This is a genomic window from Bradyrhizobium sp. R2.2-H (genome assembly GCF_004346455.1).
In the GTDB taxonomy this organism is placed as follows: Bacteria; Pseudomonadota; Alphaproteobacteria; order Rhizobiales; family Xanthobacteraceae; genus Bradyrhizobium; species Bradyrhizobium diversitatis.
Genome location: NZ_SMBR01000007.1, coordinates 228,243 through 338,903, shown reverse-complemented (window position 1 = coordinate 338,903; position 110,661 = coordinate 228,243). Strand labels below are relative to the sequence as shown.

Genomic DNA, 110,661 nt, shown 5'->3' with positions numbered 1-110,661 from the left:
GCCGGTCGACCAGTATATCGGCGGCGTCGAGCACGCGATCCTGCATCTGCTCTACAGCCGCTTCTTCACCCGCGCCATGAAGGCGACCGGGCACATTGCGCTGGACGAGCCGTTCGCCGGCATGTTCACGCAAGGCATGGTGGTGCACGAGACCTACCAGAAGGCAGACGGCACCTACGCGCAGCCGGCCGAGGTGAAGATCGAGGTCGGCGGCAACGGGCGCCGCGCGACGCTGCTGACAACAGGCGAGGACATCCAGATCGGCCCGATCGAGAAGATGTCGAAGTCGAAGAAGAACACGGTCGACCCCGACGACATCATCGAGACCTACGGCGCCGACGTGGCCCGCTGGTTCATGCTCTCGGACTCCCCGCCCGACCGCGACGTGATCTGGAGCGACGAGCGCGTCCAGGGCGCCTCGCGCTTCGTGCAGCGGCTGTGGCGGCTGGTGAACGATTCCGTCGAGCTCGGCAACGGCGCGCCGGCGGCCCGGCCGGCCAGCTTCGGCCCGGACGCGACCACCTTGCGCAAGGCCGCCCACGGCGCGCTGGACAAGGTCACCACCGGCATCGAGCGGCTGCACTTCAACGTCTGCCTCGCCCATATCCGCGAATTCACCAATACGTTCTCGGAGGTGCTGCAGCGCCCGGGCCAGCCCGCAGCCGACCTGGCGCCGGATCTGGCCTGGGCGATCCGGGAGGCCAGCCAGATCCTGGTGCAGCTGTTCTCTCCGATGATGCCGCATCTGGCCGAGGAGTGCTGGCGGGTTCTGGGCCAGAAGGGGCTGGTTTCGGAAGCCGATTGGCCCCAAATCGAACGCGATTTGCTGGTCGAAGACAGCGTGACCTTGGTGGTCCAGGTCAACGGCAAGAAGCGGGGTGAGGTCACAGTTGCAACAGCGGCTCAGAATCCGGAAATCGAGGCTGCCGTTTTGGCCCTCGATGCGGTAAAGCTGGCCTTGGACGGCAAGCCCGTCCGCAAGGTGATCATCGTTCCCAAGAGGATCGTGAATGTTGTCGGCTAGGATCCGTATCGCAGCCCGCTTGCTGGCAGTCGCTGCATTGGCGGCGCTGACGGCAGGCTGCTTCCAGCCGATGTATGCCGAGCGCACTGACGGCACCCCCGGTCTGCGCGAAAGGCTGATGGGCGTCGAGCTGCCCCCGATCAACAAGCCCAATGCTTCGCGCGAGGCCCGCGTCGGCGTCGAAATCCGTAACGCGCTGGCCTTCAAGCTTTACGGCACGGCGACGGGCATGCCGCCGACCCACCGGCTGGATATCCGCTTCACCACCAGCCGCTCCTCGCTGATCGTCAGCGCCACGACCGGCCTGCCGACCAGCGAAAATCTCGGCATCGACGCCCAGTACAATCTGATCGACGTCGCGACCGGCAAGTCTGTCATGACCGGCTCGACGTTCTCACGCGTGTCCTATGACATGCCGGGGTCCTACCAGCGCTTCTCGCGCACCCGCGCCGTGCGCGATGCCGAGGATCGCGCCGCCAACGAGATCGCCGAGAACATCTCCACCCGGCTCGCCTCGTTCTTCACCGCGGGGACGTAATTCGCTCCCGTCATTCCGGGGCGCCCAAAGGGCGAACTAAGGTGCGCAAGTGCGCACCCGAGAATCTCGATCAACAATCTCTGGATTCCGGGTTCTCGCTTTGCGAGCCCCGGAATGACAGGAACGGGTCCGATGGTCGCGCTGCGCGGAAAAGAGATCGACGCTTTCCTCGCCCGCCCTGATGCGGGCCGTCCGATCATCCTGCTCTTCGGTCCCGATGCCGGCCTTGTGCGCGAGCGCGCCGATGCGCTGATCGCTTCAGCCGTCGACGATCCCAACGATCCGTTCTCGCTGGTCAAGCTCGACGGCGACGAGCTCTCCGCCGAGCCCTCGCGCCTCGTCGACGAAGCCATGACGGTGCCGCTGTTCGGCGGCCGCCGCGCCATCCGCGTTCGCGCCGGCTCGCGCAGCTTTGCCAGCGGCATCGAGACGCTGGCCGAGATGAACGTGAAGGATTGCCGCATCGTGATCGAGGCCGGCGAGCTTCGCCCGGAATCGCCACTGCGCAAGTCTTGCGAGCGCGCCAAGACGGCCGTGGCGATCGGCTGCTACCCCGACACTGAGCGCGATCTGGCCAGGCTGATGGAGGACGAGCTCCGTATCGCGAATCTGCGCATCGCGCAGGACGCCCGCGCGGCGCTGATGTCATTTCTCGGCGGTGACCGCCAGGCCTCGCGCAACGAACTGCGCAAGCTGACCCTCTACGCCCACGGCAAGGGCGAGGTCACGCTGGATGACGTGATGGCCGTGGTCGCCGATGCGTCGGAGCTGAAGCTCGATCCGATCGTCGACGGCGCGTTTGCCGGACGACCCGACATCGTCGAGACCGAATTCGCCAAGGCCATGATCGCCGGCACCTATCCCGGCGTGATCATATCCGCCGCGCTGCGGCAGGCTGCGTGGCTGCACAAATCCGCGCTCGCGATCGCCGACGGCACGCCGGCCTCCGCCGTGCTCGACGGCGGCTTTCCACGCCTGCATTTCTCGCGAAAGCCCACAGTCGAAACCGCGCTGCGCAATTTCAGCCCGGCGCGGCTTGCGGCCATCATCGAGCAGCTCGCAACCGCGGCGCTCGACACCCGCAAGCAGTCCACCCTCGCCGCGGCGATAGCCCAGCGCGCACTGATGTCAATCGCCGCGAACGCGAAGCGGCGGGGCTGAGCTCTCTCCGCGTCACTGCGAACGCAACAAAGCAAGGGGCCAAATCCGTCGTCCTGAGGCGCGAGTGGCACGATGCTGCGCATCGTGCCAGGAGCCTCGAAGGATGAAAGGCCGCGCTGCTACAGCCGGGCCGTCGCCCTTCGAGGGCCGCTGAAGAAGCGGCCACTTCAGGATGACGGGTGGAGATCCGTGCCCGCGGCACGGGACAGCGGAGTTACAGCGCGCCCTTGGCGAGCCGCTTCATCACCTCGTCGAGCTGATCGAGGTTGCGGTAGTTGATCTGCACGGAGCCGCCGGGATCACGGTGATTGACGGTGACCTTGAGACCCAGCGCGTCGCTGACGCGCTTTTCGAGGTCGATCGTATCGGGGTCCTTTTCCTTCGCGCCGGCGCGCGCCTTCTGCGGCTTGCGCTCGGGCACGCCCTCTTCATGTGCCAGCGCCTCGGCCTGGCGCACGTTGAGCCCCTCCTCGACGATGCGCTTGGCGGCGGCGAGCGGATCCGGCACGCCGATCAGCGCGCGGGCGTGGCCGGCCGTCAATTCGCCGGTCGCGATATAGGCCTGCACCTCGGCCGGCAGCTTCGTCAGCCGCATCATGTTGGCGACGTGGCTACGGCTCTTGCCGACGACCTTCGCGATGTCGTCCTGGCTGCGTTTGAACTCGTTGGCGAGCGCGTGATAGCCCTGCGCCTCTTCCATCGGGTTGAGGTCTTCACGCTGCACGTTCTCGATGATCGCGAACTCCAGCGCGTCGCTGTCGCTGATGTCGACCGGAACGATCGGCACGTCATGCAGGCCGGCGAGCTGCGAGGCGCGCCAGCGCCGCTCGCCCGCGATGATCTCGTAGCGATCCTGCGCGCCCTTCACCGGACGCACCACGATCGGCTGGATCACGCCGTGCTGCCTGATGGAGTCGGAGAGCTCCTTGAGCTCGGTCTCCGAAAAGGTGCGGCGCGGGTTGCGCGGGTTGGGCTTGATGAATTCGATCGGCACCTTGCGCTGCGCGCGCGGACGATCGACATGCTGAGCCTCGCCGCCGACGTCACCGATCAGACTCGCAAGACCTCGGCCCAGTCGCGAACGCGCTTCGTCGGCCATCGTCAGCTCCCTTGGATTCACGGTGCAGCACTCCAGAACTGAATTTCGAATCGTAGGGTGGGTTAGCGAAGCGTAACCCACCTCCTCTGTTTCCACGGAGATAGACAGTGGTGGGTTACGCCTTCGGCTAACCCACCCTACGTCAATGCGTCGTGCGCAGCTCGCGCTCGCGCTGGATCACTTCGGTGGCCAGCCGTAGGTAGGCTTCGCTGCCGACGCATTTGAGATCGTAGACCAGCACCGGCTTGCCGTAGGACGGCGCTTCGGAGATGCGCACGTTGCGCGGGATCATGGTCTTGTAGACCTTCTCGCCCATGAACTGGCGGACGTCGGCGACGACCTGGTTCGAGAGGTTGTTGCGCGAGTCGAACATGGTCAGCACGATGCCGTGGATCGACAGGTTCGGGTTGAGCGTCGAGCGCACCTGCTCCACCGTCTGCAGCAATTGCGACAGACCCTCGAGCGCGAAGAACTCGCATTGCAGCGGCACCAGGATCGCGTCGGAGGCCGCCATCGCGTTCACCGTGAGCAGGTTGAGCGAGGGCGGGCAGTCGATCAGCACATAGGTGTAGTCGGCGTCCGGCGACACGTTGTTGTTGAGTGCGCCGATGGCGTCGCGCAGCTTGAAGGCGCGGCCGGGCGTGGTGCCGAGCTCGAGCTCGAGGCCGGAGAGATCCATGGTCGAGGGCGCGATATGCAGCCGCGGCACCGCGGTCGAGACCACCGCCTCGCGCAACGCGGCTTCGCCGACCAGAACGTCGTAGGTCGAGCAGGAGCGGTTGCGGCGATCGATGCCGAGGCCGGTGGAGGCGTTGCCCTGCGGATCGAGATCGACGATCAGGACACGCTCGCCGATCGCAGCGAGCGCCGTGCCGAGATTGATCGCTGTGGTTGTCTTCCCAACGCCGCCCTTCTGATTCGCCAGCGCCAGAATGCGCGGGTGGCCATGCGGGACCTCGTTGGTCTCTTGGGCCGGCTGTTCTTGCTGCGGTTCGTCAATCACGCTCATCGAAATTCCCCACTCACCCCTGAACGCCTCACCCGCGTCGTTCGACGGACGTCAGCTCCACGATCCAGCCGTCACCCGTGCGGCTTCGATAGAGCTGAGGTTGAATATTCCAATATTTAGCGGCTTCGGTCAATTCAGCCTCTACATCTTGCCCCTTCGGAAACAACGCCTTTGCGCCTTGGCGCATCAGCGGCTCCGCAAAGCCGATGAGTTGATGTAGCGGAGCCAGTGCGCGCGCGGTGACGCAATCGACGGGGCCGGTGATTCTATCCACATTATCCCCGATCTCAGCGAGATGTACGACTCCCGGAGATGTGGTGACGCGAATCGCTTCGCGCAGGAAAGCCGCCTTCTTGGCGATTCGCTCGACGAGGTGGACGCTCGCGCCCGGCGTCCCCGCCATGGCGCAGGCCAGGACGACGCCGGGAAAGCCGCCGCCGCTGCCGAGGTCGGCCCAGCGTCTTGCGGTCGGCGCGAGATCGATCAGCTGTAGCGAATCGGCGATGTGCCGCGTCCAGAGATGCGGCAAGGTCGAAGGCGCGACCAGATTGGTCTTGGCCTGCCACTCGCGCAGCAGGGCGATGTAGCGATCGAGCCGGGCCTCGGTTTCACGTGAAACGGGAGCAAGCTTGAGCGCCGCGATCTTATCGGCTGCAATGATCGCGTCCAGCGACTGATCGGCGGCGCTGGCCTTGTCGATCTTCGGTCGACCCGGTGTCGAGTCGGAGTGGCGCACGGCGGTGCCCGCTCCGGGTCGTCGCAATAGCGGCCTGTCCCCGCCCGGTCCGCGCTGTTTCACGTGAAACGCCTATGCAATGGCCTTGGAGGTTTTCCGAGCTTCACGGCGCAGATAAGCCGCGAGGATGCCGAGGGCGGCCGGTGTCATGCCATCGATCCGGCCAGCCTGGCCGACGGTGAAGGGGCGGGCTTTCTCCAGCTTTGCCCGAACCTCGTTGGAGAGACCCGGGACCTGCTGGTAATCGACGTCCGAGAGCACCATGCCCTCGTCGCGCCTGAACGCTTCGACGTCGGCGCTCTGGCGCTCCAGATAGACATCGTATTTCGCATCGATCTCGAGATGGGTGGCGATGACCGGATCGATCGCCGCCAGCTCCGGCCAGATCGCGCGGATCTGGCTCCAGCCGATCTCCGGATACGCCATCAGCTCGAAGGCAGACCGGCGCTGGCCATCCCGGTTCAGGGACAGGCCGTGCTTGATCGCCTCGTTCGGGGTGATGGTCAGGGACTTCGACAGCGCCCGGGCTGCGTTCAGGGCATCCATCTTGGTGCGGTGATGCCTGATACGGGCACTGCCGACACATCCCAAGGCGATGCCCTTCTCGGTCAGGCGCTGGTCCGCGTTGTCAGCCCGCAGCGTCAAACGATATTCGGCCCTGGAGGTGAACATCCGATAGGGCTCGCTGATGCCGCGGGTGACGAGGTCATCGATCATGACGCCGAGATAGCCGTCCGCCCGATCGAACACCGTCAGCGCGGCCCCACTGGCGGACAATGCCGCATTCAGCCCAGCCACGATACCCTGCCCGGCGGCCTCTTCATATCCGGTGGTGCCGTTGATCTGCCCGGCCAGGAACAGCCCGCGCAGGCGCTTGGTCTGCAGCGTCGGATCGAGCTCGCGGGGATCGATGTGGTCGTATTCGATGGCATAGCCCGGCCGCACCATCTTCACCCGCTCCAGGCCCGGAATGCTGGCGAGGATCGCAATCTGGACCTCCTCCGGCAGCGAGGTAGAGATGCCGTTGGGATAGACGGTCGTATCGTCCAGCCCTTCAGGCTCCAGGAAGATCTGATGGCCGTCGCGGTCGCCGAAGCGGACGATCTTGTCCTCGATCGAGGGGCAATAGCGCGGGCCGGAGCTCTTGATCTGACCGGAGTACATCGGAGAGCGATGGACGTTCGCCCGGATCACCTTATGGGTCGCGGCCGTGGTCCGGGTGATCCCGCACTGGATCTGCGGGGTCGTAATCCGCTCGGTCAGGACTGAGAACGGCTCCGGCGGCTCGTCCCCGGGCTGCATCTCGACGGCAGACCAGTCGATCGTGGTGCCGTCCAGACGCGGCGGCGTGCCGGTCTTGAGGCGTCCGAGCGTGAAGCCGGCACGTTCGAAGGAGCTTGAAAGGCCCATCGCAGGAGCTTCGCCGACCCGGCCGGCGGGCCAGCTCTTCTCACCGAGATGGATCAGACCGCGGAGGAATGTGCCGGTGGTGACCACAACCGCCCCTGCCCGCAGCTCCCGGCCATCACCCAGGCGAAGACCTGTGACCCGCCCTTCGGTCATGACCAGCTCGTCGGCCTCGCCTTCAATGACGGAAAGGCCCTCGGTCTCCCGGATCGCGGCCTGCATAGCGGCCGCATAGAGCTTCCGGTCCGCCTGGGCTCGCGGACCACGGACGGCCGGCCCCTTCCGCCGATTGAGAACACGAAACTGGATGCCGCCGGCGTCGCCCACGCGACCCATCAGGCCATCGAGAGCATCAACTTCGCGGACGAGATGACCCTTGCCGAGACCACCGATGGCCGGATTGCAGGACATCGCGCCCACAGTCGCGAAACGGTGCGTCACCAGGGCGGTCGCGGCACCCATCCGCGCAGCAGCAGCCGCGGCCTCACAGCCGGCATGGCCGCCGCCGATCACGATGACGTCGAAGCTTGCTCGCTCTGTTCGCATGGTCGGACTTCTATCCCAGAGCGGAAAAAGCCGGAAGTGGAAACTCAGGGCCGGCCGTGTTTCACGTGAAACAAGAGGAGGCCGGCGATAGCGCTTTTCGTGAAACAACCCCATGCACAGTAGAATGAGCGTTGAACGTGTTGTCGTTTCACGACGCCGAGACGAGCGATGGGCCTTGGTAGATTGTGCGGATGCGATCGTGGGCGATCTATCGAGACGGAAATCAGTACCGCGCCGGTCATGTGAGCGGCGAAGCTATCTTGAGAATGCCGAATAGGGACGGTTGGATTACTTCGTCGCAAAGGCCCCTCGCAATAACGAGATCGCGGCCAGCGTCCCTAGCAACGGCTCCTCCTAAGCGCCGATCGGGTAATGAGCGAACGAATCTGAGCCGAATGACCTGCGGTGTTTCACGTGAAACAGATGGGAATCCCTATTTCACGTGAAACACAAGGAATGGAACAAATCCTAGTTCTACAATGAAGAACTAGCCCTACTTTCCGATGCAGAACTTCTGGAAGATCGCCCCGAGGACGTCCTCAACGTCCACCCGACCCAGCAGCCGGCCTAGAGAATAGGCCGCAGCACGCAGCTCTTCGGCCGCCAGCTCTTCGCCCTCTTCTACAAGCTCCAGACTCCGGCGCAAGCTGTCCGACGCCTGACGCAGCAAATCGCGCTGCCGCGCCCGGGTCACCAAGGCGCCTTCCGTCGTCCCGAAGAAGTTGGCGGCGAACATTACGAGGGCCTCGACCAGTTCCGGAATGCCGTCGCCCCGGCTCGCGGAGATCGGGAACTCGCCCGGCGGCACGGGGCCCTCGCGCCCACCGAGATCGATCTTGTTGCGGACGATCCAGACCGAGCCGCCCGGCGAAACATTTTCGTCGCCGGATATCCGAAGCGAGCGCATGGATTCCGGGTCGACAGCTTGCCCGCTCTCCACCAGCCACAGCACCAGGTCGGCGTCCCCGGCTCGCGCACGCGCCCGACGCACGCCCTCCTGCTCCACGGGATCATTGGTCTCGCGAATACCGGCGGTGTCGATGACAGTGACGGGGTAGCCGTCGAGATCGAGCTGCACCTCGATCACGTCGCGCGTGGTTCCGGCATGCGGCGAGACGATCGCGACCTCGCGCCGCGCGAGCTGGTTGATCAAGGTCGACTTGCCGACATTCGGCTCGCCCGCGATCGCGACCACCAGACCGTCACGCAGACGTTCAGCTTGTCCCTGTGCCGCCAGGACTTTCGAGATTTCGTCATGCAGGGCCTGGATTGCCCTGACTGCCGGCGCCTTCAATTCGGCCGGCACGTCGCCTTCGTCGGAAAAATCGATGCCCGCCTCGATCAGCGCGGACGCCTCGATGATGCGTTCGCGCCAGTCACGCGCGTGATCGCCGAGGAGACCCTGCAACTGGCGCAACGCCTGGCGCCGTTGCCGGTCGGTGTCAGCGTGGATGAGATCGTCGAGACCCTCGGCCTCGGTGAGGTCGAGCTTGCCGTTCTCGAACGCGCGCCGTGTGAACTCTCCGGGCTCAGCGGCGCGGGTATTCGGGATATTCGAAATTGCAGCGAGGAGCGCCGCAAGCACCGCGCGTCCGCCATGGACGTGAAACTCGGCGACGTCCTCGCCGGTCGCGCTGGCCGGTCCTGGAAACCAGAGCACCACCGCGTCGTCGATCGGCTGGCCCGCGCCGTCCCGGAGCAGCCGGCGGCTTGCCTGCCTCGGTGCCGGCAGCTGGCCCGCAAGCGTTGTCAGCACCAGTCCGGCTTGCGATCCAGAGACGCGCACCACGGCGATCGCACTCGGTGTCCGGCCGGATGACAACGCAAAAATGGTCTGGTCTTGCGGATGCATGGCCTATTTGTCCGGCTCATACTGAAAACGCAAACATCCGTTTCAGCCGGCGCGAGGCAGAACTTTACTGCACCAGATCTCGCAACGATGAACATATTGCAGTGCAATACAATTGCAGCATTTTTTGCTGCAAGAATGTCTCCTCGCACGGAGACCAGGCCGAACAAAATTCAAGTATTATTTCGAAATCTCAATAGAGTAGATGAAAGCGAGGTGAGGTGGCGAGCCACCCCTATCATGCTGCAGCTTCGCTGCAGCAAAGCCGCAGAACAAAAGGGCGCCCGAAGGCGCCCTCTAATCCCTTGCTGCAGTGCACTCAGGTATTCATCGACTCGAAGAACTCCGAGTTGCTCTTGGTCGAGCGGAGCTTGTCGAGCAGGAAGTCGATCGCGTCCATCGTGCCCATCGGATTGAGGATGCGGCGGAGCACGTACATCTTCTTGAGCACCTGCGGATCGGTGATGAGCTCCTCCTTGCGGGTTCCGGAACGCGAGATGTCGATCGCCGGGAAGGTGCGCTTGTCCGACACCTTGCGGTCCAGGATCAGTTCCGAGTTACCGGTGCCCTTGAACTCTTCGAAGATGACTTCGTCCATGCGGCTGCCGGTATCGACCAGGGCAGTCGCGATGATGGTCAGCGAGCCGCCCTCCTCGATGTTGCGGGCGGCGCCGAAGAACCGCTTCGGGCGCTGGAGCGCGTTGGCGTCGACACCGCCGGTCAGCACCTTGCCGGATGACGGCACCACGGTGTTGTAGGCGCGGCCGAGGCGGGTGATCGAATCGAGCAGGATCACGACGTCGCGGCCGTGCTCGACCAGGCGCTTGGCCTTCTCGATCACCATCTCCGCGACCTGGACGTGGCGCACCGCCGGCTCGTCGAAGGTGGAGGACACGACCTCGCCCTTCACCGAACGCTGCATGTCCGTGACTTCTTCCGGACGCTCGTCGATCAGAAGCACGATCAGATAGCATTCGGGATGATTGTGCGTGATCGAATGCGCGATGTTCTGCATCAGCACGGTCTTGCCGGTACGCGGCGGCGCCACGATCAATGCGCGCTGGCCCTTGCCGATCGGCGCGACGATGTCGATCACGCGTGCAGACAGGTCTTTTCGCGTGGGATCGTCGATTTCCATGCGGAAGCGCTGATTAGGAAACAGCGGCGTGAGGTTGTCGAAATTGACCTTGTGCTTGGCCTTTTCCGGGTCCTCGAAATTGAGCGTGTTGACCTTCAGCAGCGCGAAATAGCGCTCGCCCTCTTTCGGGCTGCGGATATGGCCTTCGATGGTGTCGCCGGTGCGCAGGCCAAAACGGCGGATCTGCGAGGGCGACACGTAGATGTCGTCGGGGCCCGGCAGATAATTCGCATCGGGCGAGCGGAGGAAGCCGAAGCCGTCGGAGAGCACCTCGACGACGCCTTCGCCGACGATGTCGGTCTCGGCGAGCGAGAGCTGCTTGAGGATGGCGAACAGCAGCTCCTGCTTGCGCATGGTGCTGGCGTTCTCGACCCCGTTCTCTTCAGCGAAGGAGACGAGCTCAGCCGGGGTTTTCGACTTGAGGTCCTGGAGTTTGATTTCCCGCATTGGGGTGGTCCTGTGGGGTAGCCTTAGAAGAGGGGGATGCGAGGAGGCTCTGAAATGCGGACGCGAGAAGGTAAGGTCCGCAGGACTGGCAAGGTGAGCGCCGGGAGGCTTCAAACCTGATGCGGTATCCGGCTTCTGGAAAGCCCGGACACAACCACATCCGCCTGCGTTGGGTGGGATGTCGGTAATATAGAAAATCGCTTCCTGCTCCGCAAGCCGAAGCGCTGAGCGAATCGTCGGCGCGATGCCTAGAACGGCTTCACGATCACCATGATGACGATGAAGATCATCAGAACGGTCGGCACCTCATTGATTATGCGATAGAATTTCTGGCTCCGCGGGCGCCGGTCGGCGGCGAAATCCTTCAGCCAACGGGAAAAAAAGCCGTGGACCGCGGACATCGCCAGGACCAATGCCAGTTTTACGTGCAACCAGGGCGATGCGAACCAATGGCCGGACCACGCGAGATAGAGACCGGCCAGCCAGGTCACGATCATCGCCGGGTTGATGATCGCCTTGAGCAACCGGCGTTCCATGACCTTGAACGTTTCCGACTGCTTCGAGCCGATCTCAGCCTCGCAATGATAAACGAACAGCCGCGGCAGATAGAGCATGCCAGCCATCCAGGAGATGACCGCGATCACGTGCAGCGCCTTGATCCACTCGTACATTCCGGCAGCCTTCCGTGTCTTGCCTTGCGCGTTTTCTGGACGCGAACAGGGATCCATGTCGTTCGAACGCGCCCTGTCTCACCGGACAGTGGATGGAACGAGCTCGGTAAGAATTCATTCATAGATTTGGGTGCACACACATATCCGCGTGCTCGGCTCTTCTAAACCTAAAAATTTTAGAATCTTAAGGTTTGAGTCTTAGTGACCGTGGATTGGACTCACACAATTCCGTCCGCCGCTTCGCACGCGCTTGTTCACATCCATCAACATATCCTGCGCGGCCTCGAGCCGTTCGGATAAGCCGCCCGGACTCAAGAGCTTGCGGTTCCCCGTCGGCAGCTTATCAAGAGGGTTATCCGCGCAATCCCGCTCGTCTCGTCGGAGGGGGCCGGACTTGTCCTGACGGGCACTGGTGTGAAGAAAATTGGCCGTTGTCCCGCCCCTGGTGTCGCACATCCCTTTCCAAGGGGTTAAGCTCCACAGAAATCCACAAACCACCCCGCCCTCATACAAAGAGTTTCTGTGCCGACCTCGAACAATTATTTCCATCTGCATCTGGTCTCGGACTCCACGGGTGAGACGCTCATCACCGTGGCGCGCGCGGTCGCGGCCCAATACGCCAACGTGACGCCCGTCGAGCACGTCTATCCGCTGGTGCGCAGCCAGAAGCAGCTCGACCGTGTGCTCGATGAGATCGAGGAAGCACCGGGAATCGTGCTGTTCACGCTGCTCGAAAAGGATCTGGTCGCCAGGCTCGAGGACAAGTGCAAGCAGATCAACGTTCCGAGCCTGTCGATCATCGGCCCGGTGATGCAGCTGTTCGAAGCCTATCTCGGCGCTGCGACCACGGGACGGGTCGGCGCCCAGCACGTCCTCAACGCGGAATATTTCAAGCGCATCGACGCGTTGAACTACACGATGATTCATGACGATGGTCAGCACGTCGAAGGTCTCGACGAGGCCGACGTGGTGCTGGTCGGCGTGTCCCGGACGTCGAAGACGCCGACCTCGATCTATCTCGCCAATCGCGGCATCCGCACCGCCAACGTGCCGCTGGTTCCAGGCATTCCGGTGCCCTCGCAACTGGAGACGCTGACGCGGCCGCTGGTCGTCAGCCTGCACGCGACGCCGGAACGCCTGATCCAGATCCGGCAGAATCGCCTGCTCTCCATGGGCGCTGAATCCGGCAGCGGCAGCGACACCTATACCGACAAGCAGTCGGTCACCGAGGAAGTCGCGTTCGCTCGCAAGCTCAGCGCCAAGCACGACTGGCCGCTGCTCGACGTCACGCGCCGCTCGATCGAGGAAACCGCGGCGGCGATCATGAAGCTCTATAGTGATCGCCAGCGCAACCGGCCCTCGGAATAGCTTCCGCCATGGCTCTGTGGCGCGGCACATCTCCGTTGATCCTGGCCTCACAAAGTAGCGCGCGCAAAATGCTGCTGGCCAATGCCGGGCTCGAATTCGAGGCCGTGACGGCTGATATCGACGAGCGCGGCATTCAGGCCGCATCGAGACTCTCGAACCCGCGCGAGATCGCCCTGTTGTTGGCGCGAGAAAAGGCCAGGGCGGTTTCGGCGGGTCATCCAGGAAGATACGTGATCGGTGCCGATCAGACACTGGCCCTTGGAATGCGTCTCTTCAACAAGCCCGCAGGCCGCGCCCAGGCGCTGGCGCAATTGCGCGATCTCGCCGGCAGGAGCCACGAGCTGAATTCGGCCGTGGCCGTGGCGCGTGACGGCAAGATTGTTTTCGAGGACGTGTCGGTCGCCCGCATGACCATGCGAGAGACGACCGAGGCCGAGCTTTCGGCCTATCTCGCCGCCGCTGGCGATGCCGTCACGACCAGCGTCGGCGCCTATCAGCTCGAGGGCCTCGGCATCCATCTGTTCGAGCGGATCGAGGGCGATCATTTCACCATTCTCGGCCTGCCACTGCTGCCGCTGCTTGCGTTCCTGCGCCGCGAGCGGCTAGTTGCAGTGTGACTGACAGACATGGCTATGGCTTGATGCGGATCCTCGGACTGACCGGCTCGATCGGAATGGGCAAATCCACCACCGCGAAACTATTCGCGGAGGCTGGTGTGCCCGTCTACGATGCGGATGCCGCCGTGCATCAGCTCTATGAAGGCGAAGCGGCTCCCGCGATCGAGGCTGCCTTCCCCGGCACTACCGTCAACGGCAAGGTCGACCGCACAAAACTGTCGGCGCGCGTCGTGCACGATCCTGCCGCGATCAAGCAGCTCGAGCAGATCGTTCATCCGATGCTGGGCGCCTCCCGGCAGAGATTCTTCGCCGACGCCGAGGCCGCCAAGGCGCCGGTCGTGGTGCTGGACATCCCGTTGCTGTTCGAGACCGGCGGCGACAAGCGGGTGGACGCCGTGGTCGTGGTCTCGACGTCGCCGGAGCTCCAGCGCCAGCGGGTGCTGGCGCGCGGCACCATGGACGAAGCCAAGCTCGACGCCATCATCGCCAAGCAGACGCCGGATGCCGAAAAGCGCCGGCGTGCCGATTTCGTGGTGGATACGTCACATGGTCTTGAGCCGGTGCGGGCGCAAATCGCGCACATTCTGGCCGAGGTCGTTAAGATGCCGCAGCGGCGAGCCTGATTCGCCGTCTCACACGGCGACCAAGACATGCGCGAAATCGTCCTCGACACCGAAACGACCGGCCTCGATCCGCTCCGCGGCGACCGACTCGTCGAAATCGGTTGCGTCGAGATCCTCAACCGCATGCCGACGGGACAGACCTTTCACGTCTACATCAACCCCGAACGGGACATGCCGGCGGAAGCGTTCGCGGTGCACGGATTGTCGTCCGAATTCCTGGCGACGAAACCATTGTTCCAAGAGGTCGCCGACGAGTTTCTGGAGTTCATCGGCGACGCCCCGCTGGTGATCCACAACGCCTCGTTCGACATCGGCTTCATCAATGCCGAGCTTGACCGCATCAAGCGCGCCGCGATCCCGCGCGAGCGGTTGGTGGACACACTGCTGCTGGCGCGCCGCAAGCATCCCGGCGTGTCCAACCGGCTCGACGATCTCTGCTCGCGCTATGCGATCGACAATTCACGCCGCACCAAACACGGCGCATTGCTGGACGCAGAGCTGCTGGCCGAAGTCTATGTCGATCTGGTCGGGGCGCGACAGTCTCAGCTGTTGCTGGCTTCGGACACCCAGGAGATCCGCGTCAATGCGGGCGGCGATGCGCCGCGGCGGCAGCGCCCGGTGCCGCTGGCGCCGCGGATTTCGGAGGCCGAGCGAGAGGCCCATCGGGCCTTCATCGCGACACTCGGCGACAAGGCGATCTGGAACGAGTACCTGCCCGCTCCAGCCGCCGTGGCGGTCGGTCAGGCCTGACCGGCTTGACCTTGAGCGGCCATTTGCCGCTCCATGTTCTGGCGATAGAGACCGACGAAGTCGACCGGATCCAGCATCAGGGGCGGGAACCCGCCGTCGCGCACCGCGGTCGCGATGATCTCGCGGGCAAACGGGAACAACAGGCGCGGGCACTCGATCATGACCAGCGGATGCAGGTTCTCCTTGGGCACGTTGACGATCCGGAACACGCCGGCATAGGCGAGCTCGAACGAGAACATCACCTTGCCTGCGGTTTCGGCCTTGCCCTCGACCGACAACGTCACCTCGAACTCCTGTTCGCTGAGATTGTTGGCGTTGACGTTGATCTGGATGTTGATCTGCGGCGCCTGGCTCTGCTGCTGGAGCGAGCCCGGTGCGTTCGGATTTTCGAACGAGAGGTCCTTGGTATATTGCGCCAGCACGTTGAGCTGGGGAGCCTGGGCCGCCTCGGGAGGGGTGCCGTTACCGTTGGTCATGAAAGTCTCTCCTTACCCGATTGGGGCTGAATTTCGCGGCGGTTGGCTAACATAGGGCCGCCTCGTTCCACAAGGACGAACGGTCCCGGATCGGGAATTCGGAACGCCCCCGTATCCTGGACGTTCGTCCGGCCTTTTCCGCGAAATTGCGCCTTAAATGATTGAAGCTGCGCGATTTCCCGGCAGGATCGGGTTTCCCCTTAGGCCTAAAACGCGCTACACTTGGTACTGTGCCAAAAGGCGCCATTGGCCCGGCAAGATTTCGTGCCTACATCCCACGGACCTGACGCGGACCCAAAATGGTGATGTGGACTTGCCGTTTCCGTAGGGAACGGTCTACTGGCCGGATTGATTTTCCCGGCAACGACCCCTGAAAAGACCAGAAAGCGAATACGACGTGGACATCTACACCATCATATTCCTGGCGCTGGCAGTCTTCATCTTTTTGAGACTGCGTAGCGTGCTGGGGCAGCGCACGGGCAACGAGCGGCCGCCGTTCGATCGCACCGCCGCCCGCAATGCGCTGGGAGGTGCCCAGGACAACAACGTCGTGACCGTGCCGGGCAAGGTGATCGACCAGGCCCCGCTGGCGCCGACGGCCGAGCCGACCCCGCCCTCCGATCGCTGGAGGGGGCTGGCCGAGCCCGGCACTGCGCTGGCGCAGGGCCTCGATGCCATCGTCGAGAGGGATTCCACGTTCGACCCGCGCCATTTCATCTCGGGCGCCCGCGGCGCCTACGAGATGATCGTGCTGGCCTTCGCCAATGGCGACCGCCGCGCGCTGCGCGACCTGTTGTCGTCGGACGTCTATGACAGTTTCGATGCCGCGATCAAGGAACGCGAGAAGAACGAGCAGAAGACCGAGACGCGCTTCGTCTCGATCGACAAGGCCGAGCTCGTCGGCGCCGAGATGCGCGACCGCACTGCCCAGCTCACCGTGCGCTTCGTTTCGCAGATGATCTCGGCCACCCGCGACAAGGCCGGCAACATCGTCGACGGCAGCGCCGACACGGTCGCGGACATCACGGACATCTGGACTTTCGCCCGCGACACCTCCTCTCGCGATCCGAACTGGAAGCTGGTTGGCACCGGAAGCGCGAACTAAGGTCTTTCTGAAGAACAGCGCGACGGCGCTTTGCGCATGTGCCGTCGTGCTCTCGTCGTTTTCGCTCGGCGCCGAGGCGGCGCGGCGCCACCATCGCAGCCATCATCATCACGCCCGGCAATTGCCTGCCGCCCCGCCGCGGGCCTTGCCCTATCCGCAGCTTCCCCTGCCGTTCGAAATTCCCGGCGCGCAATATCTGCCGCTGGCCTGGGCGGACGTGAAGGGTTGGGACGACGACGACCATCTCGCCGCCTACAAGACGTTCCGCGCCAGCTGCCGGCCGATCAATGCGCAGAACGGCGCGGCCGAACCCAAGGCCTCCAAGGCCTTCGAACCCAAGGCCTTCGAACCCAAGGCCTTGGGCGCCTCGCTGAGCGAGCCTTGCCGCGCTGCCAAGACGCGCGATCTCGCCGACGACGCCAAGGCGAAGACCTTCTTCGAGGAGAACTTCACGCCGCTGCGGATCTCGCGCCTCGGCGAGCCCGACGGTTTCGTCACCGGCTATTACGAACCGGTGCTGGAGGGGTCGCGCACACAAACCGATGTCTACAACGTGCCGGTCTATCGCCGTCCCTCGAATCTGTTCGTGCGCGGCTACAAGCAGGATTCGGTCAGCCTGCCCAACAAGGGCCCGGTCTATCGCAAGATCGGTCGCCGCAAGCTGGTGCCCTATTACGACCGTGGCGAGATCGAGGACGGCAAGATCGCCGGCCGCGGGCTGGAGATCGCCTGGCTCAAGGATCCGACCGATCTTCTGTTCGCCCAGATCCAGGGTTCGGCGCGGATCAAGTTCGAGGACGGCAGCTCGGTTCGGCTCAACTACGACGCCTATAACGGCTATCCCTACACGGCCGTCGGCCGCATCCTGATCGAGCGTGGCATCATCCCGAAAGAGGAGATGTCGATGCAGAAGATCAGGGAGTGGATGGCGCAGAACCCTGATGGCGCCAAGGAGCTGCGCCGCGCGAACCGTGCCTACATCTTCTTCCGCGAGGTCAACCTCTCCGACAAGGACGAGGCGGTGGGCGCGCAAGGCATTCCGCTGACCGCCGGCCGCTCGATCGCGGTCGACAAATCGCTGCATGTCTACGGCACGCCGTTCTTCATCGAGGGCGAGCTGCCGATCGAGTCCGAACGCGCCAAGACGCCGTTTCACCGGTTGATGATCGCGCAGGACACCGGTTCGGCCATCATCGGCCCCGCACGCGCCGATCTGTTTTTCGGCGCCGGCGCGGATGCCGGCCGTGTCTCCGGGCGGCTGCGCCATCCCATGCGTTTCGTGATGCTGGTGCCGAAGAGCCTCGATCCCGGCCCGCGCGCCGCGAAATTGCCGATACCGGATCCGAGGCCCTCGGAGAGGATCGCAAAGCTGTTTCCGCAGACCGTCCCGGCCAAGACGGCAACGCCTGCTGCTGCCGCGCCGCAAGACAAGAACGAAACGGTTGCCATCGCCGGTCCCGTTCCGCTACCGGTGCCGCGTCCCGCGATCGACCCTGCTTCTGAGCCGCGTCGGCCAGTGAAGAATCGCCCTTATCGGCAGCAATGAAACGATCGTCTCGTCCGCCCGTGCTCGAGCCTCGCCCCTCGCCGCGCCGCCGTGCGCTGAGCGATGAAGAGCGCGAGCTGTGGGACCTCGTTTCGAGGCAGGTCAAGCCGCTGAGGAAGCCCCGCGTGCCGAAGGTGCATGCCGCGCCACACCCGGAGTCGTCACCCGCCGGTCCGGCCAATCGACCGGCGTCATCGCCACGGCCCATCGCCGCCGCGCCGGCGCCGCGCGTGACGAAGCCGTCCATTCCGCCCCTGGCGCCGCTTGGCAAGCGCGAGCGGACAAAACTCTCGCGCGGCCGCAGCGAGATCGAGGCGCGGCTCGATCTGCACGGCATGACCCAGACGCGCGCCCATCGCGCGTTGACCGGATTCCTGCACCGCGCCCATCAGGATGGCCTGACCTTCGTGCTCGTCATCACCGGCAAGGGCCGCAGCGGCGGCGAAAGCGGCGTGCTCCGCCGTCAGGTGCCGGAATGGCTCAGCCTGCCGGAATTCCGCGCCTTCGTCGTCGGCTTCGAGACCGCGCATATCGGCCACGGCGGCGAGGGCGCGCTGTATGTGCGGATCAGGCGGGCGAGAGGTTAGCGGTTCTACACTTCTCCCGCTTGCGGGAGAGGTCGCGCCGAAGGCGCGGGTGAGGGTTCTCTCCTCTTGGGGAATCCCATTGCGGAAACACCCTCTCCCCAACCCTCCGAGGGAGCGCACCTTCGATGCGGGCCAAGCAGAGCTTTAAAACGGCCGGACAATTCCGACGCGTGGGATCAGCGTGAGTATCAAGCCGAAGATGTTGGTCTTCCGATCCTCCGCCGGGATCAGCGCGGCCTCCTGCTTGGCCGGCAGCATTTTCACCGCATGCAGGATCAGGAACATGCAGACCGCCCAGTTCGAGATCCAGCGCGAATAGTCGAACACCATCGCGAACATCACGACATAGGCGAGAGTGACGCCGACCAGCGCCGCGACGACGAAGCGGCGGTGCGTTTCGCTGGCGAGTGCGCCGATCAGGCGCGCAAGATAGCGCCACAGCGGCGTGTGCAGCCAGATCAGCAGTGCGAACACGGGCACGCCGAGAATGTTGTGCGGCAGGCGGCCCCAGGTGTCGGCAACCTCCTTCGCCAGCGGCTGGTACCAGATGTAGGCAAATTGCAGCAGGTCGGTCCGCGCGGGATCGGCCATCCGGCCTTTCAGATAGGTGACGAAATCCGCTTTGAGGATCGGCATCGTTCCCCAAAACTGCGCCGCGAAGAACAGCGCGGAGACGACGGCGAGGCCGACGCTACCGAAAGCAATGTTGGTGCGATTGCAGCCATGGGTCAGGTAGTGCCTGATCGCGACGATCGTGATGATCGTCGGCACATACATCAAGAGATGAATGTGATGGATCAGCACGAGGACGATCGCGAACAGCGCGGCCGTGGCAACGAACAGCAGCGAGCCCGCGGGCATCAGCAGCAGGATGATCGCCAGCGCGCAGCCATAGATGTCGAAATGGCCGAGCGTGTGCATGAAGTTCTTCAGGAAGAACGGCGAGCCCGCGGTGAAGACGAACAGCGGCAGCGTCCTCGCGGTGAAGCCGAAGGTCTTCTGAAACAGCCTTGCATAAAGCGCCGATGTCACCAGCCACGTCGCCCCGCCGAGCGCGAACACCAGCCATACCGGCACCTTGTCGGTGAAGAGGGCGACAACCGCGCCGATCAGCGCGCGCTTGATGAAGCCGAAATGATAGTCGACCAGGAGGTGAATATAGGGGACGTAAGGCGGCAGCTGGATCTTGTGAACGAACACGCCGACGAGGACGGCGGCGTTGATCGCGAGCAGCAGCCGCCAGGGGTTTTGGCGGAGACCAAAGAGGAGATCGATCAAGTGGCGCACCAAAGGAATCGGCGCGAACGGACTCCGATTGGATTTTGAGTCAATATGTGGTTCACAGGATTCTTTTCACCACTATATATTGACGCTTTGTCCCTCGCCGATACCATACGCGCGACCTCAGAAGCGGCGAAGCCGTCGGGTGGCTAGACCCAACGGCTTCAAAGCTTCTGACCCGCATCCCGAGCTGGGCGCGGAACAGGCTGTCTAAGCGCCTCATGGAATCATGGGTGGAGTCGGTGGTCAAGCCCAGCTCTCCATAGGAGAGAAGAATGACTAGTCCGCAGACAAGACCCCAGACGGCGCAGATTCGCTGTGTGAACAAGCGCGATCGTCCGAATCCGTTCGAGCGGATCACCCACGTTGGTGGCTATGGCTCAAGCCAGTGGAAGATCACGCAAGAACAGGCGATTGCTATGATCGAGCGCGGAGAGTGGAATTTCTATGTTTCGCTGCCCGGTTCGGCCAAGGCCGTTTGGGTCGAAGTCGGTGCGAGCCGCTTCGGCAACAAGTACTTGCGTACCGAAGGCGATGACGACACTCACAACAATCTCTTGAACTTACCCGAGTGTCCCTAACAATCTGTCAGTAGCGCAGAAAGGCCCGACCGAAGTGTCGGGCTTTTCAATCACAAAATAAACCGGCTCAAATCCGCGTTCTTGGCGAGGTCTCCGACGTGCTTCTGCACGAAATCCGCATCCACCTTGATCGTCTCGCCGCTGCGGTCGGGGGCGGTGAAGGAGATCTCGTCCAGCACCCGCTCCATTACGGTCTGGAGCCGGCGTGCGCCGATGTTCTCGACCGTGGAGTTGACGGCCACCGCGACGTCGGCGAGCGCGTCGATTGCGCCGTCGGTGATGTCGAGCGTCACGCCCTCGGTCTGCATCAGCGCGACATATTGCTTGATCAGCGAGGCCTCGGGCTCGGTCAGGATGCGCCGCATGTCGTCGCGGGTCAGCGCCTGCAGCTCGACGCGGATCGGCAGGCGGCCCTGCAATTCCGGCAGCAGGTCGGACGGCTTGGCGACGTGGAACGCGCCCGAGGCGATGAACAGGATGTGGTCGGTCTTGACCGCGCCGTGCTTGGTCGAGACCGTGGTGCCTTCGATCAGCGGCAACAGATCGCGCTGCACGCCCTCGCGCGAGACGTCGCCGCCGACGCGGCCGTCGCGCGCGCAGATCTTGTCGATCTCGTCCAGGAACACGATGCCGTTGTTCTCGACCGCGCTGATCGCCTCCAGCGTCAGCTGCTCGGTGTCCAGCAGCTTGTCGGACTCCTCGTTGACGAGGATCTCGTGCGAGCTCTCCACCGTGAGCCGCCGCGTCTTACTGCGGCCTCCCAACTTGCCGAAAATGTCGCCGAGCGAGATCGCGCCCATCTGCGCGCCCGGCATGCCCGGGATCTCGAACATCGGCATGCCGCCGCCGGACGACTGCGTCTCGATCTCGATCTCCTTGTCGTTGAGCTCGCCGGCACGCAGCTTCTTGCGGAAGGACTCGCGCGTCGCCGAGCTCGCATTGGCGCCGACCAAGGCATCGAGCACGCGCTCCTCGGCGGCGAGCTGGGCACGCGCCTGCACGTCCTTGCGCTTCCTCTCTCGCACCTGGGCGATCGCGACCTCGACGAGGTCGCGCACGATCTGCTCGACGTCGCGGCCGACATAGCCGACCTCGGTGAATTTCGTCGCTTCCACCTTCAGGAACGGCGCGTTCGCGAGCTTGGCGAGCCGTCGCGCGATTTCCGTCTTGCCGACGCCGGTGGGGCCGATCATCAGGATGTTCTTCGGCAGAACCTCCTCCCGCAAGGAGCCGGACAGCTGCTGCCGCCGCCAGCGGTTGCGCAGCGCGATCGAGACGGCGCGCTTGGCGTCGCCCTGGCCGACGATGAAACGGTCGAGTTCGGAAACGATTTCGCGGGGAGAGAAGTCTGTCATGTGTGCTTAGCTAGGGTCAGATGCGGGCCGGGACAAGCCGCATTTCAGGTCAGATGATCGGCGGCCCCGATTGCCATTGTTTCACCGCCTCGATCGGATGGATCAGCATCAGGATGTTGAGCGTCAGATTGTCGCGAATGTGAAGCGCCAGCATGATCTCGAAGGCGATGCCGAGCAGGACGGTCGCTGTGACCGGCAGCACGCGTGCGGCCAGGAACCCCAGGATCATGGCCAGATTGTCCGATATCGAATTGACGATGCTGTCGCCGTAATAATCCAGCGAGATCGTGCCGGCGCGGTAGCGCTCGATGATGAACGGTGAGTTCTCGACGATCTCCCAGGCTCCCTCGATCAGCATGGCGACGATCAGCCGGGCCGGCCAGGACAAACTTCGAAAAGACAAGGGCAGGAACGGCAGCCGTGCGAACAGCAGCCAGGTCAGGCCGTAGAACAGGAAGCCGTGCAGCACGTGCGAAAAGCTGTACCAGTCGGCGATCTGCTGGGAATTCTCCGAGCTGTTCACCACCCCGTGCCAGAGCTTGATGGTGCCGCAGGTGCAGATCGGCACGCGCCCCATCGCGAGCAGGATCGAGGCCTGCAGCGCCAGCAGCAGCAGCGCGATGCCGGCCCAGGCGAGCGGCGGAAATGCGGTCTTGGCAGTGAGAGTCTTGGAGGTGGGGGTCACGGCGAACGTCATGGGTCGCGGATCATCAGGAGGGCCGGACCATCGGGCGTGACGATGACATGCTGCGGCACGAAGCCGGCCTTTTCATAGGCACGGATCGCACGGGTGTTGGCGGGACTCGGATCAATCACGATGCGCGGCACGCCGCGCGCGAAGAGTTCGTCGGTGAACGTGCGGATGAAACCGGAGCCGTGGCCGCATCCGAGCATGTCGGCCTCGCCGATGAACTGATCGAGGCCGCGTGTGCCTGTCGGCTGCGGACCGAAGCCGAGGTGCCATTCGCCGAGCTGGTAGCACTGCAGATACGCCAAGGGCCGCCCGTCCTTGCTGACGATGAACTGCGCGAGGTCGGGATGATCGAGGTCGCCGCCGACGAATTCAAGCGTCTCCGGATCATGCCACCATTCGGCGACATGCGGTGCGTCCAGCCACCGCCGGATCAGCGGCATGTCGGCCGTGGTCATCGGGCGGAAGGTGTAGGCATGCGCCATGGCCTAGCCCGTCGCCAGGCTTTCGATCGTCACATTCCGGTTGGTGTAGACGCAGATGTCGGCGGCGATGTCGAGGGAGCGGCGGACGATGGTCTCGGCGTCCTTGTCGGTGTCGAGCAGGGCTCGTGCCGCCGCAAGGGCATAGTTGCCGCCGGAGCCGATCGCCATCACGCCGGCCTCGGGCTCGAGCACGTCGCCGGTGCCCGTCAGCACCAGGGAGACGTCCTTATCAGCGACGATCATCATGGCCTCCAGCCGCCGCAAGTACCGGTCGGTGCGCCAGTCCTTCGCGAGCTCGACCGCGGCCCGGGTCAGCTGTCCCGGATATTGCTCGAGTTTGGCTTCCAGCCGCTCGAACAGCGTGAAGGCGTCGGCGGTCGCGCCGGCAAAGCCCCCGATCACGTCGCCCTTGCCGAGTTTGCGGACCTTCCTGGCATTGGACTTGATCACGGTCTGGCCGATCGAGACCTGGCCGTCACCGCCGACCACCACCTTGCCGCCCTTGCGGACCGTCAAGATCGTGGTGCCGTGCCAGACCGGCGAGCTGTTTTGGGAAGCCTGCATGGATGATCCTCATTGTCCGGCCTGATTTAGGCGGTCGGGGCAAAGGGCACAACCTGGGCACAACGGGCCGTTCCGGCCCTAGATTTCGCTCACCATAGGCGGAAGAGCCGGCCTGCCGGAGCGTTCCCGCAGTAGCGAAGCCGTCATTTGGCTGTTAAAAGACCGCCGTTTTCGGGCAAACCATAGCGAAAGCTCTCAATGCGCACCGCGACGATCAAGCGCAAGACCAAGGAAACCGACATCGAGGTCTCCGTGAACCTCGATGGATCAGGCGTGTCCAATGTCGCGACCGGCATCGGCTTTTTCGACCATATGCTCGATCTCCTCGCCCGCCATTCCCGCATCGACCTCACGGTCAAGGCGGTGGGCGATCTGCACATTGACCATCACCATACCACCGAAGACACCGGCATCGCGCTCGGCCAGGCGGTCAGGCAGGCGCTCGGCAACATGGCCGGCATCACCCGCTATGCCGGCGTGCACATGCCCATGGACGAGACGCTCTCGCGCGTGGTGATCGACATCTCGGGCCGCCCGTTCCTGGTGTTCAAGGTCGATTTCCCCCGCGACAAGATCGGCGAGTTCGACACCGAGCTGGTGCGCGAGTGGTTCCAGGCCTTCGCCATCAACGCCGGCGTGACTCTCCACGTCGAGACACTATATGGCGATAACAGCCACCATATCGCCGAGTCCTGCTTCAAGGGCCTGGCGCGGGCGCTGCGCACCGCCGTTGCGATTGATCCGAAGGCGGCGGGCGAAATCCCGTCCACCAAGGGCTCGCTCGGCGGCTGACATTCCGTCCCGCGGCAAGGCGCGCTGCTTGCGGTATCATTGATTCAGAGAACGGGGCATCACCATGCCTGTCTACACAGTCCACGCTCCCTTCCCTGGCGGAGCCGATCTGCGCGCGACCGACAAGTTCGTTTTCGTGCGCGACGGCTTCCATTTCTGGGCGATGATCTTCGGTCCGTTCTGGCTGCTGTGGAATCGGCTGTGGCTGGCGCTGATCGGCTGGGTGCTTTTCACGGCCGCGTTCAGCGCGGGGCTGTCCAGCCTCGGTGTCGGCCGCAGCTCGGTCGTCTTTGCCAATCTCATCATCGCGCTGCTGATGGGGTTCGAAGCCTCGAGCCTGCGCCGCTGGACCTTGTCGCGCGGCAAATGGCGGCAGCTCGACGTGGTGGTTGCCGACAACGGCGACACCGCCGAGCGCCGCTTCTTCGACCGCTGGAGCCAGAAGCAGCACGGCATCGTCAACGATCAATGGGCCATCGATCGCGGCGGTCCGCCGCCGACCCGCAACACGCAGGGTCAGTCGTTTTCGAACCCGCCGCCGCTTCCGGCCGGCGGCATCATTGGATTGTTTCCAGAACCGGGAGGGTCAAGATGAGCGTCGCCATCATCGATTACGGTTCCGGCAATCTGCATTCCGCCGCCAAGGCGTTCGAGCGCGCCGCGCGCAGCTTGGAGAGCCCGCAAAAGGTCTTCGTCACTAGCGATCCGGACCAGGCTTACAGCGCCGATCGCCTGGTGCTGCCGGGCGTCGGCGCCTTTGCCGATTGCCGGCGCGGCCTTGATGCCGTCAACGGCATGGTCGAGGCGATCACCGAGGCGGTGCGGGTCAAGGCGCGGCCCTTTTTCGGCATCTGCGTCGGCATGCAGCTGATGGCGAGCCGCGGCAAGGAACATGTCATCACCGAAGGCCTGAACTGGATCGGCGGTGACGTCGAGAAGATCTCGCCACGCGATGAAAGCCTGAAGATCCCGCACATGGGCTGGAATACGCTCGAGGTGCTCAGGGAGCATCCGGTGCTGAACAAGCTGCCGCTCGGCCCGAAGGGCCAGCACGCTTATTTCGTGCACTCCTATCACCTCAACCCCGCCAGCGAGGCGGACGTGCTCGCGCGCGCCGATTACGGCGGGCCTGTCACCGCGATCGTGGCGAAGGACACCGCCATCGGCACCCAATTCCACCCCGAGAAGAGCCAGCGTTTCGGCCTGGCCCTGATCTCGAACTTCTTGCGATGGAAACCGTGATGATGGCTTCGCTCTCTCTTGTTACCTCCCCCCTTGTGGGGGAGCGAAAGGCGGCCTTTGGCCGCCGTCTTGGACGCCAAGGCGAAGCCTTGGCTATGTGCGAAGCATTCGGGAGGGGGGTAAGCCCCGACGGCGGTGCCCGCGGCTACCCCTCTCCCCAACCCTCCCCCACAAGGGGGGAGGGAGCGCACCGCGTGCGCGGAAAAAGCCTGGCTCAATCATGATTCTCTTCCCCGCGATCGATCTCAAGAATGGCCAGTGCGTGCGCCTCGAGCAAGGCGACATGGCGCGCGCGACCGTGTTCAACCTTAATCCGGCCGCGCAGGCGCAGAGCTTTGCCGAGCAGGGCTTCGAATATCTCCACGTCGTCGACCTCGACGGCGCCTTCGCCGGCAAGCCGGTGAATGCTGAGGCTGTCGAGGCGATGCTGAAGACGATCAAGATCCCGGTGCAGCTCGGCGGCGGCATTCGCGATCTCAAGACCATCGAAGCTTGGCTCGACAAGGGCATCACCCGCGTCATCATCGGCACCGCCGCGGTGCGCGACCCCGAACTGGTGAAGTCTGCGGCGAAGAAGTTTCCCAGCCGTGTCGCCGTGGGCCTCGACGCCCGCGACGGCAAGGTCGCGGTCGAAGGCTGGGCCGAGACCTCTGAGGTCACGGTGCTCGAGATCGCAAAGCGGTTCGAGGATGCCGGCGTCGCCGCCATCATCTTCACCGACATCGCGCGCGACGGCCTGCTGAAGGGCCTGAATCTGGAAGCGACCATTGCGCTCGCCGAGGCCATCTCCATCCCCGTGATCGCCTCCGGCGGCCTCGCCTCGATCGAGGACGTCAAGGCGATGCTGACGCCGCGCGCCAGGAAGCTCGCCGGCGCGATCGCCGGCCGCGCGCTCTACGACGGCCGGCTCGATCCCGCCGCCGCCCTCGCCTTGATCCGCAGCGCGCGCACTTAGGAGATATCGGATGTTCAAGGTGCGCGTGATCCCCTGCCTCGACGTCAAGGACGGCCGAGTCGTCAAGGGCGTCAACTTCGTCGATCTCAGGGATGCCGGCGATCCCGTCGAGGCCGCGATCGCCTATGACGCCGCCGGCGCCGACGAGCTCACCTTCCTCGACATCACCGCGACCCATGAGAACCGCGGCATCATGCTGGACGTGGTCCGGCGCACGGCGGAAGCCTGCTTCATGCCCGTGACCGTCGGCGGCGGCGTGCGTGAGGTCAACGACATCAAGACGCTGCTGCGCGCCGGTGCCGACAAGGTCTCGATCAACAGCGCCGCCGTGGCGCGGCGCGAGTTCGTCAAGGAAGCCGCTGAAAAATTCGGCGAGCAGTGCGTGGTGGTCGCGATCGACGCCAAGCGCGTCAAGCGCCCCGGCGGCGACCGCTGGGAGATCTTCACCCATGGCGGGCGCAACTCGACCGGCATCGATGCGATCGAATATGCCCAGGAAGTGGTCGCGCTCGGCGCCGGTGAGATCCTGCTCACCTCGATGGATCGCGACGGCACCAGGCAGGGTTTCGACATTCCGCTGACCCGTGCGATCGCCGACAGTATTCCCGTTCCCGTGATCGCCTCGGGCGGCGTCGGCAATCTCGACCATCTCGTCGACGGTATCCGCGACGGGCACGCCACGGCCGTGCTGGCCGCCTCGATCTTCCATTTCGGGGAATTCACCATCCGCGAAGCCAAGGAGCACATGGCGCGGCGCGGGCTGCCGATGCGCCTCGATGCCTGACGACTCCGGTTCGTAACGATGCTAGATTGGCGGACGGAGATGGCCGCCGTGGTCCTGTGTGTTTCCGAGTGAGTCCAATGCCGCGTTTCACGATCCACGATCTGGCCGAGACCATCGACGCCCGCGCGGCCTCCGGTGGCGAAGCATCCTATACCCGCAAGCTCCTCGACAAGGGCGCCGAGCATTGCGCCAAGAAGTTCGGCGAGGAAGCAGTCGAAACCGTAATCGCTGCAGTCGAAAACGATCGCGCGCATCTGATCGCTGAAAGTGCCGATCTGCTCTATCATTTCCTTGTGCTCTTGAAGGCTCGCGGCATAAAGCTGGAAGAGGTCGAGGCCGCTCTGGGCAAGCGGACCTCGATGTCAGGGTTGGAAGAAAAGGCCTCGCGCAAAAGCGATTGATTGAGGCAACGGAAAGGCGGCGTTATGGATATCCGCGCACCCGAGCAGCAGTATAATCCGTATCGCGTCTATACGCGCGAGCAGTGGGCGCGCCTCCGCGACGATACGCCGATGACGCTGGAGCCGGGTGAATTCGACCGGCTGCGCTCGCTGCACGACCGCCTCGATCTCCAGGAAGTCGAGGACATTTATCTGCCGCTGTCGCGGCTGTTGTCGATCTATGTCGACGCCATGCAGCGCCTGTATTACGCGGAGCGCCAGTTCCTCAACATCAGGGATCGCAAGGTCCCCTACATCATCGGCGTCGCCGGATCGGTCGCGGTCGGGAAATCCACCACGGCGCGCGTTCTTCAGGCGCTGCTGGCGCGCTGGTCGCCGCGGCCGAAGGTCGAGCTGATCACCACCGACGGATTCCTCTATCCCAACGCGGTGCTCGAGCGGCACGGCATGATGCAGAAGAAGGGTTTTCCGGAGAGCTATGATCTGCCGCTGCTGCTCAGCTTCCTCTCCGACATCAAGGCCGGCCGCCGCCACGTGCGCGCGCCGGTCTATTCGCATCTGACCTACGACATCGTGCCGAACCAGTGGGCCGAGATCGACCAGCCCGACATCCTGATCGTCGAGGGCGTCAACGTGCTGCAGACCGGCAAGCTGCCGCGTGACGGCAAGGCGGTGCCTGTCGTCTCCGACTTCTTCGATTTCTCGGTCTACATCGACGCCGACGAGACGGCACTGCGGCAATGGTACATCAAGCGCTTCCTGGCGCTGCGCGACACCGCATTCACCAATCCAAAATCCTACTTCAACCGCTACGCGCTGCTGTCGGACGAGGAAGCCACGGCCACCGCGATCGCGATCTGGGAACGCACCAACCTCGCCAATCTCGAGGACAACATCCTGCCGACCCGTCCCCGGGCGACGCTGATCCTGAAGAAGGGCGCCGACCACACGGTGGAGAGCGTGGCGCTCAGGCGGCTATGACGGCGACCTGAACACGGCGCCGGCCGGTTTGCGCGATAGGTATCTTTTGTTGCAGACCAACAATCGGTATTCCGCTATTCCTTTGGAAAACGGCGGGAAAGGCACCAATGGTTGATCGTCTCAGAAGCGCCGCGGAGCAGCTCGAAGCGCCGATCTGTCCCGACTGCCATGTCGAGATGAAGTGGTTCCGCTCCGAACTGCTCGCGGACGAGCCGACCCCGATCATCGCGCATCTCTTCGTGTGCCCGCATTGCAAGCGCGCGGCCAAGGTAGACACCATCTTCCGGGAAAGCCAGGCGCCGCCTGAAAAGCTGTCTGCGCCGCGGTGTATTGCTTATGCCGCATGACATTCCGGGTCGGCCGGATAAGTCCGGCCGGTGCCCATCGCCCGCTCGGGGCTCGGAATGACGATCATTTCCGGATCCCCTGTTGCGCCTTCGAGGCGACGAAGATGTGCCACGTCGTCAGAAACATCGCGGCGACGAGCGGGCCGATGACGAAGCCGTTCGCTCCGAAGGTCGCAAGGCCGCCCAGGGTGGCAAGCAGCACGACATAGCTCGGCATCTGGATCGACTGGCCGACCAGGATCGGGCGGAGAAAATTGTCCGCGAGGCCAATGACGAAGGTACCGAACGCGAGCAGAATGAGGCCCTTCGTGACTGCGCCCGACACGAGCAGATAAAGTGCGGCCGGAACCCAAATCAGGGCGGAGCCGAGCACGGGCAGCAGCGATACCAGCGCCATCAGCGCGCCCGCCAGCAGCGGCGCAGTCAAGCCGAGCAGCCAGAAGATGAGCCCGCCAAGCGCCCCCTGTATCAGGGCGACGAGAACGATCCCCTTGATCGTTCCGCGAACCGCGAGGGTGAACGCATCGAGGATTTCGGCGGTCTGGCCCGGGCGCAGCGGGAGTGCGTCGCGAATGCGTGCGCTCAGGTCTTCGCCGTCGCGCAGCAGGAAGAACAGCAGGTACAGCATCACGAGCAGGCTTGCGACGAACTCCAACGTCAACTGGCCGATGTTGATCGCATGCCCGGCCAGCTGTTGGCCGGCTGGGACGACCAGGCCCGACAGGCGTTCCTTCAGGGCCGAAAGATCCATGCGGGCCAGGCGATCTGACAGCGAAGCAGTCCAGCCAGGCAATGCGGATCTCAATTGCTGCAGCGGATGAGCGAAACTGATCTCTCCGCTCTGAACGCGCTGATACAGCTCTCCGCCCTGGTCGATGAGCGAAGCGATGACGACCGCCACCGGGATCAGGACCATGACGATCACGACGACGACGGTGAACAATGCGGCAAGGTTGTGCTTGCCCGGGAGGGTTTTCAGGGCGCGCCGATAGAGGGGTGCGAAGATGATGGCCAGCAGGATGGCCCACAACAATGCGCCGGAGAATGGCCAAAGCACCCACCCGAATGCAACGGAGATCGCGGCAAGCAAGATGAGGAATGAGCGGTCTTCTGATGTTCTCACGTCGTCGCCAGCCTTTCGGTCGCTCGTCATAGGATGTCCGTATCACAACAACGTGGCGAAGCGGAAAGTCGCGCCGGGCCAATCGCTACGCCGCGTCGCCGCAGGAACATGCGCTCGTGAACCGGCCCAATGCCGGCCTTCCAGCCGGCGGCTCCGACCGTTGATCGGAACGTGGTTACGCGATCGGACGTGAGAAGATCTGGAGTTTCCTGCGAACCGGCAGCAGTCCCGGCCGGATGCCAGGCCCCTCATCTGCCTGCTTTCGCGTTCCAGTCCGCAAGCTTGATGCGCCCCGCGAAGGTGGCAGGGCCGGAACCGTTGGCCTTGTAGACGAAGGCTTCGCCCTCCTGCACGTTGCCGGCTTCCTTGCCGAAGGCATCGGCGATGTTCGTCTTGTGGGTGACCAGGAACGTGTTGGTGCCTGCCTTCGGCGGCGCATCGACGAGCTGACGCACGGCCTGCCCGGCCTTTGCGTTGGCACCGGTCGGGTTTGCCATTCCCGACGCGCTGGCATTGCTGCTGTCCGTAAGCGCATCGACCGGCTTGACCTCGCGGCCGGAGATCAGCCTGCCCGCCTCGACCGCGCGGTTCAGCCTGCTGGTGTAGACCTCGCCGATCGCGATCGCCTGCTCCCTGACCGCCGTTCCGATCTGGCGCGCCATGTCCCTGCCCTTGTCGCTGAGCTGACGCTGGGCGCTCATGTCGTCGAACTTGAACGGGTAAACGTCCTTCTGGCTGTCGTCGGTCGCGGTGTGCCGGAAGATCAGGACGTAACCGCCTTGCTTGAGCGACGAGATGAGATCCGGCGTATCGGCTGCGGCGTATCGGGAGATACCAGCGAGGAGGGCAACAAGCGCGAGGCGGCAAAGCACGTTCATGCGCAAAATCCTCTTTTGCAAATGCCCCCGAGGATGGTGACGCGCAACGCGCTCGATTTCAATTAGCGATCGCCGGCGGGGATCGGGTTCCCGTGATCCGGGACCGCCGGATGCCGCGATGCGGCCAGCCCGGCCAGCGCCTCGTCAAGCTTCTCCCGGTCGAGCGGCTTGATCAGAAATCCGTTCATGCCCGCCTCGAAGCAGGCGTGGCGATCCTCCGCCAGCGTGTTGGCGGTGAGCGCCAGGATCGGCGTGTGCCGACCGCGGGTGGCAGCCTCGTGCGCGCGGATGCGTTTCGTCGTCTCGATGCCGTCGAGTTGCGGCATCTGGATGTCCATAAGTACGAGATCGTAGGGCATGCCCGCGGATGAGGCGGCGAGCCAGGATTCCAGCGCGGCCTCGCCATGGACGGCGATGACGACGCGGTGACCGAGCTTGGTCAGCAGCGAGCGCATCAACAAAGCGTTGATCTCGTTGTCCTCGGCGACGAGGATCGACAGGCTCTTCGCCGGCGCCGTACCGGTGGATGCGGCCGGCGGCTCCGGCGCGAGATCGGGCGAGGCGACCTCCGGCGTCAGGGCGAGGCGGGCGGCGAGCGAGGCCGCGCGCAGCGGCTTCATCAGGAAGCCGGTGAAGGCCGGCGACAGCTTCTCGTGGCGTGAGCTCGACGTCAGCAGCACGAGGCGCTGCGAGGCATGCGCGCGGGCCGCGTCACCCAGATGGTCGGCAATGGCAGGGCCGATCGCGCGATCGATCAGCACCGCGTGCCATGAGCGTTCCGGCAGCAGCGCTTCGGCGACCGCCGCATCCGCAACCAGGCAGGTCTGGCCGCCCCAGCGCGCGAGGCGGCGCGCGATCAGCGAGGCCTCGATGCCGTCGGCGACGAGGAGCATCGACTTGCCGGTGAGATCGGGGCTCGGAAATGCAGTCTGCCCGGCGCCGGCCTGCGACGGCGGGAGCGGCACCGCGACCTCGAAGGTCGAGCCCCTGCCCGGCTCGCTCGTGAGCGTGATCCGGCCGCCCATGCGCTTGACGATGCGTTCGCTGATGGCAAGGCCGAGCCCGGTGCCGCCATAGGTGCGGGCAACGCGCTGGTCGGCCTGCTCGAACTCGCGGAAGATGCGCTGCTGGGCTTCGGCGGCGATGCCGATGCCGGTATCGCGGACCAGGAAGCTGATCTCGTTCGGCCAGATGCCGGGCTCGACGATCAGCGCAACGCCGCCGCTCGCGGTGAACTTGATGGCGTTGCCGGCGAGGTTGAGCAGCACCTGGCGCAGCCGTGCGGCGTCGCCGACCACCTCGAGCGGCAGGCGCTCGTCCACATAGGCAGCAATCTCGAGCGTCTTCGCCTGCGCGCGCGGCGCGAGCAGCTCGGTGATCTCCTCGACCAGGGTCGAGAGCGCGAAGGGACGTTGATCGAGGTCGAGCTTGCCGGCTTCGATCTTGGAATAGTCCAGCAATTCCTCGATCAGCGCCATCAAGGCTTCGCCCGAGGTCTTCACCGCCCTGGCATAGGTCGCCTGCTCCGGCGTCAGATTGGTGTCGAGCAGGAGGCCGCCCATGCCGATGATGCCGTTGAGCGGCGTGCGGATCTCGTGCGAGGCCATCGCGAGGAAGCGCGACTTGGCGCGGTTGGCGGCGTCGGCCTGGTCGCGCGCGTCGGACAGCGCGCGTTCGGTCTCGGTGCGGTCGGTGACGTCGCGGCCCACGCTCTGCAGTTCGGCGGGCTGGCCGGCGTCGAGCCGGACATAGCCCTCGCGCCAGGCGATCCAGCGCGCGCCGAGCGGGGTTGCGATCTTCTGGTCGTGGATGCGCGTGCCGTTGCTCTCGCGGGCGTTGTCGCCCTGCTCCAGCACGTCGAAATCGAAGCGCGTGCCGACAAGTGCGCCGCGCGCCTGCCCTGCGAGCGCGCAATAGGCCTCGTTGGCAAAGGTGATGCGGCCTTCCGTGTCGCGCAGCACGATGAGGTCGCCCTGCTGTTCGAACAGGCTGCGAGCGCGTTCTTCCGCTTCCTTCAGCTCCCAATTGCGGTCGATCAAGGCCTCATTGTGGGCGGCGAGCATGCGCAGCCGCTTGCCCACGAAGCGCAGTCGCATGCTCAGCGTCGCAAGGCCGAGGCAGGCGAGCGCGAACAGGAAGCTCGCGCCGATCGCAAAGGCGTGGGGATCGTAGGCGGAATTCTCCGAGCGGCTGCCGGATACGAAACCATAGGCGCCGCCGAAGGTCGCCGAGAAGATCATGAAGGAGCGGATCGCGAAGGCAATGCGGGGGTGCTGCCGCCTGAAGCGGCGCATGCGCACCTTGATCCGGAACATCCGACCCATCGCCACCCGACCCGACTCTCTTGCTCGAAACCTTTGATCGCCGGCTGCCACGATGTCGCGCCGACCTTGCGAACAGTTTGCGGTCGGGGGCCCGCCTTCAGACAGGGTTGACGGAATGTTAACGGCTCAGAGCGAGGCGGCCTGGAGCTGGCGGTGGCCGCCGCGGGCGCCGACGATCAGCGCCGCCGCCTCGCGCTGCGAGAACGTCTTCGAGCGCACATAGATGCGGTAATCCGCCGGCCCTTCGCTGGAGAGATAGATCACCGGCCCGCCGTCGACGGGCTGTGCGGCGATCGAGATCAGCCGTGTCGAGGGGGTGAGCTCGCAGGAGTCCGGCTCGGAGCCGAGACCGTCGTCGACCACGGTGAAGTCCGCGGCGTCCGCGTCATCGGTGATCTGGACCCGCACCGTCGCCCGCGCGGGATCGTCGGTGAAGGCGACATGCACGTTGGCAGTCCAGAACAGGGAGGTGAGCTCGACCGTCGTGTCGCCGAGTGCGATGCAGGGATGCGAGACCGATCCGATCTCGGCACGGGCGAACACCGCAGCCGCCAGCAGGGGAACAACCGAGGCCAGGATCTTGAAACGCAACATGACACTCTACTCGCCGGGCCCGTCAGGAACTCACAATGCGAAACGCGCGGGCCTTATGGTTTGCAGAGCGTAAAGGAAAATCGTTACCGCCGGGTTGATGCGCGATGCGATCACGCCATCTGCCGCACATCCTCCGCGAGTGCGCGGTAGGACAGCGCTTCGGCGAGGTGCAGCCGGCCGATCTTGTCGGCGTTGTCGAGGTCGGCCAGCGTGCGCGCCACCCGCAGCACGCGGTGATAGCCGCGCGCCGACAGCCGCATGGTCTCGGCGGCATCGCGCAGCAGCTTGGCGCCTTGCGCATCCGGCTTTGCGATCTCCTCCAGCACGGAGGCGGGCGCCTCGGCATTGGTGCGGACCTTGGGCAGGCCGGCATCCGCATAGCGTGCGAGCTGGATGTCGCGCGCCGCCGCCACGCGTGCGGCGACCTCGGCGGAGCCTTCCGCCGGCGGCGGCAGGATCAGGTCCGCCGCGGTCACGGCCGGCACCTCGATGCGCAGATCGATGCGGTCCATGAGGGGACCGGAGATGCGCGCCTGGTAGTCGCCGGTGCAGCGGTCGATGCGGCCGCGCTTGCAGGCATAGCCGGGCTCGAACGCATTGCCGCAGCGGCAGGGATTCATCGCCGCGACCAGCATGAAGCGGGCAGGGTAGGTGACGCGGTGATTGGCGCGCGATACCGCGACTTCGCCGTTCTCCAGCGGCTGGCGCAACGAATCGAGCACGCGCGGATCGAACTCCGGCAGCTCGTCGAGGAACAGCACGCCCTGATGCGCCAGCGAGATCTCGCCGGGCCTGGCGCGCATGCCGCCGCCGGTGAGCGCGGCCATGCTCGCGGAATGATGCGGCGAGCGGAACGGCCGCCGCGCCGTCAGCGCGCCGCCTTCGATCTCGCCGGCGACGGAGGCGATCATCGATACCTCGAGCAGCTCGCCCGGCGACAGTGGCGGCAGGATCGAGGGCAGGCGCGCCGCCAGCATCGATTTGCCGGCGCCGGGCGCGCCGACCATGAGCAAATGATGCCCGCCGGCGGCCGCGATCTCCAGCGCACGCTTGGCGCTTTCCTGGCCCTTGATGTCGCGCAGGTCGAGCGTGGAGGCGGGCGCCTCGTGCACCTTCGGCGAGGGCCGCGACAGCACCTGGGTGCCCTTGAAATGGTTCGCGATCTGGATCAGCGAACTCGCCGCGATGATCTGGATGTCCGGGCTCGCCCAGGCCGCCTCCGAGCCGCAGGCCGCCGGGCAGATCAGCCCTTCCTCGCGCGCATTGGCGCCGATCGCGGCGGGCAAGACACCGGCCACCGGTGCGATCGAGCCGTCGAGGCCGAGCTCGCCGAGAACGGTGAAGCCGGTCAGTGCATCCGGCGGGATCGCGCCGATCGCCGCCATCAGCCCGAGCGCGATCGGCAGGTCGTAATGGCTGCCTTCCTTCGGGAGGTCGGCCGGTGCCAGATTGACGATGATCCGCCGCGCCGGCAGCGCCAGCCCCGAGGCGATCAGCGCCGAGCGCACCCGCTCCCGCGCCTCCGACACCGCCTTGTCCGGCAGGCCGACGATGGCGAAGGCCGGCAGGCCAGGGGCGACCTGCACCTGCACGTCGACCGCACGGGCCTCGATCCCCTCAAAGGCGACGGTGGAAACCCGCTGAACCATGCTCAAACCAGCCTGCCCCTTTCGTGCAATTAGGGGTAGCAGAGGGCGGCTGTTTCCGCAAGAACAATACGGGAACATCCCGCCGATGCCCGCGCAGGCCCTAAGCAGCCGTAAACACGCTCTAGAGACTACGTCTCGAATGCCGCCTTCTGTCCTCAGCACATCCCAACGAATGTCCGTTACTCCTGGGCCTGCGGGATGGGCCGTGGTCTAACGGGTGAACAGTTCAAATGCTTGCAAATCGCCGGAGAAGCGAACGTCGGGTGTGTAGCCGGCTCGCCAAGATTCATTTTGGTGCGGGCTCGCTGCCGCGGGATTGCACGATCACGGATATCTCGGACGGCGGCGTGAAAGTGGTGGCGGAATTCCTGGAAGTGCCGCCGCAATTCACCATCATCTTTGCGCCTGATTATTCCCGCCAATGCCGCCTGCGCTGGCGCATCGGCTGCGAGTTCGGCGCCGAATTCGTCGATTAGGCCGCAGCGGCCGTCCTCCTTAACGGGACTTTAGCGTTAATGGGTCAGCATCTCTGATCAGTTGCCGAGTGATCAGAGTATGTCCAAGCGTTCGTGCCTCGTCCCTCCGGCGAGATTCCTGTTTCCCGCACTCCTGGTGCTCGGTCTCGGCGGCTGTCAGACGACGGGCCTCGAGGACGTCACCGGCGCGCTCGGTGGCAAACCGGAAACGGCCGGCAAGGCCGACGCCCGACCGGACATGGACGCATTGCGCGAGCGCTATCGCGCCAAGCCCGGCGATCCCTCCGTTGCGCTCGCCTACGGCAAGGCGCTGCGCGAGACCGGCCAGCGCGCGCAGGCGGTCGCGGTGCTTGAGCAGGCCGTGCTCGGCCATCCCAGCAACAAGGCGCTGCTCGCCGGCTATGGCCGCGCGCTCGCCGATAGCGGCAATTTCCAGCAGGCCTTCGACGTTCTCAGCCGTGCGCATACGCCTGAGGATCCGGACTGGCGCATCCTGTCGGCGCAGGGCGCGGCGCTCGATCAGCTCGGCCGCAACGAGGAGGCGCAGCAATACTACGCCGCGGCGTTGAAGATCGTGCCGAACGAGCCTACCGTGCTGTCCAATCTCGGCCTGTCCTATGTGCTGCAAAACAATCTGCCGAAGGCCGAACAGGTGCTCGGCCGCGCCTATCAGCGCAATCAGAACGATCCGCGGGTTCGTGCCAATCTCGCGCTCGTGCTGGGATTGCAAGGCCGCGAGGCCGAAGCCGAAATACTCGTGAAGGCCGATCTGCCGCCCGATCAGGCGGCGGCCAAGGTCACGGCGCTGCGCCAGTTGCTGGCGAAGAAGCAGCAAAGGGCGGACAAATAGTCCGCCCTCTTCCGATCTTTGCGATTCCCGCTCTTTACGACGCCTTGCGATGCGGGGCTGACCCGCGCCCCGACTTGCCCTTCAGCTTCTTCAGGAGAGGCTCGAGCAGCGAGCGCTTCGGCTTCTTCACCTCGCCGCGGCCGGCGAGGCGGTTCGCCATGTTCTGGAACAGAAGGGTGGTGCGGTGGGACTTGGAGACCTCCGCGATCATCTGGCCGTTATTGGCCGCGGTCGAGAACAGTTTCGAATCGAACGGGATCACCGCGATCGGCTGGCTCTCCATGGTCTTGGCAAACGCCTTGACCTCGATCTCCGCGCGCTTGTGCATGCCGACCTGGTTGAGGCAGTACAGCGGCGGGCGATCATTGGGGCGTGCCGCCTTCAGCACGGTCAGCATGTTCTTGGTGTTGCGCAGGTTCGCGAGATCGGGCTCGGCCACGATCACGATGTCGTCGGCGTTGACCAGCGCGCGCCGCGTCCAGCCGGACCATTGATGGGGAACGTCGAGCACGATGCAGGGCGTGGTCATGCGCAGCGTGTCGAACACCGCATCGAAGGCTTCGGTACCGAAATCATAGACGCGGTCGAGCGCAGCCGGTGCCGCCAGCAGGCTGAGGCGATCGGTGCATTTGGCGAGCAGGCGCTCCATCAGCGCCGTGTCCGGCCGGTCCTGCGACAGCACCGCATTGGCGATGCCCTGCACCGGATCCTGGTTGTAGTCGAGGCTCGCCGTGCCGAAGGCGAGGTCGAGATCGATCACGACGGAATCGAGCGCGAGGTCCCGGGCGATGGTCCAGGCCACATTGTGCGCGACGGTGGACGCACCGACGCCGCCCTTGGCGCCGACCACGGCGATGACGCGGCCGGTGATGATGGCCTCGGACGCCGAGAACAGGCTGCAGATCGAGCGGACGACGTCGAGTGTCTCGACCGGGCCGACCACGTAGTCGTTGACGCCGCGGCGCACCAGCTCGCGATAGGGCGCGGTGTCGTTGGGATTGCCGATCACGACCACGCGGGTGCCGGGATCGCAGACGCCGGCGAGGTCGTCCAGGCCCTCGAGGATGTCGCGCGTGCCGTCGGACTCGATGACGATCACGTTCGGCGTCGGCATCGATTCATAGACCTCGATCGCCGCGGCGAGGCCGCCGTCCTTGGCGGTGAGGTGGGCCTTGGCGAGCCGGCGATCCTCGCCCGCCGCGGTCACCGCCTTGAGCGTCTGCTCGGTCTCGCAAAAAGCCTGCACGGAAATGCGAGGAACCGGTGCAATGTGTTCCTCGGGGTGCCGCGGATCGTCCGCTTCTTCGTCGTCGAAGCTTGTCATTTGCCGGTGTCGCTGAGTTTGGCCTTGTCGGATTCGGGATAGGCGGTCGCGGTCGTCGTGCCCTTGCGATAGCGTTCGAACGCGATGTTGCGCCGTGCGGTATAGGCCGGCGTCTCGGCGCGCGGTTGCTCGAGATCGGCCGGGTTGTCGATCATGGCCGCCAGATTGCGCTGGGTGGCGCAGCCCAGATTGAAATAGGGCCGGTTCTCGTTGTAGCCGGGGTCGAGGATGGAGGGGCCGACGTCTTCCGGCCACAGCCCGCAGGGGCCGGCGACGGCCGCGATCTTCGAATAGCTCAGGCGGATGGTGGGCAGCAGCCCGGGATCCTCGGGCCGGTAGGGATGCTGGACGATGGCACGCGACGGCACGCCGCCCGACGCCAGCACGGACCGGATCTCCTGGTAGGTCGCAGCAGCCGCGCGCGAATTGGCGCTGTCGACAGGCACGTCGACGACGACGGAGCCGGTGCCTTCGCGCACCCAGTCCCGCGCGATGCCCGCGACATCCGAATGCTGTGCGGCCGAGAGGCCGCCTCGCGCCTTGCCGACGAAGATCACAATCGACTTCTTGCCTTCCTGCACCGCGATCGGGTGGCGCTGCCGATAATCGGTCGGCACCGTCTGGGTGACGATCTCGGTGGTGTTGCAGGCGCCCAGCATGACGGAGATCCCCGCCAGTGCCAGCACCACGCCCAGATTGCGACGTCGATCGGCTGTCGTCTTCGTCATCGCTTCATCCCCTCCTGCCCCAATTCCTGCACCGGTCCCCACGCCGCGCGTTCGTCTCAGTCGATGATGAAGCCGAAATCACCCGGCGTGCCGCTGATCGGATCGACGCGGCGCGCGATGCCATAGAGGCGGTTCATGCGGCCAAGCAACGCCGTCTGCGCGTCCGAAGCCGGCGCGAAGCCGTCGTCGGGACGTGACAATTCCTTCTGGGCGACCGCGCGCACCACATAGGGCGTCACGATCACCATCAGCTCGGTCTCGTTGTTGACGAAGTCCTGGCTGCGGAACAGCGCGCCGATGATCGGTATTTGGTCGACGCCGGGCAGGCCGTTGATCGCCTGCTTGGTCTGCTGCTGGATCAGGCCGGCCATCGCCATCGAGCCGCCCGAGGGAATTTCCAGCGTGGTCTCGGCGCGGCGGGTCTGGATCGACGGGATGGTGATCGAGCTGGTCTGGCCTGCCGACACCGCTTGCGTCACGGAGATGGCGTTCTGACTCGACAGCTCCGAGACTTCGGTCATCACGCGCAGGCTGATACGTCCCTCGCTTAGCACGACCGGCGTGAAGTTCAGGGAGATGCCGAACTTCTTGTAGGTGATCTGGGTGGTACAGACATGGGTAACCGGATCGCAGGAATAGCCCGCAGGGATAGGGAATTCGCCGCCGGCAATGAAGGTGGCGGACTCGCCGGAGATCGCCGTCAGGCTGGGCTCGGCCAGCGTCCGCATCACGCCGGCGCTTTCCATCGCGCGCATCGTGGCGTTGACCGTGGCCACGCCTTTTGCGAGTCCGGTGACGCCGAGCCCGTTGCTGCTGACGAGCGGGCCGCCGGAGACCGAGAACGGATTGGAGTTGTTGAAATTCACCACCGCGGTGCCGGCATTCAGGCTGGCGCTGAGATCGACGCCGAGCTGCTTGACGATGTCGCGGCGCACTTCGCCGACGACGACCTTGAGCATCACCTGGTCGCGGCCGCGCACGATGATGTTGTTGACGACCTTCTCGGCGCCGCCGACGAGCTTGGCGGCGACGTCACCGGCCTGCTGGGCCTCGACCGGGCTCGACACCGAGCCGGTCAGCATCACGCTGTCGCCGACGCCTTCGACCTGTACGCCCGGCAAGGACTGGCGGAGCGCCGCGCGCATGCCGTTGAGATCGCGCTTCACGGCGATGTCGTAGGAGGCGACCTGCTGGCCGTCGGCGGTGAAGAACACGACGTTGGTCTGGCCGACCTGGCCGCCGATGATATAGGCGCGCTGGGCCGAGCGGATCACCGCGTTGGCGATCTTGGGGTCGGCCACGAGCACGTCCTTGACCTCGCGCGGCAGGTCGATGACGACTGATTTGCCCACACCAAGCGAGAGAAATCGCGTCCTCGCCGCTGCGACCGTCGAGACCGGCGACACGCCGAGGTCGGGCGCTTGCATCGGCGCCTGGTCGCCGACCGGCGCATCCGCGGCGCTGACGACGTCGGAGGCTGCGAGCAGCCCCAGCATCAACATCGTCCCCGCCAGGAACGAGCGCGCGCGCTTCCCCCGAATGCGCAGGCTCGTCCGATTACCCCCGTAACTCATGCTATCCCCATCACTTCTGTGACGTCAGTTGTCGTGCCTGCACGCCGTAACGGATCACGTTCACGCCGCCCGGGCGCTTGACCGCCTGGTCGTCGGGCGTACCCTCGAATGCGTTGGCATCGACGATGCTGCGCAGCGCGAGCGTCAGCGTGCCGCCCTGGCGTGCGGCCGAGAGCGTTGCGACCTGGTCGGGCCTGAGCTCGAGCGTGACGGTCTTGCCGAGCACGGCGTTCTGGCCGTCCTTTTCCTTCGGCGCCTGGTCGATCGCGAGCACGCGGATGTTGGCGAGAATGACCTCGGACAGGATGAGGTCGTTGCCGCCGGTCGGGCCATCGCTGTTGCCGTCGGGATTCTTCAGGCGGCGGGTCAGGATGATGTCGACGCGGTCGTTCGGAAGGATGAAGCCGCCGGCGCCCGTTTCGGCTGAAATCTCGGTGGAGACGGCGCGCATCCCGGACGGCAGGATCGCGGCCATGAAGCCGGAGCCTTCGGCCCTGACCAGCTTCTGCTCGCGGATCGGCTCGCCCTGCATCAACGGCACGCGTGCGATCGAGCCGGCGATCTGGGTCTGCGCGTCGGGCCTGCCGTCGCGGCGGATGAAGGCGCTGCTCGCCGTCGCGGCCGGCCAGGCCTGCCATTGCAGATCGTCGGGCTTCACGGCCTGGCCGAGCTGGATGTCGTTCTTCGCGACGAGCACCTCGACCGTCGGCAGCTTCTCGGCGACGGGAGGGGCAGGCGCGGGATTGTTGTCGAAGCCGCTCGCCAGATACGCAGCGACGCCGCCGGCGCCCAGTGCGATGACGAGAACGACGATGCGTGCGGTGTTCATGCGCCTCTACTCTTACGCGGGGCACTCGAACTGCACGTGGCGTGTTCCCCCGCGTCGATGAGTAGGGAGCAAAGGTATAAGGGGTGTTGCGAGGCCGAATGCGATCGCCGGCCGCGATGCTGGTTTTCGGCGGATGGTGAACGCGGCGTTATTCGATCCGCCGGCGGCTCCGTAGTTTCACGCAGACCGCGCACGCGATCGAATGCGGCGCGTGGGCGTCATGGTGAACGGGTGGTTAGTGGTGGGCTCGGAAGCCGCGTCGCATCCGCGATAACCGCCCACGGTCCGTCATCCCCGCTCAATGGCGAAGCCATTGTCGCTGGAGGTGCGAGGCACGCGATGCGAATGCATGGCATGCGGAGCCTCGAAGGATGCACGGCCCCGGTGCTGCAGAAGGGCCGTCGCCCTTCGAGGGCCGCTGAAGAAGCGGCCACCTCAGGGTGACGGCGATGGAGCGGTTACGAAGTGACGGGCTCTACTTCTTCCGCTTCTGCTCGATCACGTCCCAGATTCTCGCCGCAACGTCAGGGCCACCGAGCCGCGCAATCGCGCGGATGCCGGTGGGCGAGGTGACGTTGATCTCGGTGAGGTTGCCGTTGATGACGTCGATGCCGACGAACAGGAGGCCGCGCTCGCGCAGCGCCGGGCCGACGGTGGCGCAGATCTCGCGCTCGCGCGGGGTGAGCTCGGTCTCCTGCGCCGCGCCGCCGCGCACCATGTTGGAGCGGAGGTCGTCGGCGGCCGGCACGCGGTTCACCGCGCCGGCGAACTCGCCGTCGACCAGGATGATGCGCTTGTCGCCGTGCTTCACCTCGGGGATGAACTGCTGGATCACCCAGGGCTCCCTGAACGTCACCGAGAACATGTCGAACAGCGAGCCGAAATTCATGTCCTGCGGCATCACGCGGAACACCGCCGCGCCGCCATGGCCGTGCAGCGGCTTCATGACGACGGCGCCGTGCTTGTCGCGAAACGCGTTGATCTCATCCAGGTCGCGCGAGATCAGCGTCGGCGGCATCAGCTGTGGAAAATTCATCACGAACAGCTTCTCCGGCGCGTTGCGCACGGAGGCGGGATCGTTGACGACCAGCGTCTTCGGATGGATGCGCTCCAGGAAATGCGTCGAGGTGATGTAGGCGAGGTCGAATGGCGGGTCCTGGCGGAGCAGCACCACGTCAAAGCCGTTCAGCGCTTCGCGCCTGGGCTCGCCCAATGTGAAGTGGTCGCCGGGCTCGTCGCGCACGGTCAGGAGCTGAACCGGCGCAACCAGCTCTTCGCCGACCATCGAGAGCTTGTCGGGCGTGTAGTAGGACAGGCCATGGCCGCGCTTCTGCGCTTCCAGAAGCAGCGCAAAGGTGGAATCGCCCTTGATGTTGATGCGGGCGATGGGATCCATCTGGACGGCGACATTGAGTTTCATGATCTGCCTTTCAGGTCGAGGCGTCGAATGCCGCCAACACATGGCGCGGAAGCGAGCGCGGCGCAATCAGCATCGCGTCGAATCGCAATTCGAATTCGGCATGCTCGGGATGCGCCACGAGCCAGCCTTGCGCGGCGTCGATGATGCGCTGCTGCTGGCGCGGCGTCACGGCGAAAGCGGCGTCGTCCAGGCTCGCCCGCGCCTTGACCTCAACGAAAGCGATCAGGTTGCGGCGGCGCGCCACGATGTCGATCTCGCCATGCGGGGTGCGGTAGCGTTTGGCGAGGATACGGTAGCCCTTGGCCATCAGATAGGCCGCGGCGCGGCTCTCCGCGGAAATGCCGGTACGGAACGCGGCGACGCGCTCGGGCGAGGCGACCTTCGGTTCCCTGGGGGGCTCAGTCTTCGCCATCGCCGCCCCGAAGATCCTTCGCGAGCTCCAGCGCGCGGGCATAGACCTCGCGGCGCGGCCGGCCCGACAGTGCGACCGCATGCGCCACGGCATCCTTGACGCTGTTTGCGGCAAGCTGCTCGCGCAGGAGTCCGTCGAGCGCGTCCGGTGCCAGCACGTCGGCGTCCGCTGCGGGCGGGCCGATCACCAGCACGAACTCGCCGCGCGTCTCCGGCGCATCGGCTTGCCGCGCGAGCTCGGCGAGCGGCGCACGCCTGACCTCCTCGTGCAGCTTCGTCAGCTCGCGGCAGACCGCGGCCTCGCGTTCGCCCATGATCTCCGCAAGGTCGTCCAAGGTGGCCTGCATCCGGTTGCCCGATTCGAACATCACCAGCGTCGCGTCGATGCGCGCAAGCTCGGCGAGGCGTGCGCGGCGCGCGGCGGATTTCGCCGGCAGGAAACCCTCGAAGAAGAAGCGGTCGGTCGGCAGCGCGGCGACGGACAGAGCCGCCAGCACCGAGGACGGGCCGGGCAGCGCGTGCACCGGATGGCCGGCGGTGCAGACCTCGCGCACCAGCTTGAAGCCGGGATCTGAGATCAGTGGCGTGCCGGCGTCCGACACCAGCGCGACCGAGCCGCCTCGCGCCAGCGCCTCGAGAATCTTCGGACGCGCCGCTTCCGCATTGTGCTCGTGATATTGCTTGAGCGTTGCTGCGATCGCATAGCGCTCGGTCAGGCGGCGCGTGATGCGGGTGTCCTCGCAGGCGATGACGTCGACGCCGGCGAGCGTCTGAAGCGCCCGCAGGGTGATGTCGCCGAGATTGCCGATGGGTGTCGCGACCAGATAGAGACCCGGCGCGGCCTTCGGCGTCGCGATCCGATGGGCATCGATGGAGAAACCGCGCGAGGCGGCGTCTTGAGCTTCAGACGTATTTATCGGGGCCGGCTTTGCGCGCATAATGAAGCCAACTTAGGCACGATCCGCAGGGCTGGGAACCTTCTGGTCGAAAAAGATCGTGCCCAGGATCGTGCCCAGATGGGGGGCGAGGAACGGGCGGGAATGTGATCGGCCAGGATCACCTCGAGTGGGAATGAGGGCCATCGCGCCATATTCACGACGGAAACGCCGCCTTGATGCTGGATGAGCGACGGCGAACGGCTGCCAGGACGGGAAGGCGGTCGCGTTAAGCGGCTGTTATCCTTTTGTTTTGGTTAACTGTTTGCCGACAATATACCTGAGTCCGCGGCCTGTGTCGCGGAAGGAATGTCGTGACCGGCCGGCGACGGCGGGTCAGAAGAGAAGCTGCCATGATGGGCCCGCGTCATCCAAAGTCTCTCGCTCCGGGATCCCGATCGTCGGGGGCCACCCGCCGGAGTGCGCTCGGCCTGTTGCTCGGTGCGCCCGTGCTGTCGGCCTGCGCCGGCGTGCAGCAGAGTCTCAGCCAGTTCTCCAACCCGTTCTCGAGTTCCGCGCCGCCGGCCCAGCCGGCGGGTCCCCCGCAACAGGCGACGACCGCCGGCACCGGCGGCGTGAAGGTAGGTCTGATCCTGCCGCTCTCAGCTGCCGGTAACGCCGGGCTCGCCGCGCAATCCATGCGCAACGCCGCCGAGATGGCGCTGGCCGAGTTCCAGAACCCGAACATCCAGCTCCTGATCAAGGACGACAATGGCAGCCCGCAAGGCGCGCAAGCCGGCGCGCAGCAGGCGGTCGACGAAGGCGCCGAGATCATCCTCGGGCCGCTGTTCGCGCAATCGGTGCCGGCGGTGGCGCAGGTCGCGCGCGCGCGCGGCATTTCGGTCATCGCGTTCTCGACCGATTCCAGCATCGCCGGGCGCGGCGTCTATCTGCTCTCGTTCCTGCCGGAGTCCGACGTCAACCGCATCGTCGAATATTCCGCCAGCATCGGAAAGCGCTCTTTCGCCGTGCTGGTGCCCGACAACGCCTACGGCAATGTCGTCGAGGCCGCGGTGAAGGCCGCGGCGCCGCGGCGCGGCGGGCGCATCGTCGCCTTCGAGAAATACGGTGCCGATCGCGCCACGCCGGCACGCACCGTGGCTCAGCAGCTCGGCAGCGCGGACGCGCTGTTCATTGCCGATGACGGCGATGCGGTGGTCTCAGTGGCGGATGCGATGACGGCCGCAGGCGCCAATCTGCGCAACATCCAGCTGCTCGGCACCGGCCTGTGGGATAATCCGCGCGTCTATGCCAGCGCCGCGCTCCAGGGCGGCCTCTACGCCGCGCCCGACCCGGCCGGCTTCCGCGCCTTCTCCGGCCGCTATCGCACCAAATATGGCGGCGAGCCGGTGCGAACCGCCACGCTCGCCTATGACGCGGTCGCCCTCGTTGCCGCCCTCGCGCGCACGCAAGGCACCACGCGTTTCTCGCCCGACGTGCTCACGAACCCTTCCGGCTTCGCCGGTATCGATGGCCTGTTCCGCTTCCGCGCCGATGGCACGAATGAACGCGGGCTCGCGGTGATGAAGGTGACGCAGGGTGGCGGCGTTGCGGTCGCGGGCTCGCCGAAGAGTTTTGGGGCGTAGCTACATCTTCCGTCGTCCCGGACAAGCGCGCCTTAAGCGCGCGCCGATCCGGGACCCATAACCACAGGAAGGGGTTTGACGAAGACTCGTGGTTGTCAGCTTCGTGCCGCGACTTCTCCCTGTGGTTATGGGTCCCGGATCGGCGCTCCGCTTCGCTGCGCTTGTCCGGGACGACGATGGGAGAGAGTTCAGGCCGCAAGATCCGCGACCACCGCATCCAGCACCGGAAATCCGCTGCTGGTCACGCGCAGCCGGCCCGTCGGGTCCACCGTGATCGCGCCTTCCTCGCGCAGCAGCGCGATGCGGCGGGGGTCGAGCGGGCGGCCCGCGAGTGCTTTGTAGCGCTCGGGGTCGATGCCCTCGGCGAGGCGCAGTCCCATCAGCAGGAATTCGTCGGCGCGCTCTTCGCTGTTGAGGCGCTCGTCGGTGACGACGCCGTGGCCGTTGGTCTCGACGCGCAGCAGCCAAGCCTCGGGACGCTTCTCGGTGGCGGTGGCGTGCCTGATACCGTCGATGTCGAGGCGGCCGTGCGCGCCGGGGCCGATGCCGGCATATTCCTCGCCGCGCCAGTATACCAGATTGTGCCGGCACTCGGCGCCGCGCCGGGCGTGATTGGAGATCTCGTAGGCGGGCAGACCCAGCCTGTCGCAGGTCTCCTGCGTGACGTCGTAGAGAGCGCGCGCGACCGCTTCATCCGGCGTCTTCAATTTGCCGGCTTGGTGCAGGCCGAAGAACGGCGTGCCTTCCTCGATCGTCAATTGATAGAGCGACAGATGCTCGGCCGCTTCATCGATTGCCAGACGCAGTTCGTCGGCCCACATCGCCGGCGTCTGGTCGGGGCGGGCGTAGATCAGGTCGAACGAATAGCGGTCGAACGAGCGGCGTGCGATGGCGACGGCATCGAGCGCCTCGCGCGCGCTGTGCATGCGGCCGAGCGCCTTCAGCGAGGCATCGTCGAGCGCCTGCACGCCGAGCGAGACGCGATTGACGCCGGCGGTGCGATAGCCGGCGAAGCGCGTGGCTTCGACGCTGGTCGGGTTCGCTTCCAGCGTGACCTCGACGTCGCCTGCGACGGTCCAGTGCTTGCCGATCGCATCGAGCACGGCGCCGACGGTTGCGGGCTGCATCAGGGATGGCGTGCCGCCACCGAGGAAGATCGAGGTGACCTCGCGGCCCGGCGCACGCCCTGCGGTGGTTGCGATCTCGCGCGCAAAGGCGGAAGCGAAGCGCGCCTCGTCGATCGCGGCGTGGCGAACGTGGCTGTTGAAGTCGCAATAGGGACATTTCGACAGGCAGAACGGCCAGTGCACGTAGACGCCGAAGTCTTGTTTCGACGCGTTTTCCTTGCGCGAACCGGTATTCACTTCGCTCGAAAACGCTCTATCGCGGCTCAAGGCAGATCTCCGCCAGTTTCACGAAGGCGCGGGCGCGATGCGACAGGCCGAGGCCGAGCGGCGGCAGGCCGTGCTTCTCGATGCTCTCCATCTCGCCGAAGGTGCGGTTGTGGCCGTCGGGCAGGAACATCGGGTCGTAGCCGAAGCCGGCAGTCCCGCGCGGTGGCCAGACCAGCGTGCCGTCGACGCGCGCCTCGACCTCTTCGAGATGATCGTCGGGCCAGGCGACGCAGAGTGCCGAGACGAAATGGGCTCTGCGCTTGTCCGGCGTGGTGGCGCCGCGCTCCTGCAACAGGCGCTCGATCTGCGCCATCGCCGCGCTGAAATCCTTGGAAGGGCCAGCCCAGCGCGCGCTGTAGATGCCGGGCGCGCCGTCGAGCGCGTCGACCACGATGCCGGAATCATCGGCGAAGGCGGGAAGCCTGGCTGCTCGCGCCGCCGCGATCGCCTTGATGGCGGCATTGCTGCGGAAATCGCTGCCGGTCTCGTCCGGCTCGGACAGGCCGAGCTCTCCCGCCGACACCGCCTCGATGCCGTACGGCGCAAGCAGCTCCCGCATCTCGGCGAGCTTGCCCGGATTGTGGGTCGCGATGACCAGCTTGTCCGTGATTCGGCGGTGCATGGCTTATTGACTACGCCACAGCCAGTTTCTGCAAGTCCACCAGACGCGCGACGCCCTTGCGGGCCAGCGCCATCAGCGCCAGCAGCTCGGCTTCGGTGAACGGCTCGCGTTCCGCGGTGCCCTGCACCTCGATGATGCGGCCATCGCCGGTCATGACGAAATTGGCGTCGGTCTCGGCCTCGGAATCCTCGGCGTAGTCGAGGTCGAGCACCGGCGTGCCGTTGTAGATGCCGCAGGAGATCGCGGCGACGTTGTCGCGCAGCACGTTGGCCTTGACCATGTTCCGCGCCTTCATCCAGTTGACGCAGTCGGCGAGTGCGACCCAGGCGCCCGTGATCGAGGCCGTGCGCGTGCCGCCGTCGGCCTGAAGCACGTCGCAATCGACCGTGATCTGGCGCTCGCCGAGGGCTTCGAGATTGATGATGGTGCGGAGCGAGCGGCCGATCAGGCGCTGGATCTCGACGGTGCGGCCGCTCTGCTTGCCGGCGGATGCCTCGCGGCGGGTCCGTTCCGAGGTCGCGCGCGGCAGCATGCCGTATTCGGCGGTGACCCAGCCGCGGCCCTGGCCCTTCAGCCACGGCGGCAGGCGGTCCTCCAGCGTGGCGGTGACCAGCACATGGGTGTCGCCGAATTTCACCAGACACGAACCTTCCGCATATTTCACCACGCCACGCTCCAGCGTCACGGGGCGCAATTCGTCGGGCGCACGGCGGCTTGGCCGCATGGGAAATCCTCCAAAACTCACGGGAAAAGGCTGCTCGCGGTGCTTGTAGGTGCGGCGGGGATGGGCGGCAAGGCTTTTTCACCCCGCGGCCGCAAACGCCACGCTTGTCAGAAGCGCCCGGGATAGACAAATTACGAGTATCTGAGAGGAGTTACCGTCTGTGGCCCATCACGATCCGATCCATCTGATCGCGCCGCGCGCAGGCCTTGCCCAGCTCAACGAGCGTTCCCGCGACATCTTTCGTCAAATTGTCGAAAGCTATCTCGCGACCGGCGAGCCTGTCGGCTCGCGCAACATTTCCCGCCTGATCGCCATGCCGCTCTCGCCCGCCTCGGTCCGTAACGTCATGGCGGATCTGGAACAACTCGGCCTGATCTATGCCCCGCACACCTCCGCCGGGCGGTTGCCGACGGAACTCGGCCTGCGCTTCTTCGTCGATGCCCTGATGCAGGTCGGCGACCTCAACGAGGCCGAGCGGCAGTCGATCCAGAGCCAGCTCTCCTCGGTCGGCGAGGCGCAGTCGGTCGAGGCGGCGCTGGACGAGGCCTTGATGCGGCTCTCCGGCCTCACCCGGGCCGCTGCCGTCGTGTTGACGCCAAAATCCAATGCGCGACTGAAGCACATCGAATTCGTCCGCCTGGAACCCGAGAAAGCGCTGGTCATCCTCGTCGGCGAGGACGGCCAGGTGGAAAACCGCGTGCTGACGCTGCCGCCCGGGGTTCCCTCCTCGGCGCTCACCGAGGCCGGCAATTTCCTCAATGCGCGCATCCGCGGCCGCACGCTGGCGGAGGCGCGGCTCGAGCTCGAGACGGCCCTTGCGGAGGCCCGCGCAGAGCTCGATCAGCTGACGCAGAAGGTGATCTCGGCCGGCATCGCCAGCTGGTCCGGCGGCGAGAACGAGGATCGCCAGCTGATCGTCCGCGGCCATGCCAATCTGCTCGAAGATCTGCATGCGCTGGAGGATCTGGAGCGTGTTCGCCTGTTGTTCGACGACCTCGAGACCAAGCGCGGCGTGATCGACCTGCTCGGCCGGGCCGAGACCGCCGAGGGCGTGCGCATCTTCATCGGCAGCGAGAACAAGCTGTTCTCGCTGTCGGGGTCCTCCACCATCATTTCGCCCTATCGGGATGCCGCCGGCCACATCGTCGGCGTTCTCGGCGTGATCGGGCCGACGCGGCTGAATTATGCCCGCGTGATCACGACCGTGGACTACGCCGCCCGCATCGTCAGCCGCCTCTTGGGGGGCTGACCGGCGCCTCCACCGATCACGGGCGCTTGATTTTCGCAAGCTTAGGCACGATATCCGGGCCAACAATCCCTGGAAACGAGTTCGAGATTAGAGCCGATGACCGATCGAGACCGGCAACCCGAAGACACGACCGCGCCGACGCCCGAGCCCGTGGTGTCAAAGCCCTACATCATGCCCGACGATCCCGAGCCGGGCTCGGTCGAAACGTTGCAGAAGGAAGCGGCCGAGGCGCGCGACCGCATGCTGCGGACGCTGGCCGAGATGGAGAATCTGCGCAAGCGCACCACGAAGGAGGTCGCCGACGCGCGCCTCTACGGCATCACCGGCTTTGCCCGCGACGTGCTCGACATCGCCGACAATCTCCAGCGTGCGCTCGATGCCGTTCCGGCCGAAGCGCGTGCTGCGGCCGATCCCGGCCTCACGGCGCTGATCGAGGGTGTCGAGTTGACCGAGCGCTCGCTGCACAGCGCGCTCGAGAAGCATGGCGTGAAAAAGCTCGATCCGCAGGGCCAGAAGTTCGACCCGAATTTCCACCAGGCGATGTACGAAGTGCCCGATGCGTCGGTGCCGTCAGGCACCGTGGTGCAGGTTATGCAGGCCGGCTACACCATCGGCGAGCGCGTGCTGCGCCCGGCGCTGGTCGGTGTCGCCAAGGGCGGTGCGAAGGCAGCCCCCGCCGCCAACAACAATGAATCGAACGGCGCGCCGAACTGATTGAACCTCATGGTTCGCAAAGCGGCCGGTTGAGCTCTCCTCTGGGAGAGTCTTCGCTGGTGCGACAGCGCTCTCCAAGCCTCCCGCAAGCAAGCGAGGGAGGGAGCGCATCTCGCTTGCGGATACAGCTATCCCTTCGGCTGAATGCCGTCGCGGACGGCCCGGAAGCGCGTGAAGGCCGGCAGCCACTGGTCGCGTGGGGCGCTGGCGATGATGCGCAGTGATGCGCCGCCGGTCGAGAAGCGGATCCACTGCACCACGGTCACGGGGACCTTGTCCTTGCCGCTGACGCCGTCGATCCGGGTCTCGAAGCCCTGCTGGCCGTTGATGCGAATCGGCTCGGACATGGTGATGCGCGACTCGCGCACGCCGGGAATCTGGAGCGCCGCCTCCTGGGCGAAGCGGGCGCGGTCGTCGGCCTGCTGCGGGGTGGCGCCGATCACGCCGAGAATCATGAACGGCTTCGATTCGTAACCCGTGCTCTCATCGCCGTCGGCGAGGATGATGCTGCTGCCCGGTGCGAGCGTTCGGATGTCCTTGAAATTGGCGAGATCGGTGATCTTGAACGGCATCAGCGCGATCTGCTCTTCAGCCGAGACCTGCCTGCGGGTGACTGTGCTCGCAAACATCTGCCGCACCGCCTCATCCGTGTAGATCTTGGTCGCATTCTCCGGGATCTGCACCGCGACATAGCCGGAGAAGCCGGCGCCGGGCACGATCATCGAATAGCGCTTCACCGGGGTATCGCCGGCCTTGCCGCTTTCGGTGGTGAAATAGGCGAGGCCCGCGGGGGTCTCGATCTTGTCCTGTGTGACGCCATTGGTCCCGGCGGGATTGGCATTGAAGGCGCTCACGACCTCGCCATAGGCCGCCGGCGGCAGCTCGGTGACCAGTACCTTGACACTGCCATCCTCGCTCTCGAAGCCCGGAAAGGTCTTGGCGGTGCTGAGGCCGATCAGCGGCACCATGCCGAGGCGCAAGCCAGGTGGGAAAACGGCGTCGGCGGCAAGGGCCGGAAACGCTGTTACGGTGAGGAGGGCCAGCGCGGCGAGGGGTCGGATCAGCTTCATGGGCACTCTGATTGGTTCACATTGAGGCCGTTCGATGGTCGGCCGCCGGGCCGCTTTGTCGCGCGAAGCAGCTGCGCCGGCTGTCCGGCCGGTTCGCCTTTTAGCGGGTTTGGCCTTGCCGCAACAGGGCGGGGCCTGTTGCGGGTGGCGGGGGCTTGCCGAGGCCCGAACCTGTCAATAATTCCACACCCGCAAGGGCGGCTGAGCCCGACATCATCTTTCAAAACCCAATGTTTTCGCGGCAGAAACGTAGCTTCGGTCCTTGCGGGCCCCTCCCCCCCTCCTATATGAGCCTCAATCATCGCAATATCGCGGATGTTTGATCTTAGGGGGTTTCGGTTCGGGTGCCTTCTGGGCCCAGCCAACCTGCCGCAAAAAGAAGGGTATCAGGACCATGGGAAAGGTCATTGGGATCGACCTCGGCACCACGAATTCGTGCGTCGCCGTGATGGATGGCAAGAACGCGAAAGTCATCGAGAATTCCGAAGGCATGCGCACGACGCCTTCGATCGTCGCCGTGACGGACGACGGTGAGCGCCTCGTCGGCCAGCCGGCCAAGCGCCAGGCCGTCACCAATCCCGAGCGTACCTTCTTCGCAGTGAAGCGCCTCATCGGCCGCCGCTACGACGACCCGATGGTCGAGAAGGACAAGAAGCTCGTCCCGTACAAGATCGTGAAAGCCTCCAACGGCGACGCCTGGGTCGAGGCCGACGGCCAGACCTACTCGCCCTCGCAGGTCTCGGCGTTCATCTTGCAGAAGATGAAGGAGACCGCGGAAGCCCATCTCGGTCAGAAGGTCGATCAGGCCGTCATCACCGTTCCCGCCTACTTCAACGACGCCCAGCGCCAGGCGACCAAGGACGCCGGCAAGATCGCGGGCCTCGAAGTGCTGCGCATCATCAACGAGCCGACCGCGGCCGCGCTCGCCTACGGCCTCGACAAGACCAAGGCCGGCACCATCGCCGTGTACGACCTCGGCGGCGGCACGTTCGATATCTCCATTCTCGAAATCGGCGACGGCGTGTTCGAGGTGAAGTCGACCAACGGCGACACCTTCCTCGGCGGCGAAGATTTCGACATGCGCCTCGTGGGCTATCTGGCCGACGAGTTCCAGAAGGAGCAGGGCATCAACCTGCGCAACGACAAGCTTGCGTTGCAGCGCCTGAAGGAAGCCGCTGAAAAGGCCAAGATCGAGCTGTCCTCGACGACGCAGACCGAGATCAACCTGCCGTTCATCACGGCGGACCAGACCGGCCCGAAGCATCTGACGATGAAGCTCACCCGTGCCAAGTTCGAGGCGCTGGTCGACGACCTCATCCAGAAGACGGTCGAGCCTTGCCGCAAGGCGCTGAAGGATGCCGGCGTCACCGCCGGTGAGATCGGCGAAGTCGTGCTGGTCGGCGGCATGTCGCGCATGCCGAAGGTCCAGGAAGTCGTGAAGCAGCTGTTCGGCAAGGAGCCGCACAAGGGCGTCAATCCGGACGAAGTCGTGGCGATCGGTGCCGCGATCCAGGCCGGCGTGCTCCAGGGCGACGTCAAGGACGTGCTGCTGCTCGACGTGACCCCGCTGTCACTGGGCATCGAGACGCTGGGCGGCGTGTTCACCCGCATCATCGACCGCAACACCACGATCCCGACCAAGAAGAGCCAGGTGTTCTCGACGGCTGAAGACAATCAGAATGCCGTCACCATCCGCGTCTTCCAGGGCGAGCGTGAAATGGCGGCCGACAACAAAATGCTCGGCCAGTTCGACCTGATGGGTATCCCGCCGGCTCCGCGCGGCATGCCGCAGATCGAGGTGACCTTCGACATCGACGCCAACGGCATCGTCAACGTCTCGGCCAAGGACAAGGCCACGGGCAAGGAGCAGCAGATCCGCATCCAGGCCTCGGGTGGTCTGTCGGAAGCCGACATCGAGAAGATGGTCAAGGACGCCGAGGCCAATGCCGAGGCGGACAAGAAGCGCCGCGAGGCCGTGACCGCCAAGAACGAGGCCGACGGCCTGGTGCATTCGACGGAGAAGGCGTTGGCCGAGCACGGTTCGAAGGTCGCCGAGAGCGAGCGCCGCGCCATCGAGGATGCCGTCAGCGACCTCAAGGAAGCGCTGAAGGGCGACGATGCCGAGGCGATCAAGGCCAAGACCCAGACGCTGGCGCAGGCTTCGATGAAGCTCGGCGAGGCCATGTACAAGCAGCAGGCCGAGGCCGACGCCAAGAAGGATGCGGCCAAGGACGACGTCGTCGATGCGGAATTCACCGAGGTCGACGACGACAAGAACAACAAGAAGTCCGCTTAAGCCCCGAGAGGGTGACGATGCGGGCGACCTGGACCCCACACGCGCTACCGGCCTCCTCCCTCGCGGGGGAGGCCGTCGCGTCGGGGCAGGCGGGCCAAGACTCCCTCGAAGTCGGCCCCGTTACGATCGATCAATTCCCAGCCGTTATTCTCAGCGCTGCCATGCTGCCCTCTGCCGCAAGGTCGAAGGGCGCTTATATCGCCGTATGTCAGCGTTGTTCCGCGCCAACTTGAATCGCGATTGGATAGACCGAGCTCAGCATGTCCACGTCCACCAAGCGCTGCTATTACGAGACCCTCGAAGTCGAACGCGACGCCGACGAATCCAGGCTGAAATCGTCGTTCCGCAAGCTGGCCATGAAATTCCATCCCGACCGCAATCCCGGGGATGAGACCAGCGAGGTCAAGTTCAAGGAAATCAACGAGGCTTACGAGGTCCTGAAAGACAAGGACAAGCGCGCGGCCTACGACCGCTATGGCCACGCCGCGTTCGAGCAGGGCGGCGGCTTTGGTGGCGCTGCCGGTTTCGGTGCGGGCTTCGCCTCCTCTTTCTCCGACATTTTCGAAGACCTGTTCGGCATGGCCGGTCAGCGCGGCCGCGGCGGCCGCGAGCGCGGGGCGGACCTGCGCTACAACATGGAAATCACCCTCGAGGAGGCCTTTGGCGGCAAGACCGCGCAAATCGAGATCCCGGTCTCGGTCACCTGCGAGGCCTGCTCGGGCATCGGTGCCAAGGCCGGCACCAAGCCGAAGACCTGCTCCACCTGCGGCGGCGCCGGCCGCGTGCGGCAGTCGCAGGGCTTCTTCACGCTCGAGCGCACCTGTCCCGGCTGCCAGGGCCGCGGCCAGATGATCGAGGACGCCTGCCCGGCCTGTGCTGGCCAGGGCCGGGTCACCCGCGAGCGCACGCTGTCGGTCAACATTCCGCAAGGCGTCGAGGACGGCACACGGATCAGGCTCGCCGGCGAGGGCGAGGCCGGAGTCCGCGGCGGACCGCCCGGCGACCTCTACATCTTCCTGTCGCTGACCCAGCACCAGTTCTTCCAACGCGACGGCGCCGATCTGCATTGCCGCGTGCCGATCTCGATGGTGACGGCCGCGCTCGGCGGCGAATTCGAGGTGCCGACAATCGAGAAGGCCAAGACCAAGGTGAAGGTGCCCGCCGGAACCCAGTCGGGCCGCCGATTCCGCATTGCATCAAAGGGTATGCCGGTGCTGCGCTCGCGCCAGATGGGCGACATGTATGTCCAGGTCGTGGTCGAGACCCCGCAGAATCTCACCAAGAAGCAGCAGGAATTGCTGGCCGAGTTCGACAAGCTCTCCTCCGGCAACACCCAGCCGGAATCCGAGGGTTTCTTCGCCAAGGTCAAGGACTTCTTCGGTAATCGGGCGAGTTGACTTGTCTTGACCGTACCGTCTTCGGCCTATACGTCTTTATGACCATTTTCTGACACGCCGCGGTCCCGCGGTCCCGTCCGGTCCCAACATGCCATTGCCATCGTCCGCGCGTGCGTTGAAGAAGCCTCGACTCGATGACGAGGTGCGCTTTCTCAGGTCGTGGATCGAAAAGCCGCTGCACATGGGCGCGGTCATGCCGTCTGGCAAGCTGCTGGCGCGGACCATGGCTCATTACGTCGATGTCGATTCGGACGCACCGGTGGTCGAGCTCGGACCCGGCACCGGCGCCATCACCTCGGCCTTGATCGAGCGCGGCGTCGATCAGAAGCGTCTTGTCCTCGTCGAATACAATCCCGGCTTCTGCGCGCTGCTGCGCGATCGCTACCCACAAGCCAAGGTGGTGCAGGGCGATGCCTATCGCCTCCGCGACACGCTCTGGAATGTCTTGAGCGCGCCGGCTAGCGCTGTCGTCTCGGGCCTGCCGCTCGTCACAAAACCGATGCTGACGCGGCTGCGGCTCATTCGCGACGCCTTCACCGCGCTCGCGCCCGGCGCGCCCTTCATCCAGTTCACCTATGCGGTGGTGCCGCCGATCCCGAAATCGCTGCACGGCGTGTCCACAGAGGCTTCGGAACGGATCTGGATGAACCTTCCGCCAGCCCGCGTCTGGGTGTATCGCAAGGATTAATTCCGCCGGCTCCTCCTTTAGCGCGGCGGGCCCGTTTCGCCGAACGCATGGGATTGGATGTCCGCGCCCAAAATCCTGATCATTCCCGGCTCGCTGCGCACCGGCTCGCACAATGCGAAGCTGGCAGCGCTCGCCGCGTATGAATTCGCTCAGGCCGGCGTCGACGTCACCCGCATCTCGCTGGCCGATTTTCCGCTGCCGATCTACGACGGCGATCTCCAGGCCAAATCCGGAGTGCCCAAGCACGCCATCAATCTCAAGCGCATGATCGGCGCCCATCACGGCATCCTCATCGTCTCGCCCGAATACAACGCCTCGGTGCCGCCGCTGCTCAAAAACGCGATCGACTGGGTCAGCCGCGTGCACGAGCTGCACGAGGCGCGCGGCGAGGTGTTCCGCAACCGCGTCTTCGCGCTTGCCGGCGCCTCGCAGAGCCGGCTTGGTGCTGCCCGCGCGCTCCAGGCCTTGCGGCTGATCCTCTCCTCGTGCCACGCCAATGTGATTGCCAGCCAGCTCACGCTCGCCTTTGCCGACCAGGCCTATGACGATATGGACAGGCTGAAGAACGAGGGCGATATCGCCGCGTTGAAGGAGCTGGTAGCGCAGTTGATCGACGTTTCCCAACGCATGATGTGAGGTGACATGACGCCAGCCGAGATCGCCCCCAAGGACCGCCTGATCGTTCCGCTCGACGTGTCGAGCCCGGAGGCTGCGGAGGCGATGGTCGCAAGGCTCGGCGACAGCGTCACGTTCTACAAGATCGGCTATCAGTTGGCCTATGCCGGCGGCCTGCCGCTGATCGGCAAGCTCGCCGGCGAGGGCAAGAAAGTGTTTGCCGATCTCAAGATGCACGACATCGGCAACACCGTGACGCGCGGTGTCGAGAGTGTCGCCAGGCTGGGGGCGACCTTCCTCACCGTCCACGCCTATCCGCAGACCATGAAGGCGGCAGTCGAAGGGCGTGGCGGATCGAGCTTGAAGATTCTCGCGGTCACGGTGCTGACCTCGTACAATGACGACGACCTGCACGCGGCCGGATATCGGCTCGGCGTCTCCGATCTGGTCGAAGCGCGCGCACAGCAGGCACAGGTGCTCGGCATCGATGGACTCGTCTGCTCGCCGGAAGAGGTCGGTGCCTTGCGCAAGATCGTCGGCCATCAGATGAGCCTCGTCACGCCCGGCATCCGTCCGGCGGGCGCACCGACCGGCGACCAGAAGCGCGTCATGACACCGGGTCGTGCGATCGCGGCGGGCGCCGACTATCTCGTCGTCGGACGGCCGATCCTCGAGGCCTCCGATCCCAAGGCGGCGGCCGACGCAATCCAGGCCGAGATCGTGCAAGCGCTCAGCTAATCAACAAGGGAGAAGAGCAATGGCAAAGGGCTACTGGATCGGGCGTGTCGATGTGAGCAGTGACGAGGGCTACAAGCCCTACGCCGTCGCCAACGGTCCGATCTTCAAGAAATGGGGCGGCCGCTTCGTCGTTCGCGCCGGCAAGTTCACCACCGTCGAAGGCGCCAGCCGCACCCGCAACGTCGTGATCGAATTTCCGGACTACGAGACCGCGCTCGCCTGCTACAACTCGCCGGAATACCAGGCCAACATCAAGGTGCGCCAGCCGCACTCGGTCGCCGACCTCATCATCATCGAAGGCTATGACGGCCCGCAGCCACAGGACGGCTGAGGCTGCAGTCATTCCGGGGCGATGCGCAGCATCGAACCCGGAATCTCGAGATTCCGGGTCTGGTCCTTCGGACCATCCCGGAATGACGGCCTATGATCCCCCTCGGTTGCCGGAACTGCATCCCCCCGCTACAACGGCGGCTCAGAGGATCACACCATGTCCGACATGCGCTTGATTGTTGCGGGAGCCGGCGGCCGGATGGGCCGGGCGCTGACGCGGGCGATCGCCGAGAGCAAGGGCGCGGTGCTGGCCGGCGCGCTGGAGGCGCCGGGCTCGGAGCTGCTCGGCAAGGATGCCGGCGTGCTCGCAGGCCTGCCGGCCAACGGCATCAAGCTGTCCGCCGATCTCTGGGCGATGTCCAGGGATGCCGACGGCATCCTCGACTTCACCGTTCCGGCGGCGACCATCGCCAATGTCGCGATCGCCGCCGAGCGCGGCATCGTGCACGTCGTCGGCACGACCGGGCTGTCCGGCTCCGACAACGCCGTGATCAAGAGCGTCACCAATCGCGCGGTGGTGGTGCAGTCGGGCAATATGAGCCTTGGTGTCAACCTGCTCGCCGCCGTGGTCAAGCGCGTCGCCAAGGCGCTCGACCAGAGCTTCGACATCGAGATCGTCGAAACCCATCACCGCATGAAGGTCGACGCGCCCTCGGGCACGGCGCTGATGCTGGGCCAGGCCGCAGCCAGCGGCCGCGGCGTCACCCTCGATGACCATTCCGAGCGCGGGCGCGACGGCATCACCGGCGCGCGCAAGCCGGGCAATATCGGTTTCGCCTCCCTGCGCGGCGGGACCGTCGCCGGCGACCACAGCGTCACCTTCCTCGGCCCGTTCGAGCGGCTGACGCTGTCGCATCAGGCCGAGGACCGCATGCTGTTCGCCCATGGCGCGCTGAAGGCGGCCCTGTGGGCGCACGGCAAGAAGCCGGGGCATTACTCGATGGCCGACGTGCTCGGCCTCGCCGATTTCTGATTGAGCAAACGGAAAGCAGTCAATGAGCGAACGTCTTCTCGTGCTCGTCCGCCACGGCCAGAGCGAATGGAATCTGAAGAACCTGTTCACGGGCTGGAAGGACCCCGATCTCACCGAGCTCGGTGTGAACGAAGCCAGGGAAGCCGGCCGCAAGCTGAAGGCACAGGGTCTCGTGTTCGACGTCGCCTTCACCTCGGTCCTGACGCGCGCGCAGCACACGCTGGATCTCATCCTCGCCGAGCTCGGCCAGACCGGTCTTCCGACCTCGAAGAACCTCGCGTTGAACGAGCGCGATTACGGCGATCTCTCCGGTCTCAACAAGGACGATGCGCGCAAGAAATGGGGCGAGGACCAGGTGCTGATCTGGCGCCGCTCCTACGACGTGCCGCCGCCCGGGGGCGAAAGCCTGAAGGACACGCTCGCGCGCGCGCTGCCCTATTACGTGCAGGAGATACTGCCCGCCGTGCTCAACGGCAAGCGTACCCTGGTCGCCGCCCACGGCAACTCGCTGCGCGCTCTGATCATGGTGCTGGAAAAGCTCTCGCCCGAGGGCATCCTCAAGCGCGAGCTCGCCACCGGCGTGCCCATCATCTACCGGCTCAATGCGGATTCGACGGTGGCCTCGAAGCTGGACCTGGCGGGCTGAATTTCGCCACACGCGCGGTGCCGTAGGGTGGGTTAGACGGCGACTGCGCGAAGCGCAGTCGGCGACGTAACCCACCACTTCTGTCATCTCGGAAACCAAAGAGGTGGGTTACGCCTTCGGCTAACCCACCCTATTGCATCTTGCCTACTGCATCCCCAGCTGCCCGGCTTCCCAGCCCAGCATCGCTTGTTTCCGCGTGATGCCCCAATGGTAGCCGGTGAGCGTGCCGCTCTTGCCGAGCGCGCGGTGGCAGGGCACGACGAAGGACACCGGGTTCTTGCCGACGGCGGCGCCAACGGCGCGCGAGGCCTTCGGGCTGTTGATGTTGCAGGCGATGTCGGAATAGGACACCGCACGCCCCATCGGGATCTTCAGCAGCGTCTCCCACACCCGCACCTCGAAATCGGTGCCGATCAGGACCACGCGCAGCGGCTGGTCCGGCCGCCACAGCTTGGGGTCGAACACGCGCGCTGCGAGTGGCGCGGTGCCTTCGTGATCTTCCACATAGGTGGCGTTCGGCCAGCGCCGCGTCATGTCGGCGAGTGCGATCGTCTCCTCGCCGTGATCGGCGAACGCAAGTCCTGACAGGCCGCGATCGGTCGCGATCACGATCGCGGTGCCGAACGGCGAGGAATGGAAGCCGTAGCGCAGGGTGAGGCCGGCACCGCCGTTCTTCCATTCACCCGGCGACATCGCTTCGTGGGTGACGAAGAGATCGTGCAGCCGGCCGGGGCCCGACAGGCCGGAGTCGAGCGCCGCGTCGAGGATGCTGGCGGAATCCCTGAGCAGGTTCTTGGCGTGGTCGAGGGTGAGCGCCTGCATGAAGGCCTTCGGTGTGATCGAAGCCCAGCGGCGGAACAGATGGTGCAGCTCGTCCGGCGTGACGCCGGCGGCATCCGCCATCGCCTCGATGGTCGGCTGCGCGCGCCAGTTCGCCGAGATGAAGGCGATCGCCCGGCGCACCGAATCATAGTCGCGCAACGCGGCGTTCTGGGTGCCCGGCTTGGCCAGGCGCTGGTCATGGATTGCGAGGGTCATCATGGCCGGAATGTAGGAGAAGGAGTGGCTCGAAACCACCCGATTTCCGACTGTGCTCAGGTCACCGGATTATACGTCGGGCCACGCCGCGCGGCGTTCAGGGCCCCGACCAGCGCATTGTAAAAGCTTGCCTTTTCTTCTGGCCCGAGAAACCCGGCGATGATCAGCCGGCGGCCGCGCGAGATCAGATAGAGGTGCTCGATGCCGTATTCCTCGTCGACCTCCTGGTCGAGCCGGACCCAGAGCGGATTGAAGGTCCATTCGGCAACCTGGCCACGATGGCTGACGCGACGCACGCGCAGTTCCGACGGTGTCACCAAGATCTCCTCGCTGGCCCGCGCCGCGCGGAAATTGACCTTGAAGGCCCACCAGATCACCAGCACGTCGAGACCGAAAAAGCCGAACACGGGCCAGGCGCCCATCATCAGGAAGGCGAGGCCGGTGACGAAGCTGACGACGCTCAGGAACAGCATCACGGCGAGGAAGCCGGTGCGGTTCAGCGAGCGGTGCGGCGTCAGCCGCGCGGAGAAGATCTGAGGCTCATCCTCCCTTTCGGATCGCGCGCGCTCAATTTCGTTGCCTGTGCTCATCGTCCATCAGTATATCCCGATCATGGCGAAAATCACCCGCAAGCCGGCTCCGCGTGAAGCGGCGGTGCCGAAGAAAAAGGCAAAACCGGTCGCGACCAAACCGAAAGCGCCCGCGAAGAAATCGCTCAAAGCCATGAAGCCCTGGACGCCGGCCGAGATCCACGAGGTCTTCAGCCGTTTCCGCAAGGCCAATCCGGCGCCGAAGGGCGAGCTCGAGCACGTCAATCCGTTCACGCTGCTGGTTGCCGTCGTGCTGTCGGCGCAAGCGACCGACGCCGGCGTCAACAAGGCGACGCGCGCCTTGTTCGAGGTCGCCGACACCCCGCAGAAGATGCTCGATCTCGGCGAGGAGCGTCTGCGCGAATACATCAAGACCATCGGCCTCTACCGCACCAAGGCGAAGAACGTGATCGCGCTGTCGGCGAAGCTGCTCAGCGAATTCGGCGGCCAGGTGCCGCGCACGCGTGCCGAGATCGAATCGCTGCCCGGCGCCGGGCGCAAGACCGCGAACGTCGTGCTCAACATGGCCTTCGGCGAGCACACGATGGCGGTCGACACGCATGTCTTCCGCGTCGGCAACCGCACCGGACTTGCGCCCGGCAAGACGCCTCTCGAGGTCGAGCTCGGTCTCGAAAAGGTCATCCCGGCCGAGTTCATGCTGCGTGCCCATCATTGGTTGATCCTGCACGGGCGCTATACCTGCCTCGCGCGCAAACCGCGCTGCGAGGTGTGCCTGATCAACGATCTCTGCCGGTGGCCGGAGAAGACGGTGTGATCTAATGACAAGGCGGGATTTGTGTTTTAGCAGCGCCGGGTTGAGGTGATCTCGTGAGTCAACAAGAACAGAACGCGCCACCCGCATCACCGGCCCCACCGCCGAAGCCGACGCAGCGGCCGGCCACGCCGCTCTGGAGCCGGCTCGCGATCCCGCTGTTTGCCGTCATCGTCGCGCTCGCCTTCGTCGCGTTGGCAACGCTGCGCTTCGACGAATGGGTCGGCAATGCCGTGATACAGACCACCAATGACGCCTATGTGCGCGCCGAGCTGACGCGGCTGTCGAGCCGCGTCTCGGGCGAGGTGCTCAGCGTGGGGGTCACCGATTTCCAGCGCGTCAAGGCCGGCGACCTCCTGATCCAGATCGATCCCGCCGATTACCAAGCGCAAGTCGCGCAGGCCGAAGCTGCGGTCGCCGCGGCGCAAGCCGCGCTCGACAATCTCGCCAACCAGATCGAGCTGCAGTATGCGACGATCGCGCAGGCGCAGGCCGCGCGGCTGTCTGCGGAGGCCATGGAGGTCGAGGCACGCCAGGAGCAGGAGCGTCAGCAATCGCTGTCGCAGAGCGAGTCCGGCACGCGCCAACGTCTCGAGCAGGCGGTGGCCGCCTACGCCAAGGCACAGGCCGACGTGCGCGCGAGCCGCGCCGTGATCGCGGCCCAGCAGCATCAGCTCGAAGTCCTGCAAGGCACCAGGAAGCAGCGCGCCGCCGATGTCGAGGCGGCCAAGGCGACGCTGGCGGGTACGAAGCTCAAGCTTGGATATACGAGGATCACCGCGCCGTTCGATGGGGTTGTCGGCGAGCGCCAGGTGCAGCCCGGCGATTACGTCAACATCGGCACCAACCTCATCAACGTGGTGCCGCTGCCCAAGGTGTATGTGATCGCGAACTACAAGGAGACCCAGCTGACGCACGTGGCGCCGGGCCAGCCGGTCGAGATCACCGTCGACAGTTTCCCGCGCGAGAAGCTGCGCGGCCGGGTCGAGCGCATTGCGCCGGCGACCGGTGCGCAGGTGGCGCTGCTGCCGCCCGACAACGCAACGGGCAATTTCACCAAGGTGGTGCAGCGCATTCCCGTGCGCATTCAGTTCGATGACGACCAGCCGCTGCTGGCGAGGCTGGTGCCGGGCATGTCGGTGGTCACCAGCATCGATACGAAGGCCGCGAATGGCCGAAAATGACGATGCCAGCCGCGAACCGCTCTCGCGCGGCGGCGTCGCGCCGCAGCCCCTGTTCGCCGTCGCGGCGGTGCTGCTCGGCTCGTTCCTTGCCAATTTCGACAGCCGGCTGACCACGGTCGGCCTGCCGGACCTGCGCGGCGCATTCTCGCTCGGCTTCGACGAGGGCGCCTGGCTCTCGACCGCCGGCATCGGCTCGCAGATCTTCATCGCGCCTGCGGTGGCCTGGCTTGCCACGGTGTTCGGCCTGCGCCGCGTGCTCGGCATCCCCAGCCTCGTCTATGCCGCCGTCTCGTTCATCATTCCGTTCGTGCACGACTATCCGACATTGCTCGCGCTCAGCGTCGTGCATGGTCTCCTGCTCGGCACGTTCGTGCCGGCGACGCTGATGATCGTGTTCCGCAATCTGCCGATCCGCTGGTGGCTGCCGGCGATCTCGATCTATTCGATCCGCGTCGGCTTCGCGTTGGACACCTCGACCTCGCTGGTCGGCTTCTATGTCGACCATCTCGGCTGGCAATGGCTATACTGGCAGGGCGTCGTGATCGCGCCCTTGATGGGCCTGATGGTCTATCTCGGCACGCCGAACGAGCCGGTGAACCGCGCGCTGCTGCGCGAGGCCGATTGGGGCGGCATGCTGCTGCTCGGCGCCTCGGTGTCGATGATCTATGCGGGACTTGACCAGGGCAACCGGCTGGACTGGCTCGGTTCCGGCACGGTGATGGCACTGCTGGCAGCGGGCGCGGTGCTGTTTCTGGCCTTCCTCGTCAACGAATCGCTGGTCAGGCAGCCCTGGGCGCATGTGAACGTGCTGTTCTCGCGCAACATCGGCCTGGGGCTGGTGCTGATCCTGCTCTACACGCTGACCAGCCTGTCCAATGCGTCGCTGGTGCCGAACTTCCTCGCCACCATCGCGCTGCTCAGGCCGGAGCAGAGCGGCCTGTTGCTGCTCACCTGTGGCGCGTTGCCGATGTTCGTGCTGGTGCCGGTCTCGATCTGGCTGCTGCGGCATTTCGATACGCGGACGGTGGTCGTCATGGGCTTTGCCTGCTTCGCCGCGGCCAATCTCTGGGGCACCCGGCTCAGCCACGTCTGGGCGCGCGAGGACTTCGCCGGCATCGTCCTGCTCCAGGCGATCGGGCAGTCGCTGACCTTGCTGCCGTTGATCATCACGCTGCTCTCCAACTCCGATCCCAGCCGCGCCACCTCCTTTGCCGCCTATATCCAGATCATGCGGCTCGGCGGCGCCGAGATCGGCGTGGCGCTGATGGGCACCTGGCTGCGCGTACGCGAGCAGGTCCATTCCTTTTATCTCGGCCAGAACCTTGCGGTCGGCGATGTCGATGTGGTGCAGAGGCTGAAGCAGCTCGCCGACCACTTCGCCGCCCATGGCACAGGATCGGCGCAGCCGCGCGCGGTCGGCACGCTGGCGGGCATCGTCCAGCGCGAGGCCAATGTGCTCGCCTATATCGACGGCTTCTGGCTCTGCTTCTGGCTCGCGATAGCCGCGCTCGCAATCGTCGCGCTGGTCACCCGCGCGCCGACGGGTCCCTTTACGCCGGCGCCGTTCGGCTTCGCCAGGATGCTGCTGCGAAAGTGTGGTGTGCGGGCCGCCTGAATGCGGTGATGGTTGGTTCGTTCGCTCGCGCCACGGGGGCGGTCATCTCTCCCGCAAACTTGCGGGAGAGGAGCGCACAATCACCGCACCTGCCGCGCCGGCTCGATCAACTCGGGCCGCGGACCTGACAGGCGCTTGTGCATGTGGACCATGAAGGCCATGGCGAAGATCGGCGTTGCCAGATTGACGATCGGGATCGAGACGAAGGCGGCGATGAAGAGCCCGGCGGTGAAGATCGTGGCGGCGTTGTCACGCCGCATCGCCTTGGCTTCCTCCGGCGGCCGGAAGCGCATCGCCGCGAGCTCGAAATATTCGCGGCCAAGCAGCCAGGCGGCGGCGATGAAGAAGATCAGGAAGCCGGCGCCGGCGAACAACACCAGCGGCAAGGCGGCGAGGTAGACCAGGATCGTCAAGAGGGCGGTCTTGATGCCCTCGAGGATCGCCTGGCTGAACGGCAGCGCCACGCCGGGCCGCTCGGCCGGATAATGCTCGCGCTCGACGATGTCGGCGACGTCGTCGACGAACAGGCTCGCCACCAGCGAGGTGATCGCGGGCATCAGGAAGATGCCGCCGAACACGACCCCGAGGCCCGCCGCGATCGAGACGATCCAGGACAGGACTTCGATCGATGAATGCCAGCCCGGTCCGAGCAGGCCTTCCAGCCAGACCCCGCCATTGGTCGCAAACCAGCTGAGGAGCCGCTGCAGGCCGATCGCCAGCACGGTGATCAGCACCAGCGCCAAGCCGACCGATCGCCACAGGATCGAGCGCATCGGCGGCGAGATCATTTGCGACAGCGCCTTGATGGCGGCATCCAGCATGGGAGGCACCCTCTGAGATCAACACTTCGCGAGAGGTAGAGACCGAATGCGGCTTCGGCAAGGGCGGGAGCTGCCCTTGGCCGCGAATGCGGCGCGAGCTCTTGCTTACCCTCCCCTGGAGGGGGAGGGTCGGCTCACATTGAGCGCAGCGAATGTGAGACGGGGTGGGGTGATCTCTCCCCACGGGCACTGTTCGACGCGGAGAGACCGTCACCCCACCCCGCCCGCGCTGCGCGCGATCGACCCTCCCCCTCCAGGGGAGGGTAAGAGCCGCTACTCTTTCCTAGAGCAGCTACCCATGCTTGTGCCCGTGCTTGCGCGCCTTCGCCGGCTTGCCATCGCCGGTCGGGATCATCACCACGCGGCCGTAGCGCACGCCGCGCTCGGCGATGATGTGGTCGGCGAAGTGCCTGACTTCGGAGGCGTTGCCGCGCAGCGCCGTCATCTCCATGCAATTGTCGTCGTCGAGATGGACGTGCAGCGTCGCCAGCGCGAGGTCGTGATGGCCGTGGAATTCCTGCACCAGGCGCTTTGAGAGATCGCGCGCGGCGTGGTCGTAGACATAGACGAGACCGGCCACGCATTGGCCGGTCTGTGACGTGCCCTCCGTGCTCTGTTGCAGGCCGGCGCGGGCGAGATCGCGGATGATCTCGGAGCGGTTCTGATAGCCGCGCGCCTCCGCCGCGGCGTCGATCTCCGCCAGGAGATCGTCCTCGATCGTGATCGTTATCCGCTGCATCGGGTCCTCTCCATCGGGCTACCGGGCTGTTGTAGCCTTTCCGCCAAGGCGAGGCGAGAGAGTGTGCCGGCAGCTCACAGTCGCGTCGTGCGCAGGCGCAGCGCATTGCCGACCACGCTCACCGAGGACAGCGCCATCGCCGCTGCGGCGATGATCGGCGAGAGCAGCACGCCAAAGGTGGGATAGAGGACGCCGGCGGCGATCGGAATGCCGGCGGCGTTGTAGATGAAGGCGAAAAACAGGTTCTGGCGGATATTGCTCATCGTCGCCTGCGACAGCTTTCGCGCCCGCACGATGCCGACAAGATCGCCCTTGAGCAGCGTGACGCCAGCGCTCTCCATCGCCACGTCGGTGCCGGTGCCCATGGCGATGCCGACCTCGGCTGCCGCCAGCGCCGGTGCGTCGTTGACGCCGTCGCCGGCCATCGCGACGCTGCGGCCGGCCTTCTGCAGCTTGGTGACCACCGCGCTCTTCTGGTCCGGCAGCACCTCGGCCTCGACATCGGCGATGCCGAGCCTGCGCGCCACGGCCTCGGCCGTCGTGCGGTTGTCGCCGGTCAGCATGATCACCTTGATGCCTTCCGCCGCGAGCGCCTTCAGCGCCTCCGGGGTCGAGGCCTTGACCGGATCGGCGATCGCGAACAGGCCGGCCAGCCGGCCGTCGATGGCCATGTTGATCACGGTCGCGCCGTCGCCACGCAGCCGTTCGGCTTCAGTGTCGAGCGTTCTGGTCTCGATGCCGATCGACGTCAGGTATTTTGCATTGCCGAGCACGATGGTCCTGCCGTCGACCTTGCCGGTCGCGCCCTTGCCCGTCGGCGAATCGAATTGCTCGACCTGGCCAGGCGAGAGCTGCTTCTCCTTGGCCGCGCGCACGATGGCGTCAGCCAAAGGATGCTCGCTCGCCCGCTCGACGCTGGCCGCGAGTCGAAGGATGTCGTCTTCCGCAAAGCCGGCCGCCGGCACGATCGCGACCACCTTGGGCTTGCCCTCGGTCAGCGTGCCGGTCTTGTCGACCACCAGCGTGTCGATCTTCTCCATGCGCTCCAGCGCCTCGGCGTTCTTGATCAGCACGCCGCCTTGCGCGCCGCGGCCGACGCCGACCATGATCGACATGGGGGTCGCAAGTCCGAGCGCGCAGGGGCAGGCGATGATCAGCACGCTGACGGCTGCGACGAGGCCGAAGGCCAGCCGCGGCTCCGGTCCGAACCAGGCCCAGGCGCCGAAGGCGGCGAGGGCAACGACGATCACCGTCGGCACGAACCAGCCGGAGACCTGGTCGGCCAGGCGCTGGATCGGCGCGCGCGAGCGCTGCGCGTCCGCGACCATCTGCACGATCTGCGACAGCAGCGTCTCGCGCCCGACCTTGTCCGCACGCATCACGAAGCTGCCGGACTGGTTCAGCGTGCCGGCAATGACCTTCGCGCCGGTCTCCTTGGTGACCGGCATGGATTCGCCTGTGACCAGGGATTCGTCGAGCGAGGAGCGTCCCTCCAGGATGATACCGTCCACCGGCACCTTCTCGCCGGGACGAACGCGCAAGCGGTCGCCGGCATGGAGCGTGTCGATCTCGACTTCGTGCTCGCTGCCGTCAGCGTCGACGCGGCGCGCCGTCTTCGGCGCAAGCTGGAGCAGCGCCTTGATCGCGCCCGAGGTCGCGTCGCGGGCGCGCAGCTCCAGCACCTGGCCGAGCAGCACCAGCACGGTGATGACGGCAGCCGCCTCGAAATAGACCGCGACCGCGCCTTCATGGCCGCGGAAGGTGGCGGGGAAGATCTGCGGCGCGACGGTGCCGAGCACGCTGTAGACATAGGCAACGCCAGTGCCCATCGCGATCAGCGTGAACATGTTGAGGTTGCGCGTCAGCAGCGACTGCCAGCCGCGGACGAAGAACGGCCAGCCCGCCCACAGCACCACCGGCGTCGCGAAGACGAACTGGATCCAGTTCGACAGCGTCGGATCGATCCAGTTGTGCGGGCCCGCGAGATGGCCGCCCATCTCCAGCACCACGGCCGGCAGCGCCAGCACGCCGCCGATCCAGAACCGACGCGTCATGTCGGCGAGTTCAGGGTTGGGTCCGGTCTCCAGGCTTGCGAGCTCAGGCTCCAGCGCCATGCCGCAGATCGGGCAGCTGCCAGGACCGACCTGGCGGATCTCGGGGTGCATCGGACAGGTGTAGATGGTGCCCGCGGGCATCTCGGGCTCGGGCGCCTTCTCCTTCGCAAGATATTTGGCAGGATCGGCGGCGAACTTGGTACGGCAGCCGGCCGAGCAGAAATGGAAGGTGTCGCCGTGATGTGTGAAGTGGTGCTTCGAGGTCGCGGGATTGACCGTCATGCCGCAGACGGGGTCCTTCACCTTGGTCGCGGCCTCACTGTGGTCGTCGTGGCCGTGATGATGGGCATGGCTGGAATGATCGCCGCGGCCGCCGCAGCATGAGGATGCCGCGGGCTTCGCTGTCGGCGGTGCAGCTTTCGTGGAACAGCCGCATCCGGAATGTGCTTCCGCGTCGTGACGATGCTCGCTGCTGTTCATTGCCATGCTCCGGTCCTGTCCCAGGTCTTGCAACCCATACCCGGTAGGGGTATATAGACCCCATGCGCAAGGACATCAAGGCATCTGTCGGAAAACGTCTCGGCCGGATCGAAGGCCAGGTTCGCGGCCTGTCGAAAATGGTAGAGGAAGACCGCTACTGCATCGACATCGTGACGCAGATCTCGGCCGTGCGTGCCGCACTGCGCCGGGTCGAGGAGGAAGTCCTGAAGGACCACGTGGCCCATTGCGTCGAGCACGCCATTGCGAGCGGCGACAAGGCCGATCAGCGCGAGAAGATCGCGGAGCTGATGGCGGTGATCGGGCGGGCGGAACGGTAATTCTCGTCATCGTGAGGAGCGTAGCGGCGAAGCAATCCAGAATCGCTGCGCTCGCAATGACTGTTGTGGAGAGGTCGCGCCACACTCACAGCTGTCGTCCCTGCGAACGCAGGGACCCATAATCCAAGGGAGGGGTTTGACGAAGGCTGGTTGTTCGGTACTTCTACCGTTCGGACTCGATAGATCACGCGGTATGGGTCCCTGCGTTCGCAGGGACGACAGCGGTTACGCCGCAATCTCTCTCGCACGCCGCCGCCTCGGGCGGTACATTGCGAGCTTCTTCAGAAACGGGACATGCGCGAAGACGGGAACGCCGGCAGCCATCCCCGCGGCCTGCGCCTTCACTTCTTCAGCCGGAATCTCAGCCGGCGCCTCTTCGTCAATCGCCTCAGGAATGAGCGGCGGCGCCAGGACCGTTTCTGGAAACACACTGAATGAGCCCGCTACCTCCTCGAGCGGCTTCTGCTTGTCGGCCCAGTGCAGGGCTGTGTAGTCGAACCCGTGCACGATGGTGGGTTTGACGACTTCGAAATAGGGCGAGATGTCGAAGTCGCGGGGCATGTAGAGCGAGGAATCGCGGATGTGCAGGATCTCGCGGCGCGCGGCACGGCTGCCGGCCTTGGTGATCTTCGGCAGGATCGGATAGCGCACGGCGTCGAACGCCTGTGCGATCAGCGCCGAGCAGATGATCTTGGTCGGGTCGCCGGAGCCGATCGCGATCATGCGCCGGCGCCAGCGCTGCGGTATCGGCATCGGGAACAGATAGCGCATGAGGTCGACGATGTTCTTGGTGTCGTAGCCGAAGCCGATGCGGTTGATGGCGTAGCGGCAGACCGTGGTGCGGTCCTCATAGGACAGCCCGACCGGGCGGCAGAGGCGGGTGTGATAGGGGAAATATTTCGACAGCGGCGCCGAGGTGACGCCTTCGCCGATATTGGCCTCGATCAGCACATGCGGCTCGCCGTCAGCCTCCTCCGCACCCGCGACCGGGCCGACATAGAGCGCCGCATGCGACCAGGTCGACTGCGTCAGATATTTGATGATGCCGGAGATGCGGTTGTTGCCCTCGACCAGCAGCACGTCGCCGGGCTCGATGACGCCGCGCAGATGCTCCGGGTCGCTCGGCGTGAACGGCTCGTAGCCCGGCACCTCCTTCGAGAGGTACGCGGCAATCAGCTTGCCGACCGAATCCAGGACCGTCCCCATGTCAAACTCCCCCCACGGCCTTTTCCGGCCGTCTTTTTCCCTTCTCTATCATGGTCGAAACGTGTTGCAATTCGGTTCATCACTCTGTGAGATCAAGCACGATTGATTCACCATGATGGTTGCCGTGCAACATCAGATGCAGCAAGGTTCGCGGGCTGTTCCCATACGCCGCAAGTCCCCGGAAACCATGACATGACAATCACGCGCCGCGGTTTCCTTGTCGCGTCGGCGTCCTTTGCGGCGATGCCGGTCCTGCGCGCATCCGCCGCGCCCCTGCCGCGCGAGGCCGACATCGTCGTGATCGGGGCGGGAGCTGCCGGAATCGCCGCGGCGCGGCGCATCATGGCGACCGGCCGCAAGGTCATCGTGGTGGAAGCGGCACCGCACGTTGGCGGCCGTTGCATCACCGATCGCACGACCTTCGACACGCCGTTCGACCGCGGCGCGCGCTGGATGTACAATCCCGACACCAATCCGATGATCCGGCTGGCGCGCAGTGTCGGGCTGGACGCGCTGCCGGCGCCATCGGGCCAGAAGATGCGCATCGGCCGCCGCAACGCGCGCGCAGGCGAGACCGAGCAGTTCCTGGCGGCGCTGGTGCGCGCCAACCGCGCCATCGACGAGGCCGCGCGCGGCAAGCTGGATACCTCCTGCGCGTCCGTGCTGCCGAAGGATCTCGGCGACTGGGCGGGCGCGGCCGAGTTCATGCTCGGCCCGAGCTTCGCCGGCAAGGACCTGAAGGAGCTGTCCGCGATCGACAAGGGACGCGCGCAGGACCGCAATGCGGCGATCGCCTGCCGCCAGGGCCTCGGCACTCTGATCACCAAGCTCGGCGAGCAGGTGCCGATGGTGCTGTCGACGCCGGCGAGCCGGATCGTCTGGAGCAACCGCGACGTCGGTGTGGAGACGCAAGCCGGCAAGATCGTCGCACGCGCCGCCATCCTCACGGTTTCGACCAATGTGCTGATGTCGGGCGCGCTCAAGTTCGCACCCGACATCCCCAAGCGCACCTTGGACGCGGCCTCGAAGCTCACCCTGGGCAGCTACGATCGCATCGTGCTGCAGCTGCCGGGCAATCCGCTCGGATTGTCGCGCGACGATATCCTCATCGAGCAGAGCAACTCGACGCGCACGGCGCTCATGTTCGCCAATATCGGCGGCTCCTCGCTGTGCTCGATCGATGTCGGCGGCTCCTTCGGCCGCGATCTCTCCGAGCAGGGCGAGAAGGCCATGGCCGCCTTCGCGAAGGAGTGGATCACCAAGCTGTTCGGCAGCGAGGCCGCTTCGGCCGTGCAGAAGACCAGCGCCACGCGCTGGAATGCCGCGCCCTACGTGTTGGGCGCGATGTCGGCATCCGCGCCCGGCGGCCAGCTTTCGCGAAAAACCCTGGGCGAGCCGATCGGCAACATGTTCCTCGCCGGCGAAGCCACGCACGAGACGCTCTGGGGCACCGTCGACGGCGCCTGGGAAAGCGGCGAACGCGCCGCAGATGCCGCCTTGCGCAAGATCGGCGCGCTCAAGGTCGAGCCGGCCGACGTGCCGACGCAATCGAAGAAGAGGCGGCGCGTGCCGCGGCAATAGGGCAACCAAGCCCCAACAATCTCCGCTGTCGTCCCGGACAAGCGAAGCGCAGATCCGGGACCCATATCCACAGGGAGAAGTTTGGCGAAGACTGGCAGTCAGGAGATCTGCGTCGGCACTGTCACCCGTGCCTACTCGATAGATCACGCGGTATTGGTCCCTGCGTTCGCAGGGACGACTCGCGGAGGGAGCTACCGCAGAATCCCGTCCAGCACCGGCAGCCCGGCAATCACCGCCACCGCGATCAGCGCATAGCAGATCCCGCGAAACATTCTCTCGCTGGCGCGGCCGAACAGCGATGCGCCGAAGGCGACGCCGATCGCGTAGACCGGGCCAACGATCATCGACAGCACCAGTGATTCCCGGCTGATCAGTCCCGTGGCTGCGTAACTGAGCATCGAGAAGAAATCCGAGGCGCCGAAGAACAGCACGATGTTGGCGCGGGCGACGATCGGTGCGATCGGGCGGCCGAGCCAGTAGCCGACGATCGGCGGGCCGCCGGTCTGCGCGAGGCCGCTGCAGAAGCCCGAGAGACCGCCGATGCCGACCGAGAGCCAGGCGTGGTCCTTGCCGCGATAGCGCCAGCCCGACAGCAGCAGGAGCAGGAGGGCGGCGACGAAGCAGGAGATGATCCATCGCGTGGTGACGGGCTCCAGCACGCTCAGGAAATACGTGCCGACGGGCACGCCGACCAGCGCGCCGAGCACGATCACGGCGGTGGCCCTGCGGTCGGCCTTCCGCCATGCGTCAGGCAGCAGCGGCGCGGCCGCGACGAAATCGATGACGAGCAGCAGGGCCGCAACGAGCCGCGGCGCTGCGATGCTGCTCGCCAGCGGCATGAAGATCAGCGCCGAGCCGAAGCCGGAGAAGCCGCGCGCGGTGCCTGAAACGAAAGCGACGGCGCAGAGCGCCATCGCAATGGTGAGGCTGACATCCTTCGGGAGAAAGTCGGCGAGACTCATGCTCGTCGATTCTCGAGCATGATGTCGTCCGAAAACCGCTTCACACTTTTCGGCATCATGCTCTCAGAGTACCGCCGGTCTTCTTCGTGACTTCGGCCACGATCTTGGCGCCGACGGCCTCGATCTCCTGGTCGGTCAGGGTCTTCTCGCGCGGCTGGATCGTCACCGCGATCGCGATCGACTTCTTGCCGTCATCGATGCCCTTGCCCTCGTAGACGTCGAAAACGTTCACGCCGGTGATCAGCTTCTTGTCGACGGCTTGCGCGGCGCGGACGATGTCGCCGGCCTTCACGTCGCGGTCGACGATGAAGGCGAAGTCGCGCGTAACAGGCTGGAAGGCGGACAGCTCGATCAGCGGCTTGGCGCGGGTCGGCTTCTTCTTGGCCTCGGGGATGCGGTCGAGAATGACCTCGAACACCATCAAGGGACCATCGACGCCGAGCGCCTCGAGCGCGCGCGGATGCATCTCGCCGAAATGGCCGAGCACGTTCTGCGGGCCGATCTGGATCGTGGCGGAACGCCCCGGATGCAGCCAGCCAGGACCACCCGCCACGACCTGAAGCGCCTGCATCGGCGCACCGGCCGCAGCGAGCACCGCCAGCGCATCGGCTTTCGCGTCGAACACGTCCGCCTGCGTCGAGCCGGTCCAGTGCCGTCCGAGACCTTCCGAGGAGGCAAAGCCGCGGCGCACGCCGCTTGCCGCCATGAACTGGTCCTGCGGGCGATCGCCCTTGAAGATCTGGCCGACCTCGAACAGCGCGACATCGCCAAAGCCGCGGTCGGCATTGGCCTGCGCGGCCGCGATCAGGCCCGCAAGCAAGGTCGGGCGCATGTCCGACAAATCGGACGCGATCGGGTTGGCCACTTCGAGCTCGCGCTGGCCGCCGCCGAACAATTCGGCCGCGGGCTTGGCAATGAACGACCACGTGACGGCTTCGACCATGCCGCGGCTGGCGAGCCCGCGTCGCGCGCGGCGGGTGCGCAGCTGGAGCGGCGTCAGCACCGATTTGCGCGCGTCCTCGCCGCGTTCGAACGGCGTCATCGGCACCTTGTCGACGCCGAAGATGCGGACGACCTCCTCGACGATGTCGGCCTTGCCGTGCACGTCGGAGCGCCACGAGGGCACCGCCACCTTCACGATCGGGCCGGGGCCCGCCATCATGAAGCCGAGATGGGTCAGGATGCGCTTCATCTCTGGCTGCGGCACCTCGATGCCGGAGAGACGCTTGACCTCGGTGACCGGGAATTCGATCAAGCGGTCATCGCCGAAGGATTTGCCGACCACGACGGTCTCGGACGGTGTGCCGCCGCACATCTCCATCACCAGCCTGGTCGCGAGCTCGAGCCCCGGCACCATGAAGGCGGGATCGACGCCGCGCTCGAAGCGGTAGCGCGCATCGGAATTGATGCCGAGCTTGCGGCCGGTCTGGGCGATGTTGATCTCGTTCCACAGCGCCGATTCGATCAGCACGTCGGTGGTGTTCTCGTCGCAGCCCGAAGCCTCGCCGCCCATGATGCCGGCGAGCGATTCGACGCCGTGCTCGTCCGCGATGACGCAAATCGCGGGATCGAGATTGTAGGTGCGGCCGTCGAGCGCCAGCAGGCTCTCGCCCTCGCGGGCGCGACGCACGACGAGATTGCCCTTCACCTTCTTGGCGTCGAACACATGCAGCGGCCGCGCGCGGTCGAATGTCATGAAGTTGGTGATGTCGACCAGCGCGTTGATCGGGCGCAGACCGATCGCGGTCAGCCGCTTCTGCAGCCATTCCGGCGACGGTCCGTTCTTGACGCCGCGCACGAGGCGGAGCGCGAAGCCCGGGCACAACGTGGCGTCCTCGACCGTGACCTTCACCGGGCATGGGAATTCGCCCTTGATCGGCTTGATGGTCGGGTCCTTGAACTTGCCCATGTCGGCGGCGGCGAGGTCGCGCGCGATGCCGTGCACGCCGGTGCAGTCCTGCCGGTTCGGCGTCAGGTTGATCTCGACCACGGGATCGCCGAGGCCGGCCCATTCGGCGTAGGCCGCACCAATGGGGGCGTCCGCCGGCAATTCCATGATGCCGTCATGATCGTTCGAGATCTGCAATTCGGCCGCCGAGCACAGCATGCCGCGGCTCTCGACGCCGCGGATGGTGCCGATTCCGAGCGTGATGTCCTTGCCGGGAATGTAGGTGCCCGGGGCTGAGAACACGCTGACGAGCCCCGCACGCGCATTCGGCGCGCCGCACACCACCTGCACCGGCGCGCCGCCGTCACCGGTGTCGACCATGCAGACCCGCAGGCGATCCGCATTCGGATGCTGCTCGGCCGAGATCACCTTCGCGATGGTGAAAGGCTTCAACGCCTTCGCCTTGTCCTCGATGTTCTCGACCTCGAGCCCGATCATGGTGAGCTTCTCGGCGAGCTTGTCGAGCGGCTCGTCGGTCTCGAGATGATCCTTCAGCCAGGAGAGGGTGAATTTCATGGCTGTGTGCCTCGGTTCTTGTCGGTGTTAACGAATTGATCTTGGTCGGTGTCGGCGTTCCCTCCCCCCTTGTGGGGGAGGGTCAGGGAGGGGGGTGAGCCGCGGGCTCCGGCGGAAGCTGCCTGGCGAATTGCCTCAACAACTCCCTCAAGGTTCGTCATCACCTGATCGTTGGTGAAGCGCAGAACCTGAAAGCCCTCGGCTGCGAAGAAAGCGTCGCGACGCTCATCTTTTTTCTGACGTTCCTCGAAATCATGGGATTCCCCATCGAGCTCGATGATGAGCTTTGAGGAGAAGCACACGAAGTCAGCAATGTAGTTTCCGATTGGCGATTGGCGACGGATGCCAACACCATCCATGCGGTTAGCCTTCAGGTGCCGCCACAGCAGTGTTTCGGCGCGCGTCATCGTTCGGCGAAGCTGTTTCGCCCGGCTGCGCTGTCGCTCGCTTACAACTGCGTGCGGCATCCGCGGCTACCCCCCTCCCTGACCCTCCCCCACAAGGGGGGAGGGAACGGAGAGAGTCTTTGTACGACTACTCACAACCCTCACGAGCTCAATCCCCCCGCAAGCGTCGGCACCTCCAGCGGCTTGAAGCCGTAGTGGCTCAGCCAGCGGACGTCGCTGTCGAACAGCTGGCGCAGGTCGGCGATGCCGTATTTCAGCATGGCGATGCGGTCGATGCCCATGCCCCAGGCGAAGCCCTGGTACTCGTCGGGATCGATGCCGCAGGCGCGCAGCACGTTCGGATGCACCATGCCGCAGCCGAGAATCTCGAGCCAGTCCTCGCCTTCGCCGAAGCGGATCTCGCCCTTGTCGCGGCGGCACTGGATGTCGACTTCCAGCGACGGCTCTGTGAACGGGAAGAAGGAGGGGCGGAAGCGCATGTTGATGTGGTCGACCTCGAAGAACGCCTTGCAGAACTCGTGCAGGATCCATTTGAGGTGGCCGAGATGCGAGGTCTTGTCGATGACGAGGCCTTCGACCTGGTGGAATTGCGGCGTGTGGGTCGCGTCCGAATCGATGCGGTAGGTGCGGCCCGGGCAGATCACGCGGATCGGCGGCTTCTGGCTCAGCATGGTGCGCACCTGCACCGGCGAGGTGTGGGTCCGCAGCAGCATGCGCGAGCCGTCCTCCTTCGGATGGAAGAAGAAGGTGTCGTGCATTTCGCGCGCGGGATGGCCTTCCGGGAAATTCAGCTTGGTGAAGTTGTAGTCGTCGGACTCGATATCGGGACCTTCGGCGACCGAGAATCCCATGTCGGCGAAGATCGTGGTCAGCTCGTCCCAGACCTGGCTCAGCGGATGGATCCGGCCGGCCTCGACCGGTGCGTCGCTCAGCGGCAGGGTGACGTCGAGGGTCTCGGAGGCGAGTCGCGCATCGAGCGCGACCGACTTCAGCAGGTCGCGCCGGGCGGCGAGCGCCTCGGTGACCTTGTCCTTCGCCTGGTTGATCGCAGCACCTTGCGTCTTGCGCTCATCCGGCGACATCTTGCCGAGCGTGGCGAGGAGCGCCGAGATCGAGCCCTTCTTGCCGAGGGCTGCGACGCGCACGGCTTCAAGAGCGGCTTCATCGCCGGCGGCGGCGATCTGGTCGAGGATGGACGTTTCGAGCGTTGCGAGGTCGGACACAGGCAAATCCTTGGCTCTAAATTCGGCTGGGTTGTCGCCGCCCGAAGGCCGTAACGTCAAGCAAAAAGCCGGTCATTTCGGGCTTGCGGCCGGCCGGGTTGAACGCTGCGCGGGGACCCGGCACCAATGGGGGTATGAGGAGAGTCTTGCGATGCTTTCGAGATCCTGTCTGGTCGGTCTGGCCCTGCTTGTGTTGGAAGGTGCTTTGAGTGGCGCGGCCTACGCCGAGGAATGCCCGGCCAAATCGACGTCGATGGACGACGTCATCGCAGTCCTCAATGCGGCGCCTGGCTGCGGCCCTGCCATGAAGCTGTTCGAGGCCTGCGCATATGGCGCCAGCGGCGACGTACAGTTCGGTGAAGTGGTCGAGAAGAAATGCGAAGCTGATTTCGTCGGCCAGCAGAAGCCGCCGCAGAAGCTCAGCTATCAGCGCGAGTTGCAGGCGTGCGATCGCAAGTACCGGAACAAGTCCGGCACCATGTATATTTCGGCGACAGCATTCTGCCGGGCGGAGGTCGCCCAGCGCTACTCGCAACAAGCTTTGAAGGCTGCGGGCCAAAAGGCCCGCTAGCGCAGGCCTCAGGCGGCGAGCGCAGCCTTGGCCTTCTCGGCGATCGCCTGGAACGCGGCGGGCTCGCTGATCGCGAGATCCGACAGCACCTTGCGGTCCACGGTGATCCCGGACTTGGCCATGCCGTCGATAAATCGGCTGTAGGTCAGGCCGAACGGACGGACGGCTGCGTTGATGCGCTGGATCCAGAGCGCGCGGAACGTCCGCTTCTTACGCTTGCGATCGCGGAAGGCGTATTGCATCGCCTTCTCGACCGCCGGCTTGGCGGCGCGGATGGTGTTCTTGCGGCGGCCATAGAAGCCCTTGGCGGCCTTGTAGACTTTCTTGTGCTTGGCGTGGGCGGTCACACCGCGTTTGACGCGAGACATGACAAAATTCCTTCAGAGATGACTTGGTTTTCGGATCGCCGCGCGAAGGCGGCGCGAGGTGGCAGTGATCGTGGACGCGATCAGGCGTTCGGCAAGAAGTACTTCTTGACGTTGTCGCCGTCGGTCTTGAACAGGACGCGGGTGCCGCGGAGCTGACGGATCTGCTTCTTCGTCCGCTTGATCATGCCGTGACGCTTGCCGCGCTGGGCGTGCATCACTTTGCCGGTGGCAGTCACCTTGAAGCGCTTTTTAGCGCCCGATTTGGTCTTCAGCTTGGGCATTTGGCTCTCCTATGGCCACAACAGAAATCCGCCCGTGAAGGCGGCTGGCCGTCTAAATTGCTCGTTAGAGCGTTGATTGTGCTCAGGTTTTGCGAACGAGCGCGAAACCCGCACGAAACACCGCCACGGCAGCCCTTAATCAGCCGGGCGATGAAGGCTGGGCTTATGACAGAGCGGGAGCCAAATGGCAACGATGAACCGGCGGAACAGGCGCGGAGACTATCCGGTGTTGCCACCCTCATGTCCCCAGCCGTGTCGCCCGGAGCAGGACCAAAATGGCCCATTTGTCCCAATCGCCTTCGTCTTTGACTGGTTTCGTCCGCCCGCGTCATCTGGCGGTGTTTGCCGCGCTCGCGGCCGCCATGCTGCCGTCGTCTGCCGATGCCCGAATCGGCGGCTATGACGGCATCTGGAACGTCACCTTCGCCACCACGAGGGGCAGTTGCAGCTCAGGCTACAGCGTCCCCTTCACCGTGACGGGCAGCCGCGTCTCGTCCGCCGGCGGCGGCCGGGTCTCGGGCAAGGTCAACCGCTCCGGCGCTGTGGCTGTCCACGTCTCGGTCGGCGCCTCCCATGCCAGCGGCGGCGGCCGGCTCGCCGGCATGAACGGCGCCGGCTCGTGGAGAGGTGTCATCTCCGGCGACCCGTGCAGCGGCACCTGGCAGGCGACGCGGACGTAGCTGGCGCAACGGCGGTGGTCGGCTCCCTCCCTCGCCTGCGGGGGAGGGTGCAGCAGCGTCCGCGGCTTGCACCTCGCCACAACAAAACGGCCCGCCGGAGATCCGGACGGGCCGTTGAAAACTCAGTCCTGAGCCAAAGCGCTTCGCGTCAGCGCGGCGCCAGCACCATGACGACCTGGCGGCCTTCGAACCGCGCGTCCTGCTCGACCTTGGCGAGCTCGGCGACGTCGGTCTTGATCTTGTCCAGCAGCTTGGTGCCGATCTCCTGGTGCGCCATTTCACGGCCACGATAGCGCAACGTGATCTTGACCTTGTCGCCCTCTTCGAAGAATCGCTGCATCGCGCGCATCTTCACGTCGTAATCATGGTCGTCGATCATCGGGCGGAGCTTGATCTCCTTGATCTCGACGGTCTTCTGCCGCTTGCGGGCTTCCGCGGCTTTCTTCTGAGCGGAATACTTGTACTTCCCGTAGTCCATGATCTTGCAGACGGGAGGGCTGGCATTCGGCGAAATCTCGACCAGATCCATGCCGGCTTCCTGAGCCATCCGGATGGCGACGACGGTCTCGACCGTGCCTTTGTTGTCACCGGTCTGGTCGATCAGCTGGATCTGCGCATTGCGGATATCATCATTGATGCGCGGCCCGTCTTTGCTGGCAGCGGGCGGAGCTTTATTAGGACGGCGAATGGGTGGTTCTCCAAAGTTGTGAAAGAAGCGGCTATCTTGAAGGAAGATGCGTTTGCCGGCAAGCAAGTCGCTCATGCGGCGTGCGAAAAACCCTCAAATGCGAGGCATTTTGGTCACGCCTGAGCACGCAGACGACATAGACACCTTGCTTCTGTTCCGCAAGCGTCCCAAAGGGCGGCCAATGCAGCCATCGGGTCGCATCGTGGGACGCGCCCGGACAGCTCAAACCGCACAGCCAGAGTAAATGTTCCATGACCGATATAATTCCTGATGCCATGCTCGACTTCACCGATGTAGGCGAGGGCCCGTCCGCACGCAGGATCGCGGTACGCAGTCGGCGCGGACAGGGGCCCGGACTGGTCTGGCTGGGCGGATTCAACTCGGACATGCAGGGCAGCAAGGCCTTGGCGCTGGACGCCTTCGCCCGGGATCACAGCCGCGCGATGGTCCGGTTCGACTATTCCGGCCACGGCGAGTCCGGCGGCGACTTCACTGACGGAACCATCGGGCGCTGGCTGGAGGAGAGCGTTGCGGTGTTCGAGCGGTTTTGCGATGGCCCGCAAGTCCTGATCGGCTCATCCATGGGCGGCTGGATCGCGCTGCTGCTCGCACGCGAGATCAAGAAGCGTCCCGGCAAGGCGTCGCTGGCCGGCCTCGTCCTGATCGCGCCCGCGCCCGATTTCACCGAGGAGCTGATGTGGAAGAATTTTCCGCCCGCGGTGAAGAAGGAGATCGAGACCAAGGGTGTCTGGATGCGGCCGTCGGAATACGGCGACGGCTCGCCCTATCCGATCACGCGGAACCTGATCGAGGAGGGCCGCAACCACCTCGTGCTTGGCAGCGCCATCGATCTCGGCTGTCCCGTCCGAATCCTGCAAGGCGCGAAAGATCCCGATGTGCCGTGGCAGCACGCGTTCGCGCTGACGCACCGCCTTCCGGCCGATGACGTCGTGCTGACCATGATCCAGGACGGCGACCACCGCCTCTCCCGCCCGCAGGACATCGCGCGCATTCTTGCGGCGGTGGCGGAGATCGGGTGATGTTGTAATACTCGCTGTCATTGCCCGCCTAGTGCGCAATTGCGCACAGGGGCGGGCAATCCAGTATTCCAGAAACGGCAGAGATAGAGCCGAGAAGTCACGGCGTACTGGATGCCTAGGTCGAGCCGGGGCATGACAGAGAACGGGGAAGGAGCAACGCCAATGACCACCACCGCCATGCTGCGCGCCTTCTGCGACGCGGTCGAGCAGCGCAACGGCCGCGCCTTCGCCAAACTGTTCACCGAGGACGGCGTCTATCACGACGTGTTCTACGGCGCCTTCGAAGGCCGCGAAAAAATCGCCGCGATGATCGACGACTGGTTCTACCGCACGGCGACCGATTTCCGCTGGGACATGCATGATCCCGTCAGCGACGGCACCACGCTCTATGCGCGCTACACCTTCAGCTATCGTTCGACCCTGCCGGAAGCGAACGGCGCGCGGGCGATGTTCGAGGGCGTGGCGATCATGGCGCTGAAGGACGGCAGGATCGCGAGCTATCACGAGGTCGCCAACACCGCGCCGGCGTTCGTCGATCTGAAGTTCGCGCCGGAGCGCATCGCGAAGATCGTCGCCAGGCAGGGCGCCGAGCTCAAGGCGCGGCCGGAGATGCAGCGGCATATCACCTGACCGTCATTCCGGGGCGCGCGAAGCACGAACCCGGAATCCATTTCGCCTTTTGGCCTGCGGTCCGATGGATTCCGGGTCTGCGCCTGACGGCGCATCCCGGAATGACGACCGGAGAGAGGCGCACGCTCCTACCGCTTCGACGGATTCGCCATCGGCTTGCGCTGCGCCAGTGCGGCGACCGTGGCGGTGCCGATCGGGCCCTGCTCGTCGTAGAGCCAGCATTCGCCGATCGCGACGCCGTCGGTGGCGTGGTGGTTCACGACTTCGAAGCCGATCCATTCCGTGACCGGCAGGCGGTGCAGATAGATTGTGACGTCGCTGTTGATGTAGCCGAGCCCCTTGTCGCCGGCATTGGCAAACGGGCTGGCGAAATCGGCGCCGGTTGCGACATGGACGAACGGTGTCATCGGCACGCCCGCAACGAGCTCGCGCACCTCGCTCATCCACAGCCGGCGCGGCCCGAGCGAGCCCATCTGGCCGACGATCGGCCGCGTCGTCCATTTGCCGTTCATGCCGAGCCTGGGATCCGTGGGCTTGGGAATGTCGGCCGGCTTCGGCGCGTCCCAGTTCGGCGGCGACCAGACATTGCCATCAGGATTCTGCGTCTTGCGCAGCAGCTGGCACGAGGCGCGCGCCATGCTGACGCCGCCGGAGACGAACTCCGCTTCCACCACGCGGATGCGTAGTCCATCGCGCACCAGCCGCGTCGTCACTTCAATCGGCTTGTCGATGGTCGGCAGCCGAAACATGTCGACGGTGAGCCGCGCCGGCACGAACTCGGGCCCGGAATGGCGTTCCTCGATGGCGAAGCCGAGCAGGCCGATGATGACGCGCCCGTGCAGCGACTTCGGATCCCAGGGGCCATTGGCAACTTCCGTCGGGTGGAATGTCTCGCCGTCGCGGGTGAAGAAGGGCATGTTTGTCATGACGCGCGAGATTGCTGGAACGCGCGGGGAAATCAAGATGTTCAATCCTCATGGTGAGGAGGCGCGAAGCGCCGTCTCGAACCATGCAGGCCGCGCTGCGGCAGCTCGGCCTCTATCCTTCGAGACGCCGCTCGCGCGGCTCCTCAGGATGAGGGTCAGAGAGCGGCTTTCCACTCTTCGCGAATGCTCTCGTCGGGCTCGCGATCGAGAGCATGCAGCTTCATCGCCTGAAACTCTTCCCGTGCCACCAATTGCTCGAGCGCCCACACCGCAGCCCCGCGCACCATCGGGCTCGCATCACCCAGCAACCGCCGCGCCTCCTCCGCCAGCGCCGCCTCGCCCGAGTTGCCGATCGCAATCAGCACGTTGCGCAAGAAGCGGTCGCGGCCGATGCGCTTGACCGGCGACTTCGTGAACAGCGCGCGAAACGCCGCGTCGTCGAGCCGTGCGAGCTCAGCGAGAGAAGGCGCGCGCAATTCGTCGCGCGTCGCGAGCCTGGCCTCGCGCCCTTCCTGCGCGAACTTGTTCCAGGGGCACGCGGCGAGGCAATCGTCGCAGCCATAGATGCGATTGCCGATGGCTTTGCGAAATTCGCGCGGGATCGGTCCCTTGTTCTCGATGGTGAGATACGAGATGCAGCGTCGCGCATCGAGCTTGTAGGGCGCGGGGAACGCCGCGGTCGGGCAGATGTCGAGACAGGCCCGGCACGAGCCGCAATGATCGATCTCGGCGGCATCGCGCGGCAGCTCCAGCGTGGTGTAGATCGCGCCGAGAAAAAGCCACGAGCCGAACTCGCGCGAGACCAGGTTGGTGTGCTTGCCCTGCCAGCCCAGATGCGCCGCCTGCGCCAGCGGCTTCTCCATCACCGCCGCGGTGTCGACGAAGACTTTCACGTCCGACGGCGCGGTCGCGACCAGCCAGCGCGCCAGCGACTTCAGGCGCTTCTTGATGAGGTCGTGATAGTCGTCGCCCTGCGCATAGACCGAGATCGCAGCGCGCGTCGGCTGCTCGAGGATCGTCAGCGGATCGGAGTCGGGACCGTAATTGACGCCGAGCATGATCACGCTGCGCACGTCCTGCCACAGCCCGCGCGGATCGACGCGGCGCTCCGGCTGAGCTGCGAGCCAGTCCATGTCGCCATGGCCGCCCGATGCGATGAATTCGAGGAAGTGTTTGCCGGCAGTCTCGATCGTGCCCGGCGCGGTGATGCCGATGCAGTCGAAGCCAAGCGCGCGCGCCTGCTCCTCGAGTGCGGAACGCAGCCCATCCATGTCGGGGGCAGATTTGATCACCGTCGGATCCACGCTCGTCATGGCCGGGCCTGTCCCGGCCATCCACGTCCTTGCGTCGCGCTCATGATAAAAGAAGGAACGTGGATGCCCGGGACGAGCCCGGGCATGACGATCCTCATCAGAAATCCAGGTCCACGTAGGTCCGCGACGCCGGCACGCCGGCCAGCCATTCGCTGAGCAGCGGACGGAACGACGGGCGGGATTTCACCCGCGCGTACCACGCCTTTGCTGCGTCGTCCTCGCTCCATGGCACGTCGCCCAGATAGTCGATCGCCGAGAGATGCGCCGCGGCGGCGAGATCCGCGTAGCTGAGCCGGTCGCCGGCGAGGAAATTGCGCGTCTGCGCCAGCCAGCCGATATAGGCCAGATGATAGCGCACATTGGCCTTCGCCGCGCGCATCACGTCGGCCGAAGGCGGGCCGCCGCCATTCTCCTCGCTCATGAAGCGCTTGTAGATGCGCTCGGTGACGAGCGGGTGCGAGACTTCCTCGAAGAACTTCTCGTTGAACCAGGCCATCAGCCGGCGCACCTCGACGCGTTCGCCGATCGTCTGCGGCATCAGGCGTTTCGGGCCCATCTCGGCACCATAGGCCTCGTCGACATATTCGGCGATGATGGCCGCGCCGGGAATCGGCGGCTGTTCCTCGTCCACCAACACCGGCGTGGTGCCGGCCGCATTGAGAAGCAGAAACGCCTCGCGCCGCTCCCAGCTGCGCTCTTCGACCAGCTTCAGATCGAGCCCGTATTCGCCCGCGATCAGGCGGATGAAGCGCGAATGCGGGCAGAAGGGATGATGAAACAGCGTAAACATGAAGCCTTTGACTATTTGATGGTGCTTAAGAATCCATCAATGTTTGTGCGGCGCCACACTAGTCCCTCAAAACCGCGAGGCAAGGTCGTGATCGCGCATTTTGCGATTGCGGCATGGGAACGAATAGGCGAGAAGAGCCCCGCTTTTCCAGCCGAAATGGACCGTAAATATGTCAGATGTAATACGGGCAGTGATCCTCGGCATCATCGAGGGTGTGACCGAGTTCCTTCCCGTATCCTCGACCGGTCACCTCCTGCTCGCGGAGCGCTTCTTTCATCTCGGCGAAGGCGCCTTCTGGGATTCGTTTACCGTTCTGATCCAGCTGGGCGCGATCCTCGCGATCGTCGGGCTGTATTTCCGGAAGCTCTGGGATGTCGTGATCGGCTTCTTCTCCGGCGATGCGGATGCGCGCCGTTTCGTGATCGGCGTGCTGGTGGCGTTTCTGCCCGCCGTGGTCGTCGGCCTCGTCGCCGGCAAGTACATCAAGAGCCTGCTGTTCAATCCCTGGGTCATCTGCTTCACGCTGATCGTCGGCGGCGCCATCCTGCTCTGGGTCGACAAGCTCGATCTCAAGCCGCGCGAGCATGACGCCACCAGGTTTCCGCTGCTGATGTATCTCTATATCGGCATCGCGCAGTGCGTGGCGATGATCCCCGGCGTGTCGCGCTCCGGCGCCAGCATCGTCGCGGCGATGCTGCTCGGGGCCGACAAGCGCGCGGCGGCGGAGTTCTCGTTCTTCCTCGCCATTCCCACCATGATCGGTGCGTTCGCCTACGATTTCTACAAGAGCCGCGCCGAGATGACGATGGACCACATGGGCATCGTCGCGATCGGATTCGTGGTGTCGTTCATCACCGCCATCATCGTGGTGAAGACGTTCCTGACCTACGTCACCCGGCACGGCTTCGTGGTGTTCGCCTGGTGGCGCGTCATCGTCGGCACGCTCGGCCTGATCGCGCTGGCGCTGGGGCAGTAGGAGCTGCTGAAGTTTTGAAGCCAACTCCGGCGAGGCTGCGCTCCCTCTCCCGCAAGCAAGCGGGAGAGTGAAAGAGAGAGCTCACACGCTCATGCGCTGGAACTGACCGGCGGCGCGGAAGCGCCAGAGATATTGCGGGGCGATCGCTTCCAGCGAATCGGGGGTGATGCCGAGGCCTTCCAGCGTCAGGCCGGCCACCTTCGCCGCCTCCGATACGACGTTGTCGCGCTCGAGCAGTGTGACCTGGTCCGGTGTCAGCTTGAACGCGCCCGGCGCGAATTGCAGCAAGGCGGCCTGGAAGCGGGCGAGGCCGAACGGCAGCGGGATCAGCATCCGCTTGCGGTCGGTGATCTCCAGAATGGTCTCGATGATCTCGCGCATGGTCAGCACTTCCGGCCCGCCGAGCTCGTAAGCAGCGCCCGCCTTGGCCTTGCCGTCGACGGCATCCGCGATCGCAGTGGCGACGTCGCCGACATAGACCGGCTGCATCCGGGTCGTCTCGCCGATCAGCGGCAGCACCGGCGACATCCGGGCCAGCGCGGCAAAGCGGTTGGTGAACTGGTCCTCGGGGCCGAACATCACGGAGGGGCGGAAGATCGTGGCGGAGGGAACCGCGCCCAGAACCGCGGCTTCGCCCGCCGCCTTGGCCCTGGCATAGCGCGAGGGCGATTCCGCGTCGGCGCCGATCGCCGAGACATGCACCAGGCCGGCATCGACCGCGGCCGCCGCCTTGGCGACGGTTTCGGCGCCCTTGGCCTGGACGGCGTCAAAGGTCTGCGCGCCGCCTTCGGTGAGGACGCCGACGAGGTTGATGGCGACATGCGAATCACGCAGCGCCGCCTCGACCGAGGCCGGATAGCGCAGATTCGCCTGCACGGTGTGGACCTGACCGACCTTGCCGGAGGGCTGCAGGTATCCGGCGAGTTCCGGCCGCCGTACCGCAACCCGGACCCGGTAATCCCTCTTGCACAGGGCCCGGACGACGTTCCGGCCCAAAAACCCCGATCCGCCGAAAACCGTGACGAGCGTGTCCAGATTCGATGCCATGGGGGTGTCCGTTCCTGCGGAAAAGAGTGCGTCTTGTCAGGCTTTTATCGAGCCGGTTTGCGATGCGCAATCGGCATCCCGAACCGGGCCTCACGCATGAATTGACAACGGCGTCACCGAACCGTAGTAACCGCCTCCGTGCCCCAAACGGCATGCCCAGGTGGTGGAATTGGTAGACGCGCTGGCTTCAGGTGCCAGTGGCTTAACGGCCGTGAAGGTTCGAGTCCTTTCCTGGGCACCATGCTTTTCTGGATCGCAAACAAATCCAGATAGATAAGCCCTTTCCGAATGTTGCGTTGGCATCGGGGCCATGAGCCGAGAAAGTGCAATGCGCTGTGGCTTGGGATCGTGTGCTTTGGGCTTGTGCCTCTTGATCGGTGCGTGTGCTTTTGCGAACGCCGCCGCAAGAGGGCATCACAAGCTGCGACCTGTCATCGTTCGGCCGGGCCAGGCCACGGCTCCAGTCTATGTCACTCCGAATGGTGTGCGCATCTATCGCGACGACTCCGTTCCCGGCGGTCTGCGGACCGACCACGACGACCCTCCCGCCTATGACGATCCCTCCAAGTTCGGTGGCGGCTGATCTGGGAGCCGGACTGCTGTTGCGGCAAGGTACCCTTCACACGACCTGCTTCCCCATCCGCTCCGCCACCGCCTTCTGCACGAAATACATCATCACCAGCGTGACGATCGTCGTCGCGACGACGACGTAGCCGATCCGGTCGAAATGGACCAGCGAGCCGTCGGGCGCCTGCGCGATGATCGCGCCGGCGAGCACCGAGCCGAGACCGCCGGAGAGCTGCTGCAGCGAGGCGCTGACCGCGCTGAACGAGCCGCGCTGGCTCGCGTCGGGGATCGCCGACATCAGCGCCTGCGACGGGATCATCCGCGAGAAGATGCCGACGAACATCAGGACGTTGACGAGGATCGCGGTCGCCAGCGAGACGTGGCCGAGATGTGTGTAGATCAGCACCATGACCACGGTCATCGCGCAGCCGAACACGAAGGTCGGATATTTGCCGAACGCATCGCTGGCCCGTCCGACCAGCGGCCCCGTGACGATGCTGAACAGGCCGGAGACGAGATAGATCGTCGGCAGATGCGTGATGTCGATGCCGAGATTGTGCACGGTGTAGGCGCTGGAGAACGGCATCAGCATGTAGCCGCCCGTCGCCAGCAGCGTCGTGACGGCGAAGGCCAGCGTATAGCGCGGCTCACCGATCGTCGCGATCAGATGGTGGAACGGGTTCCTGTCCTGCTTCAGCTTCAGATGCGCATCGACCGGCTCCATCACGAGGGCGATGATTGCGATCGCTGCGATCGACACCACGACGATCGCCGCGAAGCAGACATGCCAATTCCAGTGATTGGCGAGAAACAGTCCGGCCGGAATGCCGAGCACCTGGCTCGCGGCGAACGCCGTCTGGAGGAAGCCCATGACGCGGCCGCGCAGGTGCAGCGGAAACAGGTCGGTGACGATGGCGAGCACGACCGCGCCGATCACGCCGCCGAACAATCCGGTCACGATCCGGCCGAGCAGCAGCACATGGTAGGTCTGCGCGGCCGCGCAGAGCGCAGTGCCGAGCGTGAAACCGACATAGAAGAACAGCAGCAGCCGCTTGCGATCGAAGCGATCGGCGAAGCCGGCGGCGAGAATCCCCGATAGTCCCGCACTGAACGCGTAGGCCGACACCGCGATGCCGAACTGCCCCGCCGTGATGCCGAGCGAGGGCATCAGGATGGCGCCGAGCGGCGACATGATGATGAAGTCGAGAATGATCGTGAACTGCGTGAACGTCAGCAGCGCGATGAGGAGCGCCTGGTAGCGCGAGAAGCCGCGCTGGCGTTTCCCGTGGTCGTCGATCGGCGCGGCGAGCGTCTGTTCGGTCATTGGCACTTCATTCGTCGTGAGCGGGCGGAGAGGCCGGCAACAAATAGGGTGTGCCGGGGCGAATTGCAGCGGGCCGGCCTGAAGACCTGCCCTGCCGGAAAGAGCGGCGGCCCATCATTTCGCGCGCCGTGGAGGGTGTGAATCACCTTGATTGTGCCGCGGCTGATCGAGCGCCGCAGCGCCCAGCATGCAGGAGAGTGCAGGACCAGCCGATCCCTCCAATCCCGACTAAGGGATCGCCGATCTGCACGCCATCGCCGCGATCTGACCGCCCGTCAGGCCACGGCTGCCGCTTGCGTGGCCTCTCGCCAGTGGCTACATCGCGGTCCATCCGTTTAGCCTACGATATCGACGCACCGATTCGACCCGAGGTTTTGACACGCCATGACCGTACGTCTGCACCGCGGCGACCTGCCCGACCTGTCCCGCTACACCGGAGCGGTGGCGATCGACACCGAGACCATGGGGCTGAACCCGCACCGCGACCGGCTCTGCGTGGTGCAGCTCTCGCCCGGCGACGGCAGCGCCGACGTGGTGCAGATCCCCAGGGGGCACACCGATGCGCCGAACCTGAAGGCGCTCCTGGCCAATCCGGCCGTCACCAAGATCTTCCACTTCGCGCGGTTCGACATCGCGGTGCTGTACCAGACCTTCGGCGTCATGACCGGGCCGATCTATTGCACCAAGATCGCCTCCCGCCTGACCCGCACCTATACCGACCGCCATGGCCTCAAGGACCTCGTGCGCGAGGTGCTCAACATCGACCTCTCCAAGCAGCAGCAGTCGAGCGACTGGGGTTCCGACAGCCTGACCGAGCCGCAGCTCGCCTACGCCGCCTCCGACGTGCTGCATCTGCACGCCCTGCGCGAACGGCTCGATGCCATGCTGGTCCGGGAAGGCCGCAGCCAGCTGGCGCAGGCCTGTTTCGACTTCCTGCCGACCCGCGCCTTGCTGGACCTCCAGGGCTGGTCCGAAGAGGACATTTTCGCGCATTCCTGAGGCCCTGTGCGGCGGTTACCCTGAGGTTGCCGCCCCGTTTCGGACACTTTCGTAACGGCCTGTCGCCGGCTGCATATTTGGGCGGCGCCGGATACAATGGGGCCGCCCGTCGACCGGACGAGGCTAGCGATATTTCAGGAGCCCAGGACTTCAGGAGCCCAGGTGAATTCGGCCCAGAATCCCACCTACGACGCCGCGCTTGCGGCGAAGTTCGCCAGCGCGGCGCGCCACAGCCGCCTGGTGCGGATTCTGCGCATCGCGGTTCCGGGTGCGGTGCTGTTGTCCATGGCCGCCATCGTCGGCGTCTCGGTCTTCAATCCGTTCCGCATGCTGATGCCGAAGCTGCCGCTCGATTCCGGAAACATGGTGGTGTCGGGCACCAAGATCACGATGGAATCGCCGCATCTGTCCGGCTTCACTCCGGATCAGCGGCCCTACGAGCTCTGGGCCAAGACGGCGACGCAGGACATCACCGATCCCGATCATGTCGATCTGTCGGACCTGCGCGCGAAGGTACTGATGGAGGATCGATCGACGCTTTTCCTCGATGCCCGCACCGGCCGCTTCGACAACAAGCAGCAGCAGCTCGAGCTGCACAAAGATATCTTCCTGCGTACCTCGACCGGCTACGAGGCGCGGCTGAACTCGGCCTTCGTCGACATGGGCAAGGGCACGGTTTCCTCGGACGAGCGCGTCGACGTCACGCTGACCAATGGCACGCTGAGTGCGGATCGCCTGCGAATTATCGAGGGCGGTGAAGTCATCCGCTTCGAGGGCAATGTGGTGATGCATTTGGACAAGCTGGACGAGCAGCCCGCCGCCCAGCCTGCGCCGCCCGAACCGGCGCCGCCTGCGAAGCCGCGTACGCCTCAGAACAAGTCTGCCAATTCAAGATGATTTTCATGATGAACTGTTTTCCGCGCGACGCTGTCGCCAGCAAGGCCGCGCTCGCCGTCGGTCTCGCGCTGCTCGTCACGGGTGCGGCCCTTGCACAGAGCACGATGCAAGGTGTGCCCAACGCGATGCAGGGTTTTTCGCAGAATCGCGATCAGCCGATCCAGATCGAAGCCGCCTCCCTGGAGATGCGCGACAAGAAAAAGGAGGCGACCTTCGCCGGCAATGTGAAGGTCGTGCAGGGCGACACCACCATGACCTCGAAGACGCTGGTTGTGTTTTATGACTCGGGCGACAAGCCCGCCGCGCCGCAACCTGCGCCGAAGGGCACGAAATCGGCGCCGATGCAGTCGGCGACGCCGGGGCCGGGCGGCAGCTCCTCGATCAAGCGGCTGGAGGCGCGCGGCAATGTCGTGGTCACCCAGAAGGACCAGGTGGTAACCGGCGAGACCGCCGTGTTCGACACCAGGACCAACCTCATCACCATGCTCGGCGGCGCGGGCGGCCAGGTGGTTCTGACCCAGTGCAAGAACGTGCTGCGCGGCGACCGCCTGATGGTCGACATGACGACCGGGGTGTCCCGTGTCGAAGCCGACAACGGCCGGGTGCAGGCGCTGCTGCCGCAGGGCGGCAGCAACGATTGCGGCCAAGGGGGACAAGCGGGACAAGGGGCCAAACCCGGCGCGGGACCGCCCCTGCAATTGCCCGGCGCAAGTAAACAAAAGTAAATTCAATCACTTGTCTCGGATCCTCGCGATCCGAGGTTGAAGCTTGCCCGGCGAGACTGTATCTAGCGCGCAGGGCTTTCGAAGCGGGATCCGCCGCTTTTCGGGCGTGTTTCACTGGGCATGAGACATCCCTTCACTCATGCTGCCTCGGCGAATCGCAAGGCCGGTGCGGCAGATCGCGCGAATTCGCGCAGGATCGTCGCGAAAAGGCTAGAAGGCGGGGATGGTCGATCTCTTCAGCATGTTCCGTCGGCGCCCCGCCAAGCGCGGCCGGCCAGGATTTGCGCGTCAGGACATCACCGCGCTCGGCGGCCTCGTGGCCAGTCCCATCAGGGACGCGCAGCCGGTCGCCCGCGACCAGCCGATGCGCGCGCCGGACCAGTTCCGGGGTGACTACCAGGCCGACTATCAAGCCGAGCCGCCGCGTCCGCAGGCCGTTCACCCGGTCAGGGCCGCCGCGAGCTCCAACGGCGCGGGCGGCCCTCAGCTGCTGAACCGGCCCGGCTTCCTGGCTGTGCATAGCGTGGAAAAGAGTTTCGGCAGCCGTCAGGTCGTGCGCGGCGTCAGCATCTATGTGCGCCGGGGCGAAGCGGTCGGCCTGCTCGGGCCGAACGGCGCCGGCAAGACCACCGTGTTCTACATGATCACCGGCCTGATCAAGGCCGACCGCGGCGCGATCGAGCTCGACGGCCACGACGTCACTAAGCTCCCGATGTATCAGCGCGCGCGGCTCGGCATCGGCTATCTGCCGCAGGAGGCCTCGATCTTCCGCGGCCTCACCGTCGAGCAGAACATCCGCGCCGTGCTCGAAGTGGTCGAGCCCTCGCGCAAGAAGCGCGAGCAGCAGCTCGATTCGCTGCTCGACGAATTCAACATCACGCGCCTGCGCAAATCGCCGTCGATCGCGCTGTCCGGCGGCGAGCGCCGCCGCGTCGAGATCGCGCGCGCGCTGGCGACGCGGCCGAACTACATGCTGCTCGACGAGCCTTTCGCCGGCATCGACCCGATCGCGGTCGGGGACATCCAGGACCTCGTGCGCCATCTCACCAACCGCGGCATCGGCGTGCTGATCACCGACCACAATGTCCGCGAGACGCTCGGCCTCACCGACCGTGCCTATATCGTCTATGCCGGGGAAATCTTGACTGAGGGAACCCCGGATGAGATCGTTGCCGATCCGGACGTGCGCCGCCTTTACCTTGGCGAGGAATTCCGCCTCTAGCCCTTTTTTGCGTTTCGTCAAGACGTGTACATCGGGCTCGGACTAGGATAAGCAAAAATCGGACCAATTTCTTGGGAACGGTTCTTGCTTCATGGCGCTCACGCAGAGATTAGAGTTCCGGCAGTCGCAGTCGCTGGTGATGACGCCGCAGCTGATGCAGGCGATCAAGCTGCTGCAATTGTCCAATCTCGATCTCACGACGTTCGTGGAAGAGGAGCTCGAGCGCAATCCGCTGCTGGAACGGGCCAGTGACGAGGGCCCGGCGGGGGAGGCTCCGGCCGAGGCCGGGAGTTACGGCGATTCCGACGGTCGAGGCGATGGTCAGGGTGAGGACGGCTTCGGCGGCGGCGCCGAGGGTTTCGAGCCGGGCCAGGAAGAATGGATGAGCAAGGATCTCGGCACTCGCGCCGAGATCGAGCAGACCCTGGATACGGGCCTGGACAACGTCTTCTCCGAGGAGCCCGCCGAGGCTGCGGCGCGCAACGCCCAGGACGCCGCGCCGACCACCTATACCGAATGGGGCGGCGGTGCCTCTGGGACCGAAGACTACAATCTCGAAGCTTTTGTCGCGGCCGAGACAACGTTGTCGGACCATCTCGCCGAGCAGCTCGCAGTCGCCTTCACCGCCCCCGCCCAGCGCATGATCGGCCAGTACCTGATCGACCTCGTCGACGAGGCCGGCTATCTGCCGGCCGATCTCGGCCAGGCCGCCGAGCGCCTCGGCGCATCGCAAGCCGACGTCGACGGCGTCCTCGCCGTGCTGCAGAAATTCGATCCGCCCGGCGTCTTCGCGCGCAATCTGAGCGAATGCCTGGCCATCCAGCTCCGCGAGCTCGACCGCTACGATCCGGCGATGCAGGCCCTGGTCGAGCATCTCGACCTGCTTGCCAGGCGCGACATCGTTGCCTTGCGCAAGATCTGCGGCGTCGACGACGAGGACATCGCCGATATGATCGGCGAGATCCGCCGCCTCAATCCCAAGCCCGGCATGAAGTTCGGCTCGGCGCGCCTGCAGACCATGGTGCCCGATGTCTATGTCCGTCCGGGTCCCGACGGCGGCTGGCATGTCGAGCTCAACAGCGACACCTTGCCGCGTGTGCTGGTCAACCAGACCTACTATTCCGAGCTGTCGAAGAAGGTCGGCAAGGACGGCGACAAGTCCTATTTCACCGACGCGCTTCAGAACGCGACCTGGCTCGTGCGCGCGCTCGACCAGCGCGCCCGCACCATCCTGAAAGTTGCAACCGAGATCGTGCGCCAGCAGGACGGCTTCTTCACCCATGGCGTGGCGCACCTGCGGCCGCTCAATCTGAAGGCCGTCGCCGATGCCATCCAGATGCATGAATCCACAGTGTCGCGCGTCACCGCCAACAAGTATATGGCGACCAATCGCGGCACGTTCGAGCTGAAATATTTCTTCACGGCCTCGATCGCCTCGGCCGACGGCGGCGAGGCGCATTCGGCCGAAGCCGTGCGTCACCACATCAAGCAGCTGATCGATTCGGAGGAGCCCTCCGCGATCCTGTCGGATGACACCATCGTGGAACGCTTGCGCGCTTCGGGCATTGATATTGCCCGCCGCACGGTCGCGAAGTACCGCGAAGCCATGCGCATACCCTCCTCGGTGCAACGCCGCCGCGACAAGCAGAGCGCTCTTGGTAACGTTCTCTCCACCGCATTGTCCGATCGCTCCCGCAACCCGGAGCCGGCCTGATTGCGCCGGCGCGGAATCGCGCTACTCTCGTCTTCCCTTCGAGACCGATCCAGACATGCGCATGATCCGGAAAGATGTGCAGCGGTTCTCCTCGCGACATACGCGGAACACGTTTGCGCGAAGATCGTGCGCAGGGAGCGACTTCAGCTGCGATGATTCGTCATCGCAACTGGGGCTACAAACCAAGCGAGGCATCCAATGACTCTCCGGATTTCGGGAAAGAGCATCAGCGTCGGCGACGCCCTGCGCGGCCGCGTCGCCGACCGCACCGACGAGGTGCTGCGCAAATATTTCGACGGCAACTATTCCGGTCACATCACCTTGAGCAAGGACGGTTTCGGTTTCCGCACCGATTGCGCCCTGCATCTCGATTCGGGAATCACGCTGGAGGCCGATTCGAACGCACCGGATGCCTATGCCAGCGCCGACCAGGCGCTGCTGATGATCGAGAAGCGGCTGCGGCGCTACAAGAACCGGCTCAAGGACCGCTCCGCGCGCAAGGCCCATGTCGCCTCCGAAGCGATGGCTGCGCTCGACGCCACGGCTTACGTGCTGGAAGCGCCCGGAGAGGGCGAAGAGGAAGTCACCGGCTACAGTCCGGTCATTATCGCGGAGCAAACCACGGCGCTGAAGCGGCTCTCGGTCAGCGAAGCGGTCATGGAACTCGACCTCAGCGGGGCGCCCTGCATGGTATTCCAGCATGGCTCGTCAGGCCGGGTGAACATCATTTACCGCCGCGCGGACGGCAATGTGGGCTGGATTGACCCGCCGGGAACGAAAGTGGACGGCCAGTCGCAGGGCTAGGCCCGGGATTTGGGCACCGTACCATCCCGGCCCTTAACATTGACAGTGGCAAAGCCACACGCGGGAGTTGGCACCGGGATTGCGTTGGAGTAGAAGCCCCCCACATCTCGACCGGGGCTAAGTGCGCCTCCTGCTTCATGTTATTGACGCCGGCTCAGCTTGGTCTATCAAGTTGGCCAAATCGGAACCTGACGGTTTAATTCACCTCGGAAACCCTCCATGCCGATTACCGATCTGGTCGCACCCGAGGCGATTCTCCCGGCATTGAAGGTCAACAGCAAGAAGCAGGCCTTGCAGGAGCTCGCAGCCAAGGCCGCCGAGCTGACCGGGCAGAACGAGCGCGCGGTGTTCGAGGTGCTGCTGCAGCGAGAGAAGCTTGGCACCACCGCCGTCGGTTACGGCGTCGCCATTCCGCACGGCAAGCTGCCCAAGCTGGAAAAGATCTTCGGCCTGTTCGCGCGCCTCGACCGCCCGATCGATTTCGAGGCGATGGACGGTCAGCCGGTCGATCTCGTCTTCCTGCTGCTCGCGCCCGAAGGTGCCGGCGCCGATCACCTCAAGGCGCTCGCCCGCATCGCCCGCCTGCTCCGCGACCAGGACATCGCCAAGAAGCTCCGCGCCTCGCGCGACGCCGAGGCGATCTATTCGGTGCTGGCCCTGCCGCCGGCGACCGCGGCTTAGGGCGCGCTCCCGGGCGTGCTGGGTCAGCCGCCCCGGTTGAAACTGAAACCCAACGCCCGAGGCAACCCGTCCGCGAACGCGGTCGCGCTGCGCGGTAAGCAATTATTAACCGTGCCTCGGGAAGGTCGCTCATGACCAGCCTGCACACCGCGGCGGATTCCGAGGCATACGACAGCGCGATCTGGAAAGCGCGCGGGGTCGGCGTGGAGACGCTTGCCAGAAACGTGATCCGCATGTCGATCACCGTCAACGTGATCGCGTCGATGGGCGTCTTCAATCCCGCGCTGCTTCGCGCAGAGTGGAGCTATGTGCAACAGGCCGTAGCGCTCTTGATGTGGATCATCCTGATCTACGCCAGTGCCTTCGTACGTCCGCGCGTGCGCGTGCAGTGCAATCCCGATCTCATCGCGCTGGTCGCATTCTATGCTCTTGCCGTCGTTTCCGTTCTCTGGACCAGCCTCGCCAGTGCGGCGTTCATGAAGAGCGCGGCACTCGCGGTGACGACTTTCGGTGCGTACTGCCTCATCACGCGTATCGACATCGACGAGATCGTCGGGTCGACGGCGCTGGGGCTCTTCATCCTAGTCGCGGCCTCGGCCTTGTGCGCGGTGTTCGTGCCCGAGATCGGCGTGGACCAGAGCTGGATGCACAATGGCCAGTGGCAAGGAATCTATGAATCGAAGCAGACGCTCGGCTTCATCAGCGCATATCTGATGTTCTTTGCCTGCTATCGGAAGATGACGGGGCAGGGATGGATCGCCTTCCTCGCGATGTTCCTGTTGGCATCGACCTGCGTTATCGCCTCGGAATCGCGTGGCGCCGGCGCCGTTGCCGTTGCCGCGGGAGCACTGCTCTTTACCTCGATGTGGTCGATCCGCTGCATGAGAGTCTACGCGGTGCTGCCGTTCGTCATGTGCATCCTGGCCGCCCTGCTGATCCTGTATTTCTACGTGACGGGGTACGATTCCATCCATCTCGGCGAAACAACGATCAATTTGACCGAGCGGACCTTCATCTGGCAGTACGCCATCAGCCATTTCAACGATGCGCCGCTGCTGGGCTTCGGCATCAACGGATTCTGGACGCGCCCTGCGATTTACGACTATTTCAACCAGAACCATGGCTGGGTGCTCGACAACTATCACAGCGGCTACATCGCGGTGGCGATCGAAACGGGATTCCTGGGATATCTGCTGTTCACCGCCAGCGTTTATCTGTTTTCAGAGAAGGTCCAGTATTTGATCTCCACCCGGTCGATCGATCGCGGCCATTGCGCTCTCATCATCGGATTCGTCGTCCTGAGTTTCCAATCGAATTTTACGGAGACGATGTTTCTCCGCTCGACGATGTTCACGTCGGTGCTTCTGGTCGCATTCTTCTTTGCGGTGTGCAGGCCGGTGCCGCAGCAATCCCTGCAGTGATGAAGGAGGAACGGATGAAGGCGATCTGCGCTCGCCGGCCGCTGGCGTTCGGTCTCGTTCTGGCGATCGCCGTCCTCGCAATCGGATCCCGGGCCGACGCAGCCGGCCAGGGCACCGCGCCGTCCTCCTCGAAATTGGGACGCGGCATCAACATCCTCGGTTACGACGGCATCTGGGAGGGAGGCCGGAACGCGCCATTTCGGCTGGATAACCTCACTGCGATCAGGCGCGCCGGATTCTCGCATGTTCGCATCAATTTCTTCGGCTTCAAGTTCATGGGCCCGGGGAATCTGCTGGATGAAACGGTGTTGAGGCGGCTTGATGCGGTCATCGAGGAGGTGCTCGCCCGAAAGCTCATCCCCATCCTGGACGAGCACGATACCCATGTCTGCCAGCGCGATGTCTCCGAGTGCACCGGGAAGCTGAAAGCGTTCTGGAGGCAGATCGCCGAGCGCTATGCCGGAAAGTATCCGAGGCTTGTCTTCGAGGTCCTCAACGAGCCGGGCGGGCAGATGACCTCCGCCGCTTGGAACACCCTGCTGAACGAGTGTCTCGGCATCATCCGCGCCACCAACCCCACGCGGACCGTCATTGCCGCCGTTCTCAACGTCGACGAGATACCGGTCGAGGACCTGTCCCTGCCGTCGGATGACAGAAACCTGATCGTGACGTTTCACTATTACGCCCCGTTACGCTTCACCCATCAGGGCGCGCCGTGGTCCGAAACGTTTTCGCGGGTGGGGCCGCTCGATTGGGGCACGCCGGAGGACGAAGCAAAGGCGCACGCCGATTTCGAGAAGGTGCGCATCTGGTCGGAACGGGAGAGACGTCCGATCTATCTCGGCGAGTTCGGCGTCTACGAGGCCGCCCCCGCCGAAGCCCGGACGCGATATCTGTCGTTCATGGCGCGGAGCGCGGAGCGGCTCGGCTGGGCGTGGGCCTATTGGCAGTTCGACCACGATTTCGCGGCCTTCGACAGCACCCGCCAAGCCTGGAAGCCGGACATCATGCGGGCGCTGATCCCGGCGGCGCGGTGAGGCGGGAAGCGCTCGCGAGGTGAGCGACGCGCACGATCGTGCCGCACGCCGTCATCGCTCTGACGATACGAAGCTTCTTCGCTCCAAACGAAACCGGCATCGAAGGCGTGCCGGCTCAAAACCCAACTCTGCAACGTGCGTGCTCTGTGCGCGCCCGCCGCTTGCACTCGCCGCTCGTGCGCTTCAGCAGACCGTCGGCAGCAGGCGCCGGACTTCGTCGAGCAGTTCGGGAATCGCCGTCCTGTCACCGGCGAGGTGCCTCAGCAACGCGCTCTGGAATAGGCCGTCGAACAGCGCATAGAGCGCGGCTGGCGACGACGCCGGCCGCTTGCCGGCGAACTCGGCATGGCGAGAGGCAATGCGCCAGATCATCGCTTCCAGGCTCTTGTCGATTTCGAGCACATCCTTGCGAAATGCCGCCTCGAACATCGCTTGCGCGCGCAAATCGTACCAAAGCCGGTGCATGCGGGCTTCGTTCTGCAGCGTTGCGGCGAGCTTGGCGAGAAAGCCCTCCGTCAATTCGTCGCGGCTCGTTGCCGTCGCGACGACCTCGTCATAGCGCGTCACGCACTTCGCCTTGTAGTGGCGAACGCAGCAGCATATCAGGTCGAGCTTGTCGCTGAAATAATAGTGAAACACGCCGTGCGTGAACGCCGAGTTCTGCGCGATCTCGCGCAGGCTGGTCCGGGCGAAGCCGAGCTCTCCGAGCGTTTCGAGCGCGGCCTCGGCAAGCTCGATGCGCCGCGCGTTGAACTTGTCGTCCCGCACGATCTCCGCCACGGCCTCTCGCTTCGCCGCTCCTGTCGCTTGCCGCGCCATTGTCGCGCTGTCTCCCGTCTCTAGGTCGCCGCGATCACATCGGCCGTCGTCTACAGACCATCCTCTTTGACAACTGTCAAATTTTTGCCTTGACAACTGTCAAGTTCCGGGAGGAGTGTGCACGCCAAGAAATTTGGACAGTCGTCAAGACGCTCGCAAATGGAGGAAACGCACCCGCCGGCGCCGCGTCGCCGGAACGGATTCGCATGCCGCTGCGCAGGCCGCGCCGGCACGGTGCCGGCGATCGCAGCACGCACCATCATCAGCGAACAGATCAGTCCAACAGATCAGTCCAAGCAAAGGGAGGACGTGCGATGAGTGAGAAGAGTCTTGACGGCCGCAAAGCCCTGGTCACCGGCGGAGCCCGCGGGATAGGCGCCGCCATTGCAGAAGCACTGGCGCGTTCCGGTGCGGCGGTCATGATCGGCGACATTCTCGATGACGTCGGCAAGGACAGCGCCGGCCAGATCGCCAGGCTCGGTGTGAAGACCGGCTTCGTGCATCTCGATGTCGCCGACGATGCGCAGTGGGAGAAAGCCACCGCTGCAACGATTGCCACGCTCGGCGGCTACGACATCCTCATCAACAATGCCGGCATCGAGATCACGTCGCTGGTCAGCGAGATCAGAGCCGAGGACGCGCGGCGGATGTGCGACGTCAACATCGTCGGCACCGTGCTCGGCATGAAGCACGCCTTCCGCGCGATGCGGCCGGGCGGAGCGGCGGACAAAGGCGGCGCGGTCGTCAACATCGCCTCCGTCGCGGCGACGATCGCCTTCCCGAGCATCGCGGTCTATTCCGGCACGAAATCCGCGGTCGATCGCATGACGCGGGTCGCTGCGATGGAGGCCGGCAAGCTCGGCTATGGCGTGCGCGTCAACTGCATCTATCCCGGCTTGATCCCGACCGACATGGGCCTGCAGCTGGCCAACGACATCGTGAAAATCGGTCTCGCGCCCGACGTCAACGCCGCGGTCGGCTCGGTGGTGGAGCAGACGCCGCTCGGCAAGCTCGCGGAGGTCGGCGACATCGCCAACGCCGCGGTGTTCCTGTGCTCGAACGAGGCGCGCTTCATCACCGGCATCGGACTGCCGGTCGATGGCGGCATGGGAATGTGAGCTGCAAGCCTGATAACGACCATTCGGAGGAACGACAATGAGCGCGAAGAAGCCCGTCATCGTCTATGGCGCGTCCGGCTACACCGGCCGGCTGGTCTGCGAATACCTGCGCGAGTACAACATCCCCTTCATCGCCGCCGGCCGCAGCGCGGACAAGCTCGACGCCGCAATGAAGGCGAACGTGGCCGGCATCGAGACCGCCGACTACGAGGTGGTGGAGGTGCCGCACACCGTGAGCGCCCTGACGGAGCTGTTCAACGGCGCCTCGGTGGTGCTCAACACCGTGGGTCCCTTCGCCAGGTTCGGAGGCGAGGTTGTGCAGGCCTGTTGGGCCTCCCGATGCCACTACACCGACACCACAGGCGAGCAGGACTGGCTGATCACGCTCGAGCAGGAGTGGGGCACGAAGTTCGCCAATGCCGGCCTGCTGCTCGCGCCGGGCATCGCGCAGATGTACACCACCGGCGAGATCGCGGCGCAGCTGTGCCTGGAGACGCCCGGCCTCGACACGCTCGATATCGCCGTGTTCTGGGGCGGCAGCCCGACCATCGCCTCGACGCAGACCATCCTGGTCAACGCCGCGATGGCAAAGGCCTATTATCTGGAGCAGAACAAGTATGTCGAGCACCAGGTGGATGCCGGCCTCACCAGCCTCGCCATCCCCGGCCAGCATGAGCTCGCGCTGGCGCTGCCTTGGGGCGGCACCTCGCACCCGGTGTGGTTCAAGCGCGATCCGCGCGTGGCCAACGTGAAGGTGCTGGGTGGCGTGTTCAACCGCGCGCTGATGCTGGGCGTGCCGCAGATCGTCGCCGCCGCGCTGGACGCGACCAAGGACATGAACCCCGACGACCGCTACGCCGCGTTGGCGCAGACCGCCGCCGGTGTCATGAACACCATGCCGCCGCGGGAGAACCCGCGCGTCAACAAGTCGCTGGATTCGGTGCATGCCTCCGGCCCGCTCGGGCGCGCGCATTGCGTCATCAACGGCAACAGCAATTACAAGCAGACCGGCCTGCTGCAGGCCTATGCCGCTGCGCACCTGCTGCAGCAGCCGCCCAAGCGCGTGGGCTTCGCCTCCGGCTGCCAGGCCTTCGGTCACCACGAGCTGCTCGGCCAGCTGCGCAGCTTCGGGCTGGTCAGCAAACCGATCCTCACCGTGCACGACTGAGCAGGATCGCGGGTGGCGCGGGTCGCGCGCCACCCGCGGGCTGTTGCGGGACGATCATGCGCCTTATCGATGACCTCGACAAAGGTGCGCTTTGCGGGCCGAGCAATTGCACATGACTCGTGGCAGCGGCGTGCCCCACAAGAACGATGCCCGCGTTGCGCGACCAGCTAGTCCGAAAGCCGCTCCAGCACGTCGCGCACCAGCCCTTGCAGAAGATCGAGCTTGTAGGCCGTCATCGGCAGTGGCTTGGCACCCGAGCTCGCCGCTGTCGCCGCCTCTGCGATCGATGCCGCATTGGCAATCTTGCCGCTGAGCTGGGCTTCCACGGTGGTGAGGCGAAGCGGCACGGGCGCGACGCCGCCGGCAGCGAGACGCACGAGCTGGAACTTGCCGCCGGCGATCACGACGCGAGCGCAGAGCTCCACCAGCGGCCATTCCGCATGGGTCCGGCTGATCGCTCGCTTGTAGGTCGCGCGCTCGCCTTGAAGCGGAGCAGGAAGCGCAATGCTCTCGATCATCTCGCCGGCTGCGAGTGTATGGTCGGCGTTCGAGACCGAGCCGTCGCCGAGCAGGCCGGCAATCGTCAATCCGCTGCGCCGGTCCGTGGTGATGGTCGCATCATAGGCGAGCAGAGCCGCCGCCATGGTCGAGGGATGCGGCGCGACGCAGTCGCCGAGATCGAAGGCAACGCCATAGAGATGATTGCCGGACCGGGCAGGGCAGGTGCTGCCGCCTTTCTTCAGGCAATCGATGTCGGCCCGGCGGAAATACCAGCAACGTGAACGCTGGGCGAGATTGCCGCCGAGCGTTGCAACGTGGCGCACCTGCGGCGTGGCGAGGCCTTGCGCGCTCGCCGCAATGCCGGGATAGGCAGCGGCGATGCGCGCGTCGGTCGCGATCGTGGCGATGGTGGCCAGCGCACCGATCCGGGCGGTTCCGTCGGCATCCCAGGTAATCGTCTTGTCGCCGGTGGCCGAGATGTCGATCAGCATGCCCTGCGACACGCCGCTGCGGCGGCGTTCGCTGAAATCGGTGCCTCCGGCGCGGAATTCACTGGCGGTCATGACGGCGACACTCATGCGGCATCCCTCCCTTTCAACGCGGCCACAAGACGGTCGGGCCGGAACGGAATCTCGGTCAGTCTCACGCCGATCGCATCGCGGATGGCGTTGGCGATCGCGGGAGAGGTCGGCACGGTCGCGACCTCGCCGATGCCGACGCTGCCGCCCGGCACGTGCTCGAAACCGGCCTCGTCGAAATGCACGTCCAGTTTCGGCATGTCGGCCATCCCCGGAATGCGGTAATCCTCCATGCTGCCGCTCAGGATGTGGCCGCTCGAGGGATCGGTCTCCCGCGACTCATAGAGTGCGTAGCCGATGCCCTGGATCACCGCGCCTGCGGCCTGGCTTCGCGCCAGCATCGGCGCGGCGAGCTTGCCGATCGCGAGGCCCGTATAGGCGTTGAGTACGCGCACATGGCCGAGCCAGGTATCGACCTCGACTTCCATCACCTGCACCGAGCTCGGCACGCCGGCGCCGACCACCATGTGGTTCATCAGACGCAGCACCCAGCCGAACACCCGGCCCATGATGCCGGCCTCGTGCAGCGCGGGCCTGACGCCGGGCGGCGGCTTGCCGTCCTCCTGGCGTCTCGCCGACACGGCGATATCGGGGGAAGCCGCGATCATCTCGCGCCACGGCGCGTTCGATCCCGGAGCAGGTGTGCGAGACGCGGTGCGCCTGATCTCCGCTTTCAGCTTGTCGATGGCGAGCAAGGTCGGCGGCACCACCGAGGCGGTGACACGGCTGCCGCCGGAGCCCGGTCCGGGCGGCAGGTTGGAGCGGCCGATGCGAACTTCGACATCCTGCGGCTCGAGATCGAACGCCTTCGCGACGGTGTTCGCGATCACGCTGCGCGTGCCGGTGCCGATATCCTGCACCGCGCAGCTTGCGACGATGCGGCCGCCCTTGATCGCGAGCTCGACCGAGGAGCCGGTCTGCCAGAGATAGAGCCAGTAGCCGGTGGCGACGCCGACGCCGCGCCGGTAGCGGCCGGTCTGCGAGGCCGCCGGCTGGCGGCTCTTCCAGACATCGAGGCCGGCCGCCCAGTCGTACAGCCGCTGGCGGTTGGGATCGGGGTCCCAGAGCTTGCGCAGCTGAATCGGATCGACCTTCATGCGCAGCGCCGCTTCGTCGACCGCCTGCTCCAGCGCAAACGACATCGGCGGACCGCCGGGGCCACGGAACGGTGCGCCGGGCGGCAAATTGCTGAGCACGTCGAAGTCGACGAGCTCTTTGGCTTCGGCCGGATAGATCAGCCGCGCGAGGCCCGCGATCAGCGAGTTCACGGCGGCGCCGGTGTCGGCATGGGCGGTGAGCGACAGCGCCTTGAGGCGGCCTTCCGCCGAAGGCAGCAAGGACAGCTTGAGCTCGGCGGCCGGACGATAGCCGGCGACGGAAAGCTCCTCTTCACGATCGAAGGCGACACGCACCGGCGCCTTGGCGGCGCGCGCAAGCTCGATGGCGGCGATGGTCTCCAGCCCGACGCTGCCCTTGGAGCCGAACCCGCCGCCGACATGGTCGGCGATCACACGCACCTTGTCGTGCGGAAGGCCATAGCGCTTGGCGATCTTCTCCATGTTCTCGTGAATGGCCTGGGTCGAGATGTGCACAATGAGCTGATCGCCATCGAAACTGGCCACGGCGGCATGTGGCTCGAGGCTTGCGTGCTGCTGCGTCGAGACGCGGAACGTTTCCTCGACCAGCAGCGGATTGCGTTGCGCCCGCGCCTCGTCGAGCCAGCTCCTGGCCTGCTTGGCTTTTTGCGAGAACGGCGCCGAAGGCCCGCGCACATTGCCCTTCCACGACACCGGAGCGCCGCCGGCGCCCTCGGACACGTTGCCGGCACGCTTGCGGTCCTTCTTCTCGAACACGATGGGCGCATCGTCGCGTCGCGCTGCATCGAGCCCGATCACCGCGGGCAAGGGCTCGGGCTTGAAGCGGATCGCGGCGATTGCCTTCAGTGCGGTGCGGCGATCCCTGGCCGCGACGGCTGCAATCGGCGCGCCGACGAAGCGGACCATGTTGTCATCGCCGAGCAGCGGAACGACCGCGGCGACACCGGCGATGGCGCGCGCCGGCGCCAGATCGAGCCCGGTGATCCTCGCATGCGCGACGTGCGCGCGCAGGATGACGCCTTCGAGCTGGCCGTCATGGTGGATGTCGACTGTGTAGCGGGCGAGGCCCGTCACCTTGTCGCGGGCTTCCAGCCGCGGCGCGATGGGCTCGATGCCGTCGAAGCGGCCCGCGCAGGCTTCGGCGACGGCGCGATAGATGCCCTCATAGGCGCCGCAGCGGCAGAGATGTCCGGATAGCGCGGCGGCGATCTCCTCGCGCGAGGGTATCGCCGCGCCCTTGCTCGCGCGCCAGCTGTCATGGAAGGCGGTGGCTTCGACGACGAAGCCGGGCGTGCAGAAGCCGCATTGCAGGGCGTCTTGCGCCATGAACGCCTTCTGCACCGGATGCAATCCGGCGGCTCCGACGCCCTCGATGGTCGTCAGCGATTTGCCGGCGGCCGCCTGCGCCGGCAACAGGCAGCTCACGACGGGTGTGCCGTCGAGCAGCACGGTGCAGGCGCCGCAGACGCCGGAGCCGCAGACAAGTTTGGTGCCGGTGAGGCCGCCATCGCGGATCACGTCGATCAGGAGCGCATCCGGATCGTCGGGTAGCACCAGAGGCCGTCCATTGATGGTCGTGGTGGTCATTTGCGAACTCCCGTTTTGCGCAGGGACTTCCTTGCGGACGGCGCCATCGCGCCGGCGATCAGCATGCGCAGCATGGTCTCGAGCTGTTTCAGGAACGCGTCGACCGGCTGCATGGACGGGAAGGCGGATTTGGTGCCGTGGATCGCCATCTCGACGCAGCGCGCGAGCTCGCGCACGCTGACGCCGCTTTCGAGCTTGAGCTTTCGCTTGCGGCACACCCGCGCGATCGTGGTTGCGATTTCGTCGGCGAAACGGTTGGAATAGCTCTGGTAGATGTCGCGCGCCTGCGCGAGATGCTCGGAAAACAGCTCCTCGGTATGGGGCGAGTCCTTGAGCGAAGCGAGCAGCGACTGCATCCGCGCGCCGATCTCGGCGACCAGGATATCGGCAAGCTCGAGGCCCGCGTCTTCCGCCGACTTCGCTGCCGCGATTTCGGCCGCGAGCCCCTGCTCGTAGATCCGCTCCAGCACGGCGCGAAAAAGCGCCTCCTTGGAGGCGAAGTGATGATAGAGCGCCTGCCGCGTCAGTCCGGCCTCCTCCGCCGCCAGCTCGATCGAGGAGCGGCGGAAGCCGTGGCGCCGGAACACGCGCAAGGCGGCGTCGAGGATCCGGTCCTGTGGAGGGGCCTTGGCCTGCATTTTGTCAGATTTGACAAACACGAATGAAATGTCAAATCACGGATTGATGACGGTCTCGTGCGCGCAAGCGCCAACCGCACGCCAGGCAATCGCATTCGAATTTTGCAGAGGTCGTCATGCCCGGGCTTGTCCCGGGCATCCACGTCTTTGTGCTGCGCGGAAAAGGCGTGGATGGCCCGGACAAGCCCGGCCATGACGCCGTGGACACAGTTGGTGCCCATAGCCGCATCTAATATGCGATTGCCCTGCCGCACGCGGCGGGGACATCGCGGAATTCCCGTTGGCTGGCGATGGCGACGCGAAAACGTCACGCCAAACGAAAACGGACACGCCTTCTCGCGAAGGCATGCCCGTTTGAAACCCTATTCGTGCGACGCGCGCGTGCTCTAGTGCACGCTCACCGCTTGCAGCTCGTTGCTCCAGGCGTTGGCGACCGCGGCTTCGCGGCTGTCGGTCAGCATGATCGGCGTGCCGTCGGCGGCGTGGAGTGCGAACAGCTTGAGGCCCGGCGCAATCTTCGGCGCCTCGGGGAACAGGTCCGGCACGTCCTCGGAACGGATCTGCTTCACATAGGCGATATGGCCTTCGCCCAGGGTTGCCAGCGTCTCCGGAGAGACGTTCTTGGCTTCGTATTCGAACGCAACGTGACCTTCACTCATGGTCTCGACTCCTCTGGAACACTAAGCGGTCGAGTCCGCTACTCGTTCCATTATTCGTGCTCATTGATAGCGATTGTCTTAACGATCCTCTCCGGTTCTGGCCGGGCCAGATCGATCGACAACAGCCCGTTCTTCAGATCCGCACCCAGCACCAGCATCCCTTCCGCCAGCACGAAGGTGCGCTGGAAGTGGCGCGCGGCGATGCCGCGATGGATGTATTGCCGGGTCTTGTCGTCCTGCTGCCGCCCGCGGATCACGAGCTGGTTTTCCTCAATGGTTACATCGAGTTGGTCGCGCGTGAATCCGGCGACCGCCAGCGTGATGCGCAAACGCTCGGGCTGGCCGTCCGAACCGCCGCACCTCTCGATATTGTAGGGAGGGTAGCCGTCGGCGCCTTTGACGACGCGGTCGAGCACGCGCTCGATCTCGTCGAAGCCCAGCAGAAAGGGACTGGAGAGCGTTGGAACACGAGACATAGTTTACAAAGTCCTCGCAGAAGCGACTTTGGTGTTTCAGGGCCCGTCAAGGCACCCCTTGATCAGCAATATGGGCATGTTCCCTTGTGGGTTCAAGGACGTAGCCGGGGAGGCTGTGGGTGAGCCGATGTCGGCCGCGCCCGTTCATTTTGCCATCGCTGTGTCAGCGATGTCTCCGAACGCCGCCAGCGGGACCTGAATGAGGTCTTGGCCGATCAATGTCCGAGAAATTCTCCAACGAAAACAAACCCCCTTCTACTGTGCATGGGGTTGTTTTCGCACTTTGGTGTTTGGTTCTGCGGAACCGGTCAGGCCTCGATCCGCTTCCGGCCGTCGCCGCTGAACAGATGCAGCTTGGCCCGCACCGCCGCGACGCGGATTTTCGCGCCGATGGCGGGCGCCTCGGTTCCGGGAATGCGGACGATGATCTCGCCGGGCGGCAGCTCGCCGGGCGTGGCGGCGACGCGCTGCTCCTCCTGCTCGCGCGAGCCATAGACGAAGGTTTCGGCGCCGACGCGCTCGATCGCCTCGACCGTGAGCGGCAAGGCGACGCCACCGTCCGGGGTCTGGTCGGTGATGACGAAATCTTCCGGGCGGATGCCGAGAATGCCGGCGTCGGCCGCAGCGCTGCCGGCGAGCTGCGACCGGATCTCCTCGGGCCGCGTCGACATCAGGTTCATCGGCGGCGCGCCGATGAAGGAGGCGACGAAGGTGGTCGCCGGCTTCTCGTAGATCGCGAGGGGATTGCCGACCTGCTCGACCTGGCCGCCGTTCATCACGACGAGGATGTCGGCGAGCGTCATCGCCTCCAGCTGGTCGTGGGTGACGTAGATCGACGTGGTGTTGAGGCGGCGCTGCAGTTTGCGGATCTCGACCCGCATCGCGATGCGGAGCTTGGCGTCGAGATTGGAGAGCGGCTCGTCGAATAGGAACACCTTGGGCTGGCGCACGATGGCGCGGCCCATGGCGACGCGCTGGCGCTGGCCGCCGGAGAGCTGGCGCGGCTTGCGCTCCAGCATCGATGTGAGCTCGAGGATGCGCGCGGCCTCATCGACGCGGGTCTTGATCTCGGCTTCCGCCATGCCGCGGTTGCGCAGGCCATAGGCCATGTTGTTGTAGACGCTCATATGCGGATAGAGCGCGTAGTTCTGGAACACCATCGCGATGTCGCGATCGGCGGGCTCGATCTGGTTGACGATGCGGCCGCCGATGTCGATCTCGCCGCCGGTGACCGTTTCGAGTCCCGCGACCATGCGCAGCAGCGTGGACTTGCCGCAGCCGCTAGGACCGACCAGCACGCAGAACTGTCCGTCGCCGACATCGACGTAGACGCCCTTGATGGCCTCGAAGCCGCCGGGATAGGTCTTGCGGACGTTGCGCAGGGTGACGTTAGCCATGGGATTTTCCGGGGAATAGCGAATAGGGAGTGGCGAATGGGGACAGGTTGGTACGCAAGGCGGACGCAGCGACCCCATTCGCTGCTCGCCACTCACTATTCGCCATCTTCACTTTTCCGTCTCGACCAGTCCGCGCACGAACAGCTTCTGCATGACGACGACGACGAACACCGGCGGCAGCATGGCCAGCACGGCGGTCGCCATCACGATCGGCCATTCCGTCAGCGCGTCGGTGGTGGTGATCATCTTGCGGATGCCGATCTGGATGGTCTGCATGTCGTCGCGCGTGGTGATCAGCAGCGGCCAGAGATACTGGTTCCAGCCGAGGATGAACAGGATCACGAACAGCGCCGCCATGTTGGTGCGCGACAGCGGCAGCAGCGTATCCCAGAAGAAGCGGAAGGGACCTGCGCCGTCGATGCGTGAGGCCTCCAGCAGCTCGTCCGGCACCGTCATGAAGAACTGGCGGAACAGCAGCGTCGCGGTGGCCGAGGCGATCAGCGGCAGCGACAGGCCGGCATAGCTGTCGAGCATGTGCAGGTCGGCGACGATCTTGTAGGTCGGATAGATGCGGACCTCGACCGGCAGCATCAGGGTGATGAAGATCAGCCAGAACAGCGCCATCCGGAACGGAAAGCGGAAATACACGATCGCATAGGCCGAGATGATCGAGATCGCGATCTTGCCGACCGCGATCAGGAGCGCCATCACCAGCGAGTTCAACATCATGTTGCCGACCGGCTCGCGGGTCGAGCCGCTCGTGCCGACGAAGATCGTCTGGTAGTAGGTCTCGAGGAAATGACCACCCGGCAGCAGCGACATCTGGCCGTTGGCGATCACCGCGTTGTCCTGGGTGGAGGCGACGAAGGCGAGATAGACCGGGAAGGCGACGATCGCGATCCCGATCCAGAGGATGATGTGGGCAATGTAGCGCCGAAAGCCTTCTTCCTCGACCATATCAGTAGGTCACCTTGCGTTCGACGAAGCGGAACTGGATGCCCGTCAGCACGATGACCATGAACATCAGGATCACCGATTGCGCCGCGGAGCTGCCGAGGTTTCCGCCGAGCAGGCCGTCTGTATAGACCTTGTAGACCAGCGTCTCGGTCGACTTGCCGGGGCCGCCCCGGGTCATGGTGTCGATGATGCCGAACGTATCGAAGAAGGCGTAGACGATGTTGACGACCAGGAGGAAGAAGATGGTCGGCGACAGCAGCGGGAAGGTCACGGTCCAGAACCGCCGCATCGGGCGTGCGCCGTCGATCGCGGCAGCCTCGAGCACGCTTCTGGGGATGCTCTGGAGGCCGGCGAGGAAGAACAGGAAATTGTAGGAGATCTGCTTCCACGCGGCGGCGAGGATGATCAGCGCCGCGGCCTGGTCGCCGTCGAGCAGCGGATTCCAGTCGATGCCGAGGGCCCGTAGATAGCGCGAGAGCACGCCCAGCGAGGGATGCAGCATGAAGATCCAGAGCACGCCGACGACCGGCGGCGCCACCGCATAGGGCCAGATCAGCAGCGTACGGTAGAGCATCGAGCCGCGCAGCGGCTTGTCCGCCATCACGGCGAGCAGCAGCGCGAACGACAGCGACGACACCGCGATCGCGAACGAGAAGAAGAAGGTGCGCAGGATCGCCTCGAAATAGGCGGGCTCCCTAAACAGGTCGATATAGTTCTCGAACCAGACGAAGCTGGTCGAGAGGCCGAAGGCATCCTGGAGCAGGAAGGACTGGATCACCGCCTGCAAGGCAGGCCAATAGAAGAAAATCAGGACGATCGCGAGCTGCGGCGCAACCAGCGCGTAGGGCAACAGCTTGGATTGGAAAATGGCTTGCTTTTGCATGATGCCCGCAGCAGCGGCAGGCCGGCTTCACCGGCCTGCCGCTTGTCGCCTTACTTCACGGCGGTCTTTTCGAACTGCCGCAACATCGTGTTGCCGCGCTCGACGGCCGAATCCAGCGCCTGCTTGGCGGTCTTCTTGCCGGCCAGCGCCTGCTCGATCTCTTCCGCCCAGACGTCGCGGAGCTGGACCATGTTGCCGAGGCGCAGGCCGCGCGAATTCTCGGTCGGCTCCTTGTTGGTCAGCTCGAGCAGCGGGGTCTCGAGATAGGGCTGGTCCTTGTAGAAGCCTTCGGCCTTGGCCTTCTCATAGGCCGCCTTGGTGATCGGCAGATAGCCCGACGATTTGTGGATGTAGACCTGACGATCGGTATCGGAGAGGAAAGTCAGGAACTTCGCCACACCTTTGTATTCTTCCGCCGACTTGCCGCCCATGATCCAGAGCGAGGCGCCGCCGATGATCGAGTTCTGCGGCGCGCCCTTCACGTCGGGATAATAGGGCATCGGCACCGCGGTGAAGGCGAACTTGGCCTGCGCCTTGACGTTGCCGAAGAAGGCCGAGGAGGTCAGGTAGAGCGGGCATTCGCCTGACGTGAAGCGACCTTCGCCGGTATTGGTGCGGCCGGCATAGTCGTAGGTCTTGTCCTTCTGGAGCTCGACCAGATTTTCGAGATGCTTGACCTGCAGCGGGCCGTTGAAGGAGAGCACGGTGTCGAAACCGTCGAGGCCGTTGGCCTTGGTCGCCAGCGGCACGTTGTGCCAAGCGGAGAGCTGCTCGAGATTGACCCAGGTGACCCACGAGTTCGAGAAGCCGCAGGTCGCGTGGCCGGCCGCCTTCAGCTTCTTGGCGGCATCGAACACCTCAGGCCAGGTCTTCGGGATCTCGACATTTGCCTTCTTCAGCTCGTCGAGGTTGACCCACATCACGGTCGACGACGAGTTGAAGGGGAAGGACAGCATCTCGCCCTTCGAGGTCGAATAATAGCCGGTGATCGCGGGCAGATAGGCCTTCGGATCGAACTTCTCGCCGGTCTCGGCCATCAGCTTGTAGACCGGCTTCACGGCGCCGGTCGCGGCCATCATGGTGGCGGTGCCGACCTCGAACACCTGCATGATGTGCGGCGCGTTGCCGGCGCGGAACGCCGCGATGCCGGCGTTCATCGTGTCGGCGTAGTTGCCCTTGTAGGTCGGGATCACCTTGTAGTCGCTCTGCGCAGCGTTGAAGTCGTTGGCGAGCTTGACGATGACGTCGTTGTTGGCGCCGGTCATCGCGTGCCACCACTGGATTTCGGTCACAGC

The 110,661-nt window shown here is 65.1% G+C and carries 110 protein-coding genes and 1 tRNA gene (2 of these 111 running past the window's edge); 54 read left to right on the top strand and 57 right to left on the bottom strand.

Annotation, left to right across the window (positions count from 1 at the left end):
- The 3 genes from leuS to holA form a co-directional block, all read left to right on the top strand.
- Positions 1-1,024, top strand: the end of a protein-coding gene (gene leuS / locus EDE08_RS20370; protein WP_131870612.1) for a leucine--tRNA ligase. Its footprint begins 1,613 nt before the window's first position; 1,024 of the gene's 2,637 nt are visible here — the last part of the coding sequence; the start codon falls outside the window, past its left edge; its stop codon occupies positions 1,022-1,024.
- Positions 1,011-1,562: an LPS assembly lipoprotein LptE gene (lptE, locus tag EDE08_RS20365; protein WP_131870611.1), complete on the top strand. Its 552-nt coding sequence runs from the start codon at positions 1,011-1,013 to the stop codon at positions 1,560-1,562. Before leuS ends, lptE begins: the two co-directional genes overlap by 14 nt.
- 132 nt (positions 1,563-1,694) lie before the next feature.
- Entirely contained in the window at positions 1,695-2,723 is a 1,029-nt protein-coding gene (gene holA / locus EDE08_RS20360; RefSeq protein ID WP_131870689.1) for a DNA polymerase III subunit delta, read from the top strand.
- A gap of 214 nt (positions 2,724-2,937) precedes the next feature.
- Here the strand turns inward: holA and EDE08_RS20355 are convergent, their stop codons facing one another.
- The 7 genes from EDE08_RS20355 to hemJ form a co-directional block, all read right to left on the bottom strand.
- A complete protein-coding gene (locus EDE08_RS20355; RefSeq protein WP_028181373.1) occupies positions 2,938-3,822 on the bottom strand; it encodes a ParB/RepB/Spo0J family partition protein in 885 nt (294 codons plus the stop codon).
- Positions 3,823-3,964: 142 nt separating this feature from the next.
- Complete coding sequence (locus EDE08_RS20350; RefSeq protein WP_061880052.1) at positions 3,965-4,831, bottom strand: ParA family protein; 867 nt, start codon at positions 4,829-4,831, stop codon at positions 3,965-3,967.
- A gap of 28 nt (positions 4,832-4,859) precedes the next feature.
- Entirely contained in the window at positions 4,860-5,501 is a 642-nt protein-coding gene (rsmG, locus tag EDE08_RS20345) for a 16S rRNA (guanine(527)-N(7))-methyltransferase RsmG (protein WP_207913049.1), read from the bottom strand.
- Positions 5,502-5,639: 138 nt separating this feature from the next.
- The gene (gene mnmG / locus EDE08_RS20340; RefSeq protein ID WP_131870608.1) at positions 5,640-7,520 is read right to left on the bottom strand and encodes a tRNA uridine-5-carboxymethylaminomethyl(34) synthesis enzyme MnmG; all 1,881 of its coding nucleotides are present in this window, start codon (positions 7,518-7,520) and stop codon (positions 5,640-5,642) included.
- 493 nt (positions 7,521-8,013) lie between these two features.
- The gene (gene mnmE / locus EDE08_RS20335; protein ID WP_131870607.1) at positions 8,014-9,372 is read right to left on the bottom strand and encodes a tRNA uridine-5-carboxymethylaminomethyl(34) synthesis GTPase MnmE; all 1,359 of its coding nucleotides are present in this window, start codon (positions 9,370-9,372) and stop codon (positions 8,014-8,016) included.
- 316 nt (positions 9,373-9,688) lie between these two features.
- Positions 9,689-10,954, bottom strand: a complete 1,266-nt coding sequence (gene rho, locus EDE08_RS20330; protein ID WP_061023673.1) for a transcription termination factor Rho — start codon at positions 10,952-10,954, stop codon at positions 9,689-9,691.
- Between the two features lie 248 nt (positions 10,955-11,202).
- Entirely contained in the window at positions 11,203-11,625 is a 423-nt protein-coding gene (hemJ, locus tag EDE08_RS20325) for a protoporphyrinogen oxidase HemJ (protein ID WP_028181379.1), read from the bottom strand.
- 522 nt (positions 11,626-12,147) lie between these two features.
- On the opposite strand from hemJ, the gene EDE08_RS20315 reads away from it, so the two are divergent.
- The 4 genes from EDE08_RS20315 to dnaQ are packed head-to-tail and all read left to right on the top strand — an operon-like array spanning position 12,148 to position 14,983.
- Complete coding sequence (locus EDE08_RS20315) at positions 12,148-12,993, top strand: pyruvate, water dikinase regulatory protein (RefSeq protein ID WP_061880046.1); 846 nt, start codon at positions 12,148-12,150, stop codon at positions 12,991-12,993.
- Positions 12,994-13,001: 8 nt separating this feature from the next.
- Positions 13,002-13,610: a Maf family nucleotide pyrophosphatase gene (locus EDE08_RS20310; protein WP_131870605.1), complete on the top strand. Its 609-nt coding sequence runs from the start codon at positions 13,002-13,004 to the stop codon at positions 13,608-13,610.
- Positions 13,611-13,633: 23 nt separating this feature from the next.
- Complete coding sequence (gene coaE / locus EDE08_RS20305; protein WP_061880044.1) at positions 13,634-14,233, top strand: dephospho-CoA kinase; 600 nt, start codon at positions 13,634-13,636, stop codon at positions 14,231-14,233.
- Positions 14,234-14,260: 27 nt separating this feature from the next.
- Positions 14,261-14,983 (top strand): DNA polymerase III subunit epsilon, encoded by a 723-nt coding sequence (gene dnaQ, locus EDE08_RS20300; RefSeq protein WP_131870604.1) that lies wholly within the window; start codon positions 14,261-14,263, stop codon positions 14,981-14,983.
- Here the strand turns inward: dnaQ and secB are convergent.
- Complete coding sequence (gene secB / locus EDE08_RS20295) at positions 14,974-15,459, bottom strand: protein-export chaperone SecB (RefSeq protein WP_131870603.1); 486 nt, start codon at positions 15,457-15,459, stop codon at positions 14,974-14,976. The genes dnaQ and secB overlap by 10 nt on opposite strands.
- 397 nt (positions 15,460-15,856) lie before the next feature.
- On the opposite strand from secB, the gene EDE08_RS20290 reads away from it, so the two are divergent.
- From EDE08_RS20290 to EDE08_RS20280, 3 genes are read left to right on the top strand one after another with little or no spacing between them, the layout of a single operon-like run.
- Complete coding sequence (locus EDE08_RS20290) at positions 15,857-16,564, top strand: Tim44/TimA family putative adaptor protein (RefSeq protein ID WP_131870602.1); 708 nt, start codon at positions 15,857-15,859, stop codon at positions 16,562-16,564.
- Positions 16,542-18,110: a murein transglycosylase A gene (gene mltA, locus EDE08_RS20285; protein WP_165936054.1), complete on the top strand. Its 1,569-nt coding sequence runs from the start codon at positions 16,542-16,544 to the stop codon at positions 18,108-18,110. Before EDE08_RS20290 ends, mltA begins: the two co-directional genes overlap by 23 nt.
- Positions 18,107-18,697 (top strand): Smr/MutS family protein, encoded by a 591-nt coding sequence (locus tag EDE08_RS20280; protein WP_131870600.1) that lies wholly within the window; start codon positions 18,107-18,109, stop codon positions 18,695-18,697. Before mltA ends, EDE08_RS20280 begins: the two co-directional genes overlap by 4 nt.
- Positions 18,698-18,841: 144 nt before the next feature.
- Here the strand turns inward: EDE08_RS20280 and EDE08_RS20275 are convergent, their stop codons facing one another.
- Positions 18,842-19,975 carry a hypothetical protein gene (locus EDE08_RS20275; RefSeq protein ID WP_245524831.1) on the bottom strand — a complete coding sequence of 378 codons (1,134 nt, stop codon included), beginning with the start codon at positions 19,973-19,975 and terminating at the stop codon, positions 18,842-18,844.
- Positions 19,976-20,253: 278 nt separating this feature from the next.
- Here EDE08_RS20275 and EDE08_RS20270 point away from each other — a divergent pair, with 278 nt between their 5' ends.
- On the top strand, positions 20,254-20,559 hold the full coding sequence (locus EDE08_RS20270) for a DUF3892 domain-containing protein (protein ID WP_131870599.1): 306 nt from the start codon (positions 20,254-20,256) through the stop codon (positions 20,557-20,559).
- 50 nt (positions 20,560-20,609) lie between these two features.
- Here the strand turns inward: EDE08_RS20270 and hslU are convergent, their stop codons facing one another.
- From hslU to hslV, 4 genes are read right to left on the bottom strand one after another with little or no spacing between them, the layout of a single operon-like run.
- Positions 20,610-21,914: an ATP-dependent protease ATPase subunit HslU gene (gene hslU / locus EDE08_RS20265; protein WP_131870598.1), complete on the bottom strand. Its 1,305-nt coding sequence runs from the start codon at positions 21,912-21,914 to the stop codon at positions 20,610-20,612.
- Positions 21,915-21,963: 49 nt separating this feature from the next.
- Positions 21,964-22,611, bottom strand: a complete 648-nt coding sequence (locus EDE08_RS20260) for a DUF2585 domain-containing protein (RefSeq protein ID WP_245524830.1) — start codon at positions 22,609-22,611, stop codon at positions 21,964-21,966.
- Entirely contained in the window at positions 22,608-23,090 is a 483-nt protein-coding gene (locus EDE08_RS20255) for a GNAT family N-acetyltransferase (RefSeq protein WP_131870597.1), read from the bottom strand. Before EDE08_RS20255 ends, EDE08_RS20260 begins: the two co-directional genes overlap by 4 nt.
- Positions 23,091-23,093: 3 nt before the next feature.
- The gene (hslV, locus tag EDE08_RS20250; protein WP_028180748.1) at positions 23,094-23,654 is read right to left on the bottom strand and encodes an ATP-dependent protease subunit HslV; all 561 of its coding nucleotides are present in this window, start codon (positions 23,652-23,654) and stop codon (positions 23,094-23,096) included.
- A gap of 198 nt (positions 23,655-23,852) precedes the next feature.
- On the opposite strand from hslV, the gene hisB reads away from it, so the two are divergent.
- From hisB to EDE08_RS20210, 8 genes are all read left to right on the top strand, one after another.
- Positions 23,853-24,446, top strand: a complete 594-nt coding sequence (gene hisB, locus EDE08_RS20245; protein ID WP_131870596.1) for an imidazoleglycerol-phosphate dehydratase HisB — start codon at positions 23,853-23,855, stop codon at positions 24,444-24,446.
- Between the two features lie 64 nt (positions 24,447-24,510).
- Positions 24,511-25,041: a DUF2628 domain-containing protein gene (locus tag EDE08_RS20240; protein WP_131870595.1), complete on the top strand. Its 531-nt coding sequence runs from the start codon at positions 24,511-24,513 to the stop codon at positions 25,039-25,041.
- Positions 25,038-25,688 carry an imidazole glycerol phosphate synthase subunit HisH gene (gene hisH / locus EDE08_RS20235; protein ID WP_131870594.1) on the top strand — a complete coding sequence of 217 codons (651 nt, stop codon included), beginning with the start codon at positions 25,038-25,040 and terminating at the stop codon, positions 25,686-25,688. Before EDE08_RS20240 ends, hisH begins: the two co-directional genes overlap by 4 nt.
- A 220-nt stretch (positions 25,689-25,908) precedes the next feature.
- Positions 25,909-26,643, top strand: a complete 735-nt coding sequence (gene hisA / locus EDE08_RS20230) for a 1-(5-phosphoribosyl)-5-[(5-phosphoribosylamino)methylideneamino]imidazole-4-carboxamide isomerase (RefSeq protein ID WP_131870593.1) — start codon at positions 25,909-25,911, stop codon at positions 26,641-26,643.
- Between the two features lie 10 nt (positions 26,644-26,653).
- Positions 26,654-27,427: an imidazole glycerol phosphate synthase subunit HisF gene (hisF, locus tag EDE08_RS20225; RefSeq protein WP_131870592.1), complete on the top strand. Its 774-nt coding sequence runs from the start codon at positions 26,654-26,656 to the stop codon at positions 27,425-27,427.
- Positions 27,428-27,504: 77 nt separating this feature from the next.
- The gene (locus EDE08_RS20220) at positions 27,505-27,828 is read left to right on the top strand and encodes a phosphoribosyl-ATP diphosphatase (RefSeq protein WP_124162017.1); all 324 of its coding nucleotides are present in this window, start codon (positions 27,505-27,507) and stop codon (positions 27,826-27,828) included.
- Between the two features lie 24 nt (positions 27,829-27,852).
- Positions 27,853-28,809 (top strand): type I pantothenate kinase, encoded by a 957-nt coding sequence (coaA, locus tag EDE08_RS20215; RefSeq protein WP_131870591.1) that lies wholly within the window; start codon positions 27,853-27,855, stop codon positions 28,807-28,809.
- A gap of 107 nt (positions 28,810-28,916) precedes the next feature.
- On the top strand, positions 28,917-29,156 hold the full coding sequence (locus EDE08_RS20210) for a hypothetical protein (RefSeq protein ID WP_131870590.1): 240 nt from the start codon (positions 28,917-28,919) through the stop codon (positions 29,154-29,156).
- 64 nt (positions 29,157-29,220) lie between these two features.
- Here EDE08_RS20210 and EDE08_RS20205 read toward each other — a convergent pair whose 3' ends face one another.
- The 5 genes from EDE08_RS20205 to EDE08_RS20185 form a co-directional block, all read right to left on the bottom strand.
- Entirely contained in the window at positions 29,221-30,309 is a 1,089-nt protein-coding gene (locus EDE08_RS20205) for an AI-2E family transporter (RefSeq protein WP_349627687.1), read from the bottom strand.
- 218 nt (positions 30,310-30,527) lie between these two features.
- Positions 30,528-31,157: a histidine phosphatase family protein gene (locus EDE08_RS20200; protein ID WP_165936053.1), complete on the bottom strand. Its 630-nt coding sequence runs from the start codon at positions 31,155-31,157 to the stop codon at positions 30,528-30,530.
- 62 nt (positions 31,158-31,219) lie between these two features.
- Positions 31,220-33,481 carry an ATP-binding protein gene (locus EDE08_RS20195; protein WP_165936052.1) on the bottom strand — a complete coding sequence of 754 codons (2,262 nt, stop codon included), beginning with the start codon at positions 33,479-33,481 and terminating at the stop codon, positions 31,220-31,222.
- Positions 33,482-33,607: 126 nt separating this feature from the next.
- Entirely contained in the window at positions 33,608-34,075 is a 468-nt protein-coding gene (locus EDE08_RS20190) for a hypothetical protein (RefSeq protein WP_131870588.1), read from the bottom strand.
- Between the two features lie 110 nt (positions 34,076-34,185).
- On the bottom strand, positions 34,186-35,724 hold the full coding sequence (locus EDE08_RS20185; protein WP_131870587.1) for a YifB family Mg chelatase-like AAA ATPase: 1,539 nt from the start codon (positions 35,722-35,724) through the stop codon (positions 34,186-34,188).
- A 230-nt stretch (positions 35,725-35,954) separates the two neighbouring features.
- Here EDE08_RS20185 and EDE08_RS20180 point away from each other — a divergent pair, with 230 nt between their 5' ends.
- Together EDE08_RS20180 and EDE08_RS20175 are read left to right on the top strand one after the other, a co-directional pair.
- Complete coding sequence (locus EDE08_RS20180) at positions 35,955-36,200, top strand: PilZ domain-containing protein (protein ID WP_018644993.1); 246 nt, start codon at positions 35,955-35,957, stop codon at positions 36,198-36,200.
- Positions 36,201-36,279: 79 nt separating this feature from the next.
- Positions 36,280-37,050: a tetratricopeptide repeat protein gene (locus tag EDE08_RS20175; protein WP_131870586.1), complete on the top strand. Its 771-nt coding sequence runs from the start codon at positions 36,280-36,282 to the stop codon at positions 37,048-37,050.
- Positions 37,051-37,084: 34 nt separating this feature from the next.
- Here the strand turns inward: EDE08_RS20175 and EDE08_RS20170 are convergent, their stop codons facing one another.
- From EDE08_RS20170 to rsmI, 7 genes are all read right to left on the bottom strand, one after another.
- Complete coding sequence (locus EDE08_RS20170; RefSeq protein ID WP_131870585.1) at positions 37,085-38,374, bottom strand: CpaE/TadZ family protein; 1,290 nt, start codon at positions 38,372-38,374, stop codon at positions 37,085-37,087.
- A complete protein-coding gene (locus EDE08_RS20165) occupies positions 38,371-39,102 on the bottom strand; it encodes a CpaD family pilus assembly protein (RefSeq protein ID WP_131870584.1) in 732 nt (243 codons plus the stop codon). Before EDE08_RS20165 ends, EDE08_RS20170 begins: the two co-directional genes overlap by 4 nt.
- Positions 39,103-39,158: 56 nt before the next feature.
- Positions 39,159-40,676 carry a type II and III secretion system protein family protein gene (locus EDE08_RS20160; RefSeq protein WP_131870583.1) on the bottom strand — a complete coding sequence of 506 codons (1,518 nt, stop codon included), beginning with the start codon at positions 40,674-40,676 and terminating at the stop codon, positions 39,159-39,161.
- 10 nt (positions 40,677-40,686) lie between these two features.
- Positions 40,687-41,505, bottom strand: coding sequence for a Flp pilus assembly protein CpaB (gene cpaB, locus EDE08_RS20155; protein WP_131870582.1), 819 nt, complete (start codon positions 41,503-41,505; stop codon positions 40,687-40,689).
- Between the two features lie 475 nt (positions 41,506-41,980).
- On the bottom strand, positions 41,981-42,925 hold the full coding sequence (gene gshB, locus EDE08_RS20150) for a glutathione synthase (protein WP_131870581.1): 945 nt from the start codon (positions 42,923-42,925) through the stop codon (positions 41,981-41,983).
- Between the two features lie 10 nt (positions 42,926-42,935).
- Positions 42,936-43,337 (bottom strand): YraN family protein, encoded by a 402-nt coding sequence (locus tag EDE08_RS20145; protein ID WP_131870580.1) that lies wholly within the window; start codon positions 43,335-43,337, stop codon positions 42,936-42,938.
- Positions 43,324-44,274, bottom strand: coding sequence for a 16S rRNA (cytidine(1402)-2'-O)-methyltransferase (gene rsmI / locus EDE08_RS20140; RefSeq protein WP_131870579.1), 951 nt, complete (start codon positions 44,272-44,274; stop codon positions 43,324-43,326). The genes EDE08_RS20145 and rsmI overlap by 14 nt, the downstream gene beginning before the upstream one ends.
- A 350-nt stretch (positions 44,275-44,624) precedes the next feature.
- Here rsmI and EDE08_RS20135 point away from each other — a divergent pair, with 350 nt between their 5' ends.
- Positions 44,625-45,857 (top strand): penicillin-binding protein activator, encoded by a 1,233-nt coding sequence (locus tag EDE08_RS20135; RefSeq protein WP_131870578.1) that lies wholly within the window; start codon positions 44,625-44,627, stop codon positions 45,855-45,857.
- A 188-nt stretch (positions 45,858-46,045) separates the two neighbouring features.
- Here EDE08_RS20135 and hemW read toward each other — a convergent pair whose 3' ends face one another.
- From hemW to rph, 3 genes are read right to left on the bottom strand one after another with little or no spacing between them, the layout of a single operon-like run.
- On the bottom strand, positions 46,046-47,221 hold the full coding sequence (gene hemW, locus EDE08_RS20130) for a radical SAM family heme chaperone HemW (protein WP_131870684.1): 1,176 nt from the start codon (positions 47,219-47,221) through the stop codon (positions 46,046-46,048).
- A gap of 16 nt (positions 47,222-47,237) precedes the next feature.
- Positions 47,238-47,873 carry an RdgB/HAM1 family non-canonical purine NTP pyrophosphatase gene (gene rdgB / locus EDE08_RS20125; RefSeq protein ID WP_131870577.1) on the bottom strand — a complete coding sequence of 212 codons (636 nt, stop codon included), beginning with the start codon at positions 47,871-47,873 and terminating at the stop codon, positions 47,238-47,240.
- A 10-nt stretch (positions 47,874-47,883) separates the two neighbouring features.
- Positions 47,884-48,597, bottom strand: coding sequence for a ribonuclease PH (gene rph, locus EDE08_RS20120; RefSeq protein WP_028178946.1), 714 nt, complete (start codon positions 48,595-48,597; stop codon positions 47,884-47,886).
- A 160-nt stretch (positions 48,598-48,757) separates the two neighbouring features.
- Here rph and hrcA point away from each other — a divergent pair, with 160 nt between their 5' ends.
- Positions 48,758-49,846, top strand: a complete 1,089-nt coding sequence (hrcA, locus tag EDE08_RS20115; protein WP_131870576.1) for a heat-inducible transcriptional repressor HrcA — start codon at positions 48,758-48,760, stop codon at positions 49,844-49,846.
- Positions 49,847-49,942: 96 nt separating this feature from the next.
- Complete coding sequence (gene grpE / locus EDE08_RS20110; protein ID WP_131870575.1) at positions 49,943-50,560, top strand: nucleotide exchange factor GrpE; 618 nt, start codon at positions 49,943-49,945, stop codon at positions 50,558-50,560.
- Between the two features lie 128 nt (positions 50,561-50,688).
- On the opposite strand, the gene EDE08_RS20105 is transcribed toward grpE, so the two are convergent.
- The gene (locus EDE08_RS20105) at positions 50,689-51,630 is read right to left on the bottom strand and encodes a hypothetical protein (RefSeq protein ID WP_165936051.1); all 942 of its coding nucleotides are present in this window, start codon (positions 51,628-51,630) and stop codon (positions 50,689-50,691) included.
- Positions 51,631-52,024: 394 nt separating this feature from the next.
- On the opposite strand from EDE08_RS20105, the gene dnaK reads away from it, so the two are divergent.
- The 8 genes from dnaK (at position 52,025) to EDE08_RS20060 (ending at position 59,313) form a co-directional block, all read left to right on the top strand.
- A complete protein-coding gene (gene dnaK / locus EDE08_RS20100; RefSeq protein WP_025033017.1) occupies positions 52,025-53,926 on the top strand; it encodes a molecular chaperone DnaK in 1,902 nt (633 codons plus the stop codon).
- A gap of 260 nt (positions 53,927-54,186) precedes the next feature.
- Positions 54,187-55,323, top strand: a complete 1,137-nt coding sequence (gene dnaJ, locus EDE08_RS20090; protein WP_131870572.1) for a molecular chaperone DnaJ — start codon at positions 54,187-54,189, stop codon at positions 55,321-55,323.
- A gap of 88 nt (positions 55,324-55,411) precedes the next feature.
- The gene (locus EDE08_RS20085) at positions 55,412-56,011 is read left to right on the top strand and encodes a class I SAM-dependent methyltransferase (RefSeq protein ID WP_028178941.1); all 600 of its coding nucleotides are present in this window, start codon (positions 55,412-55,414) and stop codon (positions 56,009-56,011) included.
- A 57-nt stretch (positions 56,012-56,068) separates the two neighbouring features.
- Positions 56,069-56,647: an NADPH-dependent FMN reductase gene (locus EDE08_RS20080; protein WP_061880007.1), complete on the top strand. Its 579-nt coding sequence runs from the start codon at positions 56,069-56,071 to the stop codon at positions 56,645-56,647.
- 6 nt (positions 56,648-56,653) lie between these two features.
- On the top strand, positions 56,654-57,364 hold the full coding sequence (gene pyrF, locus EDE08_RS20075) for an orotidine-5'-phosphate decarboxylase (RefSeq protein ID WP_131870571.1): 711 nt from the start codon (positions 56,654-56,656) through the stop codon (positions 57,362-57,364).
- Positions 57,365-57,383: 19 nt separating this feature from the next.
- On the top strand, positions 57,384-57,695 hold the full coding sequence (locus tag EDE08_RS20070) for a DUF1330 domain-containing protein (RefSeq protein WP_028133551.1): 312 nt from the start codon (positions 57,384-57,386) through the stop codon (positions 57,693-57,695).
- Positions 57,696-57,851: 156 nt separating this feature from the next.
- The gene (dapB, locus tag EDE08_RS20065; RefSeq protein WP_131870570.1) at positions 57,852-58,667 is read left to right on the top strand and encodes a 4-hydroxy-tetrahydrodipicolinate reductase; all 816 of its coding nucleotides are present in this window, start codon (positions 57,852-57,854) and stop codon (positions 58,665-58,667) included.
- Positions 58,668-58,689: 22 nt separating this feature from the next.
- A complete protein-coding gene (locus EDE08_RS20060; RefSeq protein WP_131870569.1) occupies positions 58,690-59,313 on the top strand; it encodes a 2,3-bisphosphoglycerate-dependent phosphoglycerate mutase in 624 nt (207 codons plus the stop codon).
- A 144-nt stretch (positions 59,314-59,457) separates the two neighbouring features.
- Here EDE08_RS20060 and EDE08_RS20055 read toward each other — a convergent pair whose 3' ends face one another.
- Both EDE08_RS20055 and EDE08_RS20050 read right to left on the bottom strand, forming a co-directional pair.
- Complete coding sequence (locus tag EDE08_RS20055) at positions 59,458-60,354, bottom strand: methylated-DNA--[protein]-cysteine S-methyltransferase (RefSeq protein ID WP_131870683.1); 897 nt, start codon at positions 60,352-60,354, stop codon at positions 59,458-59,460.
- A gap of 53 nt (positions 60,355-60,407) precedes the next feature.
- Positions 60,408-60,941 carry a DUF2244 domain-containing protein gene (locus EDE08_RS20050; protein ID WP_131870568.1) on the bottom strand — a complete coding sequence of 178 codons (534 nt, stop codon included), beginning with the start codon at positions 60,939-60,941 and terminating at the stop codon, positions 60,408-60,410.
- Between the two features lie 22 nt (positions 60,942-60,963).
- Here EDE08_RS20050 and nth point away from each other — a divergent pair, with 22 nt between their 5' ends.
- Genes nth through EDE08_RS20035 form a run of 3 tightly spaced genes read left to right on the top strand, consistent with a single transcriptional unit; the run spans position 60,964 to position 64,512 of the window.
- Positions 60,964-61,716 carry an endonuclease III gene (nth, locus tag EDE08_RS20045; RefSeq protein WP_165936050.1) on the top strand — a complete coding sequence of 251 codons (753 nt, stop codon included), beginning with the start codon at positions 60,964-60,966 and terminating at the stop codon, positions 61,714-61,716.
- Between the two features lie 53 nt (positions 61,717-61,769).
- Positions 61,770-62,897: an HlyD family secretion protein gene (locus EDE08_RS20040; protein WP_131870567.1), complete on the top strand. Its 1,128-nt coding sequence runs from the start codon at positions 61,770-61,772 to the stop codon at positions 62,895-62,897.
- Positions 62,884-64,512, top strand: a complete 1,629-nt coding sequence (locus tag EDE08_RS20035) for an MFS transporter (RefSeq protein WP_131870566.1) — start codon at positions 62,884-62,886, stop codon at positions 64,510-64,512. The genes EDE08_RS20040 and EDE08_RS20035 overlap by 14 nt, the downstream gene beginning before the upstream one ends.
- An 80-nt stretch (positions 64,513-64,592) precedes the next feature.
- Here the strand turns inward: EDE08_RS20035 and EDE08_RS20030 are convergent, their stop codons facing one another.
- The 3 genes from EDE08_RS20030 to EDE08_RS20020 all read right to left on the bottom strand — a co-directional run bounded on the left by EDE08_RS20030 (position 64,593) and on the right by EDE08_RS20020 (position 68,606).
- Positions 64,593-65,333, bottom strand: coding sequence for a sulfate transporter family protein (locus EDE08_RS20030; RefSeq protein WP_131870565.1), 741 nt, complete (start codon positions 65,331-65,333; stop codon positions 64,593-64,595).
- Positions 65,334-65,625: 292 nt separating this feature from the next.
- On the bottom strand, positions 65,626-66,072 hold the full coding sequence (gene nikR / locus EDE08_RS20025) for a nickel-responsive transcriptional regulator NikR (protein WP_131870564.1): 447 nt from the start codon (positions 66,070-66,072) through the stop codon (positions 65,626-65,628).
- A gap of 74 nt (positions 66,073-66,146) precedes the next feature.
- Positions 66,147-68,606, bottom strand: a complete 2,460-nt coding sequence (locus EDE08_RS20020; protein ID WP_165936064.1) for a heavy metal translocating P-type ATPase — start codon at positions 68,604-68,606, stop codon at positions 66,147-66,149.
- A gap of 62 nt (positions 68,607-68,668) precedes the next feature.
- Here EDE08_RS20020 and EDE08_RS20015 point away from each other — a divergent pair, with 62 nt between their 5' ends.
- Positions 68,669-68,944, top strand: coding sequence for a metal-sensitive transcriptional regulator (locus EDE08_RS20015; protein WP_007598521.1), 276 nt, complete (start codon positions 68,669-68,671; stop codon positions 68,942-68,944).
- A 225-nt stretch (positions 68,945-69,169) separates the two neighbouring features.
- On the opposite strand, the gene EDE08_RS20010 is transcribed toward EDE08_RS20015, so the two are convergent.
- Entirely contained in the window at positions 69,170-70,150 is a 981-nt protein-coding gene (locus EDE08_RS20010; RefSeq protein ID WP_131870562.1) for a YiiX/YebB-like N1pC/P60 family cysteine hydrolase, read from the bottom strand.
- A 192-nt stretch (positions 70,151-70,342) separates the two neighbouring features.
- On the opposite strand from EDE08_RS20010, the gene EDE08_RS20005 reads away from it, so the two are divergent.
- The gene (locus tag EDE08_RS20005) at positions 70,343-71,731 is read left to right on the top strand and encodes a flavin monoamine oxidase family protein (protein ID WP_131870561.1); all 1,389 of its coding nucleotides are present in this window, start codon (positions 70,343-70,345) and stop codon (positions 71,729-71,731) included.
- A 191-nt stretch (positions 71,732-71,922) separates the two neighbouring features.
- Here the strand turns inward: EDE08_RS20005 and EDE08_RS20000 are convergent, their stop codons facing one another.
- The 4 genes from EDE08_RS20000 to pheS form a co-directional block, all read right to left on the bottom strand.
- A complete protein-coding gene (locus tag EDE08_RS20000; protein WP_131870560.1) occupies positions 71,923-72,693 on the bottom strand; it encodes a sulfite exporter TauE/SafE family protein in 771 nt (256 codons plus the stop codon).
- Between the two features lie 55 nt (positions 72,694-72,748).
- Positions 72,749-75,157, bottom strand: coding sequence for a phenylalanine--tRNA ligase subunit beta (gene pheT, locus EDE08_RS19995; protein WP_131870559.1), 2,409 nt, complete (start codon positions 75,155-75,157; stop codon positions 72,749-72,751).
- A complete protein-coding gene (locus tag EDE08_RS19990; protein ID WP_245524829.1) occupies positions 75,154-75,564 on the bottom strand; it encodes an endonuclease domain-containing protein in 411 nt (136 codons plus the stop codon). The genes pheT and EDE08_RS19990 overlap by 4 nt, the downstream gene beginning before the upstream one ends.
- A 140-nt stretch (positions 75,565-75,704) precedes the next feature.
- On the bottom strand, positions 75,705-76,787 hold the full coding sequence (pheS, locus tag EDE08_RS19985) for a phenylalanine--tRNA ligase subunit alpha (RefSeq protein ID WP_131870557.1): 1,083 nt from the start codon (positions 76,785-76,787) through the stop codon (positions 75,705-75,707).
- A gap of 31 nt (positions 76,788-76,818) precedes the next feature.
- On the opposite strand from pheS, the gene EDE08_RS19980 reads away from it, so the two are divergent.
- Entirely contained in the window at positions 76,819-77,358 is a 540-nt protein-coding gene (locus EDE08_RS19980) for a hypothetical protein (RefSeq protein ID WP_349627685.1), read from the top strand.
- 8 nt (positions 77,359-77,366) lie between these two features.
- On the opposite strand, the gene rplT is transcribed toward EDE08_RS19980, so the two are convergent.
- Together rplT and rpmI are read right to left on the bottom strand one after the other, a co-directional pair.
- Positions 77,367-77,726 (bottom strand): 50S ribosomal protein L20, encoded by a 360-nt coding sequence (rplT, locus tag EDE08_RS19975; protein WP_028179126.1) that lies wholly within the window; start codon positions 77,724-77,726, stop codon positions 77,367-77,369.
- An 80-nt stretch (positions 77,727-77,806) separates the two neighbouring features.
- Positions 77,807-78,007 carry a 50S ribosomal protein L35 gene (rpmI, locus tag EDE08_RS19970; protein ID WP_008539890.1) on the bottom strand — a complete coding sequence of 67 codons (201 nt, stop codon included), beginning with the start codon at positions 78,005-78,007 and terminating at the stop codon, positions 77,807-77,809.
- A 275-nt stretch (positions 78,008-78,282) separates the two neighbouring features.
- On the opposite strand from rpmI, the gene EDE08_RS19965 reads away from it, so the two are divergent.
- Complete coding sequence (locus EDE08_RS19965) at positions 78,283-78,687, top strand: hypothetical protein (RefSeq protein ID WP_131870556.1); 405 nt, start codon at positions 78,283-78,285, stop codon at positions 78,685-78,687.
- 148 nt (positions 78,688-78,835) lie between these two features.
- Here EDE08_RS19965 and infC read toward each other — a convergent pair whose 3' ends face one another.
- Positions 78,836-79,375 carry a translation initiation factor IF-3 gene (infC, locus tag EDE08_RS19960; protein WP_080659921.1) on the bottom strand — a complete coding sequence of 180 codons (540 nt, stop codon included), beginning with the start codon at positions 79,373-79,375 and terminating at the stop codon, positions 78,836-78,838.
- Positions 79,376-79,626: 251 nt separating this feature from the next.
- On the opposite strand from infC, the gene EDE08_RS19955 reads away from it, so the two are divergent.
- Both EDE08_RS19955 and EDE08_RS19950 read left to right on the top strand, forming a co-directional pair.
- Positions 79,627-80,415: an alpha/beta hydrolase gene (locus EDE08_RS19955; RefSeq protein WP_131870555.1), complete on the top strand. Its 789-nt coding sequence runs from the start codon at positions 79,627-79,629 to the stop codon at positions 80,413-80,415.
- A 162-nt stretch (positions 80,416-80,577) separates the two neighbouring features.
- The gene (locus EDE08_RS19950; protein ID WP_131870554.1) at positions 80,578-81,045 is read left to right on the top strand and encodes a nuclear transport factor 2 family protein; all 468 of its coding nucleotides are present in this window, start codon (positions 80,578-80,580) and stop codon (positions 81,043-81,045) included.
- 128 nt (positions 81,046-81,173) lie between these two features.
- On the opposite strand, the gene EDE08_RS19945 is transcribed toward EDE08_RS19950, so the two are convergent.
- The 3 genes from EDE08_RS19945 to EDE08_RS19935 form a co-directional block, all read right to left on the bottom strand.
- A complete protein-coding gene (locus tag EDE08_RS19945) occupies positions 81,174-81,971 on the bottom strand; it encodes an acyl-CoA thioesterase domain-containing protein (protein WP_131870553.1) in 798 nt (265 codons plus the stop codon).
- 155 nt (positions 81,972-82,126) lie between these two features.
- Entirely contained in the window at positions 82,127-83,284 is a 1,158-nt protein-coding gene (gene queG / locus EDE08_RS19940; protein ID WP_245524828.1) for a tRNA epoxyqueuosine(34) reductase QueG, read from the bottom strand.
- Between the two features lie 97 nt (positions 83,285-83,381).
- Positions 83,382-84,074 (bottom strand): glutathione S-transferase family protein, encoded by a 693-nt coding sequence (locus EDE08_RS19935; protein WP_131870551.1) that lies wholly within the window; start codon positions 84,072-84,074, stop codon positions 83,382-83,384.
- Positions 84,075-84,243: 169 nt separating this feature from the next.
- On the opposite strand from EDE08_RS19935, the gene EDE08_RS19930 reads away from it, so the two are divergent.
- Positions 84,244-85,050, top strand: a complete 807-nt coding sequence (locus tag EDE08_RS19930) for an undecaprenyl-diphosphate phosphatase (protein ID WP_131870550.1) — start codon at positions 84,244-84,246, stop codon at positions 85,048-85,050.
- An 81-nt stretch (positions 85,051-85,131) separates the two neighbouring features.
- Here EDE08_RS19930 and EDE08_RS19925 read toward each other — a convergent pair whose 3' ends face one another.
- Entirely contained in the window at positions 85,132-86,097 is a 966-nt protein-coding gene (locus EDE08_RS19925; protein WP_131870549.1) for a complex I NDUFA9 subunit family protein, read from the bottom strand.
- A 154-nt stretch (positions 86,098-86,251) separates the two neighbouring features.
- On the opposite strand from EDE08_RS19925, the gene EDE08_RS19920 reads away from it, so the two are divergent.
- Positions 86,252-86,338 (top strand) — tRNA-Leu (locus EDE08_RS19920).
- Positions 86,339-86,716: 378 nt separating this feature from the next.
- Here the strand turns inward: EDE08_RS19920 and EDE08_RS19910 are convergent.
- Positions 86,717-87,988 carry an MFS transporter gene (locus EDE08_RS19910; protein WP_131870547.1) on the bottom strand — a complete coding sequence of 424 codons (1,272 nt, stop codon included), beginning with the start codon at positions 87,986-87,988 and terminating at the stop codon, positions 86,717-86,719.
- Between the two features lie 384 nt (positions 87,989-88,372).
- Here EDE08_RS19910 and EDE08_RS19905 point away from each other — a divergent pair, with 384 nt between their 5' ends.
- The 9 genes from EDE08_RS19905 to EDE08_RS19865 all read left to right on the top strand — a co-directional run bounded on the left by EDE08_RS19905 (position 88,373) and on the right by EDE08_RS19865 (position 97,488).
- On the top strand, positions 88,373-88,987 hold the full coding sequence (locus tag EDE08_RS19905; protein ID WP_061879978.1) for a ribonuclease D: 615 nt from the start codon (positions 88,373-88,375) through the stop codon (positions 88,985-88,987).
- Positions 88,988-89,149: 162 nt separating this feature from the next.
- Positions 89,150-89,884: an LPS export ABC transporter periplasmic protein LptC gene (gene lptC / locus EDE08_RS19900; protein ID WP_131870546.1), complete on the top strand. Its 735-nt coding sequence runs from the start codon at positions 89,150-89,152 to the stop codon at positions 89,882-89,884.
- On the top strand, positions 89,881-90,609 hold the full coding sequence (locus EDE08_RS19895) for an LptA/OstA family protein (RefSeq protein ID WP_131870545.1): 729 nt from the start codon (positions 89,881-89,883) through the stop codon (positions 90,607-90,609). Before lptC ends, EDE08_RS19895 begins: the two co-directional genes overlap by 4 nt.
- 223 nt (positions 90,610-90,832) lie before the next feature.
- Complete coding sequence (lptB, locus tag EDE08_RS19890; RefSeq protein ID WP_131870544.1) at positions 90,833-91,831, top strand: LPS export ABC transporter ATP-binding protein; 999 nt, start codon at positions 90,833-90,835, stop codon at positions 91,829-91,831.
- A gap of 91 nt (positions 91,832-91,922) precedes the next feature.
- A complete protein-coding gene (gene rpoN / locus EDE08_RS19885) occupies positions 91,923-93,545 on the top strand; it encodes an RNA polymerase factor sigma-54 (RefSeq protein WP_131870543.1) in 1,623 nt (540 codons plus the stop codon).
- Positions 93,546-93,743: 198 nt separating this feature from the next.
- The gene (gene hpf / locus EDE08_RS19880; RefSeq protein WP_131870542.1) at positions 93,744-94,349 is read left to right on the top strand and encodes a ribosome hibernation-promoting factor, HPF/YfiA family; all 606 of its coding nucleotides are present in this window, start codon (positions 93,744-93,746) and stop codon (positions 94,347-94,349) included.
- A 219-nt stretch (positions 94,350-94,568) separates the two neighbouring features.
- Positions 94,569-95,030 (top strand): PTS IIA-like nitrogen regulatory protein PtsN, encoded by a 462-nt coding sequence (ptsN, locus tag EDE08_RS19875; protein ID WP_061879972.1) that lies wholly within the window; start codon positions 94,569-94,571, stop codon positions 95,028-95,030.
- A gap of 131 nt (positions 95,031-95,161) precedes the next feature.
- Positions 95,162-96,451 (top strand): O-antigen ligase family protein, encoded by a 1,290-nt coding sequence (locus EDE08_RS19870; protein WP_131870541.1) that lies wholly within the window; start codon positions 95,162-95,164, stop codon positions 96,449-96,451.
- Positions 96,452-96,465: 14 nt separating this feature from the next.
- Complete coding sequence (locus EDE08_RS19865; protein WP_131870540.1) at positions 96,466-97,488, top strand: glycoside hydrolase family 5 protein; 1,023 nt, start codon at positions 96,466-96,468, stop codon at positions 97,486-97,488.
- A gap of 183 nt (positions 97,489-97,671) precedes the next feature.
- Here the strand turns inward: EDE08_RS19865 and EDE08_RS19860 are convergent, their stop codons facing one another.
- Complete coding sequence (locus EDE08_RS19860; RefSeq protein WP_131870539.1) at positions 97,672-98,307, bottom strand: TetR/AcrR family transcriptional regulator; 636 nt, start codon at positions 98,305-98,307, stop codon at positions 97,672-97,674.
- 314 nt (positions 98,308-98,621) lie between these two features.
- Between EDE08_RS19860 and EDE08_RS19855 the strand changes: the two genes are divergently transcribed.
- Together EDE08_RS19855 and EDE08_RS19850 are read left to right on the top strand one after the other, a co-directional pair.
- Complete coding sequence (locus EDE08_RS19855) at positions 98,622-99,425, top strand: SDR family NAD(P)-dependent oxidoreductase (RefSeq protein WP_131870537.1); 804 nt, start codon at positions 98,622-98,624, stop codon at positions 99,423-99,425.
- A gap of 37 nt (positions 99,426-99,462) precedes the next feature.
- A complete protein-coding gene (locus tag EDE08_RS19850) occupies positions 99,463-100,593 on the top strand; it encodes a DUF5938 domain-containing protein (protein WP_131870535.1) in 1,131 nt (376 codons plus the stop codon).
- Between the two features lie 167 nt (positions 100,594-100,760).
- Here the strand turns inward: EDE08_RS19850 and EDE08_RS19845 are convergent, their stop codons facing one another.
- The 9 genes from EDE08_RS19845 to ugpB all read right to left on the bottom strand — a co-directional run.
- Positions 100,761-101,672 (bottom strand): FAD binding domain-containing protein, encoded by a 912-nt coding sequence (locus EDE08_RS19845; RefSeq protein ID WP_131870533.1) that lies wholly within the window; start codon positions 101,670-101,672, stop codon positions 100,761-100,763.
- Positions 101,669-104,356, bottom strand: coding sequence for a molybdopterin-dependent oxidoreductase (locus EDE08_RS19840; RefSeq protein ID WP_131870531.1), 2,688 nt, complete (start codon positions 104,354-104,356; stop codon positions 101,669-101,671). The genes EDE08_RS19845 and EDE08_RS19840 overlap by 4 nt, the downstream gene beginning before the upstream one ends.
- Complete coding sequence (locus EDE08_RS19835; protein ID WP_245524827.1) at positions 104,353-105,015, bottom strand: TetR/AcrR family transcriptional regulator; 663 nt, start codon at positions 105,013-105,015, stop codon at positions 104,353-104,355. Before EDE08_RS19835 ends, EDE08_RS19840 begins: the two co-directional genes overlap by 4 nt.
- A gap of 365 nt (positions 105,016-105,380) precedes the next feature.
- Positions 105,381-105,653 (bottom strand): BQ00720 family protein, encoded by a 273-nt coding sequence (locus EDE08_RS19825; protein ID WP_018645064.1) that lies wholly within the window; start codon positions 105,651-105,653, stop codon positions 105,381-105,383.
- A 50-nt stretch (positions 105,654-105,703) separates the two neighbouring features.
- Positions 105,704-106,129, bottom strand: a complete 426-nt coding sequence (locus EDE08_RS19820; protein WP_035704151.1) for an Hsp20 family protein — start codon at positions 106,127-106,129, stop codon at positions 105,704-105,706.
- Positions 106,130-106,437: 308 nt separating this feature from the next.
- Positions 106,438-107,526 (bottom strand): sn-glycerol-3-phosphate import ATP-binding protein UgpC, encoded by a 1,089-nt coding sequence (locus EDE08_RS19815; RefSeq protein ID WP_131870525.1) that lies wholly within the window; start codon positions 107,524-107,526, stop codon positions 106,438-106,440.
- Positions 107,527-107,634: 108 nt separating this feature from the next.
- On the bottom strand, positions 107,635-108,483 hold the full coding sequence (gene ugpE / locus EDE08_RS19810; protein WP_061879965.1) for a sn-glycerol-3-phosphate ABC transporter permease UgpE: 849 nt from the start codon (positions 108,481-108,483) through the stop codon (positions 107,635-107,637).
- 1 nt (position 108,484) lies between these two features.
- Positions 108,485-109,366, bottom strand: coding sequence for a sn-glycerol-3-phosphate ABC transporter permease UgpA (gene ugpA, locus EDE08_RS19805; RefSeq protein WP_131870523.1), 882 nt, complete (start codon positions 109,364-109,366; stop codon positions 108,485-108,487).
- A gap of 50 nt (positions 109,367-109,416) precedes the next feature.
- Positions 109,417-110,661, bottom strand: the 3' portion of a protein-coding gene (gene ugpB / locus EDE08_RS19800; RefSeq protein WP_131870521.1) for a sn-glycerol-3-phosphate ABC transporter substrate-binding protein UgpB. The gene runs 72 nt beyond the window's last position; 1,245 of the gene's 1,317 nt are visible here — the last part of the coding sequence; its start codon lies beyond the right edge, outside the window — the gene reads right to left on this strand; it ends in the stop codon at positions 109,417-109,419.

What these genes read in the sequence shown, in the direction of transcription:
- dnaK (WP_025033017.1), top strand. Translation starts at nt 52,025, where the DNA reads ATGGGAAAGGTCATTGGGATCGACCTCGGCACCACGAATTCGTGCGTC.
- EDE08_RS19850 (WP_131870535.1), top strand. Translation starts at nt 99,463, where the DNA reads ATGAGCGCGAAGAAGCCCGTCATCGTCTATGGCGCGTCCGGCTACACC.
- pyrF (WP_131870571.1), top strand. Translation starts at nt 56,654, where the DNA reads ATGACGCCAGCCGAGATCGCCCCCAAGGACCGCCTGATCGTTCCGCTC.
- EDE08_RS20005 (WP_131870561.1), top strand. Translation starts at nt 70,343, where the DNA reads ATGACAATCACGCGCCGCGGTTTCCTTGTCGCGTCGGCGTCCTTTGCG.
- EDE08_RS20175 (WP_131870586.1), top strand. Translation starts at nt 36,280, where the DNA reads ATGTCCAAGCGTTCGTGCCTCGTCCCTCCGGCGAGATTCCTGTTTCCC.
- EDE08_RS19840 (WP_131870531.1), bottom strand. Translation starts at nt 104,356, where the DNA reads ATGACCACCACGACCATCAATGGACGGCCTCTGGTGCTACCCGACGAT.
- EDE08_RS19990 (WP_245524829.1), bottom strand. Translation starts at nt 75,564, where the DNA reads ATGACGCGCGCCGAAACACTGCTGTGGCGGCACCTGAAGGCTAACCGC.
- hisB (WP_131870596.1), top strand. Translation starts at nt 23,853, where the DNA reads ATGCGCACCGCGACGATCAAGCGCAAGACCAAGGAAACCGACATCGAG.
- EDE08_RS20015 (WP_007598521.1), top strand. Translation starts at nt 68,669, where the DNA reads ATGCGCAAGGACATCAAGGCATCTGTCGGAAAACGTCTCGGCCGGATC.
- EDE08_RS20280 (WP_131870600.1), top strand. Translation starts at nt 18,107, where the DNA reads ATGAAACGATCGTCTCGTCCGCCCGTGCTCGAGCCTCGCCCCTCGCCG.
- EDE08_RS19955 (WP_131870555.1), top strand. Translation starts at nt 79,627, where the DNA reads ATGACCGATATAATTCCTGATGCCATGCTCGACTTCACCGATGTAGGC.
- rho (WP_061023673.1), bottom strand. Translation starts at nt 10,954, where the DNA reads ATGCGGGAAATCAAACTCCAGGACCTCAAGTCGAAAACCCCGGCTGAG.
- rpmI (WP_008539890.1), bottom strand. Translation starts at nt 78,007, where the DNA reads ATGCCCAAGCTGAAGACCAAATCGGGCGCTAAAAAGCGCTTCAAGGTG.
- EDE08_RS19860 (WP_131870539.1), bottom strand. Translation starts at nt 98,307, where the DNA reads ATGGCGCGGCAAGCGACAGGAGCGGCGAAGCGAGAGGCCGTGGCGGAG.
- EDE08_RS20030 (WP_131870565.1), bottom strand. Translation starts at nt 65,333, where the DNA reads ATGCTGGATGCCGCCATCAAGGCGCTGTCGCAAATGATCTCGCCGCCG.
- grpE (WP_131870575.1), top strand. Translation starts at nt 49,943, where the DNA reads ATGACCGATCGAGACCGGCAACCCGAAGACACGACCGCGCCGACGCCC.
- EDE08_RS20350 (WP_061880052.1), bottom strand. Translation starts at nt 4,831, where the DNA reads ATGAGCGTGATTGACGAACCGCAGCAAGAACAGCCGGCCCAAGAGACC.
- secB (WP_131870603.1), bottom strand. Translation starts at nt 15,459, where the DNA reads ATGACCAACGGTAACGGCACCCCTCCCGAGGCGGCCCAGGCTCCCCAG.
- EDE08_RS19930 (WP_131870550.1), top strand. Translation starts at nt 84,244, where the DNA reads ATGTCAGATGTAATACGGGCAGTGATCCTCGGCATCATCGAGGGTGTG.
- EDE08_RS20050 (WP_131870568.1), bottom strand. Translation starts at nt 60,941, where the DNA reads ATGAGCACAGGCAACGAAATTGAGCGCGCGCGATCCGAAAGGGAGGAT.
- dnaJ (WP_131870572.1), top strand. Translation starts at nt 54,187, where the DNA reads ATGTCCACGTCCACCAAGCGCTGCTATTACGAGACCCTCGAAGTCGAA.
- queG (WP_245524828.1), bottom strand. Translation starts at nt 83,284, where the DNA reads ATGACGAGCGTGGATCCGACGGTGATCAAATCTGCCCCCGACATGGAT.
- EDE08_RS20160 (WP_131870583.1), bottom strand. Translation starts at nt 40,676, where the DNA reads ATGAGTTACGGGGGTAATCGGACGAGCCTGCGCATTCGGGGGAAGCGC.
- gshB (WP_131870581.1), bottom strand. Translation starts at nt 42,925, where the DNA reads ATGAAACTCAATGTCGCCGTCCAGATGGATCCCATCGCCCGCATCAAC.
- EDE08_RS20220 (WP_124162017.1), top strand. Translation starts at nt 27,505, where the DNA reads ATGCCGCGTTTCACGATCCACGATCTGGCCGAGACCATCGACGCCCGC.
- EDE08_RS19895 (WP_131870545.1), top strand. Translation starts at nt 89,881, where the DNA reads ATGATTTTCATGATGAACTGTTTTCCGCGCGACGCTGTCGCCAGCAAG.
- EDE08_RS20035 (WP_131870566.1), top strand. Translation starts at nt 62,884, where the DNA reads ATGGCCGAAAATGACGATGCCAGCCGCGAACCGCTCTCGCGCGGCGGC.
- EDE08_RS19870 (WP_131870541.1), top strand. Translation starts at nt 95,162, where the DNA reads ATGACCAGCCTGCACACCGCGGCGGATTCCGAGGCATACGACAGCGCG.
- EDE08_RS19815 (WP_131870525.1), bottom strand. Translation starts at nt 107,526, where the DNA reads ATGGCTAACGTCACCCTGCGCAACGTCCGCAAGACCTATCCCGGCGGC.
- EDE08_RS20105 (WP_165936051.1), bottom strand. Translation starts at nt 51,630, where the DNA reads ATGAAGCTGATCCGACCCCTCGCCGCGCTGGCCCTCCTCACCGTAACA.
- EDE08_RS20255 (WP_131870597.1), bottom strand. Translation starts at nt 23,090, where the DNA reads ATGGCGCATGCCTACACCTTCCGCCCGATGACCACGGCCGACATGCCG.
- EDE08_RS19945 (WP_131870553.1), bottom strand. Translation starts at nt 81,971, where the DNA reads ATGACAAACATGCCCTTCTTCACCCGCGACGGCGAGACATTCCACCCG.
- mnmG (WP_131870608.1), bottom strand. Translation starts at nt 7,520, where the DNA reads ATGCGAACAGAGCGAGCAAGCTTCGACGTCATCGTGATCGGCGGCGGC.
- EDE08_RS20000 (WP_131870560.1), bottom strand. Translation starts at nt 72,693, where the DNA reads ATGAGTCTCGCCGACTTTCTCCCGAAGGATGTCAGCCTCACCATTGCG.
- EDE08_RS20055 (WP_131870683.1), bottom strand. Translation starts at nt 60,354, where the DNA reads ATGATGACCCTCGCAATCCATGACCAGCGCCTGGCCAAGCCGGGCACC.
- EDE08_RS20260 (WP_245524830.1), bottom strand. Translation starts at nt 22,611, where the DNA reads ATGACGTTCGCCGTGACCCCCACCTCCAAGACTCTCACTGCCAAGACC.
- EDE08_RS20135 (WP_131870578.1), top strand. Translation starts at nt 44,625, where the DNA reads ATGATGGGCCCGCGTCATCCAAAGTCTCTCGCTCCGGGATCCCGATCG.
- lptB (WP_131870544.1), top strand. Translation starts at nt 90,833, where the DNA reads ATGGTCGATCTCTTCAGCATGTTCCGTCGGCGCCCCGCCAAGCGCGGC.
- ugpA (WP_131870523.1), bottom strand. Translation starts at nt 109,366, where the DNA reads ATGCAAAAGCAAGCCATTTTCCAATCCAAGCTGTTGCCCTACGCGCTG.
- rsmI (WP_131870579.1), bottom strand. Translation starts at nt 44,274, where the DNA reads ATGCGCGCAAAGCCGGCCCCGATAAATACGTCTGAAGCTCAAGACGCC.
- EDE08_RS20355 (WP_028181373.1), bottom strand. Translation starts at nt 3,822, where the DNA reads ATGGCCGACGAAGCGCGTTCGCGACTGGGCCGAGGTCTTGCGAGTCTG.
- rplT (WP_028179126.1), bottom strand. Translation starts at nt 77,726, where the DNA reads ATGTCTCGCGTCAAACGCGGTGTGACCGCCCACGCCAAGCACAAGAAA.
- hemJ (WP_028181379.1), bottom strand. Translation starts at nt 11,625, where the DNA reads ATGTACGAGTGGATCAAGGCGCTGCACGTGATCGCGGTCATCTCCTGG.
- EDE08_RS20180 (WP_018644993.1), top strand. Translation starts at nt 35,955, where the DNA reads ATGCTTGCAAATCGCCGGAGAAGCGAACGTCGGGTGTGTAGCCGGCTC.
- EDE08_RS20165 (WP_131870584.1), bottom strand. Translation starts at nt 39,102, where the DNA reads ATGACGAAGACGACAGCCGATCGACGTCGCAATCTGGGCGTGGTGCTG.
- EDE08_RS20210 (WP_131870590.1), top strand. Translation starts at nt 28,917, where the DNA reads ATGGTTGATCGTCTCAGAAGCGCCGCGGAGCAGCTCGAAGCGCCGATC.
- mnmE (WP_131870607.1), bottom strand. Translation starts at nt 9,372, where the DNA reads ATGCATCCGCAAGACCAGACCATTTTTGCGTTGTCATCCGGCCGGACA.
- EDE08_RS19845 (WP_131870533.1), bottom strand. Translation starts at nt 101,672, where the DNA reads ATGAGTGTCGCCGTCATGACCGCCAGTGAATTCCGCGCCGGAGGCACC.
- EDE08_RS19910 (WP_131870547.1), bottom strand. Translation starts at nt 87,988, where the DNA reads ATGACCGAACAGACGCTCGCCGCGCCGATCGACGACCACGGGAAACGC.
- EDE08_RS20310 (WP_131870605.1), top strand. Translation starts at nt 13,002, where the DNA reads ATGGCTCTGTGGCGCGGCACATCTCCGTTGATCCTGGCCTCACAAAGT.
- EDE08_RS19905 (WP_061879978.1), top strand. Translation starts at nt 88,373, where the DNA reads ATGACCGTACGTCTGCACCGCGGCGACCTGCCCGACCTGTCCCGCTAC.
- EDE08_RS20240 (WP_131870595.1), top strand. Translation starts at nt 24,511, where the DNA reads ATGCCTGTCTACACAGTCCACGCTCCCTTCCCTGGCGGAGCCGATCTG.
- EDE08_RS19925 (WP_131870549.1), bottom strand. Translation starts at nt 86,097, where the DNA reads ATGGCATCGAATCTGGACACGCTCGTCACGGTTTTCGGCGGATCGGGG.
- hisH (WP_131870594.1), top strand. Translation starts at nt 25,038, where the DNA reads ATGAGCGTCGCCATCATCGATTACGGTTCCGGCAATCTGCATTCCGCC.
- hpf (WP_131870542.1), top strand. Translation starts at nt 93,744, where the DNA reads ATGACTCTCCGGATTTCGGGAAAGAGCATCAGCGTCGGCGACGCCCTG.
- coaA (WP_131870591.1), top strand. Translation starts at nt 27,853, where the DNA reads ATGGATATCCGCGCACCCGAGCAGCAGTATAATCCGTATCGCGTCTAT.
- EDE08_RS20270 (WP_131870599.1), top strand. Translation starts at nt 20,254, where the DNA reads ATGACTAGTCCGCAGACAAGACCCCAGACGGCGCAGATTCGCTGTGTG.
- rdgB (WP_131870577.1), bottom strand. Translation starts at nt 47,873, where the DNA reads ATGCACCGCCGAATCACGGACAAGCTGGTCATCGCGACCCACAATCCG.
- EDE08_RS20020 (WP_165936064.1), bottom strand. Translation starts at nt 68,606, where the DNA reads ATGAACAGCAGCGAGCATCGTCACGACGCGGAAGCACATTCCGGATGC.
- cpaB (WP_131870582.1), bottom strand. Translation starts at nt 41,505, where the DNA reads ATGAACACCGCACGCATCGTCGTTCTCGTCATCGCACTGGGCGCCGGC.
- EDE08_RS20060 (WP_131870569.1), top strand. Translation starts at nt 58,690, where the DNA reads ATGAGCGAACGTCTTCTCGTGCTCGTCCGCCACGGCCAGAGCGAATGG.
- EDE08_RS19825 (WP_018645064.1), bottom strand. Translation starts at nt 105,653, where the DNA reads ATGAGTGAAGGTCACGTTGCGTTCGAATACGAAGCCAAGAACGTCTCT.
- EDE08_RS20145 (WP_131870580.1), bottom strand. Translation starts at nt 43,337, where the DNA reads ATGGCGAAGACTGAGCCCCCCAGGGAACCGAAGGTCGCCTCGCCCGAG.
- EDE08_RS20195 (WP_165936052.1), bottom strand. Translation starts at nt 33,481, where the DNA reads ATGGGTCGGATGTTCCGGATCAAGGTGCGCATGCGCCGCTTCAGGCGG.
- hisF (WP_131870592.1), top strand. Translation starts at nt 26,654, where the DNA reads ATGTTCAAGGTGCGCGTGATCCCCTGCCTCGACGTCAAGGACGGCCGA.
- EDE08_RS19965 (WP_131870556.1), top strand. Translation starts at nt 78,283, where the DNA reads ATGGCCCATTTGTCCCAATCGCCTTCGTCTTTGACTGGTTTCGTCCGC.
- hslU (WP_131870598.1), bottom strand. Translation starts at nt 21,914, where the DNA reads ATGACAGACTTCTCTCCCCGCGAAATCGTTTCCGAACTCGACCGTTTC.
- EDE08_RS20185 (WP_131870587.1), bottom strand. Translation starts at nt 35,724, where the DNA reads ATGGTTCAGCGGGTTTCCACCGTCGCCTTTGAGGGGATCGAGGCCCGT.
- EDE08_RS20085 (WP_028178941.1), top strand. Translation starts at nt 55,412, where the DNA reads ATGCCATTGCCATCGTCCGCGCGTGCGTTGAAGAAGCCTCGACTCGAT.
- nth (WP_165936050.1), top strand. Translation starts at nt 60,964, where the DNA reads ATGGCGAAAATCACCCGCAAGCCGGCTCCGCGTGAAGCGGCGGTGCCG.
- hslV (WP_028180748.1), bottom strand. Translation starts at nt 23,654, where the DNA reads ATGCAGGCTTCCCAAAACAGCTCGCCGGTCTGGCACGGCACCACGATC.
- EDE08_RS20205 (WP_349627687.1), bottom strand. Translation starts at nt 30,309, where the DNA reads ATGACGAGCGACCGAAAGGCTGGCGACGACGTGAGAACATCAGAAGAC.
- EDE08_RS20200 (WP_165936053.1), bottom strand. Translation starts at nt 31,157, where the DNA reads ATGAACGTGCTTTGCCGCCTCGCGCTTGTTGCCCTCCTCGCTGGTATC.
- EDE08_RS20190 (WP_131870588.1), bottom strand. Translation starts at nt 34,075, where the DNA reads ATGTTGCGTTTCAAGATCCTGGCCTCGGTTGTTCCCCTGCTGGCGGCT.
- EDE08_RS19935 (WP_131870551.1), bottom strand. Translation starts at nt 84,074, where the DNA reads ATGTTTACGCTGTTTCATCATCCCTTCTGCCCGCATTCGCGCTTCATC.
- dapB (WP_131870570.1), top strand. Translation starts at nt 57,852, where the DNA reads ATGTCCGACATGCGCTTGATTGTTGCGGGAGCCGGCGGCCGGATGGGC.
- coaE (WP_061880044.1), top strand. Translation starts at nt 13,634, where the DNA reads ATGCGGATCCTCGGACTGACCGGCTCGATCGGAATGGGCAAATCCACC.
- pheT (WP_131870559.1), bottom strand. Translation starts at nt 75,157, where the DNA reads ATGAAATTCACCCTCTCCTGGCTGAAGGATCATCTCGAGACCGACGAG.
- dnaQ (WP_131870604.1), top strand. Translation starts at nt 14,261, where the DNA reads ATGCGCGAAATCGTCCTCGACACCGAAACGACCGGCCTCGATCCGCTC.
- holA (WP_131870689.1), top strand. Translation starts at nt 1,695, where the DNA reads ATGGTCGCGCTGCGCGGAAAAGAGATCGACGCTTTCCTCGCCCGCCCT.
- EDE08_RS20170 (WP_131870585.1), bottom strand. Translation starts at nt 38,374, where the DNA reads ATGACAAGCTTCGACGACGAAGAAGCGGACGATCCGCGGCACCCCGAG.
- rpoN (WP_131870543.1), top strand. Translation starts at nt 91,923, where the DNA reads ATGGCGCTCACGCAGAGATTAGAGTTCCGGCAGTCGCAGTCGCTGGTG.
- ugpE (WP_061879965.1), bottom strand. Translation starts at nt 108,483, where the DNA reads ATGGTCGAGGAAGAAGGCTTTCGGCGCTACATTGCCCACATCATCCTC.
- EDE08_RS19855 (WP_131870537.1), top strand. Translation starts at nt 98,622, where the DNA reads ATGAGTGAGAAGAGTCTTGACGGCCGCAAAGCCCTGGTCACCGGCGGA.
- nikR (WP_131870564.1), bottom strand. Translation starts at nt 66,072, where the DNA reads ATGCAGCGGATAACGATCACGATCGAGGACGATCTCCTGGCGGAGATC.
- EDE08_RS19820 (WP_035704151.1), bottom strand. Translation starts at nt 106,129, where the DNA reads ATGTCTCGTGTTCCAACGCTCTCCAGTCCCTTTCTGCTGGGCTTCGAC.
- EDE08_RS20080 (WP_061880007.1), top strand. Translation starts at nt 56,069, where the DNA reads ATGTCCGCGCCCAAAATCCTGATCATTCCCGGCTCGCTGCGCACCGGC.
- EDE08_RS20070 (WP_028133551.1), top strand. Translation starts at nt 57,384, where the DNA reads ATGGCAAAGGGCTACTGGATCGGGCGTGTCGATGTGAGCAGTGACGAG.
- EDE08_RS19950 (WP_131870554.1), top strand. Translation starts at nt 80,578, where the DNA reads ATGACCACCACCGCCATGCTGCGCGCCTTCTGCGACGCGGTCGAGCAG.
- EDE08_RS20010 (WP_131870562.1), bottom strand. Translation starts at nt 70,150, where the DNA reads ATGGGGACGGTCCTGGATTCGGTCGGCAAGCTGATTGCCGCGTACCTC.
- ptsN (WP_061879972.1), top strand. Translation starts at nt 94,569, where the DNA reads ATGCCGATTACCGATCTGGTCGCACCCGAGGCGATTCTCCCGGCATTG.
- hisA (WP_131870593.1), top strand. Translation starts at nt 25,909, where the DNA reads ATGATTCTCTTCCCCGCGATCGATCTCAAGAATGGCCAGTGCGTGCGC.
- rph (WP_028178946.1), bottom strand. Translation starts at nt 48,597, where the DNA reads ATGCGGCCAAGCCGCCGTGCGCCCGACGAATTGCGCCCCGTGACGCTG.
- EDE08_RS19865 (WP_131870540.1), top strand. Translation starts at nt 96,466, where the DNA reads ATGAAGGCGATCTGCGCTCGCCGGCCGCTGGCGTTCGGTCTCGTTCTG.
- lptE (WP_131870611.1), top strand. Translation starts at nt 1,011, where the DNA reads ATGTTGTCGGCTAGGATCCGTATCGCAGCCCGCTTGCTGGCAGTCGCT.